Genomic DNA, 115,343 nt, shown 5'->3' with positions numbered 1-115,343 from the left:
GGGCTCTGTAACCCCCGAATGCTATGTATTCTTCAATATTTGTAGGATCTATGATGTCACAGTTTTTAAGTGCTATCCTTAACTGTTTTTCATAAAATTTGCCCTTTAGGACTACATCCTCACCCTTCATGACTACCTTATCCTCTAAAAGTAGTTTGTCAATGATAGGGGTCTTCATATTGTCCCTAATAATATCCATTTTTTCTAATGTCATCATCGTGATCACCCCTTACATGAATTTACCTAATATCGTCTTGATATCGTCCTTTTTGACCTTTGCATATACTTCTTCATTTACAAGTATTACAGGAGCGATGCTGCAGTCGCCGACGCATCTGGCAGAAGAGATGGAAAACCTCTGGTCCGGAGTAGTCTGGCCGGATTTGATGCCAAGCTGATTTTCAATTTCCTCCAGAATGCTCTCTGCTCCCTTTACATAACAGGCTGTACCCAGGCACACGCTGATCTTGTTTTCCCCCTTTGGGATAAATGTAAACTGTGAATAAAATGTTGCCACTCCATATATCTCCGCCAAGGGTATCTGAAGTCTTTTTGAGATCAATTGAAGTATCTCCTTAGGAAGGTACCCAAAAACGTCCTGTGCGTGCTGTAAAGCCGGCATCAATGGACCGGGAGCTATTTTCTTATGGTCCAGAAAGTCCTTGAATTCCTGGATCGTCTTGGCATTCTTATTCATATCGAAGCTAAACTCCATGTTTCTTCCCCCTATATTGTTAATTTTATGATGATAAAACTTAATTTTTGGAAAATTATATACCCTTTAAGGTTATAATAATTAAATACCCTTGTCAATTGACATATTGAGAGCCCTCTATACTGAAAATGGCCGGAAGTCTGGACTTATTTTTTTTGTATTGTATAATTTTCTTATGAGGTGATGATTTTGAATAAGGGCAGTCCATTTATAATCATAATTATTTGTTTAATTTTTGTCAATCTGTATTCCTTCTTCCTGTTCTGGCGAGATAAAAGACTTGCACGGAATCACGGCTGGAGGATCCCTGAGTCCAGGCTTTTCCTGACAGCATTACTCGGTGGCGCAGCAGGAGCTATCCTTGGCATGAAGCTTTTCTCACACAAAACAAAAAAGGCCAGTTTCCGTATTGGACTGCCCTTTTTATTGGTGTTGAACATTATATCGCTGTATTTCCTGCTTCAGGCTGTTATTGGATAAGGTACTCCTTACTGTTATTTACTGCACTGCTCGATAAATCTCTTGAAAAGGCTCACGTATTCATCGTGTTTTTGAGCCATTGCCTCCGGATGGAACTGTACTGCCATCAAAAACTTATCGTTGACCGATTCTATCGCTTCTATTATTCCGTCTACAGCCCTGGCTGTTACTCTCAATCCCCTTCCAAGGTCCTTTATCGCCTGATGATGCTCTGAGTTTACGAATATTCGCTTCTCTCCGAAAACATCGTGGAGTATGCTCTTTTCTTCAAGCTCGATAGAGTGGTAGCCTTCCTCAGTATTATAGCCGCATACGTGTCCTCCGACATTTGGGACCTGCTTGAATATATCCTGATAAAGCGTACCACCCAATGCTACGTTTGCAAGCTGTAGCCCTCTGCAAATACCGAGAATTGGCAATCCAGACTCGTAGGCTTTCATGAATAGCCCCCATTCTGTCTTATCCCTGTCGTGGCTTATCACGTTTACTTCCTTCATAGGCTCCTCACCGAAGTAATGAGGAAATATATCCTCCCCGCCAGTAAAAATTATTCCATCCAGAGCTTGGATGTAGTCTTCGCTCAAGGAGTCATCCCCCTGGACCGGGATCAGAAGCGGTACTCCGCCTGCCTTTATTACTGCTTCGATGTAGGGCTGATTGATCCTGGTGATCTTCTTGCCTACCATCACATCCTGTTGTGTCGTAAGACCTATTACAGGTTTTTTCATCTAATTACCTCCCTATAGATATTTTTCAAGCCAGCTTCCCATCTCCTCCATCATGTTGGTCGTTACATAGTGGTTAAGCTGCTTATATGTTGACATCATTATAAGATCCTGTCTGTCAAAGCGACTTTTAAGAGCCTCATAAAACTCCCTCTGCGGACCTACCTCAACTACTGTATCATCCTCTCCGTGAAGGATCAATATAGGTCTATCCTTGAGTTCATCAAGGTTCTCAAACGGATCCAGTTCGATGACTTTTTTCTCAAGCTCAACGAAGCGCTCAGTTCTTTCTATACCCAATCTTTCAATGAAGATATCATTGCTTTTTTGCCAGCTTCCTGACCCATTAAGGACGACCAGCGTCTTTGGCAGCTTGTTTTTGGCAAATATGCCGATAGAGGTAAATCCTCCCATGGAGTGTCCAGACAGGGCGATCCTACTCTCATCAGCATCGTAGTACCTGACCAGATCATCGATTAGATAGTCGGATTCCTCGAGATTCTTAAGGACTACCTCCCAGAATACACCTGCGTTCTCTTTAGCCCCATAATCTATCCTTCCTCTTTCTCCGTGATAAATTGCATCAGGAAGAAGCACCTGATACCCCAGACTTGCCAGTATAAACCCCCTGAAGCTCTGAGAATCCTTGCTGGAGGACCATCCATGGTAAAAAATTACAGTTGGATATCTTTCCTTTATCTCCTTCGGTCTCATCAGGATCGAGGGTATTCCATCGATTTGAATTTTTTGGACTGCTATATTTGGATAATTCATTGGATCCCCCCTCCATTTTCGTCAAGTCTCCAGTCTATTGGCTCGATCCCCTGGCTTTCCAGGAAATGATTTGTTCTAGAAAACGGCTTTGAGCCAAAAAACCCTCTATATGCAGAGAGCGGACTAGGATGAGGAGATTTGATGACATAGTGCCTCTTCTGGTCTATCATGGATTCCTTTCGGATCGCAGGCGCTCCCCATAAGATGAAAACCATCGGCTTATCTCTTTCATTCAGGAGTCTGATTATATAGTCGGTGAATTGCTCCCATCCCATGTCACGGTGAGAGTTTGCCTCACCTCTGCGAACCGTTAAGACGGTATTGAGGAGCAATACACCCTCCTTTGCCCACTTTTCAAGACAGCCATGGCTTGGGATAGCGACTCCCAAATCATCCTTCATCTCCTTGTATATATTTACAAGCGAAGGCGGTGCAGGCACGCCTTTTCTTACACTGAAGCTCAGCCCATGTGCCTGGTTTGGGCCATGGTAGGGATCCTGACCAAGGATTACAGCCTTCACGTCATTATAATCAGTATAATGCAGCGCATTAAAAATGCTGTACATGTCAGGATAAACTGTATTATTTTTGTATTCATCTATTAGGAACTGGCGTAGCTTTTTATAATACGGCTTCTCCATCTCGGGAAGGAGAAGCTCCTGCCAGCTATTTTTAAATATTTCTGCCATCGCTTCCTCCGGCTAATCTATAAGATAATCGACAACTTCTGGTGCTCTGTTTTCCTTAGTGTATACCCTCGGAAGTCTTCTTGACAACATACACATAACGACTGCAGGTATCTGTCCAATAAGTCCGGCTATCTCCTCGATAGTGATTTCCTCATTTCCCTGGCATCCCATAAGCACTGCTTCCTCGCCTCTTCCGGCGTTGATTCCTGTTACGTCAACCATCATCTGATCCATACAGACTCTGCCGATTATCGGAGCGCGCTTGCCATCTATCAGAACAGAACCTTTGTTGCTTAGTGCCCTGCTCCAGCCATCTGCGTAACCGATTGGAAGAGTTGCGACTTTTATTTTGGAAGGGGCTGTGTAGGTAAGTCCGTATCCTATCTTTTCTCCTGCCTCCAATTCCTTGACGTGAGATATCTGTGTTCTAAGACTTAGGCAGCTTCTCAGTGGTAAAAGTTCCCTGTCTGCTTCGGGGAATGGGTAAACGCCATATAAAATTATACCTGCCCTAACCATATCAAGGCTGTACTCAGGTAGATTCACGATCGCAGCGCTGTTGTTTACGTGCTTAAGAGGTATTCTAAATCCTCTGTCTTCAAGCTGCTTTGTAAAGTCCATAAATTTATTCATAGAATTTTTTGTGTATTCCAAATCGTCATCCGCTGCTGGGAAATGGGTAAATATACCCTCAACTATTATATTATCCATTTCTCTGATCTTCAAGATGCTTGATAGTGAATCTTCATTTGGAAGGAATCCCAGGCGATTCATTCCTGTCTCGATCTTCAAGTGAATTATTGCATCCCTTTGAAGCTTACCCGCAGCCTTTGATAACCTTTCTGCCTGCTCCTGAAGGTAAACTGCAGTTCTTATTCCGTGCTCAATGGCAGTCTCATATAGATATTCCGGTGTGTATCCCATAACAAGGATCTGCGCATGAGGAAGGCGCTTTCGAAGCTCAAGAGCTTCGGACAAGGTAGCAACGCCAAATCTGGTCACACCAATGCTGAATAGCTCTCTTGCGATTTTTGCTGCCCCATGACCGTATGCATCTGCCTTTAGAACAGCCATAATATCAGAGCCTTTGGGTACGATCCTTCTAATCTCTCCAAAATTGTAGTGCAGCCTGTCCAAATCTATCTGTAGCCAGGCAGGTCTTGTTAGCTCCATTGGTCAATCCTCCTCTTCAATTAAGTTCTTCCAATACCTAACCGGCATCATTCTCTTTTTCAGTCTCAAATTTTTTCTGCTTTCTATGGACAGATGTCTGTAATAGGCTTTCCACAATTCCTGGTAAGCCGCTTCCTCCTCCTTAAATATGATGTCCTCAGGAGTCTCGAGATTTCTGATCAACCATTCATTCTTGTCATAAAAAACTGCTATCCCTCTGCCTGCATCGTGTAATATCCAGTACTCAGACGGTATCCTTGCAGCAAAGTGGGCCGCCAGGAGAGCAATGACATTGTGGTCAGGCTCAACCTTGGAGTAGAACACTCCGCTTTCCAGCTGCCTGAACCTTATAAGTCCTGCCAACCTGTGTTTTTCCATAGCAACCTTGTTATACAGTTTTTCTGACTTAAGTACTGAAGGCTCAGCGTGATATTCATCCACAGAAGCTCCCAGCTTAAAGCCTATTCTGAGGTAGTTTAAGACTATTATACCACTTTCAGGTTCCTCAGATAAATAGATGTAAAAAATCCTTCTGAGAGCATCATGGGAAATTTTCTCCTCTACTGCTCTGTATACTCTGTCGGCTTTATCAGGATCAGTGTATATCAATTTAGTCGAGGATAAAAGATTTGGCTGACTTGCGCCTTCCCAGATTATCTCTGAAGGATCTTCCTTTGAGTAATAAGCTTCCCAAACTGCTGTGAGCAACCCTTCAAAGGAGCCATCATAGAGGTATCGCAATGTTGGATCCATTACCCATGCCTCCTTCAAGTTCAAATAGCGACATCTGTCTTGGATCGATCTTGTTGATATCTCCAAGGATATTGGTTCTGATGTTCTCAGGCTCCATAGATCTAATACCCATATGCTTGCCCTTGCAGGTAATGAAATACTTCGCCCTTTTTAACACGACCCCCAGTTTTTTCAGATCATCAAAGTCAAGCTGACAGAATCTCCTGCTGGATAATATCCTTTGAGCTGATTTTACGCCGATCCCAGGTACTCTAAGCAGCATGTGATACTCTGCCCTGTTTATCTCTATGGGAAATTTTTCTATGTTTCTAAGAGCCCAGTCACACTTGGGATCAAGCAACACATCGAAGTCAGGCTTATCTTCATTCAGAAGCTCATCCGAATGAAATCCGTAGAATCTTAGAAGCCAGTCAGCCTGGTATAACCTGTTCTCCCTAACCAGGGGAGGACTTGATAACTGTGGCAGTAAAGGGTTAGTAGAAACTGGAACAAAGGCAGAGTAATAAACTCTTTTTAGCTGGTAGTCATTGTATAGACCTTCTGAAAGCTTGAGTATCCTGTAATCAGAATCCCTGGTAGCACCAACGATCAGTTGGGTAGTTTGACCTGCCGGGACAAATTTGGGCGAGTTCCTGAAAAGCTTTCGCTCCTCGATCGATTGGAGCATTCCCTGTTTGATGTCATTCATTGGACCCAATATCTCATTTTGCTTCTTTTGGGGTGCCAGCATTTTTAATCCGTCCTCGGTTGGAAGCTCAATATTGACACTCATCCTGTCAGCATATCGGCCCGCTTGATCGAGGAGTTTTTTATCTGCTCCAGGAATAGCCTTTAAATGGATGTAACCATTAAAATTCTCTACATCCCGGAGCTTCTTAAGTATATCTATGAATTGTTCCATAGTATGGTCGGGGTTTACTACCACTGCGGAGCTAAGAAATAATCCCTCGATATAGTTCCGCTTATAAAAGTTTATCGTGATGTCAACTACCTCCTCAGGAGTGAAGGTAGCTCTTGGGAGGTCGTTCGAGGATCTGTTTACGCAATATGCACAGTCATAGATACAGCTGTTGGACATGAGTATCTTGAGAAGAGAAATACACCTTCCATCATCTGTCCAGCTGTGACATATTCCTGCTGCACTTGCATTTCCAAGTCCCCCCTTTTTGTTTTGCCTGTTGCTTCCACTAGAGGAGCAGGATACGTCATATTTTGCCGCATCGGCAAGTATTTCGAGCTTTCTTAATGCATCCATAAAAACACCTCAAGACAGTTTATCTTGAGGTGATTATATCATAGTTTAAAATATCAATCAAACATTTGTTCGATTAGGCATCTATCCTCCAATTTTTTGGAGCTACAAGTGCAATAATCGTAAACAGTTCAAGTCTGCCTAAAAGCATTAGTGCTGAGAGCCAAAGCTTAGTTGGTGCTGAGTAAAAACCAAAATTTAAGGTTGGTCCAACCATTTCAAGTCCCGGACCAATATTACCTAATGTCGCTGCTACTGAAGATGCAGCTGTTATCATATCCACCTGCTCAAGAGATACTATCAGAGTTGAGAATAAGAATAAAAGCAGATAAAGTGCGAGAAAGCTGTTTATCCTTGCAATAGTCTCATTCGACATGATCTTGCCGTTAATTTTTATTGGCATGACTGCTCTCGGGTGGTAAAGCTTTCCTACCTCTCGCTTTATCAGTTTAAGCATAACCAATATCCTTATTACCTTCATGCCACCGCCTGTAGATCCCGCACTTGCTCCTACAAACATCAGCATCAATAGAATTGCTTTGCTGAACGTAGGCCACAGATCAAAGTCACTGGTAGCAAATCCTGTAGTTGTAATTATTGATGAAACTTGGAAGAATGAATCCCTTAAAGAGTACCCCATATTATGATAGCTAACGAGCCACAGGTCGATGGCAATTGCAATAGTGGATATCCCAATTATTTTAAGATATAGTCTAAGCTCCTCATCCTTAAATAGATCAGTGATCTTTCCTCTGAATAGGGAGTAGTAAAGTGAGAAGTTGACTCCAGATGCAATCATAAATACACTAATGACTATATGTATATAGCTGTTGTTATAAGCGCCTACGCTGGCATTTCTTGATGAGAAACCTCCTGTGCCTACTGTACCAAATGTGTGCACGAAAGAGTCAAACAAAGACATACCGCCAAACATAAGGAGAATTACCTCTGAAAGAGTGATCGTTAAATAGGTAATGTACAATATTTTTGCGGTGTCTTTAATTCTAGGAGCTATTTTACCTGCAACGGGTCCTGGAGATTCAGCCTTGTATATCTGAAAGCCTCCTATTCCAAGAGCAGGGAGCAACGCTAATGTAAATACCAGGATTCCCATTCCGCCTATCCAGTGAGTAAAAGACCTCCAGAATAGTATGCCCTGTGGGAGGGATTCGACTTCGCTGAAGATAGTTGCTCCGGTGGTCGTAAATCCTGATACGATCTCGAAGAAGGAATCCACATAACCTGCAACTCCGGTCAAGTACAAAGGCAGAGCTCCCATAGCCGAGGCAGCGAGCCAACCAAAGGTGACGATTGCAAGTCCGTCCTTTGCCGTAATTGACTTTTCCTTTCTAAACCTCACTGACAAAGCAAGTCCTATTGCTACAGTCAGAAGGATGGTCAGTAAGAATGGATTTTTATCGGGTCCATCAGTGAAAATAGCTATGAAATATGAGGGTAGCATCAAGCCTGCTTCAATGATCAGCAGGCTGCCCAGAATTCTTAGCACGATTCCATAATTCACTCAAAAATCCTCCCTTTTGCTCCTTGAAAAACATCTTTAAGCCATCAAGGTTTTCTGAAAGACAGAATACCACTATCCTGTCATTTTCCTTTATAACAGTGTTCCCCTTAGGTATGAGAACGTCGTTTCCTCTTACAATAGCCCCTATGATCAACCCCGGGGGTATGGCAAGATCCCTGATCATTTTCCCAACTGCAGGGAGATCCTTCTCGATTATTATTTCAGTAGCTTCTGCATTTCCACCAAGGAGAAGTGAAACTGAAACAACCTTGCCTCCTCTGATAAACTTCAGTATACTGCTCGCAGTTATATATACAGGGTTTATTGCAGCATCTATGCTGATCCTGTCAATTATCTTGATGTAGTTTGATCTGCTTATCTTAGCAATTGCCTTTCCAACACCAGCTTGCTTAGCCATAAGTGCCATCAGAAGATTTTCTTCGTCAAAGCCTGTAGCTCCGACGAAGGCATCCATGGACGACAGATTCTCTTCCTCAAGCAGGTGGATATCAGTTCCATCTCCATGTATTATCAGGACATTGTCCAGTATCTCAGAAAGCTCCTGACATCTCTCCTTATCCTGCTCGATCAGGGTAACCTGGATCTTGTTCTTAGCAAGTCTCTGGGCCAAGTAATAGCCGACATTTCCTCCACCGAGTATCATGACATTACTGACAAGCTTGCGTTTATAGTCCTCTCCAAGCCTGTGGCTGAACCTTTCGATCTCCTTCGTATTGCCGATTATGTGGATCACGTCGTCTGTTTGCAATACAGTGGAGCCATTGGGGATCAATATCTCTCCGTTTCTTGTTACGGCAGCTATCAGAAGGGCGTCCAAGCCCTCAATATCCATTATCTTTTTATCTGTGAATTCCTGATTATCTCCTATATTGAAGTCGATAAGCTGCACCTTACCGCTGGCAAACTCGTCAGTGTAAAAGCTGTAGCTCTTCATAAGGTATTTTTCCATAGCCAGAGCGGTCGCAAGGTCAGGGTTGATTATATGATCGATCCCCAGCTCTGCTTTAATAAAATCGATCTGCTGCATATACTCAGGGTTTCTTATTCTTGCAATTGTCTGCTTACATCCCAGTTTTTTTGCGAGAGTACAAATAAGCGTATTGGTCTCGTCATTTTCAGTCGTACCTACTAACAGGTCATACTCCTCAATGTTAAGTTCCCTCATCATTTTTATATCGATCCCGTTAGCAGTTACTGTCAGCACGTCCAAGTGTTCGTTTAGCCTCTCCAGGACCTTTGAATTGCTATCCATAACCGTGACGTCGATATTCTCAGCGACAAAGAATTCTGCAAGCTTAGCTCCCAGCTTCCCTGCACCTACTATCATGGCCTTCATAGTCACACCTCTTCTTTTCTCACCGCTAGTGGTTTCATAATGTGCGGATACTGCTTATTCTATTATAATCCTGCATCAATTTCAACTTAAGTATACAATATTGTTAGTGTTATTGCCATATTCATCAAAATTCTCAAATATGAAGGAATAATGGCGTCACTTTCTAAGCAGCAGCGCATGTGCCCGGACATTAAGCTCTGGAGGCTCCTTCCGCGAGGAGAATAATCATTGAAACCCTCCATAGCCTGGCAAAGGATCGTCTTAACGGTCCTTTGCTATTTTCTATATGCAATTATGCTGGGTACAGTATAGTAATTGGTCACACCAGAGATTATATTATCCTTGCTTAGCCTTGTGTATATCCCCGCATAGCTTTCATTGTATGAGAACAATCCTACTATGGCCTTAAACTCTTCTATTGAAAATCCTGTTTCTGTAGCCACAAGAAAGCTCCTTTTTGGAGGATCGACAAACTCCTGGTAAAGATAGTCTCTGTCAAATGCTCCATTTACAACCCTTTCCCAAGACTCCTGGCTTTGATCCTTCCCTACGTAGACGCCCTGGGATGCATTCATATCCATTGGTTTTATGATGTAATTAACCTTGTTTTCTATTACCTCATTGAGGACCCGTCCTTCTCCACCCAGAACTCCGGTAAATGGGATATGCTCCTTGATAAATATTCTTTCCTCTTCAGTCAAAAACTCTTGGGTGTCTCTGTCGTGTAGTCTTTTGAAAAACAGCTTATTATGGATGATTTGACTTCTTATAGTTCCGATAGTGCACATTGCGTCCGCCATATAGGCTTCTATGAAATGAGGTATCTCTTCCGCTTTTTGGATCAGCTCAAAGGTTACTATTCTTCTATATACCAGATCGATTTTATAGTCATCCTTATAAAGCGCTCCTTCTTTGTAAATAAGCTCTCGTGGATCTGCGATGATACACCTTAGACCAAGTCTTTCATAAGCCTTTTGGAATTCAATAAATTCTGCCGGTGTACCGCTTTCAGTAAAGTCAACAATAGCTACGTTCGGGTTATGCTCCCCGCCCTTCCATCTTCGATACAGCTTAAGACTTTCATTGACCCAGGAATCGATAAGCTCCCTGTTCTTCAAGGAATATTCTTCCCCAAATTCCTTAAGAGACTCTGATTCAAGCAGTATACCTGCCAAAGTATTGTCCTCGTTCATAGCTGAGGATCCATCGGTATTGAGCTCACAGAATTTATAATCCCCAATATCATTGAAGAAAATATCGAATCTGCCAATGGGCGCATGTACCCCATATTTATTATCCCTTAATATCATCTCATCAATAAGCTTAGGATATCCGAAGCTTTTCCTATACTCTGGATCCTCAATATACCTTTCAGTGACCTTGTTGCCAATGGCGGTTATCCTATTTACGATATCCTTGAAATGCTCCTCTTCCTCAGGAGAGAAAAACATCGGGTTGAAAAGAAAAGGTACTGGCTTACCCTTATACTTTGCGTTGGAATCAGCTACTCGCTTAACAGTCTTTTTGTAATCATTCAGGTAGAATGTCTGGTTTCTTAAGACCTTCTCAAGGTAGCTTCTATTGATATCTATCCCCTTCAAAAAATCACCTCCTGAGAATTGCCCAATCGATAGCCTTTCTTTTATCTCCCTCTTTATACAGCTCTTTGGTTAGAAGATATGGATTTTTCCCATCCTCCAGAAGCTTTTCCAGAGGCTCGATATATCCAGCCTCATCACCCAGAGCATTTTTTGACAGCTGTATCATCCACTTCCCGATATCAAGAATTGTTTTACCGTTTAGCGTTGCTTCCATCCCCTTCTCAAGGAGTTCCAGCTTAGATGCCACAATATCCTCGACCTTGATGGATTTTGAGAAATCGTATAGCTCATCAAGATTGGATTCATTGTAGAATAAGCCTTTTATTAGAGCTACAGCAGCTAAATTTAATGGATAGGGTATAGAATCCATCATTCTAATCTCAATATACCTCTTTGTTCTCGCATCCGGAAAAAACATGGTCATAAGATGTTCAAGCTCTTCAGTGCTTGTCGAATCGGGATCAAGGATATCTGATATCTTTGCTTCTCCCGTAGGGATTATCTCGCCACTTCTGATCGTGAAAATTGGAGGTCTTTCCAGCAGATAGTCAGCATACCCTGCGTAAGAGAAATCATCCTCCAAGGCCTCTTCTACTGTTCCGGCTCTGTCATTGTCGCAATTCATCCATACATAAGCCCTAAGATTCCGAGTTTTGCAGGGTTCGCCCTCAAAGAAAAGAGCATTCTCAAAAATACCATAGAAAGCAGGAGCAAGGGCATTCAGTACCCTGAACTTCCTTGAGTAGTCAGATTCACTTGAGTAATCAATCGAAACCTGGAATGCTCCCGTTCCCTTCATCATATTATGAGCGTGAGAGCCTCTCTTCTTAAAGTAATTAAACATCAGGTCATAACGCTTCTTAGGAAGCAGCTTTATTTCCTCGATCCTCGTAACCGGATGATACCCCAGTGAAACCAATAGCTGTCCCTTTTTCTCCAAAACAGGCAGCAGCTCCCCTAAAAACCTGAGATAGCTCCTTTCTATGTCCTCAATCCTTTTCTTTGCTCCGATGCTTATCTCGAGCTGACTCCCGGGCTCAAGAGTAATGTTAAGGTCGTCCTTCTCAAGTGCAAGCAGGTGCTCTCCCTCGTATTTACCCGTCCAGCCACCACTCATAATATCCTTTAATGTGGATTCCACACCAGCATCGCCATAATAAGATACTGTTTTCAAAGTATCCTTCCAGACGACGAAATGCTCGACTTCAACTCCCAGCTTGAAATCCTCAACTTTTTTCTCGCCGCTTTTGATTAGGTCTGTTATCATTTTAATCTTTCTGTTTTTGTCCATAACGCATCTCCTATGCTAAAAGTCTATATCAAGTATAATTTTACACTTCGTCTCTTCAATTGAATTTTCTATGAGGCTTTCAAGTTCTTTTCGAACGTCCTCATGGCTCTTGCCCTTTTCAAGCTTGTCAGCTCTAACTACTGCGTGAAATTCAATAAGCCGTGTCTGTTCATGGTCTGAAATATGGAAATCATGGATTGACTTGACCCTCTCATCCTCCTTGATTATCCTTTTTACTCTATTTCTAAGCTCATACCTCTCCTTGGTTTCTGTTCCAAGTGGGTCCATATGAATGACGAGAGTCAGGTCATATCTCTCACCGATCTCTCTTTCAGCCTGGTCAATTACCTCGTGTATCGTAACTGCATCGATATTTCCTGGGAATTCAACATCTATCGTAGCCATTGATCTCCCTGCGCCGTAGGAATGAATTATCAAGTCATGAGCACCCGTGATAAAATCATAGGCCATGATATCATCATAAATGGCGTCCGTTATCTCCTCAGGAGGAGCCTCCCCTAATAGAGGACTCACTGTTTCCCTTACTAAGGAGTATCCTGCGTATATTATGAAAAGTGAAACAACAAGCCCGACGATCCCATCGATCGGAAGGTCAGTGAATTGACCTGCAACTATTGAAAGTACTACTACAGAGGTTATCAACACATCTCCAAGTGCATCCGTAGCTGTAGCCTTCAGGCCCGATGAGTTGATCTTGTTGCCAAGGTCCCTGTTGAACAAGCTCAGCCAAACCTTAAATAAAATGGAAGTACCCAGTATCATAAAAGGGATTACCTGAAATTCCACGGGTTCTGGACTTATGATCCTTTCAAAGGATGACTTGATAAACTGAAGTCCTACCAAAATAACCATAAAAGCAACTATTAATGCTGAAACGTACTCCATCCTTCCGTGTCCGTAAGGGTGTTCCTTATCAGCAGGTATGCTTGATAGCTTGAATCCGAGCAATGTAATGACAGAGGAGGCTGAGTCCGTAAGATTGTTGACTCCATCAGCAATAACGCCTATAGAAGATATGAGTATTCCTATTGAAAGCTTAGTCAAAGCAAGTATAAGGTTTACAACGATCCCTACAGTGCCCGCAAGATATCCTACCTTCAGCCGGACATGCCTGTTCCCATAGTCCCTGTTTTCCTTTAACGCCAGTGATAACAGCCACTTAGTCATAGTCTCACCTCCATTTTGGATTCACTTTATTGTATCTACCCATTCAAGCACCTGCTAAAACTTAAAGCCTCGCATAATCGGCGAGGCTTTAAACAACAATTAGTTATTCATAAACATTTCGATGTCGCTTTCAACATCCTTGATCGTTCCAATACCAAAGGTATCGACAAGCACCTTTGCAACATTAGGAGACAGGAATGCAGGCAACGTCGGTCCTAAGTGGATATTTTTGACCCCAAGGTAAAGAAGGGCAAGGAGTACTATAACTGCCTTCTGCTCATACCATGCAATATTATATGCTATAGGAAGCTCATTTATGTCGTTTAGCTGGAATACTTCCTTCAGCTTCATTGCAATGACTGCAAGAGAGTATGAGTCATTGCACTGACCGGCATCAAGAACTCTCGGAATACCTCCGATATCTCCAAGGTTAAGCTTGTTGTATCTATACTTAGCGCAGCCTGCAGTTAAAATCACCGTATCCTTGGGAAGAGCTTCTGCAAAATCTGTGTAGTAGCTCCTTCCATTTTGTCTTCCATCACATCCTGCCATTACAAAGAACTTCTTTATAGCACCTGATTTTACTGCATCGACTATTTTATCAGCCAGAGCAAATACCTGGGCATGAGCGAATCCACCGACTATCTTCCCTGTTTCTATCTCCATTGGTGCTGGTAGTCTCTTTGCATGATCTATTAAAGAAGAGAAGTCCTTTGCCTTTCCCTCTACTCTGTCTGGTATGTGCTTGAAGCCTGGATATCCTGAGGAACCTGTAGTGTATACCCTGTCAGCATACTCAGCCTTTGGTGGAACTATACAGTTTGTGGTAAATAGTATGACTCCATTGAATTTCTCAAACTCCTGTCTCTGCTTCCACCATGCATTGCCATAGTTTCCAACGAAGTGATCATGTTTCTTGAATGCAGGATAGTAGTTTGCAGGCAGCATTTCTCCGTGGGTATAAACATCCACTCCTGTACCTTCTGTCTGCTCAAGAAGCTCTTCAAAGTCCTTAAGATCATGTCCGGATACAAGTATTGCAGGATTATTTCTTACTCCTATATTCACCTCAGTAATCTCAGGGTTACCATAAGTGCTTGTGTTGGCTTTGTCCAAGAGAGCCATTGTAGCAACTCCGTATTTTCCTGTCTCCATGACAAGAGCAATGAGTTCGTCTACCGTCAAAGAGTCATCTGTAGTTGCATTAAGAGCCCTTCGTATAAATTTCGATATGTCAGCATCCTCAAAGCCGAGGTTGTCAGCATGCTCTGCATAGGCAGCCATACCTTTTAAACCGTATATAATCAGTTCTCTTAAGGATCTTACGTCCTCATTTTCTACGGCAAGAATACCGACTTCAGGTGCTGTGGATTTGAAAACTACGTCGTCATTTGAGTCAACAGCAAAGGATGCAGAATCCTTTAGGTCTGATAAGTCGATGCCCTTTTCAGACAGCTCCTCTTTCAATGAGTCCCTTCGAGCCAATGTCTCTTTGATCTTAGCAAAAAATCTATCCCGGTCAAAATTCGCATTTGTAATGGTCATGAACAGACCATCGATTATTAATTTGTCCAGTCCTGCAACCTCTATCCCAATCTCATCGGCCTTAACTCCAACCTGTGATAAACCCTTCAATGCATAGATCATCAGGTCCTGTAGGTTAGCTACCTCACTGGTCTTGCCACAAACACCAACCTGTGTACATCCCTTGCCATTCAATGCTTCCTGACACTGGAAGCAAAACATCTTTCTGTCAGTCATAATTAAGCCATCCTCCTATATATCGTTAATATTTATACAAAACTCACATGCTCTATTATATTTGGATAGCAACATTTTAGCCGTAACAAATGTTACCGAATGATTATTAGTTTTAGTATTAATAATTCTTGCCTGCTGCCTTGATCCTGTCAGGATAAGCAACTGAACAAGGAGTTACACCATATACCATATCACAGATCGGGCATTTGCTCTCCAGGTGAGTCATCTCAAAGTCATTACCGCATTCTATGCATGTTATTACAACTCCAGGCGGCATAGGTCTTGTGTTGAAACCCATAGCTCTTATTTTATCCACTAATGCCTTCCCGCTTCCAAAGCTCCCTGTACATCCGTCGTGCATTATATTTTCCTCGCTTTCTTTCTATTATCTGATTCCTTAACTACGGTCGGGATGACAATTTTTAATTGTCCATTGTCAATCGTCTATTGTCAATTATTTTTAGCGCTTCTCCCTGCCTCAGGCTAGTCCTCATGGATTGGATAAAGCTGTCCATTTTTTCCAGCTCACTTAGAATTTCCTTTTCTTCCTCACTTGTTTCAATTATCGAAGCTATTCCACCGTTTTTTATGATGATCCTCTTGTCTGCTATAAGGGCGAGCGTTGGATCGTGGGTCGCCATAAGGACAATCTTATCCTCGCTTACTAGAAGGTCCAGAGCTCTCCTCCTATCAATACCTGCGTTCTCAATTTCATCTATAAGAACGATCGGTGATGTGCTAAGAATTGCAGTATCTGCAATCATAAGAGCTCTCGACTGACCCCCGCTCAATGCAGTTACTGGAGTTTCCGGGTCAAACTTTTCACCTGCTAGATTATTCGCAGCCTGTATGATCTTATGAATTGTCCCATCAATATCAACGACCATCCTGCTTTCAGCGTGTAGCTGCAGAAACTCCAATACAGTAAGGTCCATTACGAAGTTCATGTTTTGGGACAGCTGGGCAACGAGCTTGTTGTTTGAGGAGAATCTCCACTTCCTGTCTGGCTGCTCACCGTTGATAAGAATACTCCTGCCTGTAGGCGTATCTTTTTGTGCCGTCCACTCTATATCAGCTAGAAGTCTTGATTTGCCCGAGCCGGTAGGTCCGACTATCGATATGACTTCTGAGGTCTTTATTGTAAGCTCTTCGAATCCCTCAGGGTTTCCTGATTTATCTTTACCCGGTAATATGGTAAGGGTCCTGACTCTGGCTTCCTCCTTGATCCCAAGGAAGCTTTTCATTTGCTCTACAAACGTTTCCATACTTTCCATCAATCCTGATTTATCCATAGCCAGGTTTTCAATGTCCTCAGGTGAAAACTCATCGAGGAGCTCTTCAAGGGTCAGGTGCTCTTTCCCTTCAGGATCCAGCTTATTCTCTATGATCCATCCCATCACAAAGGGGTAATTTTCGATCAACTTCCCAAGTTTTGTATTTCTATGCATAGTCATCACCCAGCTCAATCTTTCTCACATTCCCCATCTGATAGGCTTCACCGATCCTTGTCTCCCCAAGGCAATAGGAGCAAAGTGCAGACGGCATCGGATACCTGAGCTCCATCCCCTGAACGGTTTCAAGCTGATTATTCTCATCATAAAGAAGAGTGCTGAGCTCATACGATCCTTGTCCTGTAAGTCCGTTTATGTGCATTATGACAGCCTTTGGGTTCACTGAGTTTACCTTTGATGAGAAAACCTCTCTTTCTGCCTGAGAAACGATGTCTCCCTTTGTAATTACTACAATATCGGCAGCCTTAAGCATTGGCCCGATCTTCTTTGGTGTATTGATCCCTGAAAGGTTATCTATTACGCATACTCCCTTTATCTCTCTTATATATGGAGAGCACCTGTTGCAAAGTCCCGCGGATTCGGTCACTAAAAGGTCAAGTCCTGACTTAACTCCCCACTGGACTACCTCCTCAATATTTGAGGCAAAGTAGTGGTCTGGACACAGCGCTCCTGAAAGGCCCTTCTTAACTGGGATACCTGCCTTTTCATAAAGTATGTCATCATCTGTTGAAAGACAGTCAAACTTTACGACGCCAACCTTAAGATCTCTCTTTCTCATTGAATCTATGGTCTTAAGGATAATACTTGTCTTCCCTGAGGAAGGTGGCCCTGAAAATATCACAAGATTCATCTCTTCACTCCTGACTCTTCGTAGAATATGTCCATGCAGTGTCTTATTAAAGCACCTAAATCATCATGCGAATTTATAAAATCCCACCCTAGCCATAAAAAGCTTTGACCTTCCCTTAGACCGTTATCTACATCTGGATGTGTAGATGGGAATTTGCCGTTTGTCGCCAAGAGCTGACCCACCTCCGGGGACAGGAGGTACTCCACTATGGGCTTGACCCTCTCCTCAGACGACTTCTTGGTCAACAGGAATATTGGGCTTGCAATTGCTCCTTCCTTTGGCCACACAGGCTTAAGTGGACTTTCATCCCTGACCATGCCTGCAAACAAATATGGCATGACAGTCACTGTGGGTATCCCCGAAGCAGTGTTCCTTACATTTGACTTTACCATTTCAGCTGGAGTCATGCTCCTCATGTGGGCACGGCCAAGCTTTCTTACTCCATCCTCTCCAAACTCCTTGTATATCGTCAGAAGCAAAGCGTTGAAAAGGTCAAAGTCATTTAGGGGGAGCGATACTGATCTTTCAAAATCCTCATTAAGAAGCTCCTCCCAGGATTCAGGCTTCTTTCTGCCATTAAGCTCCTCGGTATTAACTAGAAATACAGCAGGAACTATTGAAAACACTGTGTATTGTCCCAGAGGATCCTTAAGTGATACCCTGTCGTTGTCAAGGTCCTTATTCAAGCCTTCAAAGCCTGAAATATCCTTGAAAACCCCCTGTTTTTTGAACCTTCCCATAAGCTTTTGGTCAAAGAAAAGGTCGAAGCCTGCTGACATGAATAAGTCTGCCAGCTGATCAGCATCAGAGTCTTCAATTTCATTTCTTATCCAGTCTACTCCAATATTTGCAGCCTTAAATTCGAAGTCGATCTTCGTTCCAAGGCTTTCCTCATGCTCCTTGAGCCACTGGGAAAAGCTCTCCATCAAGGGTATCCTTACCGGACACGGGAGGACTCCAAGCAGCCTGGTTTCTCCACCAGACTCTCTAACAGTATCGTTAAGAGCAAGGTCCACACTCTCCCTGGTTTGTCGTATAGCCTCTACCAGCTTGTTTTCGAATATCTCAAGATTCAACTTCTTTGTCTTGCATGCCATTTCGAGGGATATGGTCTTTCCCATGATTTTCCTCATAGCCTCATTCTTAAGGTGTTCAAAACCGTTGACTGCGAAGACATCCAGCGTCTCAGGATATCTTTCTGTTATATCAAATACCTTCTCGGTCACGTCAAAATATTTATTCAAAATAATCCTCCTCCCATCAATCCACCCTGTATCATACTATATTATACTATTAATTTCCGTAACAAATGTTACCAAAGGTCATACATAAAAAATAGACCTTTCGGTCTATTTTCTGGTTATCTCGACTCTCCAAGTCTCAGGACCTTCTTCTAGATACTTCCACTCAAACTGTCCTTCGTTTTCAGCCAGTAATTGGTAGTGTAGTGGTCTTGGGTCGTGGTCGTTTATTATTTCCATCTTCTCGCCGCTTTCCAGGCTGTAGAACATATCAAATATTCTTACATGCTTTTCTCTTGGCTCTATTGATCGTACGTCTATTACATTTTTCATCGTATCCCTCCATTCTGACGGATAGATACCCTTAAATATTCGTCTTAATCTGTAAATTAGATTAAATTAATTAGGAAGGTTATGAGCCCCCCGCCTGCAATTAACCATACTGTATTTATCTTGAACCTCATGATACCTATCATTGAGCCTGCGAATATCAGGGCTGTTACTGGTCCGATAATAGATGCCGCACCCAGCTTGACGCTCACCACTGCCATCAGAACCAGGGATGCGATATTTATCCCATCAAACGCTGCTGAAAGCCATTTTGAGGCTCTCATCTTGGGGATTATCGGTTTAATGAATGATGATATTAGAAATGCTGGGAGAAATATCCCTATTGTCGCTGCGATGGCCCCAGGTATCCCTCCAAGAACATACCCAATGAAAGTAGCCGTAGTGAACACAGGACCAGGAGTAAATTGACCGACTGCTACAGCATCCAGGATCTGCTGGCTTGTCAGTACACCCAGCTTCTCAACAAACTCAGTCTCCAAGAAAGCAAGAAGAACATAACCGCTTCCATATAAAACACTTCCAATTTTTAAAAATGTCAGGAATATTATTGGTATAGCCAACGAATTTGCCCTATTGAGAAAGCTCCCTCTATTCTTAATAAGGAGCATCATAAGACCTGCTGTGAACAGCAAGGGTATCTCTCCCACTCCCAACAGGACATAGATTGCGGCAATGACAATGCCGAACATTAGGGAAAACTTATCCTTTACAGCAGATCGGAACAGCCTATAAAGTGCATGAATTATGACAGCCATTATTGCTGCCTTAACACCCTCAAGTACTGTTGCCAGCTGGGGAAGTGTTCCATAGTCTACATAAAGGTAGGCAAATGCCATAACAATAAGCATGGCAGGAAGTATGAAGGCTGCGCCTGCATTATACAGACCCAATAAGCCCCCCCTTTCATAGCCCACTAGCATTATCATCTCCGTTGAATTTGGCCCTGGGATCAAATTGGTCGCACCCATGAAATCCAGGAACTTCTCTCTGCTAAGCCAGCCCTTCTTTTTTATAGTCTCCTCCTCAAGCATTGCAATATGTGCTGCTGGTCCACCAAATGCCAGAAAACCAAGCTTTGAGAAGGTCTTTGTTATCTCCTTTTGTCTTTCAAGCCTTTCTTTTTTATCAAGATCCTTGTATTCTCTATTATCCATAAATGCACCTCCTTCGATTGATACCCCCTGATATCAACAGCCAAACCTTGGGGTTTGGCTGTAAATATCTTACATGCAGAGTATGATTTATCAGGCTGCGAATTGGCTGTTGTACAACTCAGCATAGAACCCCTTCTTTTCAAGAAGCTCCCGATGGGTACCTTTCTCAATGATTCTGCCCTCATTCATTACAAGGATCATATCAGCGTTTTTTATAGTCGAAAGTCTATGTGCAATTACAAAGCTTGTCCTGCCTCTCATTAACTGATCCATTCCCTTTTGGATTAGTACTTCAGTCCGGGTATCGACGCTTGAGGTAGCCTCGTCCAGGATGAGAATGGAAGGATCTGCAAGTATTGCTCTTGCGATTGTCAGGAGCTGTTTTTGTCCCTGTGAAATATTCGAGGCTTCTTCATTTAGTATAGTATCGTATCCTTGAGGCAGTGTTCTGATAAAGTGATCTGCCTGCGCTAGTCTAGCTGCAATTATTATTTCCTCGGATGTGGCTCCCTCTCTTCCATAAGCGATATTGTCCCATATAGTTCCATTGAAGAGCCATGTATCCTGGAGAACCATTCCGAATCTTCCCCTCAGCTGCTGTCTTGTCATATCCCTTGTTGAAACTCCATCTATTGTTATTCTCCCTTCATCGATTTCATAGAATCTCATAAGCAAATTTACAAGAGTAGTCTTCCCGGCTCCTGTTGGTCCAACTATTGCGACGGTATCACCACAGCATGCTTCAAGACTAAGATCCTCCATAAGTGGTTTGTCCTTGGTATAGCCAAATGTTACCTTCTCAAATCTTACATCTGATTTTTCTGTCTGGGGATATATTGGTTCAGCAGGATCCAGGTCCTCTTCCTTTTCGTCCAAGAGCTCGAAGACCCTCTCTGCAGATGCAATTGTAGACTGGAAGGTGTTTATTATCTCTGCCAACTGCATGATTGGCTGATTGAACTGCCTTGAATACTGGATGAATGCCTGGACATCACCAATAGGCAATATACCTCTGATTACGAACACTCCCCCGAGAACTGCTACAACAATATATCCAAGACTGTTTACCAGCTGCATAAGCGGCATGATTATACCAGTGATAAACTGTGATTTCCAGCCATGCTCATACAACTCCTTGTTGATCTTTTCAAAATCATGGATCGCCTTAGACTCCTTTCCATAAGCCTTAACGGTTGAATGACCGGAGAAGGTCTCCTCAATATGCCCATTTATTTCACCTAAACTCTTGGCCTGTGCAGCAAAGTACTTTTGCGAGATATTGGCTATGTTTTTCGTCAGTAAAATACTGAGTGGTATGGTTATCAAGGTGGCAAGGGTTATCACAGGACTGATGATAAGCATCATAACCAATATCCCTATAAGTGTTATGATTGCAGTAAGGGCCTGAGTAACGCTCTGCTGAAGAGTTGAGCTTATGGTGTCTACGTCGTTTGATACTCTGCTTAGTATTTCCCCTGTAGTCTTTGAATCAAAAAAGCTTAAGGGAAGTTTATGGAGCTTTTCATTTATCTCCTTCCTCAGGTCATAAACCAATTTTTGTGAAATATCAGCCATAATATATTGTTGAGTATAACCAAATATTCCTGACACCAGATACAGTCCGCTAAGGATCAAGAGGATCCTAAAAATATATGACTTATCTATGCTGACGGCTGCACTTGAAACACCCTCGTAGAGATGTGTGGTTATGAAGCCCATTACTCTTGGACTTATAATTGAAAAAATCGTTGATAGTATCGAAAATAGTGCTACTGCAGCCATATGAAGACTGTAGGGCTTTAGGTATCTAAGAAGTCTCCTTGACGTGCCCTTGAAATCCTTGGCCTTTTCGGGAGGTCTTGCCATTCCACTTCCTGGAGGTCCTCCCCTTCCCACCATTTGTCTTGGACTGCGTTCTCTTTTATCTTCGCTCATTGTATCGCCTCCTCACCAAGCTGTGACAGGACGATTTCTCTGTAAACCTTGCAACTTTCTATAAGTTCCCGGTGCGTACCCTGTCCTGCTATCCTTCCTTCATCAAGAACTACTATATTTTCAGCATCCTTGATCGTACTGACTCTTTGTGCGACAACTATAATGGCTGAATCCACCGTGCAGGGCTTCAGAGCATCTCTCAATCTTTTGTCTGTACTAAAGTCGAGCGCTGAAAAGCTGTCGTCGAACAAGTAAAACTCTGGCCTTCTCACTAGAGCCCTCGCTATAGCAAGTCTTTGCTTTTGTCCTCCTGATAGGTTCCTGCCTCCTTGAGCAAGTACATGGTTCAACCCTTCCTCTCTTTCTGATACGAAATCCCAGGCTTGTGCGATTTTAAGTGCCTCTATTATTTCTTCATCTGTCGCATCCTCTTTACCAAAGGCAATGTTTTCTCTGATCGTGCCTGTAAAAAGAACAGCTTTCTGTGATACAAGGCCAAACCGGCTTCTAAGCTCCTCTTGGCGAAGTGTTTTAATATCTGCTCCGTTAATTAGTATCTTCCCATCTGTCGGATCGTAAAAACGCATCAACAGGTTTAGTATCGTAGTCTTACCAGACCCTGTTCCTCCGATTATAGCAGTGGTTTCACCTTTTCTGGTCGCGAAGGAGATGCCTTCAACTGCAGGTGTCGAGGCATCCTGGTACTTGAAGGTAACGTCGTCAAGGCGGAGTTCACCTCCGCTGTTACCCTTTAGGCTTTCTGGACCATCAACGATATCACTCTCCATATCAAGAACCTCATTAATCCTTTCAGCTGAAGCACTAGCCCTTGGCAGCATGACAAATATCATGGATACCATTATGAGTGAAAACATTATCTGAGATACATACTGAATAAAAGCCATTAGCTGTCCAACCTCAAGTCCTCTTATCTCTATCAAGCTGCTGCCATACCATATTACCCCTACTATCGTGAAGTTGAGCACTACATTTAGGATCGGCATCATTAGAGCCATTATCCTTCCAACCTTCAGTGCTGCTTCCGTCAGATCCCTGTTAGACTCGTTAAATCTCTTTCTTTCGTAATCAGTTTTATTAAAGGCCTTGATTACCCTTATACCTGTAAGTGACTCTCTAAGTACCCTGTTCAAACTGTCTATCTTCTTTTGGATCTCTTTAAACAAAGGAAATCCCTTAACGCCTATGACCCAGATCACAACCACTAGAACAGGCGCTGAAATCAATAGGACCTTAGACAGCTCAAGATTTGTTGAGGTTGCCATAATAATTCCGCCTATCATCATAAAGGGCGCTCTTATCATCATCCTCATGGACATTATTGTTACATTCTGCATTTGGCTGACATCGTTGGTGGTACGTGTTATCAGCGATGAAGTTCCCATTTTATCTATTTCATTAAGCGAAAAGCCCTCAACAGTTTTGAATACATCGCTCCTAAGATCCCTCCCGAAGGCAACTGCTGCCTTTGAAGACATATACCTTGAGATAACAGTGGCTGCGGTTCCAAGAATCGCTATAATGAGCATGATCCAACCTGTACTGTAAATGTATCTCAAATCGCCGGTGGCAACTCCTCTGTCTACGATATTCCCCATTAGTCTTGGGAGCAATAGCTCAGAGAAGACTCCTGCAAGAGTAAGTAAAAGGACCCAGGCTACCTGAAGGGCATAGGGTTTTAAGTATCTCATCAGTCTAATCATTTGTTCATCTCCTTTTGGATATAAATCCTAATTAATATTACCATAACAGGGTATAATAATAAATAGATTGCATAAACGACTGATGGTTATTGAAGTGAGGAGGTTTACATGAAGCTGTCAATAGGAGGCACTATAGAAAAATTAAGACGTAACAAGGGGCTGTCCCACCAGCAGCTAGCCAATGCTTTGGGTGTGACTACCGACACAGTTGAAAAGTGGGAGACAAATGCTGCTTACCCTGACATAACCCTTCTTTCACCTATTGCGAGATTACTTGGCACTACTTTGGATGCCCTTCTGATGTTCGAGACAGACATTAATCCCGATGATGTTACCAATATCTACAAGGTTTGCGCAGAGAAATTTGAAACAAGCTCCTACGAGGAAGCCCTGGAGGTATGTGATAACTATCTCAAGGAGTATCCAAACAGCCTTTTCTTAAAGTTCAGGATGGGAAGCCTTTTACAGGAATACATCCAGATGGCTGAGACAGAAGAACAGGCCAATGAAGTACTGGATAAGTCCATCTCCCTCCTAGAGGAATCATCTCTGATTGACGACCTTGAGGTCAAACAGGCATCCTTATATGTACTTAGCAGTCTTTATACTATGAGAGAGGAATATGACAAGGCTATTGAAATACTAAACACCCTCCCTAAGGTTAGCGTAAATACTGATTTTATGCTTTCCACTATCTACTCTATCACCGGAGACAGGGAGAGAGCAAAGGCCATAGAGCAGGAGAGCCTGTTCAACAACATAAACAATTCAATAATCTCACTGGCAAGCCTTTGGGGGACAGCCCTCAAGGAGAGAGATTTCGAAATGGCTATGGAACTAGCGACCCATCAAAGGAAGCTGATTTCAGACTATATGCTGGAGGGCTACCTGTTAGGCAACAACCTTTTGATGTTTGCTGATATCTATGCAGTACGAGGAGATGTGAACAGGACACTGGATTATATTGAAAAATATGCTGACTGGGCTCTAAATATCGATGAAGAGTCCCTTGATCTTACAAACAACAGGTACTTCTTCCTTGTGGAAAACCTGACACCTACTATGAGCTTTGATTACCAAAAACAGAGCTTCATAAATGCAGTAGTTAAGAACTCGGATTATGATTTCGTCAAGTATACCGATAGATACAAGAGGATAATCAGCAGACTGATCTAAAGCAAGTTTTAATCCCATAAATCTAGGGGGAGCCTATGGACCCAATAATACTTAAATCTGCCCAGCTAAGCGAGAGAGCAAAATACAGGATAATATCCATGTATTCCCTCTCTATTGCCCTTGCCGGGCTTTTTTTCAATGGTCCCCTGGAGATCGTTTCGGGGCTTTGGAATATCGTAACATCTCCAAGCATACTACTCACTGATTACTTCATTATAGGAAATGTTGGTGCTGCACTTTTCAACAGCGGCTTGCTTATGACGATTTCGATTATTATAGCGTCCAGAAGCAAATCTCTTATGAATGGCCCTATAATAGCTGCCGTCTTTACGATCGGGGGCTTCGCACTTTTCGGGAAAAACATTTATAATACCATCAGCATAGTCCTTGGGGTATACCTCCACTGCAGAATGAATAAGGATCGCTTTGGAAAATATATAATAATCGCCTTTTTTGGAACTGCACTGGCACCACTTGTAAGTCAAGTCAGCTTTGGCTTCGGTCTTCCTCCGCTTATCGGAATAATTGCCGGGAACCTGTTTGGCATAGGAATAGGTCTTCTTCTGCCGCCTCTTGCCAGCAGCTTTGTAAGGTTTCATCAGGGCTTCAACCTATATAATGTAGGTTTTACAGCAGGAGTAACTGGAATGCTCTTCATGTCAATATTCAGGACCTTAGGATACGAGAACAAAGGCCCCTCAGGCACCTACCAGGAATTCAATCCAGCCCTTTTGGGATTTTACTCACTGATGTTTATATCAATGATATTGATAAAGTACAGAGCTTCAGACAAACCTATTGGATATTATAAAAACATCATGTCCCATCCGGGTCGTCTGGTAACTGATTTCGTTTCAATAAACGGCTTTGGATACACCATGTTTAATATGGGGGTCCTTGGCTTGATGGGGATCATGTATGTATATGGAGTGGGCGGAACTTTGAACGGCCCGGTTATTGGAGGTATATTTACGCTTGTTGGATTTGGGGCATTCGGGAAGCACCCAAAGAATTCTATCCCTGTTATGGCAGGAGTCTTTCTTACTGCTTTGATTTTTGGAGATGGTCCCGGTTCGACAGGCGCGATTCTTACGGCCCTTTTCTCTACAGCACTGGCTCCTATAGCAGGCCAGTATGGACCAGTCGCGGGTTTCGTAGCAGGCTTTATCCATATGTCGATAGTAAGCAATACAGCTTATTTACACGGAGGAATGAATCTATACAACAATGGCTTTACTGCAGGTTTTGTTGCTGCAATTCTGGTACCTTTGATTGAATCCTACAGAAAGGAGAATGAGAATGAAGGATGAAAAATCAAAAATGCTCAAAATAATGAACGAGTTGGTAAGATTTTACCTTAAATCAGGAACTAATAATGTAAGGATAGCTTTAGATTTGACAGAACACGAGGGAATAATTTCGCTGGAGGGTCGCTGTACTAGAATAGATATAAAAAAGTTGGAAGAGTTAAATGACATTTTTAACTCACCCCGTAAGGATGAGGCCGAGGAATATTATTGGAACCTTGTGGGGAGCAATGATTTTTCCGAGATCCATCTACTAGGTTCTCTTGTCAATGAGGGTGAGGTCTATTATGATGGAAATAACCTTAAAATGCGAGTAAAAAGGTGCTTTTAAAAATCCGGTGATATCCCTAAATAAGGGAAGTCACCGGATCATTATTGTCTTTCGATCTCTTCAATTATCCCATCGAGATTATCAAAGAAATACTCGGCATTGGGCCCGTCGAGACTCATTGAATCCTTGCTGAGACCACTAAGATAGCTCTCCAAGACCTTCGCTGTCCATGAACCTGGATGACCCTCAATCACTTTCTCGTATACCCTTTGCACCTCCTGAGACAGCTTACTCTCCCCTTCCTCAGCATATATATACTGGTTGCCAAGTCCCTCAATACCCATTCTAACGTAGGTCCTGTACAGCTCCTCGATCCTGTCCCTGGTTTTACCTTCAGGGAAGCGTCTTATATGATCCTCAGCATCCAACGCTCTTTCAAGTATCTTATCTGCCGGCTTGATAGTTGATTCTCCATCGGTAGACTGATCATTCACTTCTTTGTCCCATAGCCCGAAATAGCTCCTTAGCTCTTCAGAAGCATATTGCAGATAGGGTGAAACCTTCCCAAGTATCCCCTTGGTATCGTATCCCTTTACTGAAAGGAAGTTTTCCAGTTGGATCAACATCTCATCAACCCTATTCTCATCCAATCCCTGGACATTTTCCTTTAAAAAGCTCAGTATTTTATCCTCACTTGCTCGCTGCTGCACAAATTCATAGTACTCCTTAAGTACCCTGATCTGTTCCTGTTCTTCAAGTTTGTTAACTACCATATCCACAACTGCTTCCTTTAATTTTTCCGTATCCACAGCCTCTCTTAGTTTATCTGTGTCCACTGAATCCTTTATCTCCTGAGGTACCTTATTGCAGCCTGATAGTACAACCGTTAGTACTATGAGAAAAATCAATATTCTATTCATACAACCACTCCCTTAGTAAAATTATACCTTCTTTGGAAGCTTTTAGTGTTACATTATAGTTACAGTGAAAATGGTTACGTTTTCCCAAAAATATTTTACCCGGATAAGGTTTTCCTAAGATTGACAGCTTTTGACCCCACATATATAATAATTTTCAATATATTCTATCAGCTTCACCCATCTCCACCATGGAGGCGGTTTTTTTAACTCTAAGGACTTTGCTAATGTAAAGTCCCAAATTACTACAGGAGGTATTATAATGGATAGTTTATTGGCATTAGTGATCGTTCTGGTTGCTTTCGCTGTAGGTGATTTCATATCCTACAAGACGAAATCGATCGTGTCCATGATGTTTGTGGCGTCAGTTATTTTCCTTGTCGGCTTCTGGATGGGGATACCTGCGACGTTGTTTGCAGATGCACAGCTGACGGGCTTTGGAGCAATGATGATCGGGCTCCTGATAACCCATATGGGCACACTACTTAGTATCGACGATTTAAAGAAGCAGTGGAAAACAGTACTTATTGCACTTGCAGCAGTAGTTGGAATAGGAATTTTCCTATTCGTGGTTGGTACGCCAATAATTGGTAAGGAATATGCAATTGCATCAGCTCCTCCAATAGCAGGCGGAGTCGTAGCAGCGATCATTATGGGAGATGGTGCTACAGCTAAGGGATTGGATGCTATTGCGGTTTTTGTAACACTATTGGTAGTTGTTCAGGGATTCCTTGGATATCCAATCGCATCCTTCATGCTAAACAGAGAAGCTAAAAAGCTGGTTAAAAATTATCATGAGAATGGTGGGGAAAAAGTTGCTGCCGAAAGTACAAAGACAGTGGAAGTAAAAAAAGAAAGAAAGAAACTTATTCCTCCACTTTCAAAAGATCTTCAAACAACCTACATATTGTTGGCGAAGCTGGCGATAGTGGCTTTCATAAGCTTCAAGCTGGCTGCACTCACTAATGATGTCGTGCATAAATATGTTATGTGCTTGTTCGTTGGTGTAGTTGCCAGAGAACTTGGCTTCCTTGAAGAAGCTGTTATGACCAAGGCAAATGCCTTCGGGCTAGCTATGGTTGCCCTTATGGCTGTTATATTTGGTAATCTTGCTAAGGCAACTCCTGAAATGCTCGCTACAATATTGTTCCCATTGGTTACAAGTTTAATCTTAGGAGCAATAGGGATCGCGATATTTTCAGCAATAGCCGGGAAGCTTCTTGGATATTCAATGGAGATGGCAATAGCTATTGGTGCAACTGCTTTGTTTGGCTTCCCTGGAACCTTTATCATAAGCAACGAGGTAGCTAATGCAAATGGAAAAACTGAGGGTGAAAGACAAGCGATACTTCACGAGATCCTTCCGAAAATGCTTGTTGCGGGCTTCGTTACTGTAACAATAGCATCCGTAGTTCTTGCTGGTGTGATGGTCAAGATGATGTAATTTAGTACATGGAGGTTGAATAATGACTAAAAAAACAATGTACAAAGGCTTTAAGCTTATAGACGGAAATGGCAGTATACCTGTTGAAAATGCATATATGATAGTTGAGGATAAAAAAATATCCAAGTTGGGACGCTTCGTTGATCTGGATACCGTGGAAGATTGTGAGGTAGTCGATCTTACAGGAAAAACTGTGATGCCAGGGCTTATAAACTCACACGTCCATATCGTGATGGAGCCGGCAGCTGATCCAAACTCTATACTTATGAATGAGTCAAAGTACAAGGCTACAATTAGGGGAATTGCGAACCTAAAAAAGCAGCTTTATGCTGGTACAACCTTCTTTAGAGATATGGGCGGTCTGGACTTTATTGACCTTGAAATCAGAGATGCCGTAAAACAAGGCTTAATTGAGGGACCTGAATTTCTGGCATCAGGAAAGGTTATTACCATGACCGGCGGACATGGCTGGATGATGGGGAGAGAAGCTGATGGACCTGATGAAACAAGAAAAGCCGCAAGGGAGCAACTTAAAGCAGGCGCAGATGTTATCAAAATAATGGCCACCGGCGGAGTCATGACAAAGGGTGTTGAGCCTGGCAGCCCTCAGCTTTCCATGGAGGAAATGAAGGCAGCAGTTGAGGAAGCAAAAAAAGCTGGAAAGAAGACTGCTACTCATGCTCAGGGTACAACAGGGATAAAAAATGCTATAAGAGCCGGATTAGATTCAATAGAACACGGGATATTCCTGGATGATGAAGCGATACAGATGATGGTAGAAAATGGTACTTTCCTTGTTCCAACGCTTGTAGCTCCATATTTCATAGTCAAATATGGAGAGGAGGCAGGCATACCAAAGTTTGCGGTGGACAAGTCTAAATACGTCATGGAGTACCATCTTGACAGCTTCAGAAGAGCACACAGGGCTGGAGTAAAAATCGCCATGGGCACTGACTCTGGTACACCCTTCAATAAACATGAGGGAGCTCCGTATGAGCTAAAGATGATGGCAGAGAACGGTATGACTTCCATGGAAGCTATCGTAGCCTCTACAAAAGGTAGTGCTGAGTGCCTTGGTATCGAGAAAGAGTATGGGACTCTGGAGGCAGGTAAATTTGCGGACTTCCTGGTTCTTGACAATAATCCGGCAGAGGATCTGGATGCACTGTTTGATATAGCTCAGGTTTATAAGCTGGGAAAGAGAGTTAAATAGCTAATATCCCCCTAATAGGGAAGACCGCTTCTGTTTTTGGAAGCGGTCTTTTGATTTTATTGATCTTTTTTCATTTATTTTGCAGTAGCTACCTGCACTCTTGATTTATATACGAAGAAACCCATGACAGCCACAGCTGCTATTGCCCCAACCGGGTAAGCTATAGATGAAGCCAGCTTAAATCCTTCAGGTGCTTGCATAATGTAAGTTATGCTCACTGCAGTCATGAAGGTCGCTGGTATGCTTGCCATCCAATGGCTCTTAGCTTGCTTCACCAGATAAGCAGCTGACGCCCAAAGAACAATCATTGCAAGAGTTTGGTTTGACCATGCAAAGTATCTCCAGATAATATTAAAGTCTATCTTAGTAAGAGCAAATCCAACTACAAACAATGGCAAAGAAAGAAGAAGTCTCTTTGCTAAAGGGCCTTGCTCGTAGTTCATAGCATCAGCTATTGTAAGCCTCGCACTTCTGAAGGCTGTATCTCCTGAGGTTATAGGACATGCAATTACTCCTAGCATAGCCAATACTCCTCCAACAGGTCCAAGAAGTTGAGTTGAAATGGTATAAACTACACCGGCAGCCCCTCCATTAGTAGCAAATGCCTCCTGAAGCCCGCCAACCCCATTGAAGAAAGCCATTCCAGCTGCTGCCCATATCATTGCTATTACCCCTTCAGCTATCATTGATCCATAGAAAACTCTTCTTCCATAGCTTTCTTTAGTCATACATCTAGCCATCATTGGCGATTGTGTTGCGTGGAAACCAGATATAGCACCACAAGCTATAGTAGTAAACAGCATAGCCCAAACTGGAAGTCCTTTTGGATGAAGATTTGAAAGTGTAAATGCTGGCAGCTCATAGCCTTTAATAACTAACATAGAACCGATCCCAACTGCCATTATCAAAAGTGAAGCGCCAAAGATTGGATAAAGCTTACCGATCAGCTTGTCAATTGGCAGGACTGTCGCCAAGAAGTAATAGCCTAGAACGATGAAAACCCACAATTGAACGCTGTTTAATCCAAACAAGTTAAGATTTGCAAGAAGTCCCGCTGGGCCTGTCATAAATACGGTACCTACCAAAATTAAAAGCACTACTGAGAATACCCTCATTACCTGTCTCGCACCATTTCCAAGGTAAATACCTACTATCTCGGAAATACTTTTCCCATCATGTCTTACTGAAAGCATTCCTGAGAAATAATCATGCACTCCACCAGCAAAAATACTTCCAAGAGCTATCCATACAAAAGCCACCGGCCCGAATAGCGCTCCCTGTATAGCTCCAAAGATTGGCCCTAGGCCGGCTATATTAAGGAACTGGATAAGAAATATCCTCTTCCAGGTCATAGGCATGAAGTCGATTCCGTCCTGAAGTCTTGTAGCTGGGGTCTCTATGGAATCATCAGCGCCAAAGTGACTGTCCACGAATTTTCCATAGGTTATGTATCCCAATACCAGGATTATGATACCAATAATAAAATAAGTCATCAAAAAAACCTCCTTTATTTTTTTAGTCCACAATTATAATAATGGAAAAAAAAGAAAAAGAAGGTCTGTTTGAGACAAGATGCATTTATTAGTACCTAAGTTGCATTATATTGAGATTAACTACATAAAGATATTCATTGCTTTTTTAAACGCCTTGGCAAAAGTCCTGCTCACAGGTATTATTTCAGAAACTCCCTTTATGTGAATATTGTAGGTAGAATTAAACCAAGGTTCAATAGAATCTATCCTATCCAGATTGACAATATAGGATTTATGACATCGGAAAAATCTCCCGTCGGAAAGCCTTTCCTGAAGCTCTGAAAGCGTTCCATTTAATTGAAATTTTCCTCTTTCACATACTACAATTGTATTCTTGACTTCAAGGGTCAAGAATAGGATCTCGTCAAGCTCTATGGGAAATAGTATTCCATTCTGGTAACCGACTATCCTGGTGCTCTTTGATAAAGAAAGTTCTCCAGACAGCTTTCCAAGCTTGTCATGTCCCTGTGTTTCTCTGGATGATATTAAGCCGCGAATTCTGTCCAGGCTATTTTTTAGCCTATCCTCACTTACAGGCTTTAGCAGATAATCAAATGCACTTACCTCAAAGGCAGATACAGCATAATTATCATATGCGGTAACAAAGACGATAAGTGGACTTGGTTCTATTGCAGCAAGCTCTTTAGCTACATCTATGCCGTTAATACCAGGCATGTTTACGTCTAGAAAGACAAGCTGAGGCTTTTTTTCAATGGCTTTTCTAATTGCCTGAATCCCGTTCTCTGCTTCACCTACTACCTCTATATCGTCAATTGATGACAGCAAATATGCCAATTCATCCCTTGCAGGTTTTTCATCATCTACTACCATGCAGCTTATCATGCGATCACCGTCCTTTTGTCAGATGGTATCAGCATGCTGATCCTAGTACCCTTGTTAACCTTACTTTGTATATTCAAACCATGGTCCTGCCCATAGATGCTTATAAGTCTTTCATTAACATTTCTCAACCCAATGCAGTCTCTTTGGCTGCAATCGGATAGAAGGCTTGCAAGAGTATCTTCTGGAATGCCTACTCCGTCATCCTCGATTATGATCTCAGTTCCTGTGGAAGTCCGATGAGCGCTAATGTCAACCCTGCCGCCTTCAAGCTTATTCAGTACCCCGTGTTTTATTGCATTCTCCACAAGGGGCTGCAACAAAAGCGGAGGTATATTACAGTCGACATCTTTGTCTATATCGTAGTTTATTCTCAATTTGTCACCAAATCTTGCTTTTTCAATCTCAACATAGGAAATTATATGTTCTATTTCCTTCTCCAAAGGTACCTGGTTAGCTGGCTCCTGAAGGTTTGATCTAAAAAAATCCCCTAAATGCTGCAGCAGTCTCCTTGCGTTCTCCGGTTGAGTCCTAGTGTATGATACTATCGTATTTATTGCATTGAAAAGAAAATGAGGATTTATCTGAGCTTGCAATGCCTTTAGCTCCGACCTTGCAAGGAGCTCTTTCTGCTGATCTATCCTGCTAAGCTCCAGCTGAGTAGAAAACAGCTGAGCTAGACCTATCGCAAGCTCTGTTTCAACCATAGTTATAGCCTTCTCCTGCGTCTTATAGAGCTTAAGTGTTCCAATTACCTTACCTTCCTGCTTTATCGGTACGATTATTGCAGATTTAAGTTTACAGCTCTTGTGACTGCAGGAGATGCTTTCTCTTGTGTTGGCTATAGTATAGTTGTCACTATTCAGGGCATGCTTAGTAAACTCAGTCATTACACCAAAGCCTGGCTTGTGATGATCCTCCCCTTCACCCACATGAGCGATTATTTTCTCCCTGTCTGTAAATGCTACAGCTGCAACATTTGTCATTTCCTTTATGACTTTAGCTGTCGCAGTAGCTGTTTCGGTATCAAAACCCTCCCTGAAGAAGGTTGAGTCATTTGCAATCCTCAATGCAAGCTGTGCCTGATATGAAGCTTCCTTCTCCATTCCGTGAAGTACAGAGTCGACAATAGCAATAAACACAGCAATACCTATCCCGTTGGCAAGTATCATAGGTATACCGATTATATCAACAAGCTCCAGTGCAGACTCATAGGGTTTTGCTAATAGGAGGATTATGCCCATCTGCATTATTTCGGCAGTAAATCCTGCCAACAGAGCTATCGTGAACCTATGGCTGCTTCTTTCCATCCTTTTTTTGAGCATTCCAGCCAAAATGCCCTCGGAAATTGTCGAAATTGCACAGGCAACGGCAGTAAATCCTCCAATATCAATAAGATATCTGTGACCTCCGGCTATTATACCCGAGAGTATGCCGACAAAAGGTCCTCCCAATAGTCCCCCGACGAAAACTCCAATTACTCTGGAATTAGCTATTGCACCCTGGATATGGATACCGGTATATGTCCCTATTATCCCAAATATCCCAAATATCACTGAAAGGATGACCTTGTCTCCAATACTGATCTCCTTCTTTGAAACTAGTTTTCTGAATAAGCCTAGCCTGGAAAGCATAAAGGCTAAAAGCATGATTATGCTGACTCGATTTATTAAATTCTCTAGGGTAAATGTACTCACAAAAAAACCTCCCGACAAAACTTCAAATAACAGTATATCGAAACGGGAGGTTTGAAGCAAGATTAGAACAGAATTTATATTTCCTTAAGTAGACATAACTGTCATCCCGAGTGTAGTCGAGGGGTCTAGTCTTTTTTTGAGTTAAGCGATAAGCGATAGTCGTTTTAGTTAAATATTTTGTGTCATTTGAATTTCATCCGTCAATCTTTCAATTTCATCTATCAGGAAACCAATATGGTCAATAGTGTTTATCAACGGCTTTTCAGTGGATATATCCACTCCTGCGATTGCTGCAAGACCTTCAGGATCCTTTGTCCCGCCAAGCTTAAGCACCTTGATCCAGTCGTCTACTGCCGGCTGTCCATGCTTTTGGATCTTTCTGTTCACTTCAGTTGCTATTGTAAGACCTGCAGAATAAGTATAGGGGTATAATCCCATATAATAGTGGGGCTGCCTCATCCATGTAAGCTCTGCACCTTCAACCATTTCAACATCCTCTCCCCAGAAGATCTCTAGGGTCTTCTTTTTAAGCTCATTCAATAGAGGTGCGCTAACGCTGCCGCCATCATCAACTATTTTATAGACCTCTCTTTGATAATGAGCCTCGAGAAGATGGGTTACGAAATTATGGTAGTACGTCTTTGAAACCAGACTTGATAGTATCCATCTTTTTCTCCTGTTGTCCTCACTGCCTTCAATAAGATATTTAGCCAGAAGCAGCTCATTCATTGTTGATGGTGCTTCTATCGAGTATAGGGAAGGCTCTGAATTGAATATGCTTTGCTCCCTGTGAGCCAGATAAAAATGTCCTGCATGACCAAGTTCGTGGCTCAAGGTAAACATGTCTGCCATTTTTTCTGACCAGGTCAAGAGTACGAATGGATGTGAGCCATATGGAGTAGAGCAGAATGCTCCTGTTGATTTACCCTCATTCTCAGGAAAATCTATCCACCTTTCATCAAATGCTCTTTTGACCATAACCACATAATCCTCTCCAAGAATACTCAAGGCCTCCATGAGAATGTTCTTTGCTTCCTCGATAGTAACCTCCGGCTGATAATCAGGATCTACATCCATTTTAAGGTCAGCGTATGTCATTCTGTCAAGGCCATGGATCTTCTTTAAAAGTCTCGCGTATCTTCTCATATGTGGAGCTAGCTGCTCTACTATAATATCTATCTGCCTGTCATACATCGACCTGTCTACTCTTTGGTCATGTAGAAGGTAATCGAATACCGAGGGATAATCCCTCAACTCAGACAATGTCTTTTCCTTAGACACCTGAGTCTGGTAGGCAGCAGCCATGGTATGCTGGTATTCGCCGAGCTTCCTGGAAAAGGAGTCGAAGGCTGCCCTCCTAATCTCTATGTCCTTCTCATATTCCCATCTTCCTTCGAAGGACAGAAAGCTAAGCTCATGTTGGTTTCCCTTAGCCTCAAATGGACTGAAGGTCAAATCAGCAAGCTTTGCTGTGTTATATATCCTATAAGGTGATTCAAGAGCGCCAGACAAAGCCGCCAATGTTTTCTCGGTGTCTGGGCTTAACATATGAGGCTTTCGCCTTATTATATCCTCCAAATAGCCCCTGTTCTCTTCTCTTGATAAAGCCGCCTCCTTAAGTACTTGATCAGATGTTATTGCAAGCCGCGAATCGACAAAGCTAAGTCTGCTGGACACCTTAGCAATTAATGACTCTACCCTTAGATCCCTTTCATGTGCAGCCTGATCCCTTTGATCTACAGCGGCCGCAAGAGAAGAATAAGTTGCTGCCCAGCCAATTATCATTCTAAGCTCTCTCATTTGATCAAGGCAGGTGGTTATATCCTCAGCTGTTTTTAGTCCTGATCTATGATCTCTTTCAATTCTCTCCGCCATTGACTCAACCTTTGCTACTGCTTCATTGAACGACTTTTCATCCCTGAAAATTGATGTTAAGTCCCATGTTAGGTCCTTTTCGACCTCATGCCTCTCCGGTAGTGCTCCTGACATAATTGATCCCCCTTAATACCGATATAAGTCACTTATACCCGAAACAAGTATAACCTTTTCATATAATTTCACTACCTTATCAGTTAATATTATTTCCAAGGTAAGATCACCATCAGAGCATCCTTCACTTTACAATATTTATTTGAAAATATTACTTCTGTTACGCTTGGTCTATGATGGGTATATGATAATACATACTATTTTAGGAGGGATTGCAATGACTAATTTTAAAGTTTTTTCGGATTTTGCCTGTCCGTTTTGCTATATTGGCTTTTCGGTCGCTAAGAGGATCGTTGAGGAAAATCCCGAAATCATTTTTGATTTCTATCCTTATGAACTCGACAGAGATGTTCCAGAGGAAGGAACGTCCTTGGAAAATTCTATCCCCAGGGAACAGATTGAAATGAGCTATAGGAGGATAGAGCGCCTAGGATCTGAGTATGGACTTGTCTACAAAAATAAGATGCATAAATTCAACACCGGACTTTTGCATAGGGCAGCCTTATACGCCAATGAGGCAGGCAGATTCTATGAGTTTTCGTCCGAAGCCTTCAAAGCTATATTTAGCGAGGGAAAAAATGTTGCCCTAAAAGAGGTCGTAAATGATATAGGTCTTAAGGCTGGACTCAACATTCAGGAGATGATGACGGCAGTAGAGGATGGAAGCTTTGAGGAGACCATGGATGAGGCAAGAGAGCTTTCAGTAGCTTATGAAATAGAGAGCGTACCTACCTTCATTCGTGAGGATGGTAAAAGAGTAACTCTTCTTAAGGATTATGAAAAGTTTAAGAGAGACTTGATGGAGTGAATTAATTGTTATATATTTAACACTTATATAAAGTTGTCTAAATTTGATTTATTTTTTACATCAATTCCTGTATTGCCTAATATTCAGACATTTCTGGAATCGAATATCAAAAAAACCCTTGCTTAATAAAAAACAAAGGGTTTTTTTGATTTATTTTACAGCAATATATTGACACGTTATTAACAATATATTATCATGAATTACAGACATAACAACCGGAGGGGAAATAAAATGAGAAAGTTGATCGGACTAGGTGCTTTTGCTGCCACAAGCGCGGGAATGCTTGCATCTACCTTAATGAATACAACAGATTTAACTAACGCAGCAACAATGGTTATCGTGGGCTGCTTTGCAACTGTAAGCATTGCTGAGCACTACTTTGAGCTCAAGGACTAGGTGAGAGCCATGAGACTCGATAGAAAGAATATGTTGGTGGTAGTTTGTGCAACATCCGCAGCTACGATAACTTATTTTCTTAACCACGATCTCGGCTTTGGCGCAATAGTGGCAAATGGACTTGTAGGCGTTACATCTGCAATGTTTCTTCCGGCTTCCCTGGCGGGAGTGGCTTATACCGCATCCTTTGTAGGCATGAGCTCAACAGCCATTCTGCCCTCCGCTCTCTGGGCATTTATAGGAGGAGCGGTACTGTCACTGGTAGTCTTGTCCACCACTGAGGTATATGCTGGAATAGGAGGCAAGGGCGGTACTACTGCAGCTCTATCAACGTTAATAACAAAGGCTTTCATTGGCCTTTTATCCTAGGAGGAGGGCAATGGAAAATCTAATCTTAATACTTACAGCCTCTGCAGCAGGAACCTTAAGCTACGGTATTTCGAATAAATTCAGAAAGGGGCCTGTATTCGGATCTTCGGTAATAGCCCTTCTTGCAGGAATAATATTACCCATATTGTTCCCTGAGATAGGAGGTAAATTGGCAGCCTCTGCAGCCTGTGCATCCTATGCAGGAATGGCTGCAACAAAGCTTATACCATCAGCGCTTGAAATCTCAATCATATCAGCGTTGTCGGGTATCATGCTTTTGATTGCGAGTAATGCCTACATTGGAGTAGGTGGAAGGCTTGGTACTATAGCAGCCTTATCATGCTTCGCATGGATGGGAATCAGAAAGGGGTTCAAATTTACTGATAAGATACGCAAAGATAATCTTGAAATTAGGAAAATCGGAGTTTGGGAATAGTATACATTAAAGCCGCGCCTATCAGGGGCGGCTTTGTTTTTTTCTGTAATATTATATGGTTAAAAATAGGGCTATATGGTATAATTGCTTGATGAATTCACAGGAAAGGAATTGAATAGGAATTGATTAGTGTAAATAACGTGAGTCTTAGATATGGCTCTCAGAAATTGTTTGAAGATGTAAACCTGGCTTTTACCCCTGGTAACTGCTATGGAGTAATAGGTGCAAACGGAGCAGGGAAGAGTACCTTTTTAAAAATCCTCTCCGGAGATATTGAGCCAGATACAGGAGATATAAGCATTGCACCAAATCTCAGGATGAGTGTTTTAAAGCAGGACCACTACGAGTATGATAATTATGGAATCATTGAGACAGTAATTATGGGTAATAAGAGGCTTTATGATATCATGATCGAAAAGGACGCCCTATATGCTAAGGAAGACTTTACTGATGAGGATGGAATAAAAGCTTCTGAACTGGAGGGCGAATTCTCGGAGATGGACGGATGGAGTGCTGAAAGCAACGCATCATCACTGCTTCAGGGACTAGGCATTCCAACGTCTCTTCACGACAAGAAAGTTGAAGAGCTGACGGGAAATGAAAAGGTTAAGGTTCTCCTGGCCCAGGCCTTGTTTGGAAATCCTGGTATACTTATCCTGGACGAGCCTACAAACCATCTGGATGTAAAAAGCATACGATGGCTTCAGGACTTCCTCGGAGATTTTGAAGGCACAGTCATAGTTGTTTCACACGACAGACACTTCCTCAACGAGGTCTGTACCCATATGGTAGACATCGACTTCGGTAAGATAAAGATGTTTGCGGGAAACTATGACTTCTGGTATGAATCCAGTCAGCTGGCACTTCAGATGATGAGAGACCAGAACAAGAAAAAGGAAGATAAGATAAAGGATCTTCAAAACTTTATCGCACGATTCTCAGCCAATGCATCCAAATCCAAGCAGGCAACCTCAAGAAAGAAGCTGCTGGAAAAAATAACCTTGGACGACTTAGTTCCCTCAACAAGGAGGTATCCTTTTGTTAGCTTCAATATGGAGCGTGAGGTCGGGAATGAGATACTAACAATTGAAGGCTTGAATAAAAGGATAGATGATGATTCTGCTATAGTTGATCTTTCCTTCAGAGTAAACAAGGGTGACAAGATTGCCTTTATTGGAGATGAAATGGCTATCACTTTGTTGTTTAAAATCCTTATGGGCGAGGAGGAAGCAGACAGCGGAAGCTTCAAGTGGGGTCAGACGATCACTACTTCTTACTTCCCAAAGGATAACTCTCATTTCTTCAAAGATGTAACATTAAATCTTGTGGACTGGATGAGACAGTTCTCTGTAGAGCAAAGCGAGATATATGTCCGAGGATTCCTTGGGAGGATGCTTTTCTCTGGAGAGGAGGCACTTAAGGAAGCAAATGTTCTTTCCGGAGGAGAAAAGGTTAGGTGCATGCTTTCCAGGATGATGCTTAAGGATGCGAATGTCCTTGTGCTTGATCAGCCGACAAACCACTTGGATCTTGAATCCATAACTGCTGTCAACAACGGTCTTAGGGATTTTAAGAGCAATATACTATTCACCTCCCATGACCATCAATTCATCCAGACAGTAGCCAACAGGATAATCGAGATAACTCCTGAGGGCTTCAGAGACAGATCAATGACCTATGAGGAATACCTAGAGGAATTCTATATGAAATAGGAACAGCGGCCAAAATTGGCCGCTGATTTTTATTGTATCTGTTTTAAAAATTCGATTTCAATGATCTTTTCCTCTCCGCTCCTTGAAATCTTAAGTTCCGCCTTGTCTCCCTCATCGTAGGTGTAGAGTTGTCTTTTGAGCTGACTCATATTTCCAACCGGTTTATCTCCTAATGAAGTAATTATATCACCATTCTGAAGCCCTGCCCTTGCTGCATTACTATCTGGGACTACCTCAATGATGACAACTCCCTCTGCGATGGTCAGGTCAATCCCAAGTCTCGCTTCATACTCCTCAACAGATACGCCTTTTATCCCCATAACTACACCCTGAAAGCTTCCCGTATCAATGATTTCTTCCACTATCGACTTTACTTGATTTATTGGTATAGAGAATCCAAGACCCTCGGCAGAGGTTATCTTTGCAGTATTTATACCTATTACTTCTCCCTGGCCGTTGAGAAGCGGGCCACCGCTGTTGCCTGGATTTATTGATGCATCGGTCTGGATCAAGCCTTCTATGATATTATTTGAATCCACCTTGACTGACCTGTTTAAGCCTGAAATTATTCCGCTTGTGACAGTTCTTTCAAATTCCAATCCAAGCGGATTACCAATTGCAACAGCCAACTCTCCAACCTGAAGCTGATCCGAGTCTCCCAGTTCTGCTGCTGTGAGTCCTGTTTTCTCAACCTTGACTACAGCAAGGTCGAGAAGCGGATCGTTCCATAGAACTGAACCGTCAAGCTCCTCTCCGTCATCGAATAACACCTTTAGTTCTTTAGCATTTCCATCCGCAACCACATGCGAATTAGTCAGTATATAGCCGTCGCTGTTAACGATTACTCCTGAGCCTACTCCACTGACGTCCTGTTCCGAAAAGAAAAATCCGCCAGGCCTGGTCTCAACGGTCGTTATTCCGACAACAGAGCTCATTGTCTTCTTGGCCACAGCAGATACAGCCGTCATACTATCATTGGGTTCGATCGTAATCTCCTGTACGGCCCCTGCACTTTGACGATCAATAAGCAAGTATCCGACAAAGTATCCTCCAAAGCCTCCGATGAATGCCACTATCAGTATTGCTGCGAGAAACTTGATCCAGCCTTTTCTCCCATTTGGCTTTTCCGGCTCGCTTTGAACCATTTTTTCTACTTTTTCATCTATTCTTGTTTCATCCATTGTTATTACTCCTTTCCAACCTTCTTCCTACAAAAATATTTTACCCCTGCTTTGTGAAAGAGATGTGAAAAAAAGATGGATAATAGCTAAAAAAAGGGTAAGTATCCTTTACACAATCCAAGGAGGCCAATGTAATGGAAAATAAACCAATAAAAGTTGAATACCTATACCACAGTGGTTACACAGTCGAGACCGAGAACTACTTTCTTGTTTTTGACTATTTTAGAGGAGATATATCTATACCGTCAGATAAGTCGGTTATAGTTTTTTCTTCGCACGGTCATCCTGATCACTTCAACGAAGAAATATTCAGATGGAGTCGACAGAATGGATCAATAAACTACATTCTGAGCGACGACATCGATGTCCATAGCACAGAAACCATCAAGAGGATGGGGCCTTATGAGAAGCTTACAATCCATGAGGTAGCGGTTGAGACACTGGGGTCTACAGATATGGGAGTGTCATTCCTCGTAAAGCTGGAGGGCTCAGTAATTTTCTTTGCAGGCGACCTTCATTGGTGGTATTGGGATGACGATTCCAAGGGTGAAAAGCGGAGGATGGAGACTGCCTTCAAGGATGAGATCGAAAGATTGAAGGGTCAAATGATCGATCTGGCATTCTTCCCCATTGATCCAAGGCTTGGTGATTTCTTTCACCTAGGAGGCGAATACTTTATTAATGAGATCCATCCAAAGAAACTTTTCCCATTACATTTTGGGGATAACTATAAGGTAATTGGGGATTTTATCAACAAAATTGGAGAGATCGATACACAAATCATTGATATTACCCACAGAAATCAGATTTTTGAAATATAAAGAAGGGATGGCTTTTAACCATCCCAATTTTTATGCCCTTCCCCTAAGGAGCTTTAAATCATCCTGAATAAATCTGTGCTGGACCTGATTGACCCTAAAGTTAACGGTCTTGAAAGCAAACTGGAATATCATCCCTCCAAATAAGGCCATTATTAGGGTCCCAACCCCGAATTTGCCTCCAAGGAAAATCCCCACAGTAACTACTATTACCTCGATTGCGCTTTTTATAAGCCGTACTGATTTTCCGGTTCTTCTGGTAAGTACAACCATTAAGCCATCCCTCGGTCCTGCACCCATACCTCCGGAAATGTAAATATAGCAGCCATATCCTTCGATAAGTACACCCATAAGAAGCATTATAAGACTGGGAACGAAAGATTCAAATACAGGTACCAGGTTGTTGAGCATTAGAATATCGATAAATGTACCAATAAGAAGCATATTCATTATTGTAGCCCATCCAATAGTTTGCCCCAGAGCTACATCAAGGCCAATAATAAAGAGCCCTGTAATTATGTTCGCTCTTCCAAGAGTAATACCAAATGTTTTCGACAAGCCTTGGTGAAATACATCCCAAGGCGATACTCCTAAATTTGCATTGACCGTCATTACTATTCCAAGTGCAAATAGGAACAGCCCAAAGACTACTCTTGTGATCTGTTTTGGCTTGTATATCATATTTAACCCTTCTTTTCTTTTATTTAAGCTCCAGCTCCACCGGACAGTGATCTGAGCCCATTATTTGGTCGTGGATAGCAGCATTTATAAGCCTATCCCTAAGTTCTTCAGATGCAAGGAAATAATCTATCCTCCATCCAGCATTTCTCTCCCTTGCTTTGGTTATATATGACCACCAGGTATATGCTCCCTCATGCTCCGGATAGAAGTATCTGAAGGTATCAATAAAACCGCTTTCCAATAGCTCAGTCATCTTGGCTCTCTCCTCATCGGTAAAGCCTGCGCTCTTCCTGTTGGTTTCAGGGTTCTTAAGGTCGATCTCCTTGTGAGCCACATTGAGGTCCCCACACACAATAACTGGCTTTGTGCCCTCAAGAGATTTGAGGTACACTCTGAACTCGTCCTCCCACACCATCCTGTAATCCAGCCTTTCCAGCCCTGTTTTGGAATTTGGAGTGTAGACATTGACAAGAAAAAAATCCTCGTACTCCAGAGTTATGACTCTTCCTTCCTTGTCATGCTCTTCGATCCCTATTCCATATGAATCCTTTAGAGGCTTCATCTTAGAAAATATGGCAGTACCAGAGTACCCCTTCTTTTCAGCTGCATTCCAATATTGATGATAGCCCTCAAGCTCCAGCTCTATCTGGCCAACTTGCATCTTAGTCTCCTGAAGGCAGAAAATATCGGCATCAAGCCCCTTGAAATGATCCATAAAGCCTTTGCTAAGGTTAGCCCTTATCCCGTTCACATTCCAAGAAATCATCCTCATTTTATCACCTGTCCTTTATTAGTATTCATCTAGAAATGAGTGTTTCTGGGCATCCTTCTCCCATCCAAGCACTCCATCCATGTTTACATTTTGGGCTGCTCTGAAGATCGATATGTCGACATTATCGAAATCCTTCTTCATATTCTCGATCAAGGCTTTGATTTCATATCTTTTGTTGCCTATCCTCTTAGCTGCAACCATGCAGGCACAATTTAGTGGCCATATACCACTGTTCTGGATGAATCTTTCGATGTACTTCTCCTCGATGAGATACAGCGGCCTGATTAGCTCCATATCATCAAAATTCTGGGCTTTTAGCTTCGGCATCATCGTCTTGAAGCTGCCTGCACAAAGTACATTCAGCATTGTAGTCTCGATTACGTCATTAAAATGGTGACCTAGAGCCAGTTTATTGCAATTAAGTTCCTTTGCCTTACCGTAAAGAGCACCTCTTCTCATCCTTGCACACATATAGCAGGGGTAGTCATTGGCGATCTTGTCGGCGACCTGAAAAATATTAGCCTCATATATGTGAACAGGGATCCCTAAATAGCTGCAATTTTCCTCAAGGAGCTTTCTTATGTCTGGATGATAGCCTGGGTCCATGGCAATGTACTCCACATCAAAGTTTTGCTTGCCGTTCTTCTTAAGCTCCTGAAACAGCTTTGCCATAAGCAGGCTATCTTTTCCCCCTGAGATTGCAACGGCGATCCTGTCACCATCTTCTATAAGCTCATACTCTTTTATCGCTTTGATAAATTTTGTCCATACATTCTTTCTGTATGTCTTTATAATGCTTCTCTCGATATCCTCAAGAGACTTTCTATCGTTGAAGGGAACAAGTACCTCGCAGCCTTCTCCCGCTATTCCCTTAGTCAAATCCTCCATATGATCAAACCTTCCTAATTACTATAGTGAAAAGGAGAGGGTGGCCTCTCCGCTAAACGTTAAACCTGAAGTTTATTATGTCTCCATCCTGGACGACGTACTCTTTGCCTTCCAAAGTGACAAGGCCTTTTTCCTTAGCTTTATGCATGGACCCATGCTCCTTTAGGTCTTTAAACCTGCATACCTCAGCACGTATAAAGCCTTTTTCGATGTCTGAGTGGATCTTGCCTGCTGCATTCTTGGCTATTGTCCCTCTTCTTATGGGCCAGGCTCTAACCTCATCCTCACCTGCAGTCAAGAAGGATACAAGACCAAGGTAGTCATAAGATGTCTTTGACAGTAGGTCGATCCCTGATTCCTTTATCCCAAGCTCCTCGATAAACAGCTGCTTGTCGTCCTCCTCCAGCTTGTTGATTTCCAGCTCTGTTTTTACACATATCTCGATCATAGGTGTTCCTCTTTCCTCAGCAAGTGCTTTCATTGAATCCTTACCAGGGTAAATTCCAGAGGTAAGCTGGTCCTCATCTATGTTTACAACCATTATCATAGGCTGCTCCGATAGAAATGAAAATGTCTTAAGCAGCTCCCTTTCATGCTCCTCCAGCTGGATATTGTGCAAAAGAAGACCCTCCTCAAGCCCATCTCTGCATTTCTTAAGAACCTCAAGCTCCTCTAAATTCTCCTTTGTCACCTTCTTTGAGGTCTCGATCCTTCCGATCCTATTTTCGATTACAGCAAGATCCGCAAATAAAAGCTCCATATTTATGGTCTCGACATCTCTCAAAGGGTCCACGGAGCCATCTGCATGTATAACATGCTCATTATCAAAAGCTCTTATAACATGTACTAAAACGTCTGTTTTCCTGATATTTTCAAGAAACTGGTTTCCCACACCCTTACCTGAGGAAGACCCGCGAACCAGACCAGGTACATCGATTACCTCAATAGTTGCATGAGTGGTCTTCTTCGGTTTGTACATAGCCTTAAGAAAATCAAGTCTTTCATCAGGTATCTTAGCTATTCCAATATTTGCCTCAATCTTGCCTGTAGAAAACTCAGAAATCTCGATTTCCGATCCTGTAAGCAGATTGAACAATGAAGTCTTGCCTGTTGATGGCAGTCCTATCAATCCAATTTTCATATCAGTGCTCCTTTTCGATTAAAAGTATCCCTTGAAAAATTGTATCAATAAAGCTGACAAAGTGCAATAAGTTTAATCCCCCCTAAGCTCCAGGGGGGACATTCTATAACGGGAATTCCATTTTTACCTTGAACTGGTCACCGTCAATAATAACTCTTAAACGTCCTCCAAGGTTTCTTGTAAAGCTCTCCGCAATCGACAAACCTAGCCCGCTCCCTTCACCACTTCTTGCTTCATCTCCTCTATAAAATCTCTGAAGAATTTCCTCCTCAGTGAAGCTCATTTCATATGCAGATGTGTTTACCACTGTAACTATTGCATCTTCTCCATTATTTTCAAGCTTTACGTATACCCTAGTACCCTTTAATGAATACTTCAATGCGTTATCTATAATATTCTGGAGAACTCTGTACAGCTTATTCCCATCTGAGGTTATAACCAAGCCTTCATCAGGAAGCTCTGTTCTCAGTTGAATACCGGATGTCTCTATACTATCAGACATCTCTCCCAGGGTTTGCTGCATTAGCTTCCTAAGATCTATCTCCTCCATATCCAGCTTTATATCCCCGCTTGTACTTTTAGCAAGCTCAAACAGATCAGATACTATACTTTTAAGTCTATTTGATTTATCAGAAAGGATATCAACGTATTCCTTTGCCTGGTCCGATAACCCGTCCTCTCTTTTTAAAAGATCGACGTAACTTATGATAGATGTTAGTGGTGTTTTCAGATCATGAGATACGTTGGTAATTAAATTTACCTTCATCCTCTCAGCTTTCATCTTCCCCTCCAGGCTATCGTCGAATCCTTTGTTTATCTCCGCGAATGTCTCTTTATTGAACTTGAAGTACCAAAACACTAGGGCAAACTCAAGTATGACAAGCATTATAAAAATAGGTGCCATCGACAAAAGTGGAAATGATAAGAGTACGATTAAAAAGCTTGCTCCAACAAAAATCATCTGCCTTTTATGGAGCTTCTTCGTCAAGGGAAAGCTTTCCATTCTGCTGCCATCAAAGAAGCTTCTCAGGAATCTGACTACCATGTCCCATACTTTATAGGTAAGGCTGGATTTTATAAACACTCCCTTCTTGATCCTTCTGGCTGAGGATAGGATAACTACTCCCAACACACCTGTAGTGAGGGCAATTGCAACTGAGATAGTATATAGGGACAATGACTGCATTGAGGTAAGATCAAATCCGTTTTTCCACACCTCAGGATAGTCGAAATACCTTAGCTGAGGGCCTGTTACAATCGCCAAGAGCCCTGCTGCTATAACTGCCGAAGCAAGGATTATCTCGGTAAATAAAATATCTATCGAAGCTAAATGGATCAGTTCATCCCCAGCTTTTTTCCCAGTTACCATAATGAGGTATGAAACAAGGAAAATTATTCCTGCCAAGCTTCCAATAAATATTGCAGCAATAGGCATCAGTGTTTCTCTTCCGAAGTCCCACTGCTCCTGCTTTGCCTCAAGATATTTATCACTGAAGGTGAAAATTACTTTATTGGATGGATTACCGGAATACCTCGAGACCATCATATCATTTCCCTGTTCATTGCTGACAAGATAACCATCCTTAAGTATGTAATACTCATTTCCTGTGCTTTTGATAATAGTCTCAGTTATATGAAATGGATTTGAGATAGTTCTATCATCGTTTGTTCCAAAGAATACTACCCCGTCGTCAATTTCAACTTCTTCACCTGACAGCAGTCCTTCAATACTCCACAGAGTATAGCTTAAGCTGTTGCTATAGGCTTCACTACTCCTATAATCCTTCGTCAATAACACCTCAGGATTAATCCCTGAAAAATAAGTATAGATAAGTGTTGCGCCTATAGCTGTAGTCATTGCTATGACAAGGAAAAAAGCCAGGAATTTAGTTAGCTTACTCCTGCTAAAGCTTTTCAATTTTGTATCCAATTCCCCACACCACCTTTAGATATTTTGGTTCCCGAGGAGTGATTTCGATTTTTTCACGTATCCTTCTGATATGGACCATAACAGTATTCTCTACAGAGTAAGGTTGCTCCACCCACACTCTTTCATAGATTTGATCCGCTGAGAATACTACTCCTGCATTTGTCATAAGGAGCTCTATTATCCTGTACTCAGTAGGAGTCAGTCTGGTTGCTTCTCCATCGACAAACAGCTCCTTGGATTCAGTGTTAAGAGTCAACCCGCCAACAACTATCTTTGTGCCGTTTCTGCTTTGGCCCTGTGTTCCTAGTGTTGTAAATCTCCTGATCTGACTTTTCACGCGCGCCATAAGCTCTTGAGGATTAAAGGGTTTAGTGACGTAATCATCGGCACCTATTGATAGACCCAGTATCTTGTCAGTATCCTCAGACTTTGCAGACAGCATGATTATCGGAATGTTCCACTTATCTCTGATTCTTAGGGTTGCTGACAATCCGTCCAGCTCGGGCATCATTATGTCCATAATTATTAGCTTGAATTCCACCTCACTTAGATGATCAAGCGCTTGTTTCCCTGTGTGCGCTTCGATTGCCTCATATCCCTCAAGCCTTAGAAGCTTGCAAATAGCAGACGCTATTTCTTTGTCGTCGTCAACCACCAAAACACGTGTGCTGTCCATCGAAATCCTCCTTTCTCAGGTATACCTATATTGTAGATATATTTTCTTACAATCGGTGTGATGTAAACCTTACGAAATTCTTAAGAATGTCTCTATATACAAATATACACTCTCCCAGCTCCACAATCAAACTCATAAAAAAAGACCAGTCATAAGACTAGTCTTCTAGCTCTCTCATCTGATTCAATACGTCCATCATCTGGTCGTAGGTGAGCATGCCAGGTATGGACCCTAGTATTACACCTTCCTTATCTATAAAATAGGTGGTTGGCATCCCCCTTACCAGATAAAGAGAACCCATCATGCCTTCCTCATCAAGTACCACAGGGAAGGTCAGTCCGTTCTCCTCAACGTAAGGCTTTACGTCATCAAGATTTTCCATAACATTTACACCAAGAACCACCATATCGTCATTCTCTTCGTATACTCTTTGGAGATCCGGCATTTCCATATCACAATAACTGCACCAGGTAGCCCAAAAATTCAAGTATACGTGTTTGCCCCTGAAATCACTTAAGCTTACTTCTTCACCATCAAGATCCATAAGTGTAAAATCGGGTGCAATATTGCCCACTCCTGTTCCAACAGGCCTTGCTACTTCTGGATCGTCCACTGATCCAGGTTCCCCGGCTCCTGCTGTTCCAGGGTCTGCAGGCGCTTCATCCTCAGCAGGTTCAGAGACTGGGGGTGCTTGAACATCAACCTCTACATTGTCATCCTTCCCAGAATAATTGAGGAAGAATAAGGCCGCACCAAGTATAGCAATAACGGCTATTGCCAATATGATCACATTTCTTTTACTCACGTTCTACCTCCTCACAGTAATAACTTACTTATATCTATCATCTTATTGAAGAAAATAAGAACTCCAAATATCACAAGGATAATTCCGCTGATGTAGGGCATATATTTCATAAAACCCTCAGCCCTCTCCATCAACCTGGTAAAAACATTTATGAACAAAGCAGTCAGCATGAACGGTATAGCCATACCTATTGAATAAACCAAAAGCAGTATCACACCCTTTGATAGAGTTCCGGCCGATCCGGAATAAACGAGGATAGAAGCAAGAACCGGACCAAAGCAAGGAGTCCAACCGGCAGCAAAGGCCATTCCCATAATTATCGAACTAAACCAGTTAGTTATTTTTTTTGGTGATTTGACCCTCTTCTCAGAGCTTAGAAATCCCAGCTTCAAAATACCCATCATGTTTAAGCCAAAGGTTATGATCAGAACTCCACTTATTCTAAAAAACAGCTGCTTGTTTTGGATGAAGAACCTTCCTAAAAATGTAGCGGAGGTTCCCATTATCATAAATATTATTGTAAATCCGATTATAAAGCCCAGCGTTCTGGTAACTGCCAGAAATTTTCTTCTAGATAGATCCTCCTCAAATTCAGCCCCGGTCACATACATTATGTATGCAGGAATCATCGGAAGAAGGCAAGGTGAGAAAAACGATAGTATGCCAGCCCCAAGAGCGATTGGATAAGATACGTGTGTATTTATCATATTCTCCTCCACGATTATGATTTATAGATTATTATACCCTATTAGGGTATTAGTGTACACAAATTTTTATTCACCTAACTCCGGTCGAATACAGAGCTGCTCATTAAACTCCTCCCTATCTAGTCCATTGTACCACTGGCAGAGCATAATAACTATATTTGTAAATTCATTAACAATATTCAGGCAGTAAAAAAGAAGCTCCTAGTTGAGAAGCTCCCCTTTATATAAAGCTTTGATTTTTCGAATTTCCTACAGCTCAAACCTCACAATTAATGCGGGGTCTAGCACTCTGAAGGTAAAAGACTCAGAAACATGGAATCTTACCTTTTCACTTGTATGAGACTGGTACCCGATAGTATAATCCTTTCCAATCGTGAGCTCCAGGTTCTCATTGTCATATGGAAGCAAATAAGCTCCTTCGACTACATGGCTAAGGATGATCTTTCCTTGTATAAGGCTCTCGATCCTCTTATTCAAAGGATATCCGCCATCATGGGAAAGGATCCTCTTATAAGCTTCCTTCCCTACCACAAGGGTGTACGATCCTCCCGCAAAACCTTCTCTAAGAGCTATTACCCCACTGGTTACAGCTTCAAGAATAGAAGTACCGTCAACGCCAAAAGCTATGGGCTTACCTGACGCTGAAGCCTTAAGACCGTCAATCCCAGCCTTCTTAAGGCCATTATAGATCGCATTTTCCTCAAATAGAGCCATCTTTCCCAAAGCATCCTCAAGCGGTCCAAAGTCGATGTCCTTAGCACCTCTTGAAATATTGTCTAGCTCCCATCTACCCATTTCAAACTCTACTCTTGCCTCTGTCAAAGGTAGTACCTTATAGGTGGCGAACTCTACTTCCTTGGACTTGGATACATCACCAAGCCTTCCCTCAGTTATTACATTATAATCCAGTCCTTTCGGACCATTTACCTTAACGACCTTTCTAGCAGAAAGATATGCTTTCAAGACCTCTGATGCTCTTGAATCTATCTCTACCCATGCCTCTTTTGTTATTGGAGCCAAATCCCTATATAGCATATAACCTACCTCCTATTTTAGATCTCCGATGCTTAGTCCCTTATCCTCAGGTGCACCGTCTCCTTCACCTTCTTCAAGGTTAATGATCGAACCCTCTGTGAATAAGTACGTCTTAAGCTCCTCATCCCACTTGTCCATATTCCTTCTCAGCCACTCCAGGGTCATAACTGCATGTTCTATTTCCTCATCCCTGTTATGTGCCAGTATACCCTTTAGCTCAGGATCATTTGTAGCTGCAACTCTTTGGTTGTACCAGTCTACAGCCTCCAGCTCTTCCTTAAGGCTCATGATTGCCCTTGTAATATCCATTGTTTTGTCGTCCAGCCTTTCTATAGGCTCGTGGTATTGAGTCATATTATAGTCCTCCTTTTATTGGTTTCCATATTTTAGTTTACCCCGAGGGGGTTTCTAATAAACATATCCAAAAACTAAAGCCTGCGGAATGATTCATCCTTAAAGCCTTCCTCATCCATAGCACTTTTAAGCTGACCTATAAGCTTGTTCCTGTCTGTACTTAGAGTTCCCTTTAGAGCCACATAATTCGAGGCATGATTGCTTCTGAAAACCAATCCCTCACAATCCAGCTCCTCTAAAAGCAACAAGGTCTCCCTAGCCGCCTCATATGGTGTCAGAATCCGAAAGCTGCCCTCCTGAACTGAGGACCAAAGCTCAGTACCCTCCTCCACCATTAGTGTCAAAATTCCCAAGTAGTCGGGCTTTATTTCATTTATAGCTGTCGCTGTCATCATGGCATGCTCTCTCCATCTTTCCTTTCCGCCAAGTCCCGATATGGCAGTTACAGAAAGCTTGATTCCTGAAGCCTTCACCCTTTTGCCGGCTGCGATTACTCCTTCTCTTGTATCGCCCTTTTTTACTCTGGTGAGGATCTCAGGATCACCTGACTCAAGCCCAAGGTATGCAATTCCAAGTCCAGCTTCACGAAGTGAAACCAGCTCCTCATCAGTCTTTGAATGTATGCTCTTTGGAGATGCGTAGATCCCTATCCTTTCCAATTTGGGAAATGACGCTCTTATCTCAAACAGCAACAGTTTCAGATCTGAGTTTTTTATCATAAGAGCATCTCCATCTGCAAGGAATACTCTCCTGATATCCGGATATCGCTCCTTAACCTTATGGATCTCTTCCTTTAACTCATGTACTGATCTTATTCTGAAGCTTTTATCTTTGTACATGCTGCAAAAGGTACACAAATTATGTGAACAGCCTATGGTAGCCTGTAGTATCCAGCTACCTGCCTCTGAAGGCGGTCTGTACACTGTCCCTTCATATATCAATCAAATCTCTCCTTTATATAGGCCAGTACCTCCTCAGCATGGCCCTCTGCTTTAACCTTTCTGTATTCTTTAACTAATTCTCCCTCCTCATCAAAGACAAAGGTGGATCTCTCTGTGCCCATGTATTCCTTGCCATACATCTTCTTTGGGACTGTAACCTTGAAAAGCTCATGGACATCTCCAGTTTCATCGCTCAACAGAAGAAAATTCAAGTCATTCTTATCCCTGAACTTAGCGTGAGATTTAAGATCGTCTTTACTGATGCCAATAATTGCGGTGTTAAGAGCCTCGAACTCATGCTTCAGATCCCTGAAGCCAATTGCCTCGACGATTCAGCCAGAGGTATTATCCTTTGGATAAAAGTAAACGATAACTTTTTTCCCCAGGTAATCCTTGAGAGAAACCTCAGCCCCGTCAGTTTCTTTTAATGTAAAACTATACTTTGTCATCAGATCTCCTCCCTAAAAAATATTATATGATCATCTTCCACTTTAATATACGTCTGTCTTTTAGTACTAGGGAGTTGACCTCGCCAGTATTGACGGCTCCCATCCTTTCATAAAATGCCTTTGCCTCCTTGCTGGAAACAAAAACAAGCTCGAGGATACCCCTGCTTCTGCAAAACTCAAGCAGGTGATCCCAAAGCTCCCTTCCCAGTCCCCTCCCGATATAAGCAGGGTCCAGGTAAAAGTATTCAAGAGTTACCTCATCATCGCTTTCTATGATACTGTAAAAGCCTGCAAGCTTTCCATCATCCTCCATAACGAAGGTTGGATGATTCCTGATGTAATCCTCTGTAAGGCTATAAATCTGACGATATGCGTCCAAAAACCTCTTATCATATCCCCAGTAAGCCTCAGACATTACTGCAAGCTCAGTAAGCTCTTTATTCTCTTTGACCTCAGCACGTCTTATAATCATTGATATCCCCCCTTCAAGGTAATGTATACCCATACGAGGGTCTATGACCCATTTTTTCAAACTTATGTGCTACAGGTACTTACTTCCCTCTCGTACACTTAGCCTTGATAGCTCATTGCTGTCGATAAACTTCTTGACCCACTCCTTATCCGTCTTTGAATATTCTCTAAGCGCCCAGCCTATCGCCTTATCTACAAAAAACTCTCTTGTTAGGGAATTGCTGATTATTGCCTTCTCCAAAAACTCAGTATCTGTATTCCTTTTAAACTTAAGTTGAAATAGAATTGAGACTCTCTTTAACCATATATTTTCGTCTATGATCCACTTAGCCAGGTGTTCGTTCTTTAATATCGGATTGTTCAAAGCAATATGACCAACTAATGGAGCAATTGAGTCAACTGTATCCCACCAAGATTTATCAGTTATAAGTTTTTCCAATCTTTGGAGATCATCAATTATTAAAAGCTTCCTTACAGCATCTAAATAAGACAGCGCCAGATATTGGAATTCCCTTTCCGGAAGGCTCCAGCAACACCAGACAAATTCCCAGTCGATAGTTTTTGATTTCTTCCACCCCTGGACATATTCCTTGTATATCTCAAGTCTCGCGGGCTTTTTAAGTCCAAGAAATGGAAATTGATTTTTCATGTATGCTGCCATTGGCGCAGAATCTATATCATTCCTTGCTTCATAAAAAGCTTTGATTATCTCCATTGATCATCACTCCCTAAAAGAATTGAAATAACTGGGACCATCTGACTTAAGTCTTTCTCTTTTCTTCTTGTAATCCGGAAGAATAGACTCTAGTAAATCCCAAAATTCTTTGGAATGATCCAGATGGACAAGATGACAAAGTTCATGCAAAACTATATAATCAAATAGCTCAACTGGAAGCATCGAGCATCTAAGGTTAAAGCTGAGGGTACCTCTTGAAGAGCAGCTAGCCCACCTTGTCTTTTGATTCCTTACTGTTATTCCAGTGGGCTTTTTACCTACAGTCTTCCAATATAGTTCAGTTCTTTTTTCAGAAAGGCTCCGAGTCTCCTCCCTATATAGATCCATAAGCTCCACTCTCAACCTTTCCTTGCTCCACTCCTTTGAACCAAGCAGTATATAGTCAGCAAGGATGGTTGGCTCGTTAACCATTAAGTTTTCATCATCATAAGGCAGAATGGTCCTATCCTTTCCAAGCAGGGGAATAGAATCCCAATATCCTATGGATTTTGGTTTTTTTAAGTTACTTAGCTCTTCTAACTTTTCTTGTATCCAGTTTTCCTTTGAAATAAGTGCATCCCGTATTACCCGGTCACTTGTCCCTTTAGGGGCTAGAACTCTTATTGTATCAGAGCCGTCAAGCTTGATTCCCAAGGTTTTTCTATTTCTATACTCTACCTCGAACCTTAATCCTTCCATCAACATCTCTCCTTGATTTGCTGCAAAATTTTTAGCAACTTTTTAAGAGGATAGCTGGAAATCCCCCTCAAAACTAAAGCTCAACATTTGGATTGACATACCTGCCTCTGCCCTCAGTATTTTTTCCATATTGTATTGCTTGCTGTGGACATCTATGAAGACATGCCAGGCAATGGATACACCGCTCTTCAGTCCACTCAGGATGCTTCAGATACATAGATATGGTCTCAGAAGGACAGATCTTTGCACATAGCTCACAGCCGTTGCAATCATCCGTTGCATAAAATTTACTTGTTTTTCTTCCTCTTCTATAAAATGGGTACGCAATCCAGGTCACCAAAGAATGGAAAGGTCCGGTAATGTCGTTATGGTTCCCCTTGTCCTCTGATAATATACTCCCTGCAATTTTTCTCAGCTTGTTATCAGCACTGTCCAGTTGATTCCTCTGCTGCAGGGGTTTTTGAAGATCATAAAGCAGAATGTAATTATCCGGCATATCCACTGCAAATACGTAATCCAGATTAATATCCTTTTCCTTCAGCAGGTCTTTGAAAATTCCATGGGCATTCCCGGTAGTTCCCCCGCAGGTGAGTACTAGGAATGACCCCTTCCTTGGAGTTCCATCAAGCTTTATTCTTCGTAAGAACTCCTCGACGATGCTGGGTATTCCGAAATAGTAGACAGGGAATACGAAACCCAGATAGTCTTCATTGCTAATATCGATCCTTCCCTGGCTTACCTTTAAGGCCTTATCTAAAGGATTTATCTGCTCTCCAATATATCCTGCAATCGTTTCAGCTGCATATTTGCTGTTCCCTGTTCCGGTAAAGTAAAATATCATCTCAGATCCACCTTTCAAAGTAATGAAGCCTTCTATTATCGTTGGGTATAATTAGATTATACACTAAATAAGCAGATTATAGGAACGGTGAGAGACCATGTTTTCATATGAGAGCAGAGTTCGAAAGGATCTTGAGAAATGGAAGAGAGAAGTGCGAAAACCTCCTTCATTGCTGGAGAGGGCTTCCAAAGGAACACAACGAACAGTAAACAGAATGCTGCCGGAAAAATATCATGAGGTTGTGACCGGTGCTATAAAGAGCATCACAACAACAGTGCTTTTAGGGACTGGCTTTGTATCCTCAAAGCCCTTATATGGGCTTCCACTTGAAGAGCGGGAGCATAGAGTCAGATATAAGGGCAAGATTTATGCAACAACCGCTGCTGTGGAAGGTGCCGCTACGGGAGCCGGTGGTTTTGTAGCATCACTTGCCGACTTTCCATTACTTCTTGGCATCAAAATGAAATTTCTTTATGAGGTTGCAGCTGCCTATGGCTTCGACACCTCAAGCTATGAGGAGAGGCTTTACCTACTCCACATATTCCAGCTCGCTTTTTCAAGTAAGTCACATGTCAATAAGATATTCCAGAGAATGGAGTCATGGGACAGCTATGTGTCCTCCTTGCCGAGGGAGCTTGATGATTTTGATTGGAGAAGCTTTCAGCAGGAATACAGGGATTACTTGGACCTTGCAAAGCTAATGCAGATGATGCCTTTGATTGGAGCAGTTGTGGGAAGCTATGTAAATAACAAGCTATTGAAAAAGTTAACGGAGACTGCTATGAATTCTTACAGAATGAGAATTTTAAAATAACTACAGAGCCTTACGGCTCTGTTTTAGTCTTTTGCCCAATTTTTTCGCTTTTCCTTGTGTGCCTTATACCTTGATTCGCCTTCATCGTAAAGCCTTTGCTCCTCCTCGGTTTCGATAATAAGTCTTGGCACTTCTGTTGGAAGACCATTCTCATCAAGGGCTACCATTGTAAAGTAAGCCGTAAGAGCCATTCGTGCAGGCTCACTTTTCTTCAGGTCCTCGACCATAACTGTTACCAAAATATCCATGGATTGTTTACCAACATATGTCAGCTGTCCATGGCATGTGACCAGATTGCCTACTCTAATAGGTAAAAGAAACTCCAGTTCGTCTACTCTTGCCGTAACCGTACTCATTCTGGAGTGCCTCCTAGCAACTATCCCCGCGCAGGTATCCATCATCTTCATGATCTCTCCTCCGTGAACTCCTCCATTGACGTTGGCTTGGTCCGGCTGCATCATATTTCCTATGCTAACTCTTGATTGTGCCACAGTTTTAGCTTTCATGAATTCACCTCAAAACATTATTGTAAAGGTTTGGTTAATAAATTAACATTACCTTTTCACTCAATACCCTATTATAGCACAGTTTGTCAAGAGATGAATGAAGTATGAAAACTTCGATATCCTCGTTCCTATTTCCTTTTCCTAAATACCAGCATATTGTAAAGTCTGTCCTTATTATATCCCTGGTCAATGACCTTGTTTATCTGCACAAACCCCAGGTTTTCCAAAAGCCTTGTGGAGCTTTCGTTTCCTTCCTCCGTATAGGCTTCGACCCAGTCCATCCCAATCGTGTTAAAGCAGTAATCCATAACTGCCTGCAGTGACTCTACCATGTACCCCTTGCCCTGCATATGGGGTACTATCCCATATCCAAGCTCGGCTCCATTCCGGGATTCAGTGAAGTTCCAGATACTGACGCTGCCGATTATCCTATTGGTCTCTTTTAGCTGAATACCCCAGAGAAGCCAATTTCCCTCATTTATCCCCTTGTCCATTCTTTCAAGGTATTCCTTCGTATCCTTTAGGGATGCATCGGGAATTGTATCTGTATACTCATGCATTTCAGGGTCTTTCCTCATATTGAAAAGGTCACCAAGATCCTCCTCTATGAGTCTTCTAAGTACCAATCTCCTTGTTTCCATCAATGGAAATTCAGTGAACTGGGTAGACATAGCATACCACTCCTTCAACCTCTCTAAAGCCTTCCCTGTCGTATATCTTTCTGGCACCCTCGTTGTCCGCATTTACGGATAAGACAGTCCTTGAAAATCCTGATCTCTTTGCAAATCTTATGGCCTCTCTAAGTAGTACTCTCCCAAGTCCCCTGCCCTGATATTCCGGGAGAACTGCAACTGAACCTATATTCATTATTGGCTTCCCCTCGTACTCGTCCCTAGTTCCCCTTACGATCCCTACAGCCTTTCCATTGTGAGTCAGTATTATCATACCTCCCTCGAGATAGTCATTCCTTACGGCGAAGGATCTTACCATCTCAGGACTTATCGGTGTCTCGTTACCTTTAACCGTTGCAAAGCAAATATTTCTGACGCTGCACCACTCTTCTATATCGCGCTCAGGATCAAAAGCCTTCAAAGCATAGCCTTCAGGCAGCTCTTCCTTCTTGACTGGATCATCCTCCCTGACCATAAGATATGTGTATCGTTCTCTGCAAAATCCAAGTTTCTCCATTCTAGCCATTAGTTTATCGTTGTAGGTGGGAACAAAGATATACACATTATCTAAATCCAATGCATGGATCAATATCCGATGGAATATGCCATCATAAATCCCTTTGCTGTCTTTCTCTGAATAAAGGATCCTGAACCTAGCCCTATTGCCCTTTCGGTTATACTCATCAACTATCAATGACGCTGCAGCAACTACCTTGCCTCCCTCGAGATAAAGGAAGGTGGGATTCTCTGGATTTGGTTCAAAGTTGTTCAGGTCCTCCTCATACAAATAGGAATCATCGACCTTTCCTCTGTTTCTTCTGCAAAAGTCCCTAAAGCTTTGTAGATTCTCGATATTGAGCTCAACGATTCTGCCTTCAGCTTCCACTATACATCCCTGCCTTTCTTTTCAAGTTTATAGTACTTCATTGAATGTGTTTCCACAAATCCTGCTGACTTATAAAGATTGAGCGCGTTATCATTCTCGGCATCAACCTGGAGGAATATCTTATCTGCACCAAGTTCCTTGAGTTTCTCAACAGAGCTTATAAGAATCTCCCTGCCAAGGCCTTTGCCTCTCTCCTCGGGTACGACTCCAAGTCCAAATATACCTCCCTCTCCATTGGCAATATGGAGATGCGCCTTTCCTATTGGTTTATTATCAAGCTCAGCAATGAATATATAAAACCCTCTCCTAAGCTCCTCTTCGATATCTAAAGGCTCCTGTTCTTCCATGCTTTCATTAAAGTATATTGAATTCTGTCTTGCGATTTCTTTAGAGTCTTCGCTGTTTGCAGCTCTTAAGCGAAGTATCTTTCCTACTCCAGCTGTTTTGTTATAAATCTCGTCTGACAAGGTCATGTCGTATTCAGTGTGATCGTATTTCGCTCCTGTAGACTCGATGAAGCTTATCCCGGACTGGGATTTCGAGTCTGACAACAAAAGCATAGATCCGGGCTTTCTTCCCTGCAATTGATCGACAGCAAGTGATAATAATGCTTTGAATACACCCTTTTTCCTGTATTCAGGGTGGACCATTCCATTTACCTCAGGTGAGCTTCCTCCAAAGTCATTTATCCCAAGATACCCTACAAGCATTTCGTCAATATAGTAAAAAAACTCATCTGCTTTATTGACTATCAAGTCCTCAGCAGTTGCTGAAGCTGCAAGCTTATAGTCAAGCTCAAGCTTGAGATGGATACCTTCATGATTCAGACACAGCTTCTCAAGGTTTTTGATTTCCTTGCAGGAATCCTCATCTAGCCATTTTCTTAAAACTATTTTTTGGTCCTTCATCTTAAATTGTCCCCATCCTCAATAATTACGTACTCCTTGTTATCTCTATCCAATATGAAATACTGGCAGCAACCGCCAAGATTTTCAAATACCAGCTGGGATAGCTCTTCAACAGCATGCTCCAGATCCTTCGATCTGGATGAATCAGGGATCTCGATGCATAAAAAAGCATTTTTTGTATCCTCAGTCAGCATCGTTCTTTCAGCCTCTCTCCAGTTCCAGCACCTGCACACTGCTCCTTCGTCGTCCAAATAAACTACCTCTCCTGGATATGGAGGAGAGCTTTCCTGGTCTCCCAGGGGAATGAAGTGCTCTCCCCCCTGGGCTAATCCAAGTCTTAGATCGCCATTGAACTTGTCGATATCTTCACCACCACAGGGTAGTCCATATTTGAGGGATATCGAGTTGTACAAATCAACCAGTGGATTGATACACCTAAGCTGAGTCCCTCCAACTACCCTCTTTAGCAAAGCTTCTACAGATGACCTTGCTCCCTTTTTCGTTTTAAATTTCGAAAAAGCCTCTCTCCATATCTTGATCTCTGGCTTTTCTGTAAGATTCCCCTCGCCAAGCCTGGAAATTGCCCCATGCTCTGCAGATCTGAGGATCCTTTCAAAATAAGACTGATCATCGTATGTATTCCTCACTTCCTTGCATACGACCACTCCTATTCTTGCATCCGGGAAAATACCCCAAAACCCATCCTCTATAACAAACTTCATCCAAACCTCTCCCTTCGGTCATCGATCATGTAAAAATCAAGCTATCTTAATTCTACCCATATAGAAAACACCAATTCATTGATTCACATCAGAATTGGTGTTTTTCTCATTCTTTTCTCAATATTTTATCCATGCTCTTTCCTTTGGCAAGCTCATCTACCAGCTTATCCAAATATCTTATCTCTTGCATGAGCTGTTCCTCGATATCCTCGATCCTGATACCGCAGATGACACCCTTGATAAGTGAACGTTGTGGATTAAGGTTCGGAGCTTCTGAGAAGAATGTCTCATAATCAGTGTTATTTTCAAGGACTCTACCAAGTCCATCCTCGCTATATCCAGTAAGCCAAGAGATTATTTCGTTTACCTCTGCTTGAGTCCTTCCTTTTCTCTCAGCTTTTGCGACTAATAGCGGATATACCTTGCCAAAACTCATTTTATAAACCTTCTCATTGTTTTTCATGCTCTACCCCCTTACTATTTATGATAAGGCTCGTTTTTAATTATCCTGAAGGCTCGATAGATCTGCTCCAATAGTATCATCCTCATCATCTGATGAGGGAAGGTCATCTTGGAAAAGGAAAGCTTAATCTGGCTTCTCGCCAGTACCTCCTCCGGCAATCCCAAGGAGCCTCCTATGATGAAAACTATATGTGAAGTACCTCCCACCATAATATCTGATATCTTTTCTGAAAGCTCCTCCGAAGAAAGCTGTTTCCCATCTATGGCAAGAGCTATTACAAGGGCTTGATCAGGTATCCTTGAAAGAAGCCTCTCACCCTCTTTTCTCTTAGCTTCCTCCATCTCTTTGTGAGACATGGTCTCTGGAGTCCTTTCGTCCTCTACCTCTATTATCCTCAAGGTACAGTATCTGTTTAGTCTCTTTGAGTATTCCTTGATCCCCTCAACCAGATACTTTTCCTTTATTTTACCTACTGCCGCAATATCTATATTCATTGCCTTCACCTTCCAAAAAAGCCTCCCATAGGAGGCTTTGCATTATACGCTTTTCACAGCGTCCAGAGCCTTGTCGTAGTCAGGGTGCTTGCCAACCTGGTCAACGTACTCTACGTATTTAACATTATTCTCTCCGTCTAGTACAACGATCCCTCTTGAAAGGAGTCTAACCTCCTCCATAAGGAAACCATACTTGAGACCAAAATCAAGGTCTCTATGATCAGAGACAGTTATTACCTTATCTATGGCATGGGCACTGCAAAATCTCTTCTGAGCAAAGGGAAGATCGACTGAAACAGTTATTATGACAACATCCTCCAGCTCAGCTGCTTCCTCGTTGAACCTCGTTGTTTGAAGCTCACAAATACCTGTGTCTAAAGAAGTGACCACAGAAATTACCTTCTTCTTATTGCCGGCATCCTTCAGACTGAAAGAGCTCATGTCACCCTTTAGCCCTGTGAAATCAGGTGCCTTATCTCCAACCTTGATTTCTTTCCCAACCAATGTCATTGGGTTTCCTCCCATTGTCACTACTCCTGTCCTCTTATCCATACTATCTATCTCCTTTAAATTGTAATCCTGGTCCCATTCTTATGGGTTTGTGGGATAGATACCCGAAGCAGGTATATTTATTCACATTTACTGTCCTCTTCAATACAGTTTCTTACCTTATCCATAAGCTTAAAATTTGTAAAATCATAGCTTAAAGGGGTCAAGGTGGCAAAACCGTTCGAAAGGAACAACCTATCGGTATCTTCTTCAAGGATCGTGTCCTTCCTCCCTATGACCTTAAGTGTCTTTTCTCCATTCCCATTGCTCTCACTCATATAGTAGTCATATATAGGGCCTCCTATCCTGCAAACCTTGATAGGCTTGTCCGGATCATGAAGTTCATATGGAGTATTAAGATTCAGGACCATAGGTGCTTCTATCTTTTCAAGCTCGAGCTTATCTAGTAGCTTAACTGCGTATTTAGCTGCTATCTCATAGTTTACGTCTCCCTTGCACCACTCAGCAGAAACTGCGATGCTTGGTATGCCATAGAGATTAGCTTCAATGGCAGCGGAAACAGTCCCAGAGTACAAAATATCCATCCCGGAATTTAGTCCCATGTTTATACCTGATAGTACGATGTCAATATCACCTTCAGTTAACAGCTCCATCCCCACCCTGACACAATCAGCCGGCGTTCCGGATATGCTATAGGCCGGTGCATCTATACCGTCAAGCTGAACTTCCTTTATTACTATTGGTTTGTGTAGGGTGATAGCATGGCTTTGAGCGCTTCTCTGAGTCTCGGGTGCTACGATGATTATTTCGTGCTTATCCATCAAATGCTTTGCAAGATTATGGATCCCAGGTGCCATGATCCCGTCATCATTTGCCAATAATATCTTCATCTGTCTCCTCCTAAAATTCCTTGAAAGTCACTGGGACCTTGCTTATATTTCCGTCTCTGTTAATAGTCAATGTTGCTTTCCCGCCAATCCTGTAGTTATACAGTATTTTTCGGAGATTGGACATGCTGGTTACCTCATTGTTGTCGACGGCTATGATAACGTCCATCGGCTTCAGACCAGCCAAGTATGCAGGTGAATTCTCAATGATTTCAATTACAACTACTCCTGTTGGCGCTTTTATGTCAATATTCATCTGTCTTTCATATACTGCAACCTCACTTCCAGTAAAGCCTATATATACATTCCTGAAGGTTCCGGACTCAATTATCTCTTCAATCACCGGTTTGACCAGATTGATTGGTATTGAAAATCCAAGACCTTCTCCTGATTGAGTCTTAGCTGTGTTGATTCCAATTACCTGACCGATAGCATTGAGAAGTGGTCCTCCGCTGTTTCCTGGATTAATTGAGGCATCGGTTTGGATAAGATCCTCCATAACAGAGTACCTGTTTATCTGTATAGACCTGTGGAGACCGCTAATTACGCCGGCTGTGACAGTCCTCTGAAAATCAAGTCCTAGGGGATTCCCTATAGCTATTGCCATCTGTCCTACCTCCACCAGATCAGAGTCCCCTAACTCAGCTACAGGAAGGTTATTGGCATTCACCTTTACGACTGCCAGATCGAGAGTAGCATCATACCAAAGCAATCTACCCTCAAGAGAATCTCCATTTTCAAATAGAACGTTGATCTCCTGGGCATTTCCATCTCCTATGACGTGAGAATTAGTCAATATATAACCATCACTGTGCACGATAACGCCTGAGCCTACACCCTCTACCGGAGTTGTCCAAAGAAAGTCTCTCTGCAGTTGGATCGTAGTTATACCGACAACTGTGCTGACAGACTTTTTAGCTACAGCTGCAACTACATTGCTTTCATCGATTGGCTTGATCGTTATTGTATTTACTGTGGAAGGTGCATTGGTTTGATAAACCTCTGGAACCGGGATCAATTTACCATAAAGGTATTTTGGAGCAATATATGCGCTCCCCAGCCCTCCCAGTAATCCTGCGATTATTGCTACGATTATATAGGATAGCAGGCTTCTTCTCTTCCGTGGGGGCTGATAGTAGGATCCGTAGTTGTAGTTGTCCATGTTACTCCTCCTCAATCAATTATATAGAACTCACTTATGCCGTCCCTTCTAGTAAGAGAAAGCCTTAAATCATTATCAACATCAAATCCCTGACTCATAAGTCCTGATCTCACTGTGTCAAAGGCAAGCTTTGGAATATTGTTGTCCTGACTCAGATGAGCAAGCAGCACGATCTCACTCTCCCCCCTGAGGACATCCCCCAATACGGCTGCTGCATCGTCATTGGACAAATGTCCAAAGGGGCTTAATATCCTCTGCTTCAGCGGCCAAGGGTATGATCCCTCCTTAAGCATCCTGATGTCATGGTTTGATTCCATGAAGAAAAGATGAGAGTTACGGATCCTTGCTTTCATGGAATCATTTACCCAGCCTGTATCTGTCAGAAAGCTAAGCTTTTTATCTCCGCTAAACAGAATATAGCCTACTGGCTCAAGAGCATCATGATTCACATTGAATGGATGTATCAAAACATCCTTTATTTCTATGTTCTTGTTAGTAATAAATACCTTGGTGTTCTCTGTTTTTACCTGCTTTACTATAGGCTCCATACCTACCCAGGTTTTTTCGTTGGCAAATACAGGAATTCCATATCGTCTGGAAAGAATCCCTACCCCCTTGGAGTGATCTATATGCTCATGAGTGACTAGTATCCCGTCTAGCGTCCTCGGATCCACGTCTATTTCCTTAAGCAGCTGCTCGATTCTTTTCCCACTGAAGCCTGCATCTATTATAAGTCTTGTCGACTCTGTCTCAACATATTGGCAATTCCCGCTGCTGCCGCTTGAAAGCGAGCAGAATTTAACAGCCATTGTAAGTCCTCCTCAAGTGAAGCTATGGTTTAATTATAACAATATTTAACACTCTTTACTCTATTTTTATATAAAAAACATCCTCTCAGCTCACAAGTCTTGAGAGAATGTTTAATTGCTGTAATTTTTTAGTATTTTATTCTGAATCTAGAACCAGCTTTGTCCCATCCTCAAACTGTATCCTCCATCCAGGCACTGCGTTCCCTTGAGCTGCCTGTTGGTAACCTTCGTAATTGCTTTGCTTCTCAGGGTCAAAGTAGTAGCATAGGGAGATATCAGTCACTGCTTTACCATGGGCTTGCTCTATGCTTAGCAGCTCAAGAATTGCTTTTTCAGCCGGAATCAATGTAAGATCGCTTTGTTGTAGTTCAACAGTATTAAGCCAGGTTCTCTCCATCCTTTTAACTGAGTCGCCTATAATTAAGAATGACGTATTCCCAATCTCGACATAGGAATTCTCCAGTGTCTTGGAGTACTCAAGCCTGAATCCGTCTATTTCCTCTGCATGATACGTAAGTTTCATATCCTCTGTGTTGTATCCTCTTTCATGGAGAAATTTTTTTGCAGTATTTTCGGCATCATCAAGTGTGACGGTCTTGGTTCCCAATATCAGCCTATCGCTGTTTTCGTAAATCAATAGCTTGCCATTCTCTATAGTAACAGACTCATAGCCCCTGTAAATCTCTTCTATCTCTTCTCCACTAAGCTCCCTTATCCCCTTCCCGTCAAAATACCTTGAATTGATATCGTATGGCTCGTTTCGTTCAAATTCTACTGTAATACTCAGAAGACTTTCCGGAGTCCTCGGAAGCTCAGACTGGAGAGTGATTTCTTTTCTCTGCAGCAGTTCTTCTACCGGGATGTTTGCAGACATGCTCTCTAAGGAATTTGATGCCATCGAATCAGTAAAAACAAAATACCCCAAGATCGCATTGGCAAAGAGCAATGCTATTATCAAGATCGTTTTGGCCTTAGACCAATCCATCGCTCATCACCTACCTTTCAAATACTAGTGTTCCCGTATATGCGTTGAAGGCATATAGTCTCCCATAAGCCCTAATCTGCCAAATCTCAATAAGTCTCTCATCCTGGTCTTTAAGATTTGGATCGTAATAGGAAATCGTTACGTCCTCGATCGAACCAAGAACCTCTCTCAGAAGCTGATCCCCCAGTGATTCCTTAGTGTTTCCTGAGTATTGAAGATATTTTCTCTCAAGGAATGAATAGTTCTTATCAATTACATCAAAGGAAGATAATATCTTCCTGCTCATAAAGGTCTGCGCAAGCTCATTGCCAACTTCTCTTCTGAACAGCTGCTTATAGCTTCTGACCTGATTGTTGAAAACTTCAATTTCAGCATACTCGGGTATTTCCCTGTTCCCCAATAGTACCGGAAGTCCCCTTATCCTATACCTGAAGGTGAGTTTGTAGCCTACGCTATCCTCATCCTCGATCTCGGTTGTACTTGCAAGGTACATCCCGCTTGCAGCAAAGGCCTTTCTATCGATGAAATCGGCTGCTGTAACCAGGCTTAAATAAAGATTCCTATCTTCAACTCTATCCTGAAGCGAACTGAAGTATTCAACTGTACCATTGGAGTTGAATTTCAGTACCATATTGTTGTAGATGTATATGTTAGACCCGTTGCTCTCGGTGATTTGTCTTATATAATCTATCCTTTGCTCAAGAAATCTCTCAGCAAATTGATCCTTCTGCTCTAGAGTCATAAGAGGAATGGAATTGCTGACGTAAACTACAGGAAGGCTTTGGTTTATCTCATAGGGTATAAATATCCCCTGCTTAGCTGTATCAAATATATCAGACATTGAATAGTAATAGTCGTATCCCTTCTGGTCCTCAATGGAATTCATCTCCTGAACGATCTGAGAATAGTCTATGCTTGTATCCATGACCTTCAGTGCTTTGCCTTCCCCTGAAAATACAAAAAAAGGATCCCCAGTACCCAAGCTGACAGTAATACTCTCAATGTAGGGTATGGCATCCGTTATATTATTTGGCTCATTTACATTCCATGCTTTAGCTGCAATATAGGTGCTTAGCTTTTCAGGCATATGGAACACGATCGCTCTTTCTGCCGATGCAGTGTCGTAGCCTTGCTCCAGCTCCTCCATCCTAATGGTAGATGAGCTCAAAACCTTAGCCGCTGCGTCTCTGGTGGAATTCCAAAGGCCATATTTATTGGCGTCATACATCATTGTCATAGAATCCGGTCCGAAGATTATTAGATATTTGTTAGGTATTATCATGTCGGACAACAGATAAGATGAGGAGTAGGATGCCTCAGGCTGAAAAAATCCAGTAACGCTCGTCGGAAACTGGATCCATAGTTTTTGAGTCATATACAAGCTTGACCCTACCAAAAGAAAAAGGAGAATGGTTTTTAGCCTCTCCTTCATTTGAACCTCTCCTTGTATTCTCTAGTTGATCAAAGGGATAGTTCTGAATACTGAGTCCCTTGTATAGGTCGGTCTTACTTCCGTCCTTCTTAAATCATAGGTATATACAATAAATTCACTTTTATCCAAACCTTCTACGCCAAAATCTATAACTATCTTATTAATGCCTCTTACAAGATCCAGCTGCTTTTGGAAGAATCCCATATTGCCCGATGTAGCTGTCTCAGTCACCAATAGGATATAATCCTGTTCCGATGGCAGTCTTTCGAGATTGAAGGATCTTCTCGTCAAATCAGTAGTCCCGTAGATATTTATGGTAATCTCTGTTCCAGAGGGTGCCTTGCCGTTGATAAGCACAACTCTTTCTGAGGAGGAATAGATCGTTTTGTCAGGCTTTATAATTTGGTACTGTGCAGCTATCTCAGGTGCGATAACGGTTTGTTCAGTTCCTTGAACCGGTGTTATAGCTCCAGTCGCATGACCAACCTTGACGAATCCAAATATTGCGATCGCCAAAATCAAACTGACAAGTATCTTTTTCATCATACTCTCAACCTCCTTTACCATAAATTCTTTCATAGGAATTATACCTTTAAATTATTACAGGAATATTACAGAGTAATTAAGATTAAATTACGCTGAAGGTAATATTATCTCGACTGTTGTCCCGGACCCGTATTTACTCTTAAGAATAATTTCGCCATTGTGAGCTTCAATGATTTCCTTTGCTATGGACAATCCTAATCCTGTACCCCCCAGATCTCTGCTTCTGCCCTTTTCAACCCTGTAAAATCTTTCAAATATCCTGGTGAGGTCCTCCTCAGGTATTCCTATACCATTGTCGGATACCTCGATCCGCACCTTCTCATCCTCATTGGTGGTAGCTATTGTTATCGCTCCTCCTGATTCAGTATATTTGATAGCATTGGAAATAATATTGATCAAAACCTGTTCGATGCCATCCTTGTCACCCATTACTACCGGAAGCGGTTCTGCAAAGCTCATGCTGACCCTCTGACCCTTATCTCTGGCAAGTACCTCCAGCTTTGAAATGATATCCTGAAGAAGTCGATTGATAAACAGCTCTGTTCGGACCCATTTCGTTTTCTTATAATCGATATTTGAAAGCTGGAGCAGATCTCTGACCAACCTTGCCATTCTGTCACATTCGCTGTCTATAACAGAGAGGAATCTCTTCTGTATCTCCATCTCTACTCCTTCATCCATCAATGTCTCAGTATAGCTCTTTATAGTTGTTATAGGAGTCTTCAGCTCATGAGAAACATTAGCTACGAATTCCTTTCTCATGCTCTCAAGCTTGTGCTCCTGAGTGATGTCCTGGAATACCATAATGATCCCGGCTATGTCATCCCTCTCATCGCGATATGGTGCATACTTCACTTTATATACTCCATCGATGGTTTCATATATCTTTTCTCCATCAAGAGTCTCCGGCTTGCTGTAATCAATACTTACCAGATCAATATACGAAAGATCCAACTCAATCCCTGAGTGGATGCTTTCCTCATCAAGCTCCATCAGCTTTTGTCCAATGGGATTGGCGTGAATAAGTCTGCCTTCTCTGTCGACTGCTATGACCCCTTCAGCCATATAGCTGAAAATTGTATCCAGCTTGCTTCGCTCAAGGTCCATCTCTCCGATGGTAAGCTTAAGCTTGGTCGTCAACTGGTTGAACATTCCTGCCAGCTGTCCGATCTCATCGTCGCTTTTGACCTCGACGAACTGATCGAAATCACCGAGCGACATCTCCTCTGCTTTCTTGGTAACGTCTCTGATCGGCTCAGTAATGCTGCTGGCTATAAGAAATCCTAGTATTATTGTTATTAAGAGTGCTATAAGGGTAGCATTCGTAAGGATAACCTTTGAATCATCAACAGTTCGCGCAATATTCGACAGATCTGCTGTCATATAGAGTACACCTGTGATCCTGCCAAGGCTCGACAATACAGGGTATGCCCTGTGCATGAAGTCCTTCCCGGCAGACTCATCCCTAATGATAAGTTCTCCCTTATCTCCGTTGAAAGCATCTAGAATAAGTCCCGGATCCATATTCTTATATGAAAGAGCATTTTGCCCCATTAATCCTCCTGCTTGCTTAAGCGATGATGCAAGTATCGTAGGGACCTCCTCATTGTAAATAACATAAAGGGTCTCGCCTGCCCCCAGTCTCCATTCCTCTATGGTGTTCTGGATTCCCTGGCGGTTTTCCAACCAATTTTCACCGGCGATGTCACTAGAGGTGGATACAATAGTCTCAAGCTGCTGCTCCATAGATATGGATATATTTTCCAATTGCTGGTTTTCAAGGCTGTTGACTATGAATACTCCTATGATCACCATGGCAATAAATACCAACAGGAAATAGACCACGATGAATTTCCACCTAATGCTTGAAAACATCCTAGCCCCTCCTGAAGTAATAGCCTACTCCACGTTTGGTGAGTATATACTTAAAATCACCGGAGTCATCCTCAATTTTCTCCCTAAGTCGCCTTACTGTAACATCTACAGTTCTAATATCCCCGTAATACTCATAGCCCCATACCTTTTCAAGCAGCTGCTCTCTTGTGAATACCTGCTCTGCGCTTAAGGCCAGAAACTTTAATAGCTCGAACTCCCTCAAGGTCAAGTCAACAACATCTCCATTTTTCTTGACCTCATATCTGCTTATATCTATCTCAAGATCCTGAGATTTGATCTCTGCGGCTCCGTTTCCTGCAGTCAAGTCATAGTCCATCCTTCTGAGGTTTGCTTTGACCCTGGCTATGAGCTCTCTCATGCTGAAGGGCTTTACCATGTAGTCATCGGCTCCGAGCTCAAGTCCCAGAACCTTGTCAACTTCTTCCTCCTTCGCCGTCAGGACAATAACGGGAAATTTAAACGTCGGTCTGATCTCCTTCAGCACCTGAAATCCATCTTTCTTAGGCATCATGATGTCAAGTACAAGTAGATGTGGTTCCTTTACCTTGATTTTCTCCAGACCTTCTTCGCCGTCAAAGGCAAGCTCAACCTCAAAGCCTTCCTTTTCAAGGTTATACTTAATGATATCTCCTATGGCTTTTTCATCGTCTACGATCAGAATACGGTTGTTCATGGCAATCACTCCAGAATTGTCTATTTAGTAACTAAATTATCTCTTAATATACCAAATAAGTCAATCACTATAGCCCTGGGATCCGTCAACAGCCTTGAAATCAACATATCCTCCTTGCAATTGGGCTCTGCATGTATTATAATCATCATATCAAAAGGGAGTAGCTTGATAAATGACAGTCGTCAATACGGTCAAACCCGGCTGTCAAACTACCTGAGGTAGTAAGCAAGACTTTTGTTTGTGTATATCACGGGCAGGAGTCTTTTTTGTTTGCTTTAAGGGTATACATTAATAAGACTTATAAGAAAGAAGGGGTAGTATGGAATGGTATCAAAAGAGCCCTGAGGAGGTAGCACAGAGCTTAGAGACGAGCTTAACTGCAGGTCTTTCCTCAGAGGGTGCTCGATCTAAACTGGAGACCTTTGGGCCAAATGAGCTGAAGGAGCAGGAGGGTAAGAGCTTTCTACAAAAGCTGATTGCTCAGTTTTCGGATTTTCTGATCCTTATACTTATTGCAGCGGCACTTATATCTGTTTTCGTCGGAGAGGCAAAGGATGCAATCGTAATAATGTCCATCGTAGTAGTAAATGCGCTGCTTGGACTCTATCAAGAGGGTAAAGCTGAAAAAGCACTGGAGGCTTTAAAGAAAATGGCGTCCCCCACAGCCAAGGTCTTAAGGGATGGTAATCCTAAAGAGATTTCTTCAAGCCAGCTTGTCCCTGGTGATCTTGTCATCCTGGAGACCGGAGATATAATCCCTGCAGACCTCCGGCTTGTAGAAAGCTCAAACCTTAAGGTCGAGGAAGCTTCGCTTACTGGAGAGTCAGTTCCTGTTGAAAAGAGAGCTCAGGAAACTTATACAGATGTGGTCTCTCTTGGAGACAGGCATAATATGGCTTACATGAGCACCATCATAACCTACGGCCGTGGTAAGGGTGTTGTAGTTGAAACGGCTGAAGGGACTGAGATAGGTAAGATCGCGGCGATGATCCAGACCTTCGAGGAGGAGGCAACTCCGCTCCAGAAGAAGCTAAATCAGCTGGGAAAGGTCCTTGGCATGACTACAATTGCTGTGTGCGTGGCTGTATTTGGGATAGGTCTTCTTCAGGGCAGAGAGGTTCTTGAGATGTTCATGATATCCATTAGTCTTGCAGTTGCAGCAATACCAGAAGGCTTACCTGCTATTGTAACCATAGTTCTTGCAATCGGAATGAACAAGATGGTTGAAAGAAATGCGATAGTAAAAAAACTTCTTGCAGTGGAAACATTAGGTGCGACCTCTGTAATATGTACAGACAAAACTGGTACTCTGACTCAGAACGAAATGACTGTTGTAAAGGTCCTGGCAGATAACAAGCTTATAGAGGTAGAGGGGACTGGTTACGAGCCTGCAGGTGATTTCAAACTTGAAGGTAACATTATAACTACTAATGAATCGAGCGGCTTAAAGCTTTTATTGACGATAGCTGCGCTGGCAAATGATGCTAAATTGGATAACTCATCCGGTATGTATAGAATAATAGGTGATCCCACGGAGGGTGCATTGGTGACTCTGGCTGGAAAGGCAGGCATAGATTCGGCTGAGCTCAACCACATGTACAAGAGGATAGAAGAGATACCGTTCGATTCAGAGAGAAAAATGATGACCACATTCCATGATATGCCCAACGATGAGGGCGTATCCTCTTTTACCAAGGGAGCACCTGACATAATAATAGGCAGATGCAGCAGGATAATTCTGGACGGAAGGGTGCGTGAATTCACCCCAGAGCTAAAATCAGAGGTTTTAAAGGTCAACTCTGACCTTTCGAGAGCTGCGTTGAGGGTTTTGGCTTTTGCCTTTAAGGAATATGCTTCTCTTCCTACAGAACCTTCACCTGATTATAACGAATCTGATATGATATTTGTCGGCCTCACAGGAATGATCGATCCACCAAGACCTGAGGCCAGAGATGCAATTGCACTATGCAAGAAGGCCGGCGTCAATGCAATCATGATCACTGGAGACTACAAGGAAACCGCCTTTGCAATAGCTAAGGACCTTGGGATGGCAGATAACGAAGACCAGGCAATGATGGGAGAAAAGCTTGACGGAATAAGTGACGAGGAGCTTCAGGAGGTCGTAAAGAATACAAAGGTATTTGCAAGGGTATCGCCTGAGCATAAGGTGAGGATAGTATCAGCACTTAGAGCTAATGGCGATATAGCAGCCATGACCGGTGACGGTGTTAATGACGCACTTGCGATAAAGAAGGCTGATATTGGCGTATCGATGGGGATCACAGGTACTGACGTCGCTAAAAATACGGCTGAAATGATTCTTACAGATGATAATTTCGCAAGCATAGTAGCAGCTGTCGAAGAGGGAAGAATAATCTTCAGCAACATCAAGAAATTTGTATACTTTCTGTTGTCGTGTAATATAGGAGAAATCCTGTTGGTTTTTACAAGTATACTCATGAATCTCCCGGTCCCATTGCTTCCGATACAGCTTCTATGGCTAAATCTTGTTACTGACAGCTTCCCAGCTTTGGCACTTGGTGTAGAAAAAGGCGAGCCTGATATAATGAACCAGCCTCCAAGAAATCCCGATGAAGCAATACTTGATAAGAGAATGCTTGTTGGGGTAACCTTCCAGGCGATAGCAGTAGCTGCAGCATCACTTTCTGCATACCTGTTATCCCTAAGAATGTATGGTCTGGAAAATATTGAGGAAGCCAGGACAATTACCTTTGCAACGTTGATTGTAGCAGAGCTTTTAAGAGCTTATTCCAGCAGGTCACAAAAGTTTACTCTTGCAAAAATAGGAGTATTCTCAAATAAGTCCATGGTATATGCAACACTTGGCGCATTTATGCTACTTCTTGCAGTAATTTATATCCCGTTCATGAACGGTATATTCTACACCTTCCCACTGACCTTAGTAGACTGGGAAATAGTACTGTCATTTGCCTTCATACCTCTGGTAGTAGGTGAGCTGACCAAGGTAGTTATGGCGAAGCTTTCAAAGTAATAAAAAATCCGCATTAAAAAAGGAAGTCCGATTATTTTGGACTTCCTTTGTCTTTACCTGAAAATGTAGCTGTATGGATTTTTATGTGTCCCGTTGATCAAGACCTCAAAGTGAAGATGAGAGCCGGTCGATCTCCCCGAACTGCCCATGGTAGCTATTTGTTGACCTCTATATACTCTATCACCTGACTTTACAAGAAGCTTGCTATTATGAGCATATCTCGTCACATATCCATTCTCGTGATTGATCTCGATCAAGTAGCCATAGCTTCCCTTATATCCTGCAAAGGTTACCTTTCCTCCATCTGCTGCATAAACTGCTGTGCCCTTGCTGTTAGCTAAGTCTATTCCTTTGTGCATCCTTCCGTTTCTCATGCCATACGGTGATGATACTCTGCCTCTGGTAGGCATTACGAAGGATCCTACAGCTGCTGTCTTTGGAAGCTCCTTGGTACCCTGGGCAACTACCTCAGTCTTTGGCTCTTCAAGTATATTCTTCTCGATAATAACTTCTTCCACTAATATTCCATTATGTCTAATTTCCTCTGCCAGTACATCAGCCTTACCATTAACTCCCTTAATTATGATCTTCTTTTGGTTCTTATACAAAGAGTCGTCATTTTCAACCTTGGTCTCAAAATCTATGTCTGCAATATATTTGACTTCCTCATGAGTTACAACTGTCAATAGAGGTACTGGAACGAACAGCTTGACCTCGTCCCCTGGCTTTAGCTTAGCCGACGACAGCTCCGGATTTGCACTTTCAAGAGCCTCAACAGTAGTATCGTACATCCTTGCAATTATCCAGTAGCTCTCCCCTACCTCAACCACATGAGTTTTCATAGCTTCCTTACCCGCTATAATGGCCTCAATAGCCTTCTCAGGATCGGAAAGACTTCCAAAGCTTGTCTCTACCGGTTTTATATCAACGGTTTCAAGGAACTTGACCTCTTTGATAACGACATCTCTATCTTGCTCGTTTGATGACGTTGGAGCCTTAGTTGCGGAAGTAATTTGTAGTTCTCCCTCTGAAAGCTTAACTACATCCCCTGGTTTTAATCTGTCTGGATTAAGATTAGAATTTGCTTTCATAAGATCCATTGCAGATAAATTGTACTTCTTTGCAATAGTCCAGAAATTTTCCCCGGATTGTATCGTATGCGTCGCAGGCTCTTTTTGTGGTTCAGGCGCTGCAACCTCTGCTTCTTCGGCTGTCTCCTCGCCTTGAACTGCCGGGAGGTAAGGCTTTTTGATGGTGTCAAGAATATAATTGACTTCATCCTTTGACTTGAATATCCCCAGCCTCTCGCCGTCTATGTCCAGGCTGTAGCCTGTTACCTGCACGCTGATCCTGGTTTGTATATTTGACTTAAGCTCCCCATACTCAGTTAGCTCTTCGTCCTTGGCGTGTGTTGGCTGGAATGCCAGCTCCTTGTCCAATACGACTCCCATGTCATATGTACTGGATAATCTTTCCTCGATGTCGTCATAGGCTTTGACAGCCTCTTCCTCTGTTCTGACGACCCCTATTGGTTCATCTCCAAGATAAACCTCAAATGCCCTTGTTTTAGCCTCGTTTGCAGAATAGCTGGCAAAGCCGATACCCACTATCGAGGCTGCCACCATCAAAGCTATCAGTGCTCTGGTCATTCTATTTTTAAAAGAAAAAAGTCCTTTTAATCTCTCAAAGTTAAGTGTTGAAGAGCCGTGCTTCATCCAATAATCTCCTCCAAACCTTACCTTATTGATGCTTAGGTAATTTATTTTGTAACCAAATTGTAACATTCACGAAACCATTATACCAAGGCTGAGCGAATAATACAACTTTTTAAAGTCATCTCCAACAACTTGTACTCATACTTGGAATTGGACATTGATGGACCCCCTGCAGTAGTATTTGCAAGGGGTCCATAGTTGTCATATATTTACATTCTAAATTTTGATCAATTGTTACAAAAAATTTATAATTTAGCAAATGACAGAAAGCCTCTCCTCAGCCAGTTTGAACTCAACTTCCTCATCCTTTATTTCAAACAGCTCACCGTCAATATTCAATAAATAGCTGCCTTCTGCTTTTACTACGACTTTCTTAGCTGTATAGAACTCAACGTACTTTTCGTACTTAACGTGCTCTCCCTTGAATATGGTCGGAAAAAGCGTCAGTATCCTCAGGTTACTGATGTCCTTAACCACACATACATCCAACAGGCCATCGTCTACTTTAGCCATAGGTAAAATCATCATACCGCCTCCGTAGTACCTCCCATTTCCAACTGCTACGAGCGTGGCCTTTCTCACAATATGCCTTCCATCCACTTCAAATACCATCCTTTTGCTCCTGTAAACGATCAGAGCAGTTATAACTCCAAGTATATAGGCGGTCTTGCCCTTAACAAATCTCTTGATTTTATCAGTATGTCTAACCACCTCTGAGTCGAATCCAAGGCTGGATATGTTGAAAAAGTACTTATCCTTGACTTTCCCAAGATCGATTTCCATCGCTTTGCTCTGTATAAGCTTATTCAAAGCTCCATCAAGGTCTTCTTCAATTCCCAGTGACTTGCCAAGGTCATTCCCAGTTCCTCCCGGGATAATTGCCAATATGCCTCCACCTCTGTTTAATATTCCCCTCGCTACCTCATTTACAGTTCCATCCCCTCCAACCGCCACACAAATTTCCCACTCAGAGTTGGACTCGACTATCGTTGTTGCCTCACCAGGCTTGGTAGAGGTTACCATCTTGTATATCAAGCCATGTTCGTCCATTCTTGCTCTGATATGATCGACATATCCCAGAGCCTTGCCGCCTCCGGCAACAGGATTAACTAAAAAGAGATATTTGGACATTTTCCCCTCCTCTGTCAAAGGAATCCAATGGCTTTTCTCCCCTTACAGCTCTCTCTATTGCCATTCTCTCCTCAGGAGATATTGGGATGTTGGATTTCCCGTTCTTTACCTGCTTTGCAAAGCTTACGGATCTTTCTCTTCCATATATACTGGTAATAACGAAGCCATTGTTGTATGCATCTAAGAGTGCTATGGAAAAACTAAGATCACTTCCTATGTCTTCAAATGCATTGTATCGAATGAAACCGATTTTTTGCAGGGCGAAGGTAAGCTTTGTCTCAATTGAAAGTATATTGCTTTCTATAAGGTTTACATCCCTATTTAGACTTGATATATCTCTATTAAGCTGAATGATAAGATCCTCGAAGTTTACCCCTTCAAGATCCCTTGTCAACTCATAATACCTGTTTCTCTGCTTTCTTAGGCTTTTAAATGTTGCGGCAAGAAGGCCTGCCAAAACAACAAAACAGGCAGTCAGTATCAGTAGTATTGTATTTACATTATTTCCCATAAATTCAAGCAATGCAGTCATCGTTCCACCCTCTATATTTGTCTGGATATCTCCCTAAGCGCCTTAATGGCATGCTCGATCTCAATGTGGTCGTTAAAAATGCCGAAGCTGAACCTTACAGCTCCTTGTTCGGTAGTCCCTATAGTCTCATGTGCCAATGGAGCACAATGAAGACCCGGCCTTGCCAGGATCTCGTATTCCTCACTCAATATAAATGCAAGATGTGATGAGTCCAAGTCCCTAAGATTGAAGGCAGCTACCCCAATCTGTCCACCGGTATTTCCCGGCCCATAAAGCTTTAGTCCCTCAATATTTTTAGCTTCCTCCAAAAAGTGCTGTAATAGATCCTCTTCATGCTTTCTGATCTTCATAACACCTGTTTCATTGATGAACCTTATTCCTTCACCCAGAGCAGCTATCCCTGGTGCGTTGGGGGTCCCGCTCTCCAGCATATCTGGCATGATCTCGGGTTGGACCATCGAATAGGATGCGCTTCCCGTACCTCCGTAGGTCAGAGGTTTTACAGGAATTCCTTTCCTAATATAGATCCCACCTGTCCCCTGGGGTCCAAACAATCCTTTATGCCCTGGGAATGCGAGAATATCTATGTTGTCTTTGTTTACATCTATTGGTATTACGCCTGCTGATTGGGCAGCGTCAACCAGGAATGGTATACCCTTCGACTTTGCAAGCATCCCTACTTCGGTAATGGGCATGATCGTGCCCAGTAGATTTGACATATGAGTCATGACTATTAAGGAGGTATTTTCTTTAATTGCAGCTTCAATACCTTCCTTTGTTATTCTTCCTTTGTCGTCAGCCCAGACTATCGTATGCTCCACACCGAGTCTCTCAAGTGCCTTTATTGGCCTCAACACCGAGTTGTGCTCCATCGAAGTAGTTACGACATGGTCACCGGACTTTAGCATTCCTTGAATACCTATATTTAGACTCTCGGTGCAGTTGAAGGTGAAGGCTATATCCAAAGGATCCTCAATTCCAAATAGCTCAGAAAGCAGCTGTCGTGTATTAAAAATCTCTCTTCCCGCTCTAAGAGCAAGCTTATGGCCTGATCGCCCAGGATTTGCTCCATATTCCTTCATCGCTTCAAGCATTTTGTCATATACCCTCTGAGGCTTTGGATAGCTTGTTGCAGCATTATCAAAATAGTACATAATATCTCCTTCTTTTGCTTATGACAATCTTTTGTAGACTATCTCAAGCATTTCTTCCTTTAATTTCTTTCCCTCTTCCATCAAGGCATCCACACGACTCTCGATTTGAGACTTGTATTCCTGGTCCTTTATGCTCTTGAGATTGATGATGACGTTAAACAGAGCGCCCTCAAGGCCTGTGTATGCCAGTAGTGTACCTACTCCAACATCGGTGATCGCATTTACATTGCCATAGTTTGCAAAAACATCCTGAAGTCTCAATATTTCAAGGCACTTTTCAGCACATTTCAAAGGTACCTCCATTGCCTTATTATAGCCCTCCTGTATTGCATTGGCCCGGAGCTTTTTCTCCTCATCAGTTTCTTTTGGAAGCTTAAACGCCTGCATAACGTCATCAAAAGCAGTTGAATCCTCATCAACTATAAGGATCAGCTCTTCCATGAGCCTGTCGATGTTTTGAAAGGCCTCCTCCATTTTGACTTTTTCTTCATGCGGTACCTCGTCATATACCTTCTTTCCTATTGTAAGATTTCCAACCATATTGGTAAGAGCTCCCCCTAGGCTGCCTGCAAGCGCAGCAACGCTACCGCCTCCCGGAGTAGGGTTTTCACTTGAAACGCTTCTTACATATTCCTTGGCCGTTAATTCTATCAACATTATATGCACCTCCGTATTATCTTAAAATTTCATTATTCCCTCAAGCACGATCGAAGCTGATCCTCCTACCTTGACCTTGAATCCGGATTCTCCCTGGCTAATAAAGCAAGCTATTTGACTAGGTCTATTCATATATTGACCTTGTCTTACAAGAAGTCTCTCGCCCTTAAGGATATTGTTTGATTTCAAATAGTAAATCAATGCACCGTTCGACGTTCCAGTCGCAGCTTCTTCAGGTATTCCTACTGCAGGGGCAAAGTTTCTTGCAACAGCTTCGTCTTCCTGGTCCTTGTCCAATGCAAATGCATGAACTCCTGTAACCTTCAATCTATTACTAAGTACAGTCAATGCCTGATTATCGACATTTATGCTCTTAAGTATTTCTTCGTTTCTAACAGGCATTATTATATCTGGAAGACCAGTCGATACTATCTCAGACGCTGCATTCGTACCATCAATACCGATATCACCGACATTGATACCCATTGCAGCTGCAAGTTCATTTATCTCCTCAACCCTTCCAATGGCTCTTGGGGTGTCCTGCTCCATTACTATATACTGAGGCTCATAACCTGAAAATGCAATATCTACAGTAAGCGGCCCAAGCCTGGTCTCGATCCTTGCCTTCTTAGTTCCCTTTTCTATTGCCTTGATATACCTTTTTTTTGCAAGGGTATATATTCCTGCTATTGTTGCATGCCCGCAAAGATCAACCTCACATAATGGAGTGAAGTATCTTACCTTGAAGTAGCAATCCTCAAGCTGCCTTATAAACACAGTCTCTGAAAGATTCATCTCATTCGCGATCCGTTGCATGTCATCATCCTTAAGGCCTTTGGAGTTGGTCACTACTCCAGCAGGATTTCCTCCGAATGGAGTATTGGTAAAAGCATCAACCTGAAATATATTTACTTCCATAGTGCTCTCCTTTCGAAATGTTCCACGTGGAACATTAGCCTACAATCAAGTCAATAAGCCGTTCCAGGTCGTCATCATTGTAGTATTCTATTTCGATCTTGCCTGACTTCCTTCCGTGGTTGAGGGTAACTTTTGTCCCCAGTGCTCCCATCAGCTTTTCCTCCAGCTCAACCATAAAAAGTTCCTTTGACTTTTTATTCCTCTTAGACTTCTTCTTGGAAATCTTAGCCTTCTCTTCAGCTTCTCTTACATTCATGCCCGTTTGAATTATCCTATCAGCAGCCTTAAGTTGTTCTTCTCGATTCTTTATAGCCAACAGTGCCTTGCCATGACCACCGGTAAGCTTTCCTTCATATATATATCCTATTATCCGCTCGTCAAGGTTTAAAAGCCTTATGCTGTTGCTTATATAAGATCTGCTCTTCCCTACAGCCTTGGCAAGCTCTTCCTGCTTCAGGCTGTACTCGCTCATAAGTCTCTTATAGGCCTCGGCCTCCTCGATAGGATTTAAGTTTTCTCTCTGGACATTTTCTATAAGGGATATTTTTGCAGCTGTTTCCTCATCGATTTCTCTGATAATTGATGGTATCCTTACCAGGCCCGCAGCCTTGGCTGCCCTCCAACGTCTCTCACCAGCAATTATTTCATATCTATCATCTTTTTTCCTTAGTATTATTGGCTGTATGACGCCGTTTTCTTTAATGGAGGCTTTTAGATCGTTTAAAGCATCTTCATCAAAGATTTTTCTCGGCTGATCTGACTTAGGAAATATCCTGACTACCTCAACCTCCTCTACCGTCTCTGATGGATTAAGCTTTGCGTCGCTAATCAGTTCCTCCGCTTTTTCCTTATCCTGAATCAATGCAGACAGACCCTTACCCAGTCCCCTTCTCTTAGCGTTCATTTGATCCTCTCCCTTTAAGTTGCAATCCCTCTATCAATCCTGAAGGAATAAAAATTCCTCTGCGAGCTCCATATAGCTGTCAGCACCCTTCGATTTATTGTCATAGTCCATAATTGACAATCCGTAAGATGGAGCCTCAGCCAGTCTGACATTTCTAGGAATTATACTGGTATAAACCTTCCCTTTGAAAAAAGCCTTGACCTCCTCTACAACCTGAATCGATAAATTGGTCCTTCCATCGAACATGCTCAGCACGACGCCTTCCACTTCCAAGCCAGGATTGTAGCTCTTCTTGACGAGCTCGATAGTCTGGAAAAGCTGACTCACTCCCTCCAAGGCGTAGTACTCGCATTGTATTGGTATTATTACGCTATCTGAAGCAATCAAGCCTATGACGCTTAGTATTCCAAGGGATGGCGGGCAGTCGATAAATATAAAGTCAAACTCGCCTTTGATTTCTCCGATAATGTCCTTAAGAACTGTCTCCCATCCTTCCTTTCTGGCAAGTTCGATCTCCAGACCAGCCAACTGATTATTTGACGGTATGATCCTGACATTCTCCGCTGAGGTATCATAAATTCCCTCAACTATGGAGGCCTCACTGCTCAGGATGTCGTATATGATTACTTCAGCATCGTTTTTGTCTATCCCTAGCCCGCTGGAAGAGTTTCCTTGAGGGTCGATATCTATTAGAAGAACCTTCTTCCCAAGTTTTCCTAGACCCGCAGCAAGATTGATGCTGGTTGTAGTTTTTCCCACTCCGCCTTTTTGATTAAAGATCGCAATTACTTTTCCCATGCCAACACTCCTCCCGGCAAAATGATCCTCTTCATTCGGCATTCTGTTGATAACATAACGCCGGTCGCTTAAATGTAAGTGTTAATTAACTCGTTAGATATATAATAGCACATCCTGAACTCTTTTGAATAAAAATGTTCCACGGAATACATCTAAATGATGTTTCACGTGGAACATTTCCTCCTAACTCAGTGTTTTCAACTGTTTCAGGGCTACTTGATTGGAGATTTTCTTGGCTTTCCTCCACCTCTTGGGTACTTTGAGGATGTCTTCGTCAGTTTTTTTATCATAATCAAAGTGTGTTCTATGTCTGTTCCGGGGAATCTAATCTCTCTAATATCTTCAACAGATCCTCCCAGGGTTGAGATTGCCTTGCCTGCAAGCTTGATCTCATCCATCGCAGATGGACCTTTCATAGCTATAAACCAACCTCCCGGCCTTACGAATGGAATACAATATTCGCTCAAGGTATCAAGTGAAGCCACAGCCCTTGAAATGCAAACATCGAAGACCTCCCTGTAATCAGGCTTGCTGGCCAACTCCTCAGCTCGTCCATGGATTGCATTAATTTCCTTAAGGCCAAGCTCTTTTATTACCAGTTCAAGAAAGGTGATCCGTTTATTCAGGCTGTCCATTAAAGTAACCTTTAGCTCCGGATTCCAAATCTTAAGTGGAATTCCGGGAAATCCTGCTCCTGTTCCTATGTCGATAACTTTTTTGCTGCCATCGAATACTCCTGTCAAGGCGGGAGAGAGACTGTCGGCAAAATGCTTGATATCCATCTCATCATTATCTGTTATAGTCGTAAGATTTATCCTTTGATTCCAATCAAGTATCATTTCTTTGTACTTTAGAAATGCCTTAAAACCGTCTTCATTTAAGTCTATGCCCATTTCTCCAGCTGTACGTCTCAATACTTCGATGCTTATCAACTTATGACTCACTCCTTCTGCGCTGTTCCAAGTGGATCAGCAGAACATTTATATCAGCAGGTGTAACCCCTGATATCCTCGAGGCCTGACCTACTGAATCCGGCATGATTTTTTCCAGCTTTTGTCTGGCTTCGTTGCTCAATCCTTTGACAAATTCGTAGTTGATATCCTCTGGAATGCTCTTGTTTTCAAGCTTCTTGAACTGCTCAATCTGTATCATCTGTTTTTTTATATACCCCTCATACTTGATCTCAGTTTCAACCAGAAGTCTTATGTCCTTAGGTAGAAACTGCCTGTCGGGATCGAATGGAAGTAACGAATCATAGGTTAGCTCAGGCCTTTTTATAAGGTCGTATAGTGTCCAGGCTGTCTTCAAAGGAGTAGATCCCATTCCCTCAATAATTCTGTTGGCTTCCTCGGTAGGTGTAACTATTATCCTCGAGAGTCTGGCAAGCTCATCTCTCATAAGCTTCTCCTTTTCAAGCATTTTCTGATATCTGTCTTCTCTTACCAGGCCCAGCTCGTAGCCTCTTCCTGTAAGTCTTAGGTCAGCGTTGTCCTGTCTTAATGTCAATCTGTATTCAGCTCTTGAGGTCATCATTCTATACGGTTCGTCGGTACCCTTTGTGACCAGGTCATCTATCAAAACTCCTATATAAGCCTCTGATCTATCCAGTACGAAGGGCTCTAGTCCCTTGATGTTGCAAGCTGAATTTATACCTGCTATCAACCCTTGAGCCGCAGCCTCTTCATACCCTGAGGAGCCATTGATTTGGCCTGCAAAGAAAAGGTTCTGGATCTCCTTGTGCTCCAGAGTTCTCTTCAGTATCGTCGGATCGATCGAATCGTACTCAATGGCATAAGCAGTCCTCATGAATTTTACATTTTCAAGACCTTTTATTTTTTTGTACATTTCAACCTGGACTTCCTCCGGAAGTGAAGAGCTGACTCCTTGAACATACATCTCTTTGGTTGATGATCCCTCTGGCTCAATAAATACCTGATGTTTATTCCTGTCCGCAAACCTGACGACTTTGTCTTCAATGGAAGGGCAGTACCTCGGTCCGACACCCTCTATATAGCCTGCGAACATAGGAGATCTGTCTAGATTAGCCCTGATGATATCATGAGTGGCTTCAGTCGTATAAGTCAGATAGCAAGGTACTTGTTTGATATCAAAGTTCTTGCCAGCATTAAGAAAGGAGAATGGTACTATTTCATCATCACCCGGCTGTATCTCCATAACAGAGTAATCTATGCTGTCTCTGTGTACTCTGGCAGGAGTTCCTGTCTTTAATCTTCTCAGCAGGAAACCTTTGCCCTTAAGTGAGTCGGACAACAGAAGGGAGGGAAACATTCCATCCGGACCTGACTGGTAATTAACCTCACCGATATAGACCATACCGCCCAGATATGTTCCTGTAGCTATAACTATGGCCTTTGCAAGATATACTCCGCCTGTCCTTGTCACAACGCCTCTTGCCTTATTGTCCTCAAACAGAATATCCGTCGCTTCTGCTTGTCTTAGGGTAAGGTTTGGTTCATCCTCAAGTATCCTCTTCATTTCCATGTGGTATTTCTTCTTATCAGCCTGTACCCTGAGAGAGTGGACCGCTGGGCCCTTTGAAAGGTTCAGCATCCTGCTTTGGATAAATGATCGGTCGATGTTTAATGCCATCTCTCCACCAAGAGCATCGATCTCTCTTACAAGGTGACCTTTCCCGGTTCCTCCGATATTGGGATTACAGGATAGGGCGACTATCCCGTCGAGGCTTATGGTCAGTATTGCTGTCCGTAGGCCCATCCTTGCGGGAGCTAAAGCTGCTTCTACTCCTGCATGACCTGCACCAATGACTACTACATCGTATTCACCGGCAATATATTTCTTTACTTCTCTCATAAAAATCATCCTTAATGGTAATATTGTTGTTAGTTGTTAGTTGTTGGTTGTTAGCTCTTAGCTCTTAGCTCTATGTCCATTCTCAATTGTCAATCATCAATTGCCATCTATTTTCCAATACAAAATTCCCTGAATATCCTGTCGAGTACGTCCTCTCCGATACTCTCTCCGGTAATTTCTCCTAAATTTTCCCAGCAATTTTTTAGGTCTACCTCCAGGCAATCAAGAGGAACCTGTTTTCTCAAATCCTCAATAACTGAAGTAATATTATCACTTGCCTGTTCAAGAAGATTTTTGTGTCTAATATTGTTGATGATCATATCAGATTCAATAGTTATGTCTCCCTGGTAGAACATATTTCTAATACTATCCTCGAGTTCATCAATTCCTATCCCTTTGGTCATGGAGGTGGTGATGATCTCCTTCCCAGAGAAAATTCCAGCAAAATGATCCTCGTCGTATAGCTTTGGAAGGTCTGTTTTATTTAATAGAACAATCGTCTTTTTATCCTTAATAAGGTCTATGATGTGGTAATCATCCTCTGAAAGCTCACTTGATATATCAAAAATTGCTATGATCAAATCAGCCTTTTCCAGCATTTCCTTTGCTCTGTCTACTCCTATTTTCTCGACGATATCCTCAGTCTGCCGGATTCCGGCTGTATCCATTATCTTAAGCGGGATACCATCTATATTTATATATTCCTCAATTATGTCTCTAGTAGTTCCCGGGATGTCTGTTACTATGGCGCGATTCTCCCTTAGAACAGCATTCAAGAGTGAAGATTTGCCTACGTTCGGTTTACCAAGTATCACTGTATTCAATCCATCTCTAAGGATCCTGCCTCTGCCTGAGGTAGAGAGGAGCCTTGATATTCTGCAGAATACCTTTTCTCCACTTTCAGTCAGCTCTTCATAGGTCACTTCCTGTATATCTTCTTCTGGGAAATCTATCGAAACCTCGATATGTGCGATCATCGAGAGGAGTATCTCGCGTATTCCCTCGATCTCTTTGCTCAATCCGCCCTCAAGCTGCTTAAGTGAGACCTCGTAGCTTTTCTCAGTTTTTGCCTTTATTATATCTATTACTGCCTCTGCCTGGGAAAGGTCCAGTCTTCCGTTCAGGAACGCCCTTTTGGTAAACTCACCTGGTTCAGCGAGCCTTGCACCCTTCCTTAAGAGAAGCTCGAGTGTTTTCTTTACGGGGATTATACCGCCATGGCAATATATTTCAACCATATTCTCCCTTGTATAGGTAAAGGGCTCCTTCATAAAGGCAACTAACACCTCATCTATTACCTCGTCGCTATCAACTACGTACCCGTAAAGAAGTTTCTTATTTTCAAAAACACCTTCAGAGCAGTTTGAAATCCTCTTAAAAACGGACTTCCCTATGTCGATAGAGTTTTTACCTGACATTCTTACAATACCAATACCTGCCTCCCCAACTGCAGTTGAAATTGCAGCTATCGTTTCACTCATATTCTCACCTCATTCTACACCATGGTTTCAAACCTGTAGCTTTATTTTATAACATCACCGCTGTATGTCAAACCAAAAAACAAAAGCCCTATATAGGGCTTTTGCTAAACTATTCCCGGTATCGGGTATTTATCACTTGTTTATGATTACAACTCTTCTGTAGGGCTCGCTTCCCTCGCTATAGGTAGATACGCCATTTACATTTTGAAGAGCAGAGTGGATGATCCTTCTCTCATATGGATTCATTGGCTCAAGCTTTACAGGTCTCTTGCTGTATAATGCTTTATCTGCCATTTTCCTAGCCAGCTTTTTAAGTGTTTCCTCTCTCTTTTGCCTATATCCCTCAGTATCGAGTACGACCTTTAAATACTCGTCTCTGTCCTTATTGACAGCAAGGCTCAGGAGATATTGAAGTGAATCAAGAGTATTACCTCTTTTCCCGATCAGTATTCCCATATCAGAGGATGAGATATGATTTATATCAGCATGAAGCGTATCTCCTTTTAAAACTACATCCTGAAGGGCTACTATCCCCATTCCCTTTAGAACGCTATCAAGAAATTTGTCCGCAATTTCCTCAGGATCATTTTTCAATGTTACCTTTATCTTTGCTTCCTTTGTGCCGATTATCCCGAATAAACCCTTGGAAGGTTCCTCAATAATCTCAACCTCGACGTCCTTTTCAGTTGCATTAAGCTCAACCAGAGCTTCTTTTAAAGCTTCTTCAACAGTTTTAGAGGTCTTTACAACAAATTTCATATTATTTGGCCCCCTTGATCGACATCGTTGATCTGTTTGAAATCATTTGCTGAACTATAGTGAAAATATTACTTATGACCCAATACAATGCTAGACCAGCCGGGAAGGTACGCGCAGCCATAAAAATCATAACTGGCAGCATATAGTTCATTATCCTTTGGGTTGCCATTGCCTGTGGGTCCTTATTGCCTTGTCCCATTGTCAAGCTCTGGATATATGTCGTAACGGCAGAGAGGAGTGGAAGACCCCACAAATAAATATCAGGATTCTCAAGATTGGTTATCCAAAAGAAATTCTTCGCCATACTCTCATATAATCCTGGCTCTGTAAAAGCATATGTTGCAGGCTCTCTGAATACTGCAAAAAATGCAAATATGATAGGTAACTGAACCAAAAGGATCAAACATCCTGATGCCGGATTATACTTGTGCTTTTTATAAAGCTCCTGCATCTTGATCTGCATAGTCTGCGGATCGTTTTTGTACTTAGTCTGTATCTCCTTCATCAAGGGTTGAATTTCACCCATTTTCTTAGTAGATCTTGTTTGCTGTAGGTTTATAGGCAACAGCATCAGCTTAAAAATTATCGTAGTTAATATTATGGCTATCGCATAGAACGAAATCTGAGCCGGTTCACTCCCAAAAGAGGATGCAACAAAGCTGTAAACGTACTTTAGGATCGACCCCAGAATATTACCCAAAAAACCAATCATCGATTAACCCCCTCATTTAAGCGGATCATATCCTCCCTCATGGAATGGATGGCATTTAAGGATCCTCTTTGCAGATAAATAGCTGCCCTTAAAAAATCCATACTTCGTGTAAGCCTGCAGGGAATACTCCGAGCAGGTAGGATAAAATCTGCAATTTTTCCCAGTAAGAATATATCTTGAGATATATCTTTGGTAGAATTTGATCAATAAAATAGCAATCCTTGACATCAATTCACCTTCTCGGCCATGCCGGAAATCCGGTAAATGTGCTTAATAGCGCTTTCCAATTCAGCGAAACTAAGGTCTACAGCATTTTTTTTAGGAATAAATATCAGGTCGTAGCCCTTTTTTAGATTAGGAAGAAATAATCTGTTCACTTCCTTTATCCTTCTTTTAAGCCTGTTCCTGACCACTGCATTCCCAACCTTTTTGGTAATTGAAATACCGATTCTTACCTTATCAGTACCATTCCTTCTAACATACAAGATAAGATTACGATTCCAATAATTCTTGCCGGATTTGTAGACCTTCTTAAACTCCATATTCTTTCTAAGTCTGTTTTCTTTTTTCACAGGTACTCCACCTTAAAATGGCCTTTAATAAAAGGCCACTATCAAGCGGCCTTATGCAGAAAGTATCTTTCTTCCTCTTCTTCTTCTAGCTTTTAATATCTCTCTACCTGATCTGGTCTTCATTCTTTTCCTGAAGCCATGTTCCTTGCTTCTTTGTCTTTTCTTTGGTTGATAAGTTCTTTTCACCCGACACACCCCCTTCAATAATCTTACATCTATATAACCAATATAGAGCTTGCAATGTGGAACGCATAAAACACTACTATAAATTATATGTATCAGCCATGTAGCTGTCAAGTTTTTAAATTTACTGAGAATCCACAAAACACTTGTTCTTAAACTGTTGGTATTGTGGATAAATTTATTGAATTAAGAGTCCCCTTTTGGTAAGATAATAGAGGATGTTGATAAATTAGAAAATTGGTGGATAACTTAAGGTTATGCACAATATGTGGATAGTTTGTGTATAACCTTTAACTGATCTATCGTTTCTATATTAAGATTTCGTAATTTGTTTAAGTTTTTATCCACAATTCGATCTATATCTGATTGTGGAAAAAGAAAATACTTAAACATTTTTTTACTAAATCAACAGTAGGTTGATAATTTTATCCACAAAGTTATTATAGTTATCATTTTATTTCCACATATGTGGACAATTCAATTTCTGTTGAAAACATTGTTGATAATTTCCTGAGGAGGTAGCAGTATGGACACTAATTTGGACCAGATTTGGGAAAGCGTCCTGGGACTGATCAAGGTAGAGCTCACTGAAGTAAGCTTTAATACCTGGCTTAAATCAATTGAGCCAATAAGTCTGGAGGATGACGAGATAATACTCGGAGCACCCAACGACTTTACAAAAGGAATACTTGAAGGCAGATACTTTAATCTGATAAAGAATGCCATCAAGCAAGTCACAGGCAAAAATTACCAGATCAGATTCATAATACCCGGTGAGCAGGTTAAACAAACACAGGTGCAGCCGGAAAAAGAAACGACTAAGGCTATGAACAAATCCCAATTAAACCCGAAGTACACCTTCAGTACCTTCGTAACCGGAAAAAGCAATGATTTTGCTCATGCTGCATCCGTTGCAGTAGCAGAGGCACCGGCTCAGGCATACAATCCTCTGTTCATCTATGGAGGGGTAGGTCTTGGCAAAACGCATCTGATGCATGCCATAGGACATTATATACTAAGCCAAAATCCGGATTCAAAGGTTGTATATGTATCCAGCGAAAAGTTTACAAATGAGCTTATCAACTCGATCAGAGAATATAGGAACGAAGAGTTCAGGAATAAATACAGAAATGTAGATGTGCTCCTTGTTGACGACATACAGTTTATTGCAGGCAAGGAGGGTACGCAGGAGGAATTCTTCCATACCTTTAATGCACTCCATGAGGCCAATAAACAGATAATAATATCAAGTGACAGACCTCCCAGAGATATACCTACACTTGAGGACAGGCTAAGATCGAGATTTGAGTGGGGTCTTACTACTGATATCCAAGCACCTGACCTTGAGACCAGAATGGCAATTCTAAGGAAGAAGGCAACTCTCGAAAATCTGGAGATTCCTGATGAAGTTGTACTGCTTATAGCAAATACGATACATTCCAATATAAGAGAGCTTGAAGGAGCCCTGATAAAGGTAGTAGCATACTCATCGCTTACCAACAGAACTATAACCGAGGAGCTTGCCGAGGAGGCACTAAAGGATATTATATCAAATCACAAACCTGTGGAGATAACCGTTGACCTTATAAAGGACAAGGTTTCTAAGAGATTCAATATAAGGATAGACGAGTTCAGCTCAAAGAAGAGAACCAGAGCGATCGCTTATCCAAGACAGGTTGCTATGTACCTTACAAGAGAGCTTACTGATTTATCTCTTCCAAAGATAGGTGACGAATTTGGGGGAAGGGATCATACCACTGTTATACACGCCTGTGAAAAAATCAATAACGATATGAACAGAGATTATTTATTTAAAAAGAAGATAGAAGATATAATAGAGGATCTTAAAAAATGATTTATCTGTGGAAAATAATAAAAATCTCCATAACTTATCCACATGTTATTAAAACCTATAACTCTATTATTTTGAAAGAAGAATAGTGTTATCCACATAATCACAACGCCTACTACTATTACTACTATAGTTTTTGATTCTAATATTCTATACGAGGGAGGAAAAAACATGAAATTCAGAGTTGAGCAAAGGGACCTGTCAAAGCACATATCAATAGCTCAGAGAGGTATTTCTTCAAGATCAACCCTTCAAATCCTTGACGGCATACTCTTTGAAGCAAAGGATCACAGCCTGAAGTTGACAGCTACAGATCTTGAAATAAGTATCGAAACCTTCGTCGATGCAGTCGTTGAAGAGAAGGGGAAGATAGTCCTTAATTCAAGGATAATCGGGGATATCGTAAGAAAGCTTCCTGATGACACCATCTCATTTTCGGTAAAGGATAATCACGTAAATATTAAGTGCCAAAATGCTGAGTTTAATATCATTGGAAATTCTGGAGAGGATTACCCTGATCTACCTATAATAATTGAAGAAAATCAGTTCAATATTTCCAGGGATCTTTTTAAGGCAGCCATAAGGCAAACTGTATTCGCAACCACTCAGGATGAAACAAGACCTTCGCTCACAGGAGTTTTAATGGAGCTGGACGGTGGTAATGTATCCTGTGTGTCACTGGACGGTTATAGACTTGCTCTTAGAAAAATAACAACCTCATCGCCTATAAAGGAAAAGATCATAATACCGGGCAGAGCTTTAAATGAACTGAATAAGATCATTGAGGATAAGGAAGAAGAAATGGTAGTCAGCATCTCTCATGGACAAGCTATATTTAACCTTGGAGATACAATAATGTATACTAAGCTTTTGGAAGGGCAATTTTTCAATTACAAGGACATCATGAGAGCTGAGCATAAAACTGAGGTTAAAGTAAACAGAAGAAGCTTTCAAAGTGGTCTTGAAAGAGCTTCACTTCTGGCCAAGGAAGAAAAGGCAAATCTTATCAAGATATCAGTTTCAGATGGGCAAATTGCTATAAAATCAAATTCTGAGATGGGAGATGTTTTTGAATCAGTAAATGCCCACCAGAAGGGTGAAGATTTAAATATTGCATTCAATTCAAGATATATACTTGAAGGAATAAAGATAATGGATTGTGAGGAGATAGTCCTAAAGTTCGTCGGAAGTCTTAATCCCTGCATTATTAATGGTGTGTATGATGACAGCTATACTTACCTTGTGCTGCCGGTAAGGCTTGCACAGGATGATTTCTAGGAGAGCATATTATGGAAGAAATACTAATAACCACTGATTACATCAAGTTGGATCAATTTCTTAAGCTTTGTGGAGCAGCTCAAACTGGAGGACAGGCAAAGGAAATGATTGCAGAAGGTTTTGTAAAGGTCAATGACGTAGTTGCCTTCGAAAGAGGAAAAAAGCTTAGAAAAAACGATAGGGTAGTAATTGATGATGAATACCACTTCGTATTGGTTTAGTCCTGCAGATTGATTGGGAGTGTATTGATTGATTATAAAGGGCATCAGGCTAATTAACTTCAGAAACTACATCAGCATGTCCGCAAGCTTTGGCAGCGGTGTAAACATACTTGTGGGAAAAAATGCCCAAGGTAAGACAAATCTTCTTGAAGCCATTTATATGTGTTCGACAGGAAGATCCTTTAGGACTCTTAGAGATAAGGAAATAATAAGCTTTGGCAAGAAAGAAGCTTATGTAGGTGCTGAGCTGAGTATAGGTGAACTTGAAAAATTCACGGAAATAAAGCTTGAATCTGATAAACCAAAGCGGATAAGGATGAACAAGGTCGAACTTAAAAGCTACAAGGAGTTAAATACTGGATTAAAGGTAGTAGTATTTTTTCCCGATGATCTTAAGCTCGTAAAGGAAGGTCCCGGGAACAGAAGAAATTATCTGGATACGAGCATATCTCAGCTGAAGCCTGTTTATCATCATAACCTTAGCAGATATTACAAAGCTTTGATCCAAAGAAACAATCTACTTAAATCAAGAAGATCCTTGAGTGAACTCTCTGAGCTTCTTGAGGTTTTCGATGTACAACTGGCTAAGCTTGGTACACTTATCTCTATGGAAAGAGAGCAGTATATTAAAAGGATAAAAAAGGAAGCAAGAGATATTCATTCTAAGATTACCTCAGGTAAAGAGGAGTTGGATATTGAATATAATACGAATATTCCAGCTGGAGCTTCACTTCTTGATATTGAGGAAAAATACCTGGATCAACTTAGAAAGGGAAGATCGAGGGATATCGAGATAGGGAGTACTTCCATTGGTCCTCATAGAGATGATTTTACTCCATCGATCAACGGTAAGGACCTAAGGACCTTTGGTTCCCAGGGGCAGCAGAGGACTCTTGTGCTGACGCTTAAGCTGTCGGAGGTAAAAATACTTAAGAAGGAAACAGGCTATTATCCAGTATTACTTTTAGATGATGTATATTCTGAGCTTGATGAGGATAGGAGAGGTTTTTTGACAGGATTATTCAGTGAAACACAGACATTTATAACAGTAACCGATGCAGTAGAAACGGACAGCCTGAAGGATTTTGATAAAACAATTTTCTACGTAATGGAAGGTTGTCTATACAATGGAAATAAAACGTGGAGGGAAGTAAATGGCGAGTGAAATAAACGGCAACGGAAATGGAAATGAAAGACATTATACAGCCAATGAGATCCAGGTTTTGACAGGCCTTGAGCCGGTCAGAAAAAGGCCTGGTATGTACATTGGCAGCACTGGGCCTAAAGGTCTTCACCACCTTGTTTATGAGGTAGTCGATAATAGTGTAGATGAGGCTCTTGCAGGAATATGCGACACAATAAACGTTATAATCCACGAAGACAACTCAGTTTCCGTTGAAGATAACGGAAGCGGGATCCCAGTGGAGACTCATCCTCAGACGGGAAAATCAACCGTAGAAACGGTTTTGACAATACTGCATGCCGGAGGTAAATTCAATAACTCAGCTTATAAGGTATCCGGAGGTCTTCACGGAGTAGGGGTATCTGTAGTTAATGCTCTTTCAGAGTGGCTGGTAGCGAAGGTAAAAAGAGAAGGCAAGGAATACAGACAATCATTTGCCAGAGGTGCAGCAACTTCTGAGCTGGAATGTATTGGAGACGCAGAGGGAACTGGAACGACCATACACTTCAAGGCTGACGACGAAATATTTGAAACAACAGTATTTGACTCTGCAACTCTTGAATACAGATTCAGAGAAATGGCATTCCTGAATAAAGGTATAAAAATTTCCTTAGAAGACAAGAGGTCTGGCGTTAAGAAAGAATTCCATTATCTGGGAGGAATAAAATCCTTCGTCGAATATATAAATAAAAACAAAAATCCTCTTCATAAGGATGTTATATATTTCGAGCAGGAAAGAGATCTTACGACTGTGGAGCTTGCAATACAGTATACAGACGGTTACACGGAGAACGTATTTACATTTGCAAACAATATCAATACTGCGGAGGGTGGTTCACACCTCTCAGGTCTAAGGACTGCACTAACAAGATCGATAAATGACTATGCAAGGAAGTACGGCTTCCTTAAAGAAAAAGATGACAACCTGTCCGGGGAAGACGTAAGGGAGGGTATGACTGCAATACTGTCTGTAAAGCTTCCTGAACCTCAGTTTGAGGGGCAGACCAAGGGCAAGCTTGGAAATAGTGAAACTAGAGGAATTGTCGAGTCACTGACCACAGAATATCTAAATAATTACTTTGAAGAAAATCCCAAGGTATCAAAAATAGTCCTGGATAAGGCTATAAGCTCCCAAAGAGCCAGAGAGGCTGCAAGGAAGGCAAGGGATCTTACAAGGAAAAGAAGCATATTGGATAATACGACCCTCCCAGGAAAGCTAGCTGACTGCCAGTCCAGCGACATTAAAGAAACTGAAATATTCATTGTTGAGGGTGATTCCGCGGGAGGTAGTGCAAAGCAGGGAAGACATAAGAGGTTCCAGGCAATACTTCCTCTTAGAGGAAAGATAATGAACGTAGAGAAGGCAAGGCTGGACAAGATTCTAGGCTTTAACGAGATAAAGGCAATGATAACAGCCTTTGGAACAGGAATAAGCGAGGATTTTAATCTGGAGAAGTTAAGATACGGCAAAATCATAATCATGACCGACGCCGATGTCGACGGTGCACATATTAGGACACTTATGCTTACCTTCTTCTATAGATATATGAGAGAGCTTATTGACAATGGACATATATATATCGCTCAACCACCACTGTATAAGGTAACCAAGAACAGAAAGGAATACTATTGCTACAGTGACAGAGATTTGGAAAAGCTGTTTGACGAGATTGGGAGAACAGGGAACCCGGTTATCCAGAGATACAAAGGTCTTGGAGAGATGAATGCAGAACAGCTCTACGATACTACAATGGATCCTGAAAAGAGGACTCTACTGAGGGTAAGCGTAGATGATGCTGTTGCTGCTGACGATATATTTACAACCCTGATGGGAGACAAGGTTGACCCCAGAAGAGAATTTATTGAAGAGAATGCTAAGTATGTTAAGAATCTTGACATCTAGGAGGCCGAAATGGATAACGAAAGAGATAAGTTAGTAGAAATTAAAATTGAAGATGAAATGAGAAACTCTTATCTGGATTATGCCATGAGCGTAATCGTAAGCCGTGCTCTCCCTGATGTAAGAGATGGCCTAAAGCCTGTGCACAGAAGGATACTGTACGCTATGGATGAGCTGGGTATGACTCCAGATAAGCAATACAGGAAGTCAGCCAGGGTAGTCGGAGACGTACTTGGTAAGTACCATCCCCATGGAGATAGTTCAGTATATGGTGCCATGGTAAGACTGGCTCAGGATTTTAACACAAGATATCTACTTGTAGACGGACATGGAAACTTCGGCAGCGTCGATGGAGACGGTGCAGCAGCAATGCGTTATACCGAATCCAGAATGACTAAGATCGCTACTGAGATGCTTAGAGATATCAATAAGGATACTGTAAGCTTCAGGCCAAACTTTGATGAGACCCTTCAGGAACCTACTGTTCTTCCAAGCAGATTTCCAAATCTTCTTGTGAACGGATCCTCAGGTATAGCTGTTGGAATGGCAACCAATATTCCTCCACACAATTTAAGGGAGATAATTGATGGACTTTCAATGATGATCGATGATCCTGAAATTATTGTGGATGACCTGATGAAGGTTATAAAGGGACCGGACTTTCCCACAGGCGGCATAATAATGGGGAAGGAAGGCATCAGGAAGGCCTTCAGAAGCGGTAGAGGGAAGGTTACCCTTAGAGCAGTAGCTGAAATTGAAGAATCCTCAAGAGGTAAGCACAGCATAATTGTATCAGAGATACCATATCAGGTGAATAAATCAAACCTTATTGAGAAAATAGCAGAGTACGTAAGAGATAAAAAGCTGGAAGGCATTTCTGACCTTAGAGATGAATCCGATAGAGAAGGAATGCGAATAGTAATTGAGTTGAAAAGAGATGCAAATCCAAATATTGTCTTAAATAACTTGTACAAGCACACACAGCTACAAACTACATTTGGGATTATAAACCTTGCCTTGGTAAATGGAGAGCCTAAGGTATTGAACCTTAAGGAAATGCTATATTATTACCTTGAGCATCAGAAGGACATAATCATCAAGAGGACCAAGTACGATCTTAACAAGGCGGAGGAAAGAGCTCATATCGTAGAGGGTTTAAAGATAGCCTTGGATAATATCGATGAGATAATAAAGATCATCAGAGGGTCAGGGGATGATCAGGAAGCCAGAGATTCGCTAATGAGCAGATTCGCTCTATCTGAAAAGCAAGCTCAGGCAATTCTCGATATGAGACTCAAGAGACTTACAGGCCTTGAAAGAGATAAGCTTGAGGAGGAGTACGAGGCACTTATCAAGGAAATAAACAGGCTGAGAGAGATCCTGGCCAACGAAAGGCTTGTAATGAACATAATCAAGGAAGAGCTTCTTGAAATCAAAGAAAAATATGGCGACATGAGAAGGACCAGGATCATGGCAGCTAGCCATGAAATCAATCTTGAAGATATGATAGAAGATGAGGATGTTGTAATAACACTGACTCATTTTGGCTATATAAAGAGGATGCCTGAGGGAACCTATAAGCCCCAAAGAAGAGGAGGCAGAGGAATAATAGCACTTACGAAGAGAGAAGAAGACTTCGTCGAGGACCTATATATCACATCAACTCACAGCACTATACTCTTCTTTACAAACAAAGGGAAAGTATACTCGCTTAAGGCATACGAGATCCCTGAGGCAGGGAGACAGGCTAAGGGTACTGCGATAGTAAATCTTTTGAATCTTACAGGAGATGAAAAGGTTTCAGCAATAATTCCGCTGTATAAGCATAACCCCGAGGACAACCTTGTTCTGATAACAAGGGAAGGTATCATCAAAAAAACAGGGCTTGACCAATTTGAGAATATAAGGAAATCAGGACTGATAGCCGTTTCACTCCATGAGTCAGACGAGCTGATCAGCGTCAAACTTACTGACGGCTCAAAGGATCTCATAGTAGTTACCAAGAAGGGTATGGCAATAAGATTCAGTGAAAAAGACGTAAGAAATATGGGAAGAAGTGCAATGGGCGTAAAAGGGATCACTCTTAACGAAGACGACGTTGTAGTAGCAATGGAGATTGTCGATGATGAGAGAAATCTTCTTGTAATTTCTGAAAATGGCTATGGAAAAAGAACTCCGCTAACTGAATACAGGATCCAGAACAGGGGCGGCAAGGGGCTTATAACCTACAGCATAAAGGACAAGACCGGAGATATAGTTTCAGCTAAGGTCGTTAGCGACCATGACGAAGTCATGATGATATCCTTGAACGGAATAGTGATAAGGATCGGAGTGTCAGAGATCTCAATAATGGGAAGAAGCACTCAAGGAGTCACTTTGATGAAGATGAAGGATGACAAGGTTGTTGCAGTCGCCATGTACATGGAAGACTAGAAGCCCTAAATTTGTTTACATTAACACATATTTGTTATAGAATGAATAACAAACCAATTAACAGTAGATGGAGGGAAGAATGAATGTCACTTAATACCAAGGTAGATTTTAACCATGATGACAATCAGTGGGTTTTCAAGCCTGTCGGGGAAATTGATATCTATACCTCATCTGTATTTAAGGAAGAAATAGTCAAGTCCTTTGAGGAGAGAAAGGCAGATCTGGTGATCGATGGAAGACAGCTGGACTACATCGACAGTACAGGTCTTGGTGCTCTAATAAGCCTTTTAAAAATGCTCCAGGATACAGAGTACAAGATATATATCGACAACATTAGGCCAAATATCAGGAAACTATTTGACATAACCGAACTAGATAAGCTGTTCATCATAAGGGGTGACGAAAATGCTTAACGACAGGATAACCGTCAAAATCCCCAATAAGACAGACTATATAAGTCTTGTAAGGTTGATTTCTTCGGCGATTGGAAGCAGAATAGGCTACAATGTCGACGAGATTGATGACCTCAAGGTTGCCATGGGAGAAGCATGCATACTGTCATTCTTACCTGATGTAGCAGACGAGGTTGAGATATCCTTTGAGGTATTGAAGGATAAGCTTGAAATATCAATAGGTGGACACAATGGTTTTAATTCCGTCGAAGAGACAAAGGAAGCCAAGCTGAGCAAAATGATCATAGAATCACTGATGGACGAGGCCTACTATTTGGATGAACAGATCAGAATGGTCAAATATATAGATTAAGGATGGTAGTCCTATGGCTAACAAGCATAACTACAATAGAGATAAAAACAACAGCTTGGATAAAGCAGACATAAAGGAGCTCTTCAGACAATATAAGGATATGCCTACCAAGGCTACCAGAGACATTCTGATTGAAGCGCACCTTTATATAGCCGAGATCCTTGCAAAAAAATATGCCAACAGAGGAATAGACTACGACGATATCTATCAGGTGGCCAGCATAGGACTTATTTATGCCATTGACAGGTACGACATAGACAAGGGCTTTGAATTCTCCAGCTTTGCTACTCCCACAATAATTGGTGAGATAAAGAAGTACTTCAGGGACAAGGGCTGGACCATTCGTGTACCTAGGAGGATCCAGGAACTATCGAAGAAGATCAACAACGCTAAAGTGCACCTGAGCCAGGAGCTTCAAAGGATACCAACTGTCGAGGATATCGCTACCTACCTTAATACCTCTGAGGAAGAGATACTGGAGGCTATGGAGGCGAGCAAGGTCTACACCCCCCAATCGCTGGACGTTACCTTCGATTCTCACAACGATGACAAGGAAGTCAATCTTGCTGAATTGATAGGCGAGGAAGATTTCTACTTCAGCAGGATCGAAAACAATGACTTCCTAATGAAAACGATGGAGAAGCTTAACGAGATCGAAAAAGAGATCCTTATAGAGAGGTATTTCAACAAGAGGACCCAGGTAACAATAGCCAACAATCTGGACATTTCACAGATGACCGTTTCAAGAATAGAAAAGAGGATCCTAGAGAAGCTTCGTAAGGAAGTTGAGCGGACAATGATCGATTAACAATAATCAACCTTAAGCTGCCCCGAATGATCGGAGCAGCTTTTTTATTTCTATCTAAAATGTGTTGACAATAACACTTATTAGCTGTATAGTATAAAAAGTTGACGGTTTTAGACAAATTTATAAAAAATCTTCTAGAAAACCTGTTGACATATTGCTTAGAAAAGTGCTATACTAAGCAAGTCGCCTCGAGCAGGGGTGAGTGAACCTAGATAACTAAACAGTGTGAGAACTTTGAATGAAACCAAAGATTTCAATTTTTTAAGAACAAATAATATGAGCTAGTCAAACTATTAAATGAGAGTTTGATCCTGGCTCAGGACGAACGCTGGCGGCGTGCCTAACACATGCAAGTCGAGCGAAGTGATCCGGAGTGAAGTTTTCGAACTGATCGAAGGATCATCTTAGCGGCGGACGGGTGAGTAACGCGTGAGAAACCTGCCTTTCACAAAGGGATAGCCTCGGGAAACTGGGATTAATACCTTATGATACTTATCACTCGCATGAGAGATAAGTCAAAGCGATTAAGCGGTGAAAGATGGTCTCGCGTCCTATTAGCTAGTTGGTGAGGTAACGGCTCACCAAGGCCTCGATAGGTAGCCGGCCTGAGAGGGTGAACGGCCACACTGGAACTGAGACACGGTCCAGACTCCTACGGGAGGCAGCAGTGGGGAATATTGCACAATGGAGGAAACTCTGATGCAGCGACGCCGCGTGAATGATGAAGGCCTTCGGGTTGTAAAGTTCTGTCCTTGGGGAAGATAATGACGGTACCCAAGGAGGAAGCCCCGGCTAACTACGTGCCAGCAGCCGCGGTAATACGTAGGGGGCGAGCGTTGTCCGGAATTATTGGGCGTAAAGGGTTCGCAGGCGGTCTGATAAGTCAGATGTGAAAGGCGTAGGCTCAACCTACGTAAGCATTTGAAACTGTCAGACTTGAGTTAAGGAGAGGAAAGTGGAATTCCTAGTGTAGCGGTGAAATGCGTAGATATTAGGAGGAATACCAGTGGCGAAGGCGACTTTCTGGACTTATACTGACGCTGAGGAACGAAAGCGTGGGGAGCAAACAGGATTAGATACCCTGGTAGTCCACGCCGTAAACGATGAGTGCTAGGTGTTGGGGGTCAAACCTCGGTGCCGCAGCTAACGCATTAAGCACTCCGCCTGGGGAGTACGTACGCAAGTATGAAACTCAAAGGAATTGACGGGGACCCGCACAAGCAGCGGAGCATGTGGTTTAATTCGAAGCAACGCGAAGAACCTTACCAGGGCTTGACATGCCACTGACCGGTCTAGAGATAGACCTTTATCCTTCGGGGTACAGCGGACACAGGTGGTGCATGGTTGTCGTCAGCTCGTGTCGTGAGATGTTGGGTTAAGTCCCGCAACGAGCGCAACCCTTGTCTTTAGTTGCCATCATTAAGTTGGGCACTCTAAAGAGACTGCCGATGACAAATCGGAGGAAGGTGGGGATGACGTCAAATCATCATGCCCTTTATGTCCTGGGCTACACACGTGCTACAATGGTCGGTACAACGAGAAGCAAGCCAGCGATGGCAAGCAAATCTCTAAAAGCCGATCCCAGTTCGGATTGCAGGCTGCAACTCGCCTGCATGAAGTCGGAGTTGCTAGTAATCGCGGATCAGAATGCCGCGGTGAATGCGTTCCCGGGTCTTGTACACACCGCCCGTCACACCATGGGAGTTGTCAATACCCGAAGCCAGTGAGCTAACCAGCAATGGAGGCAGCTGTCGAAGGTAGGGGCAATGACTGGGGTGAAGTCGTAACAAGGTAGCCGTATCGGAAGGTGCGGCTGGATCACCTCCTTTCTAAGGAAGATACATTCATAAGTATCTCACACTGTTTTAGTTTATAAATTCAGAAGATAGCTAAGAACTAAGAGCCAAGAACTAAGAGTTAAAGCAAATAACTCTTCACTCTTACCTATTAGCTATTAACTAAATCACCCGTGGGGGTGTAGCTCAGCTGGGAGAGCACCTGCCTTGCAAGCAGGGGGTCAGGAGTTCGATCCTCCTCATCTCCACCACGACCCAACTTAAGGTTGGATCAATTGAACATTGAAAACTAAATCTAAAAAAAGAACAAACATGAAATAGGTCAAGTTATTAAGAGCATAGGGCGAATGCCTTGGCACCAAGAGCCGAAGAAGGACGGGATAAGCACCGAAATGCTACGGGGAGTCGCAAATAGACGTCGATCCGTAGATATCCGAATGGGGGAACCCACTTGAGCAACCCTCAAGTACTCATGACCCAATAAAATAAGTCATGAGAGGTAGACCAGGGGAACTGAAACATCTAAGTACCCTGAGGAAGAGAAAGAAACATCGATTTTCAAAGTAGCGGCGAGCGAAATGGAAAGAGCCCAAACCTGATTTATCAGGGGTTGAGGACACAGCAAAAGATTGAGTGATCCATAGTCGAAGAAAGCTGGGAAGCTTTGCGAAACAAGGTGATAGCCCTGTAGACGAAATGGAATACTCACAGGCTGTGCTCCAGAGTACCACGGGACACGAGAAATCCCGTGGGAAGCAGGGAGGCCCACCTCCCAAGGCTAAATACTACTTGGTGACCGATAGTGAACAGTACCGTGAGGGAAAGGCGAAAAGAACCCCGGGAGGGGAGTGAAATAGAACCTGAAACCCTATGCTTACAAGCAGTGGAAGCACGTTAAAAGTGTGACCGCGTACTTTTTGTAGAACGGGCCAGCGAGTTATGATATGCAGCGAGGTTAAGTAATTAAGTTACGGAGCCGTAGGGAAACCGAGTCTTAACAGGGCGAATATAGTTGCATGTCATAGACCCGAAACCGGGTGACCTATCCATGGGCAGAGTGAAGTTTTAGTAAAATAAAATGGAGGCTCGAACCCGGTAGCGTTTAAAAGCTATGGGATGACCTGTGGATAGGGGTGAAAAGCCAATCGAACTCGGAGATAGCTGGTTCTCCTCGAAATAGCTTTAGGGCTAGCCTCAAGAGAGAATGAGATGGAGGTAGAGCACTGAATGGTCTAGGGGCACATAGTGTTACCAAAACCTATCAAACTCCGAATGCCATACTCATAAGCTTGGGAGTCAGACTGTGGGGGATAAGCTTCATAGTCAAAAGGGAAAGAGCCCAGATCACCAGCTAAGGTCCCAAAATTCTGATTAAGTGGTAAAGGATGTGAGGTTTCACAGACAACCAGGATGTTGGCTTAGAAGCAGCCATACATTTAAAGAGTGCGTAATAGCTCACTGGTCGAGAGACCTTGCGCCGAAGATTTCCGGGGCTAAAATCAGATACCGAAGCTGTGGGATGTATTAATACATCGGTAGAGGAGCATTGTGTAAGGGACGAAGGTGTACCGAAAGGAGCGCTGGACATTACACAAGAGAGAATGCTGGCATAAGTAGCGAAAGGTGAGTGAGAATCTCACCCGTCGAAAACCTAAGGTTTCCTGAGGAAGGCTCGTCCACTCAGGGTAAGTCGGGACCTAAGCCAAGGCTGAAAAGCGTAGGTGATGGACAACAGGTTATGATTCCTGTACTGGAGGTATTCGTTAATAGAGAAGTGGGGACGCAGGAGGATATGCAGAGCGTGCGATTGGAAGAGCACGTCTAAGCACGTAGGGAGAGAAGACAGGCAAATCCGTTTTCTTAGAAATCCTGAGGTGTGATGGGGATCGAAAAACAAGTAGAGAAGCTGCAGACTCCACACTGCCAAGAAAAGCCACTATCGAGAATATTTTCACCCGTACCGCAAACCGACACAGGTAGGTGAGGAGAGAATCCTAAGACGAGCGGAAGAACCTTTGTTAAGGAACTCGGCAAAATAGCCCCGTAACTTCGGGAGAAGGGGTGCCACTTGGAGTGGATATCATACGATATACAAGCTTTGGGTGGCCGCAGTGAAAAGGCCCAAGCGACTGTTTACCAAAAACACAACTCTCTGCTAAGTCGAAAGACGAAGTATAGGGGGTGACACCTGCCCGGTGCTGGAAGGTTAAGGGGAATGCTTAGAGGGAAACTTCGAAGGTGTGAACTTAAGCCCCAGTAAACGGCGGCCGTAACTATAACGGTCCTAAGGTAGCGAAATTCCTTGTCGGGTAAGTTCCGACCCGCACGAAAGGTGTAACGATTTGGGCACTGTCTCAACAAAGGATCCGGTGAAATTGTAGTACTCGTGAAGATGCGAGTTACCCGCGACAGGACGGAAAGACCCCGTGGAGCTTTACTGCAGGCTGACATTGGATTTTGGCATTGCATGTACAGGATAGGTGGGAGGCATAGAAGCAAGTGCGCCAGTATTTGTGGAGCCAACCTTGGGATACCACTCTTGTGATGCTGAAATTCTAACCTGGCACCGTGAACCCGGTGTGGGGACACTGTCAGTTGGGCAGTTTGACTGGGGCGGTCGCCTCCTAAAAAGTAACGGAGGCGCTCAAAGGTTTCCTCAGCACGGTCGGAAATCGTGCGAAGAGTGTAAAGGCAGAAGGAAGCTTGACTGCGACACCAACAAGTGGAGCAGGAACGAAAGTTGGACTTAGTGATCCGGTGGTACCGCGTGGAAGGGCCATCGCTCAACGGATAAAAGCTACCCCGGGGATAACAGGCTTATACCCCCCAAGAGTCCACATCGACGGGGGTGTTTGGCACCTCGATGTCGGCTCGTCTCATCCTGGGGCTGAAGTAGGTCCCAAGGGTTGGGCTGTTCGCCCATTAAAGAGGCACGCGAGCTGGGTTCAGAACGTCGTGAGACAGTTCGGTCCCTATCCGTCGTGGGCGCAGGAAATTTGAGAGGAGCTGTCCTTAGTACGAGAGGACCGGGATGGACAAACCTATGGTGAATCAGTTGTCTTGCCAAAGGCATGGCTGAGTAGCTAAGTTTGGACGGGATAAGTGCTGAAGGCATCTAAGCACGAAGCCCCCCTCAAGATGAGATTTCCCATCATGAAAGTGAGTAAGACACCAGGAAGACGACCTGGTAGATAGGTCTCAGGTGAAAGAGCAGCAATGCTTGAAGCTAAGAGATACTAATATGTCGAGGACTTGACCTAAGTCAGTGAACAGTGAATAGTGAACAGTGAATAGTGATTGTCATTCTGAGCGTAAGCGAAGAATCTTAGCTGAGAACTGTGAATTGTAAATTGTGAATTGTAGTAAGTAGTGTTTGTTCTATAGTAGATTTAGTTTTCGTCTGGTGACGATAGCAAGAGGGAGACACCTGTACCCATACCGAACACAGAAGTTAAGCCTCTTAACGCCGATGGTACTTGGTTGGAAACGACCTGGGAGAGTAGGAAGTTGCCAGTCTCTGAATGAAGATCCGCTGCTTATTGCAGTGGGTCTTTTTTTTATGTTAGAATGGGATTAATTTGATAAACCTAATAATCGAAAAGAGGTATAGTATGAAGCTAGGATTCATAAATAAGATTGGCATTGCAGGTGCTGGTACGATGGGTTCAGGAATTGCTCAAATATTTGCAAGGAAAGGCTATGAGGTAGTCGTAACAGATGTAGCTGAAGAATATTTGGAGAAATCCAAAAGGCTTGTTCAGATATTCAATGAAAGCCTTATTGGTGAAGGTATAATGACTGAAAAGGAAGCAAGCGACGCAGTGAGCCTTATATCCTACAATACAAGCAAGGGAGTCTTTGTAGACTGTCAGCTGATTATTGAGGCTATAGTTGAAAAAATGGATATCAAGCAAGTATTCTGGCAAGAGGTCGAAGGCATAGCCTCAAAGGATGCATATTTTGCGACCAATACCTCGGGGCTCAGCATAAGTGGGATATCCAAGCTTGTGGAAGACAAATCGAGATTCATAGGGATGCATTTTTGGAATCCACCTCATATAATCCCACTGGTGGAACTTATAAGATCAGATGATACTGCAGACGATACAGTAGCCGTATTGCGAGAGCTGTTGACCATAATCGAAAAGGAGCCAGTTGTAGTCCAGAAGGATGCGCCCGGCTTCATAGGCAACAGACTGCAATTTGCAGCATTCAGGGAAGCTCTTCATATTGTAAATGAAGGGATCGCCGATATAGAGGATGTGGACAGAGCAATGAGATACGGCCCAGGCTTCAGATACCCCATAATCGGTCCTCTTCAGACTGCAGACCTAGGAGGCCTTGATACCTTCTATTATATCTCTTCATATCTATTCAATGAGCTGAGTGATATGAAGGAACCTCCGGAGATGCTTAAAAAGCTTATGGATTCTAAAGAGCTTGGAGTTAAATCCAAAAAGGGCTTCTACGACTATTCCGATGGAAGGGATGAGGAAGCCATAAAGAATAGAGATAAGATGCTGTTCAGTATGCTCAAGTATATCCATATGAAAAAATAGGGTCGGTCTGCCAAGAGGACATGGGGAGTTTTACACTACGCCTATAGTTGTATTCCCTGTGTCATTTGAGGCAAATCAAATCCTAAAAAATAGGAAGCTGTTATCGAATCCTGCGATATCAGCTTTTTGTTTTGATTTTAATTATATATTTGCTATAATTTTCCCAAGGAGGTAATCGTTATGGCATATATTTTAACCTCAGACAAAATAAAATTAGAATACAGCAGCCGTGGTGAGGGTACTTCAATAATACTAATACATGGATTCGGTGGAGAAGGCTCTTCATTCAGAGTTATAGATAAAATACTTTCTAAAAACTTCAATACCATAGAGGTTGACCTCAGAGGTCATGGAAGATCCGGTACCAGCTCCGATATAACAATTGATATTTTTGCAAGGGATATCAAGGAGCTAATAGATAAGCTTGAGATGAAGAAGCCTGTACTTGCAGGTTGGTCTATGGGCGGCGCAGTCGTAATGGAATACATAAAGCAGTTTGGAGAGGACAATGTAAGTGGCTTGGTATTCATCGAGACATCACCTATGGTAATGGATGAAAATGGCTGGAGAGGAACTCTCCTAAGGGGAAATTACTCGAGTGAACAATTCACCAAGGACTTAAGGGTTATGGAGATGGACTGGATGAGCTTTGCAGAGTCATTCGTAAGAGACATGTCTCCTAGGCTTGACGAAAGCTCTCTTAAACTAGCCATAGAAAGGCTATCTGGGAACAGACCGGAGGTAATGAGCTCAGTATGGAAATCACTGATGAGTAAGGATTATCGATCTATCCTTCCCTCAATAGATATCCCTGTCCTTGTAATAAACGGATCAAACAGTACCTTTTATGACCCTGAGTCTGGAAAGGATATAGCTTCGATGATGCCCAACGGCAGCTTCGAGCTTATCAAAAATGCAGGCCATCTTGTAGTAATGGAGAAGCCAATTGAGCTGAGCAAGCTGATAAAGCAATTTATTGAAGACAAGATATAACCAGAAAAGCAGCCGCGAGGCTGCTTTTCTCTATAGGAAGGGTATATATCTGTCTACCCTGTCCTTTTCCCTTCTTGATAGTATATCTTCCAACAAACTCAAGCCGTCTTTGATCCTTTGCGGGTCCTCAGCACTGAAACTAAGCCTTATAAACCTGTCTTTATCCATGGGCTCGGTAAAGAAAACCTTACCCGGAACTATAGCAAGCTTCCTTCTGCTGCATTCTTCATAAAGCTCCATCGCATCCCAGCTTTCGGGGATCTTGACCCAAAGGCTCAGTCCTCCTCCAGGTTTATGATACTCAAGACCTAAATCCTTCAGCCTGTCCAAGCCTTCAGCCATAATAAGATATTTTCCCTTGTATACTTCCTTTATTTTATCGATATAGTCTACCCAAAGACCCTTCCTTAGATACAGATCAAAGGCTCTTTGCAGATACCCCGACGAAGAAATATCCGTTGAGTGCTTGGCCTTTATGATCTGCCTGAACAATGAAGGCGGCAGAGTCATAAATCCAATTCTTACCCCAGGCATAAATATCTTGGAGAAGCTTTTTACGAAAATAACTCTATCCCTACTATCAAGGGATTTAAGTGGCTCCTTCTTATCATCCTCGAAGCAGAGGTCAGTTAGAAAATCATCCTCTATTATATAGAAGCCATATTCCTCAGCAAGCTTGAGAACAGAATCCTTTTTGGTCTTGCTATAGCTTATCGTAGTAGGGCTTTGGTAGTTTGGCATCAAGTATATGAATTTAGGTTTGTACCTTCTAATATTTTGCTTTAAGATCTCAATATCAATCCCATCCTGTTGGATAGGTATGCCAATTATTCTTGCACCTCTGGATTTGAAGGCTGCATATGCACCTGGGTAGGTTGGATTTTCAACCAAAATTACATCACCTGTTTCAACGAGAGATTTGGATATTATATCCAGACCCTGCTGTCCTCCCGAGGTTATCAATATTTGCTCCTTAGAGGCTGATATAGAGTAGTTTTCCTTCAGAAATCCTGATATAGATTCCCTTAAAGGCCCATATCCGCTTATCTCAGGATATAGAAAGGCCTCTCCCTTATCCCTGTCCAAGACCTCTACCAGGGATTGCTTGAATTCCTCAATAGGAAACAGATCTGGTATCGGCGATACACTTGCAAAGTCAATACTGTCTTTTAGTAGAGGGAAAATCCCAGAGAGCATAAGCTCTATGTCGCCCTCTTCAACAGAAGATATAGCTTGATCTGAGTGCTGCTTCTTAATAAATGTTCCGCTGCCCTTAAGTGTATAGATGTAGCCGTCTCTCTCGAGCTCCTTATAGGCGGTTACAACTGTCACGTTGTTGACTCCAAGGCTCTTAGCAAGGGCCCTTATGGAAGGAAGTCTATCATCCTCCAGGGCATCTTCCTCTATCATCTTGGAAATAGCTTCATACAGCTGCTGGTACATTGGCTTAGAGCTGCTTTTATCAAGCTTGACTGAGCTAAACATTATCTTCAACTCCTAAAAAAGCATTGTATGGATACACTTATTATACCACATCTCAGCTAATACCCACACAAAGTACATTGATTTGCTAAACAGGTTTTTTTGCCTGGATATAAAAGGAAGCAATATAGTCCTCTGGATTTATTTCGGGTGCCCAGTCCTTGACAATATCCTTGCTGTCCTTCTTAGCTCTCAATCTTACGGCTTCAAAGCCTGCTCTCTTTATAAGCTTTCCAAGCTCCTTATAATGTATCGCTCCTCCAATACAAGCTGAAATCAACGACAGATCATTCTTGATCTCCTCAGGCAGTTCACAGGTAGCTGCAACATCAGAAATAGCAAGTCTCCCTCCCGGTTTGAGCACTCTGTAGGCTTCCTTGAATACCTGGGCTTTATCCAGAGATAGATTCAATACACAATTTGAGATTATTACGTCAACGGAGGAGTCTGCGACTGGAAGATGCTCAATTTCACCCAGCCTGAATTCAACATTTTCATAGCCCTCCTCATCAGCACAACCTCTTGCAAGGGAAATCATGTCAGGAGTCATGTCAACCCCTATTACAAGGCCTTCAGATCCCACGAACCTGCTTGCTAGGAAGCAGTCAAAGCCCCCGCCGCTACCTAAATCGAGAACTGTCTCCCCCTTTTGTATCCCGGCAATCTCGAAAGGATTTCCACAGCCTAAGCCCATATTCGAACCTGAAGGAACCATCTCCAATTCTTCCTCAGAGTAGCCTAGCAGTTTTGATATATCCTTGGAATCCATCGAACCTGAGCAGCAATTACTGCTACCGCAGCATCCGCTGTTTGAACTCTTCGCTACTGAGGAATAGTTTTCTCTAATGGTTTCTCTTTTCTTCTCAACATTATCTTTCACAACTCTCATCCTCTTCAGTATATTTGCAATAATTGTACACCTCAAATCGAAAAAAATCAATTTGAATTACTGAATTATGAACTTGGAGAAAAGATATGCTCACTAGACAACAATGCTGTATAATTTAATCAGATGGTATTCTCAAGAATACATAAGGAGGAGATCAGAATGAAGTATCGGAGTATCTTTGACATAATCGGCCCAGTTATGATCGGGCCATCAAGCTCACATACAGCTGGCCCTGTCAGAATAGGGCAGTTGGCAAGAAATCTCTTCGAAAGAGAACCAGATGAAGTAACCGTAAGACTCTATGGCTCCTTTGCCGAAACCTACAAGGGACATGCCTCTGATGTGGCAGTTGTTGGAGGGCTTCTTGGTTATGAAACGGACGACCCAAGAATACCTGAGTCATTGAAATATGCCGAAAATAGAGGACTTAAGGTCAGTTTCATTAGGGAGGATGCCGTACCAGTCCACCCAAATACCATGAAGCTCACACTAAGATCTGGAGATGCGCAAATGGAAATAACAGGAATTTCCATAGGCGGAGGCTTAGTACAGATAACGGAGATCGATGGGTTTTCTCTAAGGCTATCAGGAGAGAATCCAGCCCTGATGGTATTCCACAGGGACGTTTATGGAGTAATAGCATGCGTTGCCGGCATTATGGCAAGCAATCAGATCAATATAAGCAGCATGGAGGTATCAAGAAAAGAGAAGGGTAACATAGCTCTTATGGCTATGGAGACCGACCAGAAGGTTCCAGATGAGGTAGTGAAGTCTATAGCGGAAAGAGATAATATAATCCGAGTTATTCGACTTAGCGAATAGAGAGGTGGATAAATATGTTTAGAAATGTAACTGAGCTTGTGGAACAAGCAACAGAGAGGAATATAAAGCTTTACGAGATAATGCTCGAACAGGAAGAAGAGCTTACCGGATTGAGCAAAGAAGATGTCATAAACCGTATGTCAAAACAGTTTCAGGTAATGAAGCAAGCCGCATCCAAAGGGATGGAGGGTGTGGTTTCACACTCCGGAATGACAGGCGGTGATGGTAAGAGGATAAAGGAATATATAGACAAGGGGAACTATCTTACTGATATAACCACTCTTAAGGCAGCCTGTTACGCTGTGTCCATAAATGAAGTAAATGCATCCATGGGATTGATATGCGCCACTCCTACAGCAGGGTCCTCTGGTGTACTTCCAGCAGTTCTATTAGCTGTCGGTGAGAAGCTGGATTTGGATGATGAAACTATCGCATTGCACCTTTTCACAGCAGGGGCCTTCGGCTTTGTAATAGCAAATAACGCCTTTATATCAGGTGCTGCAGGTGGATGTCAGGCTGAGATTGGATCAGCAAGCGCAATGGCTGCCGCTGCAGCGGTTGAAATGGCAGGAGGGACACCCGCACAGGCTGCCCATGCCATGGCAATGGCCATGAAAAATATGCTTGGGCTTGCCTGCGATCCACTTGCTGGTCTCGTAGAGGTCCCATGTATTAAAAGAAATGCCGCCGGAGCAGTAAATGCAATAACCTCCGCAGAGCTGGCACTTGCAGGTGTAGAGAGCAAGGTTCCCTGGGATGAGGTAATTAGCGCAATGTATAATATAGGTCTTGCAATTCCGGTGACATTAAGGGAAACCTCGGTGGCAGGTCTGGCAGCAACAGAGACAGGAAAGAGATGGAAGGAAATGTTAGCAGAGTAAGTGTATAAAAACTCTCTTGGATGAGTAATAAGTTCAAGAGAGTTTATTATTTTAATACATTAAATTCTTATTGACAAATACTATAGACAGGCATATAGTTAAAGTAAATCGTGTATGTATACATATACAGTATATTTTATGTTTGTTTGCTACATATGTTCAGGTAATCAGCTAAAAGAGTAATTGTAATGAAATGGAATTAAATGCAAGGAGGATAAAATATGATTAAGAAAGTAGATGGATTCACAGAGTTCGAGAACCGTTGTGGTGGAAAAGGAATTATTAGGATGTTCAATGTCATGGGTGATATAGTATTTGAGGATGTCAAATGGTTAGGAATAGTTGAACTAGACCCTGGCAGCAGTATTGGAACGCATACACACAATGGGGAAGGCGAGCTGTACCATATACTTGAAGGTCATGGTATTTTTAATGATAACGGAGTAGAAGTAGAAGTTGGACCCAGATGCTTTTGCATGATCGAACCAGATCAATCCCATGGACTAACAAATACTTCAAATACAGAAAAAATGATTATGCTGGCATGCGTATATAAATCATTCAGAACTGTTGAGAGTACATCGACAAGCAAATAATACGTTGCTACAAGCTTTAACTTATAAATTCATGTTTTTATTAGTTATATAAATTTTCTAGTCGTTTCATACTCACATTATCTTATCGTAGTGATTAAAGGTTACTAATTTCAGGAAATGATTAATTATTTTTTAAAAGTAGCACTCTATATTGACAATAACTTGATTGGGAGATATATTTTACTAGTCAAGTATTTGTATACATATACAAAATTAAAGGGGGATAAAAAATGAAGAAGAAAATTCTATTAGTACTTGTTTTTTCTATGGTATTGAGCGTATTGGCAGGATGCGCACCAAAAGCTTCTGAAACACCAACAGCTGAGGTTAAGCCTATCACAATCAAACTTGGTCATGCAATGAGCGAGGGTACTGAATCATCAAAATTGATACACGAATTTGCAGTTGCAGTCACAGAAAAAACTAGCGGTCGAGTGACAATTGAAGATTTCCCAAACAATATGCTGGGAAATGAGTCAGAAATGCTGGAGCAAATGAAAATGGGTTCCCTTGAAGCAGCGGCTATTATGGTTGGAACAATGCAAAACATGGATATGAAGCTTGCAATAGAAGACCTTCCTTATATGTGGAAAGACATTCAACATGCAAGAGATGCATATAATGGTGAATTCGGCGAAGCTATATCAGATATCGTTTCAGCACAAGGATTTCATGGCGTTTCATATATTGAATGGGGATTTAGACATATCACAAACAATGTTAGACCTATAGTTAACCCTGAAGATCTAAGTGGTATAAAAATTAGAGTTGCTCAGACTAAAATGAGAGTTGACACATTTGAGGCTCTTGGTGCGATGCCCCAAGTACTATCATTTAGTGAGCTATATGGAGCACTTCAATCCAACGTAGTTGACGCACAAGAAAACCCACTCGGAAATATTGCTGCAGCAAAATTCAGTGAGGTTCAAAAATACTTGTCTTTGACTGGGCACTTTTACAATACTGCTATGTTGATGTTTACAGATGAAATTTGGAACCAGATTTCAGATGAAGATAAAGCTATAATTGAAGAAGAAGCAGCATTAGTTTCAAAGAAAGTAGCTGAATTCAACGATAAGGAAGAATCATCATATATAGAGCAGCTTAAGCAGGAAGGCATGATAGTAAACGATGATGTAAATAAAGCTGCATTTATTGAGAAAACTCGCGGTGTATATGAAAAGTGGGAAAATGAAGTATTTGGAAAAGAGCTGATGGATATTTATAGAGCTGCTTCTGGATATTAAAGGTGGTGCAATTTTTGAACAAGTTTATAGATTATTCTTTTAAACTTCTTGAATGGATTTGTATTGCTAGTATGACTTCATTTGTCGTTTTGATATTCATCCAGGTTCTAACGAGAAGATTAGGAATTTCTGTCCCGTGGACTGATGAACTGGCAAGGTATGTACTAATCTATGCAACATTTATTGGTTCTGCTATAGCTACTAAAAGGGGACTTCATCTTGGTGTAGACTATTTTGTAAACAAGATGTCTCGAAAAATCAAAAAGATTGTAAATTACTCTATACTTGTATGTGGCATATTTTTTCAAGGCGTTCTTTTGATATTTGGAATAAGGTTAGCTATGCTATCCATAAACACAGTATCCCCGATACTTCAGTGGTCGACTGGGCTAATATTCTTAGTTATTCCAATAACGGCAGTTCTTACTATATTGGTTCTAATTCAACAGCAAATGTTGAGTAGGAAGGAGGTTCAGGGAGAATGATAGTTCCTATACTTGTAATTTTTCTTGGATTGATATTTCTCGGCCTTCCTATAGCATTTTCAATGGGAGCAACAACATCAATAATGATCATTGCTAATGGTTGGGATTTACAGATGGTAGTTCAAAAAGCCTTTATGGGAGTTAATTCATTTTCTTTGCTTGCTTTACCGCTATTCATCTTAGCAGGTAACATTATGGGCGAAGGCGGTTTGACAAGAAGGCTCTTAAGGTTAGCAGATGCTATAATGGGAAGACTCCCAGGAGGCATGGCAATAACATCCATAGCAACATGTGCATTATTTGGAACTGTATCCGGATCGACGGTTGCAACAACGTTTGCTATAGGTTCGGTGATGGCGCCAGAGCTTAAAAAGCAAAACTATGACAAGGGTTTTATTGCATCAATATTAGGTCCGTCTGGAACGTTGGGCATGCTAATTCCACCAAGCATAACGATGGTAATTCTTGGCGTAACTTGTAATATTTCTATTGGTAAGCTTTTCATGGCTGGATTCCTTCCAGGGATATTGCTGGCACTACTAATGTGTGTGTATGCTGCTTTTATGGCCAAAAGAAAAGGTTTCGGTACAATTAGAACCAAAAAAACGCCTATAAAGGAATTCTTACTGATTTGTGCAGATGCAATTTTGCCTTTGATGACTCCAGTTATTATATTGGGAGGAATATTTACAGGAACATTTACATCTACAGAGGCTGCAGCAGTTGCAGTTGTATACGGCTTGCTCCTAGCAATCTATTATAGAGAGCTTAACTGGAGCCGTATGGGTTCAATATTGCTTGATTCCACAATATCTTCTGCCACAATTTTAATAATAATTGCTGTAAGCAATGCATTTGGATGGTTATTAACAGTAGCAAAAGTTCCTTCAATGGTTGCTAGTTTCTTCTTACAATATGCAAGTACTCCACTCACATTCTTGTTGATTGTATCTGCATTACTCATACCTCTTGGAATGGTTATGGAGGTTACTTCAATAATTATATTACTAGGACCAATTTTTATGCCGATCGCCATTAGCTATGGAATAGACCCAGTTCACTTTGGGCTTGTATTTATGATGAATTTTGCATTGGCGAATGTAACACCTCCAGTAGGAGTATCAACCCTTGCAGGACTGACTGTAACAGATCCTAACATTGGACTCGAGGATACAGTCCCGTACCTATGGCATATAATAGGTGTAATTGTAATTTCAATTTTATTGATAATTGTATTCCCACAGATATCGCTATTCTTACCTAATCTATTTGGAGTAGGAAACGTAGGATAATTCGGACAGAAATATTTAAATAAAATTTGAACAATCAACTACTACCCATAATATTTATTCAATCTAGCTACCTGTCAAGGGTACCTCTAATTAAGAGAATAACTATTGACAGGCAGCTTTTTTAAGCAATAAAGTAAGAAATTATAGCTATTGGTTGACATCAAGTTTTTTTATCTGTATATTTAAATAGTAGCGTTATCAGAATAATCTGGAAAGGGGTATAAGATATGGCCTTACAAAAATTAAAAACCGAGGGTACTTTGTCTGACAAGGCATATCTTTCCCTAAAAGACAACATTCTATCACTGGATCTAAAACCTGGAGAAGTCCTGCTAGAGGATAGATTATCAGAAATGCTGGGCATTAGCAGAACTCCCATTAGAGAAGCATTAAAGAAGCTAACTTATGAAGGCTTGATTACTACTTCAAATGGTAAAGGAACCTATGTAACTGAGTTAACTACTGACCAGTTCAAGAATATTTACGTAATTAGAGACTCACTTGAAGCATTGTCTGTAAGGCTTGCATGCATCCATAGAAGTGCTGAGGATATTAAATCACTTCGTAAGATGGTTGCCGAGCAAATCGAAATCATAAGAAAGCCAAAGCTGGATGATAGATACTATCTAGAAGTAGATAGAAAAATCCACATGAGAATAGCAAAATGCAGCAGGAACGATATGCTTGAGAAGTATCTGGTCCAGATCAATGAGTCCTATAAAAGATACTTATATTTTACAAACTTTGAGAAAAGAGCTGAAGGTGTTACTGATGAGCATAGTAGAATAGTTGATGCTATTGCAAACAATGATCCTGAAGCTGCTGAGAGCATAATGCTGACCCATCTTAAGGGAGTTAATGAGTCCATTCACTTAGCTCTTGTTAATGCCGGGAAAATCTAGTTATAGATTTATTTTTATATGTATACAAATACAAATACAGAATATTAATATTGAGACCAATGAGTCAAATAATGCTATTAAGATTTTGTATTTTACGTGAATTAGATTGTATAAGGAGGAATTTGCTTGATAAAGATTAACGATAGATCGAATAGCTTTGGATTCGAAGGCGGACTCTATGATGTATTTCAAAAAGCTCTGAAATTAGAGGCTGACGGCAAAGAAATAATCCATATGGAAATTGGTAAGCCCGATTTTGACTCACCTAAGAATGCTAAAGAAGCTGCTAAGAGAGCATTAGATGAAGGAATTGTTCATTACACTGAGATGGCTGGTATTATCCCTTTAAGAAAAGCTATAGTTGGAAAATATAAGAGAGATCATGGCCTGGATTATGATTATGATAGTGAAATTGTAGTCACAGCCGGTGCATGTGAGGCAATTAGTATAATAATGCTGACTATGATGAACCCAGGAGATGAGATTTTAGTACCTAGTCCGTTTTTTTCAGCATATGCTGAATCAGCTATAATTGCTAATGTCAATATTGTTGAAGTACCACTTAAGATGGAGAACAACTTCAGCTTAAAGGCTGCTGACATCAGAGAAAGAATAACTGATAAAACTAAGATACTTCTCATAAACACCCCCCACAATCCTACAGGATCAATAATTCAGGAGGATGATCTTAGAGAGATATCCCAACTGGCTATAGAAAAGGATATTCTAGTCCTATCAGATGAAACCTACGATCAATTTATATTCAACGGAAAGCATTTTAGTATCGCTGGATTCCCAGGCATGAGAGAGAGGACATTAGTCGTAAATTCTGCTTCGAAGACATTCTCAATGACTGGTTGGAGAATTGGTTATGTAATGGGTCCTGCTTGGATGCTAAAATACTTAAATAAAGTCCATCAAAATATGTCAACATGTGCAACTTCGTTTGCACAAGTTGGTGCAGCAGAAGCATATAATAACTCCGATGATTTTACAGCTGACATGAGAGCTGAATTTGAGAGAAGAGGTAGACTAGTCTACAATTCTCTTAAAGATGTGAAAGGTCTAAAACTATTGGAGCCAAAGGGCGCATTTTATGTTTTCATAAACATTGAGGACCTGAATATGGATGAAACTGAATTCTGCAACTATATTCTTGAGGAAGCAGGAATCGCAATAGTGCCAGGGGAATCCTTTGGTAAGTACGGCAAAGGCTTTGTAAGGCTTGTATATGCAACATCATATGAAAAAATAGAGATCGCAATGAAAAGATTTAGGGAAGCCGTCGAAAAATTAAACAAATAGCTGATATCTATTAAGGAGGAATCTGTTATGGACATGGCAGCAAAAATCAAGGATCTGGCCGTCGAGCTAACCAGCATCTTAAGCGTGGTCGGAACAACTGATGAAAACAATGTGTCAGACTTTGTATTCAAGAAATTCATGGAAATGGATTATTTCAAGAATAATCCCGAAAACGTAAAGTTCGTAAACACAATCGACGATCCCGTAGGAAGAAAATCAGTCCTGGCTACTATCGAAGGCAAAAAGGGCAATGACAAAAAGACGCTTGTATTCATCGGCCACACCGATACAGTAGGAATTAGCGACTACGGCGACATGAAGGAATACGCTACAAAGCCACTTGAATTAAACGACATGCTTAGAAAGGTAACTCTCTCAGAAGAAGCCAAGGTCGACCTTGAATCCGGAAACTACCTATTCGGAAGAGGAATCTTCGACATGAAGTTCGGAGTAGCAGCGCTAATGGTAATGATGGAGGAATTCTCAAAGAATGTAGACGAGCTTGAAGGAAACCTCATCTTCGCAGCAGTATGCGACGAGGAAGGCAACTCAGCAGGAATGCTTTCAGTGGTTCCTGAGCTGGTGAAGCTTAGAGAAGAAAAAGGCTACGACTACCTGGCAGTAGTAGACACAGACTACTCAGCACCAAAATACGTAGGAGACGAAACAAGATACATCTACGTAGGAACAGTAGGCAAGCTAATGCCAAGCTTTTATATAACAGGTAAAGAGACCCACGTAGGCGAGCCATACAAAGGACTTGACCCAAACCAGATAGCATCAGAGATAACAAGAGAGTTCAATCTCAATATGGAATACTGCGACATAGCAGATGGAGAAGTAGCACTTCCTCCAATAACCCTAAGACAACAAGACCTTAAGACAGAATACTC

112 protein-coding genes, 1 tRNA gene and 3 rRNA genes (2 of these 116 only partly in view) are annotated in these 115,343 nt (G+C 42.1%); 38 read left to right on the top strand and 78 right to left on the bottom strand.

What is annotated here, in order from left to right; translation table 11 throughout:
- Both AC4PHB_RS10915 and nuoE read right to left on the bottom strand, forming a co-directional pair.
- Nucleotides 1-217, bottom strand: partial view of an NADH-ubiquinone oxidoreductase-F iron-sulfur binding region domain-containing protein gene (locus AC4PHB_RS10915; RefSeq protein WP_492136456.1) — the 5' portion only. Its footprint begins 1,373 nt before the window's first position; only the first 217 of its 1,590 coding nucleotides appear in the window; the start codon lies at nt 215-217; its stop codon lies off the left edge, out of view.
- A 12-nt stretch (nt 218-229) separates the two neighbouring features.
- The gene (nuoE, locus tag AC4PHB_RS10910) at nt 230-715 is read right to left on the bottom strand and encodes an NADH-quinone oxidoreductase subunit NuoE (RefSeq protein ID WP_492136455.1); all 486 of its coding nucleotides are present in this window, start codon (nt 713-715) and stop codon (nt 230-232) included.
- Between the two features lie 189 nt (nt 716-904).
- Here nuoE and AC4PHB_RS10905 point away from each other — a divergent pair, with 189 nt between their 5' ends.
- A complete protein-coding gene (locus AC4PHB_RS10905) occupies nt 905-1,195 on the top strand; it encodes a DUF1294 domain-containing protein (RefSeq protein ID WP_492136454.1) in 291 nt (96 codons plus the stop codon).
- A gap of 14 nt (nt 1,196-1,209) precedes the next feature.
- Here the strand turns inward: AC4PHB_RS10905 and AC4PHB_RS10900 are convergent, their stop codons facing one another.
- The 20 genes from AC4PHB_RS10900 to AC4PHB_RS10805 form a co-directional block, all read right to left on the bottom strand.
- Entirely contained in the window at nt 1,210-1,923 is a 714-nt protein-coding gene (locus AC4PHB_RS10900; protein ID WP_492136453.1) for a gamma-glutamyl-gamma-aminobutyrate hydrolase family protein, read from the bottom strand.
- 12 nt (nt 1,924-1,935) lie between these two features.
- Nucleotides 1,936-2,694 carry an alpha/beta hydrolase family protein gene (locus AC4PHB_RS10895; protein ID WP_492136452.1) on the bottom strand — a complete coding sequence of 253 codons (759 nt, stop codon included), beginning with the start codon at nt 2,692-2,694 and terminating at the stop codon, nt 1,936-1,938.
- Nucleotides 2,691-3,383, bottom strand: coding sequence for a uracil-DNA glycosylase (locus AC4PHB_RS10890; RefSeq protein ID WP_492136451.1), 693 nt, complete (start codon nt 3,381-3,383; stop codon nt 2,691-2,693). Before AC4PHB_RS10890 ends, AC4PHB_RS10895 begins: the two co-directional genes overlap by 4 nt.
- Nucleotides 3,384-3,395: 12 nt before the next feature.
- The gene (gene alr / locus AC4PHB_RS10885) at nt 3,396-4,556 is read right to left on the bottom strand and encodes an alanine racemase (RefSeq protein WP_492136450.1); all 1,161 of its coding nucleotides are present in this window, start codon (nt 4,554-4,556) and stop codon (nt 3,396-3,398) included.
- Nucleotides 4,557-4,559: 3 nt separating this feature from the next.
- The gene (locus AC4PHB_RS10880; protein WP_492136449.1) at nt 4,560-5,309 is read right to left on the bottom strand and encodes a TIGR03915 family putative DNA repair protein; all 750 of its coding nucleotides are present in this window, start codon (nt 5,307-5,309) and stop codon (nt 4,560-4,562) included.
- Nucleotides 5,281-6,564 carry a putative DNA modification/repair radical SAM protein gene (locus AC4PHB_RS10875; RefSeq protein ID WP_492136448.1) on the bottom strand — a complete coding sequence of 428 codons (1,284 nt, stop codon included), beginning with the start codon at nt 6,562-6,564 and terminating at the stop codon, nt 5,281-5,283. The genes AC4PHB_RS10880 and AC4PHB_RS10875 overlap by 29 nt, the downstream gene beginning before the upstream one ends.
- 73 nt (nt 6,565-6,637) lie before the next feature.
- Nucleotides 6,638-8,083: a TrkH family potassium uptake protein gene (locus tag AC4PHB_RS10870; RefSeq protein WP_492136447.1), complete on the bottom strand. Its 1,446-nt coding sequence runs from the start codon at nt 8,081-8,083 to the stop codon at nt 6,638-6,640.
- Nucleotides 8,034-9,440: a Trk system potassium transporter TrkA gene (gene trkA / locus AC4PHB_RS10865; RefSeq protein WP_492136446.1), complete on the bottom strand. Its 1,407-nt coding sequence runs from the start codon at nt 9,438-9,440 to the stop codon at nt 8,034-8,036. Before trkA ends, AC4PHB_RS10870 begins: the two co-directional genes overlap by 50 nt.
- A gap of 275 nt (nt 9,441-9,715) precedes the next feature.
- A complete protein-coding gene (locus AC4PHB_RS10860; RefSeq protein ID WP_492136445.1) occupies nt 9,716-11,041 on the bottom strand; it encodes a hypothetical protein in 1,326 nt (441 codons plus the stop codon).
- A gap of 4 nt (nt 11,042-11,045) precedes the next feature.
- Nucleotides 11,046-12,332, bottom strand: coding sequence for a glutamate--cysteine ligase (locus AC4PHB_RS10855; RefSeq protein ID WP_492136444.1), 1,287 nt, complete (start codon nt 12,330-12,332; stop codon nt 11,046-11,048).
- A gap of 15 nt (nt 12,333-12,347) precedes the next feature.
- Nucleotides 12,348-13,520 (bottom strand): cation diffusion facilitator family transporter, encoded by a 1,173-nt coding sequence (locus AC4PHB_RS10850; protein WP_492136443.1) that lies wholly within the window; start codon nt 13,518-13,520, stop codon nt 12,348-12,350.
- Between the two features lie 99 nt (nt 13,521-13,619).
- Complete coding sequence (gene hcp, locus AC4PHB_RS10845; protein ID WP_492136442.1) at nt 13,620-15,281, bottom strand: hydroxylamine reductase; 1,662 nt, start codon at nt 15,279-15,281, stop codon at nt 13,620-13,622.
- A gap of 118 nt (nt 15,282-15,399) precedes the next feature.
- Nucleotides 15,400-15,642: a hypothetical protein gene (locus tag AC4PHB_RS10840; RefSeq protein ID WP_492136441.1), complete on the bottom strand. Its 243-nt coding sequence runs from the start codon at nt 15,640-15,642 to the stop codon at nt 15,400-15,402.
- Nucleotides 15,643-15,703: 61 nt separating this feature from the next.
- The gene (locus tag AC4PHB_RS10835; RefSeq protein ID WP_492136440.1) at nt 15,704-16,729 is read right to left on the bottom strand and encodes an ATP-binding cassette domain-containing protein; all 1,026 of its coding nucleotides are present in this window, start codon (nt 16,727-16,729) and stop codon (nt 15,704-15,706) included.
- Entirely contained in the window at nt 16,722-17,423 is a 702-nt protein-coding gene (locus tag AC4PHB_RS10830; RefSeq protein WP_492136439.1) for a GTP-binding protein, read from the bottom strand. The genes AC4PHB_RS10835 and AC4PHB_RS10830 overlap by 8 nt, the downstream gene beginning before the upstream one ends.
- Nucleotides 17,420-18,667, bottom strand: a complete 1,248-nt coding sequence (locus AC4PHB_RS10825) for an ABC transporter substrate-binding protein (RefSeq protein WP_492136438.1) — start codon at nt 18,665-18,667, stop codon at nt 17,420-17,422. Before AC4PHB_RS10825 ends, AC4PHB_RS10830 begins: the two co-directional genes overlap by 4 nt.
- A 105-nt stretch (nt 18,668-18,772) precedes the next feature.
- Nucleotides 18,773-18,997: a DUF2249 domain-containing protein gene (locus tag AC4PHB_RS10820; RefSeq protein ID WP_492136437.1), complete on the bottom strand. Its 225-nt coding sequence runs from the start codon at nt 18,995-18,997 to the stop codon at nt 18,773-18,775.
- A gap of 56 nt (nt 18,998-19,053) precedes the next feature.
- Entirely contained in the window at nt 19,054-20,169 is a 1,116-nt protein-coding gene (locus AC4PHB_RS10815; RefSeq protein WP_492136436.1) for a chromate transporter, read from the bottom strand.
- Between the two features lie 90 nt (nt 20,170-20,259).
- Nucleotides 20,260-22,104 (bottom strand): ABC transporter ATP-binding protein, encoded by a 1,845-nt coding sequence (locus AC4PHB_RS10810; RefSeq protein WP_492136435.1) that lies wholly within the window; start codon nt 22,102-22,104, stop codon nt 20,260-20,262.
- Nucleotides 22,101-23,825, bottom strand: a complete 1,725-nt coding sequence (locus AC4PHB_RS10805) for an ABC transporter ATP-binding protein (RefSeq protein ID WP_492136434.1) — start codon at nt 23,823-23,825, stop codon at nt 22,101-22,103. The genes AC4PHB_RS10810 and AC4PHB_RS10805 overlap by 4 nt, the downstream gene beginning before the upstream one ends.
- Nucleotides 23,826-23,933: 108 nt before the next feature.
- Here AC4PHB_RS10805 and AC4PHB_RS10800 point away from each other — a divergent pair, with 108 nt between their 5' ends.
- The 3 genes from AC4PHB_RS10800 to AC4PHB_RS10790 are packed head-to-tail and all read left to right on the top strand — an operon-like array spanning nt 23,934 to nt 26,639.
- The gene (locus tag AC4PHB_RS10800; protein WP_492136433.1) at nt 23,934-25,001 is read left to right on the top strand and encodes a helix-turn-helix domain-containing protein; all 1,068 of its coding nucleotides are present in this window, start codon (nt 23,934-23,936) and stop codon (nt 24,999-25,001) included.
- A 35-nt stretch (nt 25,002-25,036) separates the two neighbouring features.
- Nucleotides 25,037-26,311 carry a DUF1576 domain-containing protein gene (locus AC4PHB_RS10795; RefSeq protein ID WP_492136432.1) on the top strand — a complete coding sequence of 425 codons (1,275 nt, stop codon included), beginning with the start codon at nt 25,037-25,039 and terminating at the stop codon, nt 26,309-26,311.
- A complete protein-coding gene (locus tag AC4PHB_RS10790) occupies nt 26,301-26,639 on the top strand; it encodes a hypothetical protein (RefSeq protein ID WP_492136431.1) in 339 nt (112 codons plus the stop codon). The genes AC4PHB_RS10795 and AC4PHB_RS10790 overlap by 11 nt, the downstream gene beginning before the upstream one ends.
- 41 nt (nt 26,640-26,680) lie before the next feature.
- Here AC4PHB_RS10790 and AC4PHB_RS10785 read toward each other — a convergent pair whose 3' ends face one another.
- On the bottom strand, nt 26,681-27,499 hold the full coding sequence (locus tag AC4PHB_RS10785) for a lipoprotein (RefSeq protein ID WP_492136430.1): 819 nt from the start codon (nt 27,497-27,499) through the stop codon (nt 26,681-26,683).
- 259 nt (nt 27,500-27,758) lie between these two features.
- On the opposite strand from AC4PHB_RS10785, the gene AC4PHB_RS10780 reads away from it, so the two are divergent.
- Together AC4PHB_RS10780 and AC4PHB_RS10775 are read left to right on the top strand one after the other, a co-directional pair.
- Nucleotides 27,759-28,940, top strand: a complete 1,182-nt coding sequence (locus tag AC4PHB_RS10780; RefSeq protein ID WP_492136429.1) for a hypothetical protein — start codon at nt 27,759-27,761, stop codon at nt 28,938-28,940.
- Between the two features lie 22 nt (nt 28,941-28,962).
- Entirely contained in the window at nt 28,963-30,153 is a 1,191-nt protein-coding gene (locus AC4PHB_RS10775) for a metal-dependent hydrolase family protein (protein ID WP_492136428.1), read from the top strand.
- 74 nt (nt 30,154-30,227) lie between these two features.
- Here the strand turns inward: AC4PHB_RS10775 and AC4PHB_RS10770 are convergent, their stop codons facing one another.
- From AC4PHB_RS10770 to pepF, 4 genes are all read right to left on the bottom strand, one after another.
- Entirely contained in the window at nt 30,228-31,646 is a 1,419-nt protein-coding gene (locus AC4PHB_RS10770) for a carbon starvation CstA family protein (RefSeq protein ID WP_492136427.1), read from the bottom strand.
- Nucleotides 31,647-31,766: 120 nt separating this feature from the next.
- On the bottom strand, nt 31,767-32,528 hold the full coding sequence (locus tag AC4PHB_RS10765) for a LytR/AlgR family response regulator transcription factor (RefSeq protein ID WP_492136426.1): 762 nt from the start codon (nt 32,526-32,528) through the stop codon (nt 31,767-31,769).
- Nucleotides 32,525-34,222, bottom strand: a complete 1,698-nt coding sequence (locus AC4PHB_RS10760) for a LytS/YhcK type 5TM receptor domain-containing protein (protein WP_492136425.1) — start codon at nt 34,220-34,222, stop codon at nt 32,525-32,527. Before AC4PHB_RS10760 ends, AC4PHB_RS10765 begins: the two co-directional genes overlap by 4 nt.
- Nucleotides 34,223-34,390: 168 nt before the next feature.
- Nucleotides 34,391-36,211: an oligoendopeptidase F gene (pepF, locus tag AC4PHB_RS10755; protein WP_492136424.1), complete on the bottom strand. Its 1,821-nt coding sequence runs from the start codon at nt 36,209-36,211 to the stop codon at nt 34,391-34,393.
- Between the two features lie 217 nt (nt 36,212-36,428).
- Here pepF and AC4PHB_RS10750 point away from each other — a divergent pair, with 217 nt between their 5' ends.
- The 5 genes from AC4PHB_RS10750 (at nt 36,429) to AC4PHB_RS10730 (ending at nt 39,932) form a co-directional block, all read left to right on the top strand.
- The gene (locus tag AC4PHB_RS10750; RefSeq protein ID WP_492136423.1) at nt 36,429-37,019 is read left to right on the top strand and encodes a DsbA family oxidoreductase; all 591 of its coding nucleotides are present in this window, start codon (nt 36,429-36,431) and stop codon (nt 37,017-37,019) included.
- A 231-nt stretch (nt 37,020-37,250) separates the two neighbouring features.
- Entirely contained in the window at nt 37,251-37,415 is a 165-nt protein-coding gene (locus tag AC4PHB_RS10745) for a hypothetical protein (protein WP_492136422.1), read from the top strand.
- Between the two features lie 9 nt (nt 37,416-37,424).
- On the top strand, nt 37,425-37,784 hold the full coding sequence (locus AC4PHB_RS10740; protein ID WP_492136421.1) for a hypothetical protein: 360 nt from the start codon (nt 37,425-37,427) through the stop codon (nt 37,782-37,784).
- A 10-nt stretch (nt 37,785-37,794) separates the two neighbouring features.
- Nucleotides 37,795-38,220, top strand: coding sequence for a hypothetical protein (locus AC4PHB_RS10735; RefSeq protein ID WP_492136420.1), 426 nt, complete (start codon nt 37,795-37,797; stop codon nt 38,218-38,220).
- Between the two features lie 122 nt (nt 38,221-38,342).
- Nucleotides 38,343-39,932 carry an ABC-F family ATP-binding cassette domain-containing protein gene (locus tag AC4PHB_RS10730; protein ID WP_492136419.1) on the top strand — a complete coding sequence of 530 codons (1,590 nt, stop codon included), beginning with the start codon at nt 38,343-38,345 and terminating at the stop codon, nt 39,930-39,932.
- A 29-nt stretch (nt 39,933-39,961) separates the two neighbouring features.
- Here the strand turns inward: AC4PHB_RS10730 and htrA (AC4PHB_RS10725) are convergent, their stop codons facing one another.
- Entirely contained in the window at nt 39,962-41,113 is a 1,152-nt protein-coding gene (gene htrA, locus AC4PHB_RS10725; RefSeq protein WP_492136418.1) for a serine protease HtrA, read from the bottom strand.
- Nucleotides 41,114-41,247: 134 nt separating this feature from the next.
- On the opposite strand from htrA (AC4PHB_RS10725), the gene AC4PHB_RS10720 reads away from it, so the two are divergent.
- Nucleotides 41,248-41,934 carry an MBL fold metallo-hydrolase gene (locus AC4PHB_RS10720; RefSeq protein WP_492136417.1) on the top strand — a complete coding sequence of 229 codons (687 nt, stop codon included), beginning with the start codon at nt 41,248-41,250 and terminating at the stop codon, nt 41,932-41,934.
- Between the two features lie 30 nt (nt 41,935-41,964).
- On the opposite strand, the gene AC4PHB_RS10715 is transcribed toward AC4PHB_RS10720, so the two are convergent.
- The 16 genes from AC4PHB_RS10715 to AC4PHB_RS10640 all read right to left on the bottom strand — a co-directional run bounded on the left by AC4PHB_RS10715 (nt 41,965) and on the right by AC4PHB_RS10640 (nt 55,036).
- Nucleotides 41,965-42,612: a YczE/YyaS/YitT family protein gene (locus AC4PHB_RS10715; RefSeq protein ID WP_492136416.1), complete on the bottom strand. Its 648-nt coding sequence runs from the start codon at nt 42,610-42,612 to the stop codon at nt 41,965-41,967.
- Nucleotides 42,613-42,631: 19 nt separating this feature from the next.
- Nucleotides 42,632-43,384 (bottom strand): exodeoxyribonuclease III, encoded by a 753-nt coding sequence (locus tag AC4PHB_RS10710; protein WP_492136415.1) that lies wholly within the window; start codon nt 43,382-43,384, stop codon nt 42,632-42,634.
- An 18-nt stretch (nt 43,385-43,402) separates the two neighbouring features.
- Nucleotides 43,403-44,272, bottom strand: a complete 870-nt coding sequence (locus AC4PHB_RS10705) for a tRNA 2-thiocytidine biosynthesis TtcA family protein (protein WP_492136414.1) — start codon at nt 44,270-44,272, stop codon at nt 43,403-43,405.
- 52 nt (nt 44,273-44,324) lie between these two features.
- Nucleotides 44,325-45,413: a redox-regulated ATPase YchF gene (ychF, locus tag AC4PHB_RS10700; protein WP_492136413.1), complete on the bottom strand. Its 1,089-nt coding sequence runs from the start codon at nt 45,411-45,413 to the stop codon at nt 44,325-44,327.
- Nucleotides 45,414-45,516: 103 nt separating this feature from the next.
- Nucleotides 45,517-47,343 (bottom strand): sensor histidine kinase, encoded by a 1,827-nt coding sequence (locus AC4PHB_RS10695; protein ID WP_492136412.1) that lies wholly within the window; start codon nt 47,341-47,343, stop codon nt 45,517-45,519.
- A complete protein-coding gene (locus tag AC4PHB_RS10690) occupies nt 47,318-48,019 on the bottom strand; it encodes a response regulator transcription factor (RefSeq protein ID WP_492136411.1) in 702 nt (233 codons plus the stop codon). Before AC4PHB_RS10690 ends, AC4PHB_RS10695 begins: the two co-directional genes overlap by 26 nt.
- Before the next feature lie 157 nt (nt 48,020-48,176).
- On the bottom strand, nt 48,177-48,824 hold the full coding sequence (locus tag AC4PHB_RS10685) for a TlpA family protein disulfide reductase (RefSeq protein WP_492136410.1): 648 nt from the start codon (nt 48,822-48,824) through the stop codon (nt 48,177-48,179).
- A gap of 11 nt (nt 48,825-48,835) precedes the next feature.
- Nucleotides 48,836-49,531, bottom strand: a complete 696-nt coding sequence (locus tag AC4PHB_RS10680; protein ID WP_492136409.1) for a cytochrome c biogenesis CcdA family protein — start codon at nt 49,529-49,531, stop codon at nt 48,836-48,838.
- Nucleotides 49,532-49,780: 249 nt separating this feature from the next.
- Complete coding sequence (locus AC4PHB_RS10675; protein ID WP_492136408.1) at nt 49,781-50,566, bottom strand: family 1 encapsulin nanocompartment shell protein; 786 nt, start codon at nt 50,564-50,566, stop codon at nt 49,781-49,783.
- Between the two features lie 12 nt (nt 50,567-50,578).
- Entirely contained in the window at nt 50,579-50,920 is a 342-nt protein-coding gene (locus AC4PHB_RS10670; RefSeq protein ID WP_492136407.1) for an encapsulin-associated ferritin-like protein, read from the bottom strand.
- A gap of 74 nt (nt 50,921-50,994) precedes the next feature.
- A complete protein-coding gene (locus AC4PHB_RS10665) occupies nt 50,995-51,861 on the bottom strand; it encodes a radical SAM protein (RefSeq protein ID WP_492136406.1) in 867 nt (288 codons plus the stop codon).
- Nucleotides 51,858-52,310, bottom strand: a complete 453-nt coding sequence (locus AC4PHB_RS10660; protein WP_492136405.1) for a peroxiredoxin — start codon at nt 52,308-52,310, stop codon at nt 51,858-51,860. The genes AC4PHB_RS10665 and AC4PHB_RS10660 overlap by 4 nt, the downstream gene beginning before the upstream one ends.
- 22 nt (nt 52,311-52,332) lie before the next feature.
- Nucleotides 52,333-52,782: a GNAT family N-acetyltransferase gene (locus tag AC4PHB_RS10655; protein WP_492136404.1), complete on the bottom strand. Its 450-nt coding sequence runs from the start codon at nt 52,780-52,782 to the stop codon at nt 52,333-52,335.
- A 69-nt stretch (nt 52,783-52,851) separates the two neighbouring features.
- Nucleotides 52,852-53,496 carry a DNA alkylation repair protein gene (locus AC4PHB_RS10650; protein ID WP_492136403.1) on the bottom strand — a complete coding sequence of 215 codons (645 nt, stop codon included), beginning with the start codon at nt 53,494-53,496 and terminating at the stop codon, nt 52,852-52,854.
- Between the two features lie 6 nt (nt 53,497-53,502).
- Nucleotides 53,503-54,195: a M48 family metallopeptidase gene (locus tag AC4PHB_RS10645; protein ID WP_492136402.1), complete on the bottom strand. Its 693-nt coding sequence runs from the start codon at nt 54,193-54,195 to the stop codon at nt 53,503-53,505.
- Nucleotides 54,196-54,268: 73 nt separating this feature from the next.
- Complete coding sequence (locus AC4PHB_RS10640; protein WP_492136401.1) at nt 54,269-55,036, bottom strand: EFR1 family ferrodoxin; 768 nt, start codon at nt 55,034-55,036, stop codon at nt 54,269-54,271.
- A 97-nt stretch (nt 55,037-55,133) separates the two neighbouring features.
- On the opposite strand from AC4PHB_RS10640, the gene AC4PHB_RS10635 reads away from it, so the two are divergent.
- The gene (locus tag AC4PHB_RS10635; protein ID WP_492136400.1) at nt 55,134-55,850 is read left to right on the top strand and encodes an EcsC family protein; all 717 of its coding nucleotides are present in this window, start codon (nt 55,134-55,136) and stop codon (nt 55,848-55,850) included.
- Nucleotides 55,851-55,873: 23 nt separating this feature from the next.
- On the opposite strand, the gene AC4PHB_RS10630 is transcribed toward AC4PHB_RS10635, so the two are convergent.
- From AC4PHB_RS10630 to AC4PHB_RS10555, 16 genes are all read right to left on the bottom strand, one after another.
- Nucleotides 55,874-56,356: an acyl-CoA thioesterase gene (locus AC4PHB_RS10630; RefSeq protein ID WP_492136399.1), complete on the bottom strand. Its 483-nt coding sequence runs from the start codon at nt 56,354-56,356 to the stop codon at nt 55,874-55,876.
- A gap of 128 nt (nt 56,357-56,484) precedes the next feature.
- Nucleotides 56,485-57,027 carry a GNAT family N-acetyltransferase gene (locus AC4PHB_RS10625; RefSeq protein ID WP_492136398.1) on the bottom strand — a complete coding sequence of 181 codons (543 nt, stop codon included), beginning with the start codon at nt 57,025-57,027 and terminating at the stop codon, nt 56,485-56,487.
- On the bottom strand, nt 57,008-57,913 hold the full coding sequence (locus AC4PHB_RS10620; protein ID WP_492136397.1) for a GNAT family N-acetyltransferase: 906 nt from the start codon (nt 57,911-57,913) through the stop codon (nt 57,008-57,010). The genes AC4PHB_RS10625 and AC4PHB_RS10620 overlap by 20 nt, the downstream gene beginning before the upstream one ends.
- Nucleotides 57,913-58,821: a GNAT family N-acetyltransferase gene (locus AC4PHB_RS10615; RefSeq protein WP_492136396.1), complete on the bottom strand. Its 909-nt coding sequence runs from the start codon at nt 58,819-58,821 to the stop codon at nt 57,913-57,915. The genes AC4PHB_RS10620 and AC4PHB_RS10615 overlap by 1 nt, the downstream gene beginning before the upstream one ends.
- Entirely contained in the window at nt 58,818-59,543 is a 726-nt protein-coding gene (locus AC4PHB_RS10610; protein ID WP_492136395.1) for a B3/B4 domain-containing protein, read from the bottom strand. The genes AC4PHB_RS10615 and AC4PHB_RS10610 overlap by 4 nt, the downstream gene beginning before the upstream one ends.
- Before the next feature lie 106 nt (nt 59,544-59,649).
- Nucleotides 59,650-60,006 carry a DUF2200 domain-containing protein gene (locus AC4PHB_RS10605; protein ID WP_492136394.1) on the bottom strand — a complete coding sequence of 119 codons (357 nt, stop codon included), beginning with the start codon at nt 60,004-60,006 and terminating at the stop codon, nt 59,650-59,652.
- A 14-nt stretch (nt 60,007-60,020) separates the two neighbouring features.
- Nucleotides 60,021-60,500, bottom strand: coding sequence for a 23S rRNA (pseudouridine(1915)-N(3))-methyltransferase RlmH (gene rlmH, locus AC4PHB_RS10600; RefSeq protein WP_492137771.1), 480 nt, complete (start codon nt 60,498-60,500; stop codon nt 60,021-60,023).
- A gap of 42 nt (nt 60,501-60,542) precedes the next feature.
- On the bottom strand, nt 60,543-61,052 hold the full coding sequence (tpx, locus tag AC4PHB_RS10595; RefSeq protein ID WP_492136393.1) for a thiol peroxidase: 510 nt from the start codon (nt 61,050-61,052) through the stop codon (nt 60,543-60,545).
- Nucleotides 61,053-61,129: 77 nt separating this feature from the next.
- On the bottom strand, nt 61,130-61,900 hold the full coding sequence (gene surE / locus AC4PHB_RS10590) for a 5'/3'-nucleotidase SurE (RefSeq protein WP_492136392.1): 771 nt from the start codon (nt 61,898-61,900) through the stop codon (nt 61,130-61,132).
- A 10-nt stretch (nt 61,901-61,910) separates the two neighbouring features.
- Nucleotides 61,911-63,059, bottom strand: coding sequence for a serine protease HtrA (htrA, locus tag AC4PHB_RS10585; protein WP_492136391.1), 1,149 nt, complete (start codon nt 63,057-63,059; stop codon nt 61,911-61,913).
- Between the two features lie 11 nt (nt 63,060-63,070).
- Nucleotides 63,071-63,868 (bottom strand): MBL fold metallo-hydrolase, encoded by a 798-nt coding sequence (locus AC4PHB_RS10580; RefSeq protein WP_492136390.1) that lies wholly within the window; start codon nt 63,866-63,868, stop codon nt 63,071-63,073.
- A gap of 136 nt (nt 63,869-64,004) precedes the next feature.
- Nucleotides 64,005-64,853 (bottom strand): two-component system regulatory protein YycI, encoded by an 849-nt coding sequence (yycI, locus tag AC4PHB_RS10575; RefSeq protein ID WP_492136389.1) that lies wholly within the window; start codon nt 64,851-64,853, stop codon nt 64,005-64,007.
- Between the two features lie 10 nt (nt 64,854-64,863).
- Complete coding sequence (locus tag AC4PHB_RS10570) at nt 64,864-66,285, bottom strand: hypothetical protein (RefSeq protein ID WP_492136388.1); 1,422 nt, start codon at nt 66,283-66,285, stop codon at nt 64,864-64,866.
- Nucleotides 66,286-66,306: 21 nt separating this feature from the next.
- Nucleotides 66,307-66,831, bottom strand: coding sequence for a hypothetical protein (locus tag AC4PHB_RS10565; RefSeq protein WP_492136387.1), 525 nt, complete (start codon nt 66,829-66,831; stop codon nt 66,307-66,309).
- A gap of 87 nt (nt 66,832-66,918) precedes the next feature.
- Complete coding sequence (locus AC4PHB_RS10560; RefSeq protein WP_492136386.1) at nt 66,919-68,706, bottom strand: HAMP domain-containing sensor histidine kinase; 1,788 nt, start codon at nt 68,704-68,706, stop codon at nt 66,919-66,921.
- 1 nt (nt 68,707) lies between these two features.
- Nucleotides 68,708-69,400 carry a response regulator gene (locus tag AC4PHB_RS10555; protein ID WP_492136385.1) on the bottom strand — a complete coding sequence of 231 codons (693 nt, stop codon included), beginning with the start codon at nt 69,398-69,400 and terminating at the stop codon, nt 68,708-68,710.
- 319 nt (nt 69,401-69,719) lie between these two features.
- Here AC4PHB_RS10555 and AC4PHB_RS10550 point away from each other — a divergent pair, with 319 nt between their 5' ends.
- Nucleotides 69,720-72,413, top strand: coding sequence for a cation-translocating P-type ATPase (locus AC4PHB_RS10550; RefSeq protein ID WP_492136384.1), 2,694 nt, complete (start codon nt 69,720-69,722; stop codon nt 72,411-72,413).
- 53 nt (nt 72,414-72,466) lie between these two features.
- On the opposite strand, the gene AC4PHB_RS10545 is transcribed toward AC4PHB_RS10550, so the two are convergent.
- From AC4PHB_RS10545 to rpmH, 16 genes are all read right to left on the bottom strand, one after another.
- Nucleotides 72,467-74,128, bottom strand: coding sequence for a peptidoglycan DD-metalloendopeptidase family protein (locus tag AC4PHB_RS10545; RefSeq protein ID WP_492136383.1), 1,662 nt, complete (start codon nt 74,126-74,128; stop codon nt 72,467-72,469).
- A 252-nt stretch (nt 74,129-74,380) separates the two neighbouring features.
- Nucleotides 74,381-75,259: a diacylglycerol/lipid kinase family protein gene (locus AC4PHB_RS10540; RefSeq protein WP_492136382.1), complete on the bottom strand. Its 879-nt coding sequence runs from the start codon at nt 75,257-75,259 to the stop codon at nt 74,381-74,383.
- Nucleotides 75,234-75,791 carry a DUF4446 family protein gene (locus tag AC4PHB_RS10535; protein WP_492136381.1) on the bottom strand — a complete coding sequence of 186 codons (558 nt, stop codon included), beginning with the start codon at nt 75,789-75,791 and terminating at the stop codon, nt 75,234-75,236. The genes AC4PHB_RS10540 and AC4PHB_RS10535 overlap by 26 nt, the downstream gene beginning before the upstream one ends.
- Before the next feature lie 11 nt (nt 75,792-75,802).
- On the bottom strand, nt 75,803-76,945 hold the full coding sequence (locus AC4PHB_RS10530; protein WP_492136380.1) for an aminotransferase class V-fold PLP-dependent enzyme: 1,143 nt from the start codon (nt 76,943-76,945) through the stop codon (nt 75,803-75,805).
- Between the two features lie 18 nt (nt 76,946-76,963).
- Nucleotides 76,964-77,602, bottom strand: a complete 639-nt coding sequence (locus AC4PHB_RS10525; protein ID WP_492136379.1) for a cyclodeaminase/cyclohydrolase family protein — start codon at nt 77,600-77,602, stop codon at nt 76,964-76,966.
- Between the two features lie 21 nt (nt 77,603-77,623).
- Entirely contained in the window at nt 77,624-78,520 is an 897-nt protein-coding gene (locus tag AC4PHB_RS10520; protein ID WP_492136378.1) for a PhzF family phenazine biosynthesis protein, read from the bottom strand.
- A 34-nt stretch (nt 78,521-78,554) separates the two neighbouring features.
- Complete coding sequence (locus AC4PHB_RS10515) at nt 78,555-79,424, bottom strand: ParB/RepB/Spo0J family partition protein (protein ID WP_492136377.1); 870 nt, start codon at nt 79,422-79,424, stop codon at nt 78,555-78,557.
- A gap of 33 nt (nt 79,425-79,457) precedes the next feature.
- A complete protein-coding gene (locus AC4PHB_RS10510; protein WP_492136376.1) occupies nt 79,458-80,222 on the bottom strand; it encodes a ParA family protein in 765 nt (254 codons plus the stop codon).
- Nucleotides 80,223-80,434: 212 nt separating this feature from the next.
- Nucleotides 80,435-81,154, bottom strand: a complete 720-nt coding sequence (gene rsmG / locus AC4PHB_RS10505; protein ID WP_492136375.1) for a 16S rRNA (guanine(527)-N(7))-methyltransferase RsmG — start codon at nt 81,152-81,154, stop codon at nt 80,435-80,437.
- 1 nt (nt 81,155) lies between these two features.
- Nucleotides 81,156-83,054 (bottom strand): tRNA uridine-5-carboxymethylaminomethyl(34) synthesis enzyme MnmG, encoded by a 1,899-nt coding sequence (gene mnmG / locus AC4PHB_RS10500; RefSeq protein ID WP_492136374.1) that lies wholly within the window; start codon nt 83,052-83,054, stop codon nt 81,156-81,158.
- Between the two features lie 107 nt (nt 83,055-83,161).
- Entirely contained in the window at nt 83,162-84,535 is a 1,374-nt protein-coding gene (gene mnmE / locus AC4PHB_RS10495) for a tRNA uridine-5-carboxymethylaminomethyl(34) synthesis GTPase MnmE (RefSeq protein ID WP_492136373.1), read from the bottom strand.
- A gap of 132 nt (nt 84,536-84,667) precedes the next feature.
- Nucleotides 84,668-85,294: an RNA-binding cell elongation regulator Jag/EloR gene (gene jag, locus AC4PHB_RS10490; RefSeq protein WP_492136372.1), complete on the bottom strand. Its 627-nt coding sequence runs from the start codon at nt 85,292-85,294 to the stop codon at nt 84,668-84,670.
- Between the two features lies 1 nt (nt 85,295).
- Entirely contained in the window at nt 85,296-86,006 is a 711-nt protein-coding gene (locus tag AC4PHB_RS10485; protein ID WP_492136371.1) for a YidC/Oxa1 family membrane protein insertase, read from the bottom strand.
- A gap of 12 nt (nt 86,007-86,018) precedes the next feature.
- On the bottom strand, nt 86,019-86,234 hold the full coding sequence (yidD, locus tag AC4PHB_RS10480; RefSeq protein ID WP_492136370.1) for a membrane protein insertion efficiency factor YidD: 216 nt from the start codon (nt 86,232-86,234) through the stop codon (nt 86,019-86,021).
- Entirely contained in the window at nt 86,234-86,548 is a 315-nt protein-coding gene (rnpA, locus tag AC4PHB_RS10475; protein ID WP_492137770.1) for a ribonuclease P protein component, read from the bottom strand. The genes yidD and rnpA overlap by 1 nt, the downstream gene beginning before the upstream one ends.
- Before the next feature lie 81 nt (nt 86,549-86,629).
- The gene (rpmH, locus tag AC4PHB_RS10470; RefSeq protein ID WP_492136369.1) at nt 86,630-86,764 is read right to left on the bottom strand and encodes a 50S ribosomal protein L34; all 135 of its coding nucleotides are present in this window, start codon (nt 86,762-86,764) and stop codon (nt 86,630-86,632) included.
- Between the two features lie 523 nt (nt 86,765-87,287).
- Between rpmH and dnaA the strand changes: the two genes are divergently transcribed.
- The 15 genes from dnaA to AC4PHB_RS10395 all read left to right on the top strand — a co-directional run bounded on the left by dnaA (nt 87,288) and on the right by AC4PHB_RS10395 (nt 104,549).
- Nucleotides 87,288-88,616, top strand: a complete 1,329-nt coding sequence (gene dnaA / locus AC4PHB_RS10465) for a chromosomal replication initiator protein DnaA (protein ID WP_492136368.1) — start codon at nt 87,288-87,290, stop codon at nt 88,614-88,616.
- 168 nt (nt 88,617-88,784) lie between these two features.
- Nucleotides 88,785-89,891 carry a DNA polymerase III subunit beta gene (gene dnaN / locus AC4PHB_RS10460; RefSeq protein WP_492136367.1) on the top strand — a complete coding sequence of 369 codons (1,107 nt, stop codon included), beginning with the start codon at nt 88,785-88,787 and terminating at the stop codon, nt 89,889-89,891.
- Between the two features lie 11 nt (nt 89,892-89,902).
- Entirely contained in the window at nt 89,903-90,112 is a 210-nt protein-coding gene (locus AC4PHB_RS10455; RefSeq protein ID WP_492136366.1) for an RNA-binding S4 domain-containing protein, read from the top strand.
- 28 nt (nt 90,113-90,140) lie between these two features.
- Nucleotides 90,141-91,277: a DNA replication/repair protein RecF gene (recF, locus tag AC4PHB_RS10450; RefSeq protein ID WP_492136365.1), complete on the top strand. Its 1,137-nt coding sequence runs from the start codon at nt 90,141-90,143 to the stop codon at nt 91,275-91,277.
- On the top strand, nt 91,267-93,198 hold the full coding sequence (gene gyrB, locus AC4PHB_RS10445; protein ID WP_492136364.1) for a DNA topoisomerase (ATP-hydrolyzing) subunit B: 1,932 nt from the start codon (nt 91,267-91,269) through the stop codon (nt 93,196-93,198). The genes recF and gyrB overlap by 11 nt, the downstream gene beginning before the upstream one ends.
- Nucleotides 93,199-93,207: 9 nt before the next feature.
- Nucleotides 93,208-95,628, top strand: a complete 2,421-nt coding sequence (gene gyrA / locus AC4PHB_RS10440; protein WP_492136363.1) for a DNA gyrase subunit A — start codon at nt 93,208-93,210, stop codon at nt 95,626-95,628.
- An 83-nt stretch (nt 95,629-95,711) separates the two neighbouring features.
- Nucleotides 95,712-96,041, top strand: a complete 330-nt coding sequence (locus AC4PHB_RS10435) for an STAS domain-containing protein (RefSeq protein WP_492136362.1) — start codon at nt 95,712-95,714, stop codon at nt 96,039-96,041.
- On the top strand, nt 96,034-96,393 hold the full coding sequence (locus AC4PHB_RS10430) for an ATP-binding protein (protein WP_492136361.1): 360 nt from the start codon (nt 96,034-96,036) through the stop codon (nt 96,391-96,393). Before AC4PHB_RS10435 ends, AC4PHB_RS10430 begins: the two co-directional genes overlap by 8 nt.
- A gap of 13 nt (nt 96,394-96,406) precedes the next feature.
- Nucleotides 96,407-97,201, top strand: a complete 795-nt coding sequence (locus AC4PHB_RS10425) for a SigB/SigF/SigG family RNA polymerase sigma factor (protein ID WP_492136360.1) — start codon at nt 96,407-96,409, stop codon at nt 97,199-97,201.
- A 293-nt stretch (nt 97,202-97,494) separates the two neighbouring features.
- Nucleotides 97,495-99,030 (top strand): 16S ribosomal RNA (locus AC4PHB_RS10420).
- Between the two features lie 142 nt (nt 99,031-99,172).
- Nucleotides 99,173-99,248 (top strand) — tRNA-Ala (locus AC4PHB_RS10415).
- Nucleotides 99,249-99,317: 69 nt separating this feature from the next.
- Nucleotides 99,318-102,257, top strand: a 23S ribosomal RNA gene (locus AC4PHB_RS10410).
- Between the two features lie 139 nt (nt 102,258-102,396).
- Nucleotides 102,397-102,513 (top strand): 5S ribosomal RNA (gene rrf, locus AC4PHB_RS10405).
- The 16S, 23S and 5S rRNA genes sit together here with 1 tRNA gene alongside, the layout of an rRNA operon.
- A gap of 95 nt (nt 102,514-102,608) precedes the next feature.
- On the top strand, nt 102,609-103,556 hold the full coding sequence (locus AC4PHB_RS10400) for a 3-hydroxyacyl-CoA dehydrogenase family protein (RefSeq protein ID WP_492136359.1): 948 nt from the start codon (nt 102,609-102,611) through the stop codon (nt 103,554-103,556).
- A 180-nt stretch (nt 103,557-103,736) separates the two neighbouring features.
- Nucleotides 103,737-104,549 carry an alpha/beta fold hydrolase gene (locus AC4PHB_RS10395; RefSeq protein ID WP_492136358.1) on the top strand — a complete coding sequence of 271 codons (813 nt, stop codon included), beginning with the start codon at nt 103,737-103,739 and terminating at the stop codon, nt 104,547-104,549.
- A gap of 30 nt (nt 104,550-104,579) precedes the next feature.
- On the opposite strand, the gene pdxR is transcribed toward AC4PHB_RS10395, so the two are convergent.
- On the bottom strand, nt 104,580-106,034 hold the full coding sequence (pdxR, locus tag AC4PHB_RS10390; protein WP_492136357.1) for a MocR-like pyridoxine biosynthesis transcription factor PdxR: 1,455 nt from the start codon (nt 106,032-106,034) through the stop codon (nt 104,580-104,582).
- An 85-nt stretch (nt 106,035-106,119) separates the two neighbouring features.
- A complete protein-coding gene (gene arsM, locus AC4PHB_RS10385) occupies nt 106,120-106,911 on the bottom strand; it encodes an arsenite methyltransferase (RefSeq protein WP_492136356.1) in 792 nt (263 codons plus the stop codon).
- A gap of 168 nt (nt 106,912-107,079) precedes the next feature.
- Here arsM and sdaAB point away from each other — a divergent pair, with 168 nt between their 5' ends.
- The 9 genes from sdaAB to AC4PHB_RS10340 form a co-directional block, all read left to right on the top strand.
- Nucleotides 107,080-107,742, top strand: coding sequence for an L-serine ammonia-lyase, iron-sulfur-dependent subunit beta (sdaAB, locus tag AC4PHB_RS10380; RefSeq protein WP_492136355.1), 663 nt, complete (start codon nt 107,080-107,082; stop codon nt 107,740-107,742).
- 14 nt (nt 107,743-107,756) lie between these two features.
- Nucleotides 107,757-108,623, top strand: a complete 867-nt coding sequence (gene sdaAA / locus AC4PHB_RS10375) for an L-serine ammonia-lyase, iron-sulfur-dependent, subunit alpha (protein WP_492136354.1) — start codon at nt 107,757-107,759, stop codon at nt 108,621-108,623.
- Between the two features lie 221 nt (nt 108,624-108,844).
- Nucleotides 108,845-109,219, top strand: coding sequence for a cupin domain-containing protein (locus AC4PHB_RS10370; protein ID WP_492136353.1), 375 nt, complete (start codon nt 108,845-108,847; stop codon nt 109,217-109,219).
- A gap of 230 nt (nt 109,220-109,449) precedes the next feature.
- The gene (locus AC4PHB_RS10365) at nt 109,450-110,466 is read left to right on the top strand and encodes a DctP family TRAP transporter solute-binding subunit (RefSeq protein ID WP_492136352.1); all 1,017 of its coding nucleotides are present in this window, start codon (nt 109,450-109,452) and stop codon (nt 110,464-110,466) included.
- A gap of 71 nt (nt 110,467-110,537) precedes the next feature.
- Nucleotides 110,538-110,951 carry a TRAP transporter small permease gene (locus AC4PHB_RS10360; protein WP_492136351.1) on the top strand — a complete coding sequence of 138 codons (414 nt, stop codon included), beginning with the start codon at nt 110,538-110,540 and terminating at the stop codon, nt 110,949-110,951.
- Nucleotides 110,948-112,243, top strand: coding sequence for a TRAP transporter large permease (locus AC4PHB_RS10355; RefSeq protein WP_492136350.1), 1,296 nt, complete (start codon nt 110,948-110,950; stop codon nt 112,241-112,243). Before AC4PHB_RS10360 ends, AC4PHB_RS10355 begins: the two co-directional genes overlap by 4 nt.
- A 227-nt stretch (nt 112,244-112,470) precedes the next feature.
- The gene (locus tag AC4PHB_RS10350; protein ID WP_492136349.1) at nt 112,471-113,145 is read left to right on the top strand and encodes a GntR family transcriptional regulator; all 675 of its coding nucleotides are present in this window, start codon (nt 112,471-112,473) and stop codon (nt 113,143-113,145) included.
- A gap of 126 nt (nt 113,146-113,271) precedes the next feature.
- A complete protein-coding gene (locus AC4PHB_RS10345; RefSeq protein WP_492136348.1) occupies nt 113,272-114,450 on the top strand; it encodes a pyridoxal phosphate-dependent aminotransferase in 1,179 nt (392 codons plus the stop codon).
- Nucleotides 114,451-114,477: 27 nt separating this feature from the next.
- Nucleotides 114,478-115,343, top strand: the 5' portion of a protein-coding gene (locus AC4PHB_RS10340) for a M20/M25/M40 family metallo-hydrolase (protein WP_492136347.1). 775 nt of this gene lie beyond the right edge of the window; 866 of the gene's 1,641 nt are visible here — the first part of the coding sequence; the start codon lies at nt 114,478-114,480; the stop codon falls past the right edge of the window.

The sequence above is a fragment of the Gudongella sp. QWL-04 genome, assembly GCF_058683975.1.
Note: the sequence above shows the minus strand (reverse complement) of the source record. Positions and strands in the feature narration are given on the sequence as shown.

What these genes read in the sequence shown, in the direction of transcription:
- AC4PHB_RS10630 (WP_492136399.1), bottom strand. Translation starts at nt 56,356, where the DNA reads ATGAAAGCTAAAACTGTGGCACAATCAAGAGTTAGCATAGGAAATATG.
- AC4PHB_RS10370 (WP_492136353.1), top strand. Translation starts at nt 108,845, where the DNA reads ATGATTAAGAAAGTAGATGGATTCACAGAGTTCGAGAACCGTTGTGGT.
- AC4PHB_RS10635 (WP_492136400.1), top strand. Translation starts at nt 55,134, where the DNA reads ATGTTTTCATATGAGAGCAGAGTTCGAAAGGATCTTGAGAAATGGAAG.
- mnmG (WP_492136374.1), bottom strand. Translation starts at nt 83,054, where the DNA reads ATGAGAGAAGTAAAGAAATATATTGCCGGTGAATACGATGTAGTAGTC.
- AC4PHB_RS10395 (WP_492136358.1), top strand. Translation starts at nt 103,737, where the DNA reads ATGGCATATATTTTAACCTCAGACAAAATAAAATTAGAATACAGCAGC.
- AC4PHB_RS10360 (WP_492136351.1), top strand. Translation starts at nt 110,538, where the DNA reads ATGACTTCATTTGTCGTTTTGATATTCATCCAGGTTCTAACGAGAAGA.
- AC4PHB_RS10435 (WP_492136362.1), top strand. Translation starts at nt 95,712, where the DNA reads ATGTCACTTAATACCAAGGTAGATTTTAACCATGATGACAATCAGTGG.
- AC4PHB_RS10740 (WP_492136421.1), top strand. Translation starts at nt 37,425, where the DNA reads ATGAGACTCGATAGAAAGAATATGTTGGTGGTAGTTTGTGCAACATCC.
- AC4PHB_RS10780 (WP_492136429.1), top strand. Translation starts at nt 27,759, where the DNA reads ATGGATAGTTTATTGGCATTAGTGATCGTTCTGGTTGCTTTCGCTGTA.
- AC4PHB_RS10670 (WP_492136407.1), bottom strand. Translation starts at nt 50,920, where the DNA reads ATGACTCAATACCACGAGCCTATAGAAAGGCTGGACGACAAAACAATG.
- AC4PHB_RS10455 (WP_492136366.1), top strand. Translation starts at nt 89,903, where the DNA reads ATGGAAGAAATACTAATAACCACTGATTACATCAAGTTGGATCAATTT.
- AC4PHB_RS10835 (WP_492136440.1), bottom strand. Translation starts at nt 16,729, where the DNA reads ATGCATAGAAATACAAAACTTGGGAAGTTGATCGAAAATTACCCCTTT.
- AC4PHB_RS10545 (WP_492136383.1), bottom strand. Translation starts at nt 74,128, where the DNA reads ATGAAGCACGGCTCTTCAACACTTAACTTTGAGAGATTAAAAGGACTT.
- surE (WP_492136392.1), bottom strand. Translation starts at nt 61,900, where the DNA reads ATGAAGATATTATTGGCAAATGATGACGGGATCATGGCACCTGGGATC.
- AC4PHB_RS10365 (WP_492136352.1), top strand. Translation starts at nt 109,450, where the DNA reads ATGAAGAAGAAAATTCTATTAGTACTTGTTTTTTCTATGGTATTGAGC.
- AC4PHB_RS10625 (WP_492136398.1), bottom strand. Translation starts at nt 57,027, where the DNA reads ATGTCTACCCAGTTCACTGAATTTCCATTGATGGAAACAAGGAGATTG.
- pepF (WP_492136424.1), bottom strand. Translation starts at nt 36,211, where the DNA reads ATGTCAGGAGCACTACCGGAGAGGCATGAGGTCGAAAAGGACCTAACA.
- mnmE (WP_492136373.1), bottom strand. Translation starts at nt 84,535, where the DNA reads ATGAGTGAAACGATAGCTGCAATTTCAACTGCAGTTGGGGAGGCAGGT.
- AC4PHB_RS10650 (WP_492136403.1), bottom strand. Translation starts at nt 53,496, where the DNA reads ATGGAGATAATCAAAGCTTTTTATGAAGCAAGGAATGATATAGATTCT.
- jag (WP_492136372.1), bottom strand. Translation starts at nt 85,294, where the DNA reads ATGAAATTTGTTGTAAAGACCTCTAAAACTGTTGAAGAAGCTTTAAAA.
- AC4PHB_RS10430 (WP_492136361.1), top strand. Translation starts at nt 96,034, where the DNA reads ATGCTTAACGACAGGATAACCGTCAAAATCCCCAATAAGACAGACTAT.
- AC4PHB_RS10640 (WP_492136401.1), bottom strand. Translation starts at nt 55,036, where the DNA reads ATGATATTTTACTTTACCGGAACAGGGAACAGCAAATATGCAGCTGAA.
- sdaAA (WP_492136354.1), top strand. Translation starts at nt 107,757, where the DNA reads ATGTTTAGAAATGTAACTGAGCTTGTGGAACAAGCAACAGAGAGGAAT.
- nuoE (WP_492136455.1), bottom strand. Translation starts at nt 715, where the DNA reads ATGGAGTTTAGCTTCGATATGAATAAGAATGCCAAGACGATCCAGGAA.
- alr (WP_492136450.1), bottom strand. Translation starts at nt 4,556, where the DNA reads ATGGAGCTAACAAGACCTGCCTGGCTACAGATAGATTTGGACAGGCTG.
- AC4PHB_RS10485 (WP_492136371.1), bottom strand. Translation starts at nt 86,006, where the DNA reads ATGATTGGTTTTTTGGGTAATATTCTGGGGTCGATCCTAAAGTACGTT.
- rlmH (WP_492137771.1), bottom strand. Translation starts at nt 60,500, where the DNA reads ATGAATATAGATATTGCGGCAGTAGGTAAAATAAAGGAAAAGTATCTG.
- AC4PHB_RS10550 (WP_492136384.1), top strand. Translation starts at nt 69,720, where the DNA reads ATGGAATGGTATCAAAAGAGCCCTGAGGAGGTAGCACAGAGCTTAGAG.
- htrA (WP_492136418.1), bottom strand. Translation starts at nt 41,113, where the DNA reads ATGGATGAAACAAGAATAGATGAAAAAGTAGAAAAAATGGTTCAAAGC.
- rnpA (WP_492137770.1), bottom strand. Translation starts at nt 86,548, where the DNA reads ATGGAGTTTAAGAAGGTCTACAAATCCGGCAAGAATTATTGGAATCGT.
- AC4PHB_RS10820 (WP_492136437.1), bottom strand. Translation starts at nt 18,997, where the DNA reads ATGAAAAATGTAATAGACGTACGATCAATAGAGCCAAGAGAAAAGCAT.
- AC4PHB_RS10745 (WP_492136422.1), top strand. Translation starts at nt 37,251, where the DNA reads ATGAGAAAGTTGATCGGACTAGGTGCTTTTGCTGCCACAAGCGCGGGA.
- AC4PHB_RS10690 (WP_492136411.1), bottom strand. Translation starts at nt 48,019, where the DNA reads ATGGACAGCACACGTGTTTTGGTGGTTGACGACGACAAAGAAATAGCG.
- AC4PHB_RS10535 (WP_492136381.1), bottom strand. Translation starts at nt 75,791, where the DNA reads ATGACTGCATTGCTTGAATTTATGGGAAATAATGTAAATACAATACTA.
- AC4PHB_RS10855 (WP_492136444.1), bottom strand. Translation starts at nt 12,332, where the DNA reads ATGGACAAAAACAGAAAGATTAAAATGATAACAGACCTAATCAAAAGC.
- AC4PHB_RS10605 (WP_492136394.1), bottom strand. Translation starts at nt 60,006, where the DNA reads ATGAAAAACAATGAGAAGGTTTATAAAATGAGTTTTGGCAAGGTATAT.
- AC4PHB_RS10800 (WP_492136433.1), top strand. Translation starts at nt 23,934, where the DNA reads ATGAAGCTGTCAATAGGAGGCACTATAGAAAAATTAAGACGTAACAAG.
- AC4PHB_RS10560 (WP_492136386.1), bottom strand. Translation starts at nt 68,706, where the DNA reads ATGTTTTCAAGCATTAGGTGGAAATTCATCGTGGTCTATTTCCTGTTG.
- AC4PHB_RS10895 (WP_492136452.1), bottom strand. Translation starts at nt 2,694, where the DNA reads ATGAATTATCCAAATATAGCAGTCCAAAAAATTCAAATCGATGGAATA.
- AC4PHB_RS10830 (WP_492136439.1), bottom strand. Translation starts at nt 17,423, where the DNA reads ATGAATCTTGTGATATTTTCAGGGCCACCTTCCTCAGGGAAGACAAGT.
- AC4PHB_RS10890 (WP_492136451.1), bottom strand. Translation starts at nt 3,383, where the DNA reads ATGGCAGAAATATTTAAAAATAGCTGGCAGGAGCTTCTCCTTCCCGAG.
- tpx (WP_492136393.1), bottom strand. Translation starts at nt 61,052, where the DNA reads ATGGATAAGAGGACAGGAGTAGTGACAATGGGAGGAAACCCAATGACA.
- AC4PHB_RS10765 (WP_492136426.1), bottom strand. Translation starts at nt 32,528, where the DNA reads ATGATAAGCTGCATGGTAGTAGATGATGAAAAACCTGCAAGGGATGAA.
- hcp (WP_492136442.1), bottom strand. Translation starts at nt 15,281, where the DNA reads ATGACTGACAGAAAGATGTTTTGCTTCCAGTGTCAGGAAGCATTGAAT.
- AC4PHB_RS10815 (WP_492136436.1), bottom strand. Translation starts at nt 20,169, where the DNA reads ATGGATAATAGAGAATACAAGGATCTTGATAAAAAAGAAAGGCTTGAA.
- AC4PHB_RS10580 (WP_492136390.1), bottom strand. Translation starts at nt 63,868, where the DNA reads ATGGCTGTTAAATTCTGCTCGCTTTCAAGCGGCAGCAGCGGGAATTGC.
- AC4PHB_RS10610 (WP_492136395.1), bottom strand. Translation starts at nt 59,543, where the DNA reads ATGAAGTTTGTTATAGAGGATGGGTTTTGGGGTATTTTCCCGGATGCA.
- AC4PHB_RS10615 (WP_492136396.1), bottom strand. Translation starts at nt 58,821, where the DNA reads ATGAAGGACCAAAAAATAGTTTTAAGAAAATGGCTAGATGAGGATTCC.
- AC4PHB_RS10425 (WP_492136360.1), top strand. Translation starts at nt 96,407, where the DNA reads ATGGCTAACAAGCATAACTACAATAGAGATAAAAACAACAGCTTGGAT.
- AC4PHB_RS10540 (WP_492136382.1), bottom strand. Translation starts at nt 75,259, where the DNA reads ATGTCCAAATATCTCTTTTTAGTTAATCCTGTTGCCGGAGGCGGCAAG.
- AC4PHB_RS10675 (WP_492136408.1), bottom strand. Translation starts at nt 50,566, where the DNA reads ATGCTATATAGGGATTTGGCTCCAATAACAAAAGAGGCATGGGTAGAG.
- AC4PHB_RS10805 (WP_492136434.1), bottom strand. Translation starts at nt 23,825, where the DNA reads ATGATTAGACTGATGAGATACTTAAAACCCTATGCCCTTCAGGTAGCC.
- AC4PHB_RS10525 (WP_492136379.1), bottom strand. Translation starts at nt 77,602, where the DNA reads ATGTTGATAGAATTAACGGCCAAGGAATATGTAAGAAGCGTTTCAAGT.
- AC4PHB_RS10875 (WP_492136448.1), bottom strand. Translation starts at nt 6,564, where the DNA reads ATGGATGCATTAAGAAAGCTCGAAATACTTGCCGATGCGGCAAAATAT.
- AC4PHB_RS10570 (WP_492136388.1), bottom strand. Translation starts at nt 66,285, where the DNA reads ATGAAGGAGAGGCTAAAAACCATTCTCCTTTTTCTTTTGGTAGGGTCA.
- AC4PHB_RS10515 (WP_492136377.1), bottom strand. Translation starts at nt 79,424, where the DNA reads ATGAACGCTAAGAGAAGGGGACTGGGTAAGGGTCTGTCTGCATTGATT.
- AC4PHB_RS10705 (WP_492136414.1), bottom strand. Translation starts at nt 44,272, where the DNA reads ATGGAGGATTTGACTAAGGGAATAGCGGGAGAAGGCTGCGAGGTACTT.
- AC4PHB_RS10565 (WP_492136387.1), bottom strand. Translation starts at nt 66,831, where the DNA reads ATGATGAAAAAGATACTTGTCAGTTTGATTTTGGCGATCGCAATATTT.
- AC4PHB_RS10350 (WP_492136349.1), top strand. Translation starts at nt 112,471, where the DNA reads ATGGCCTTACAAAAATTAAAAACCGAGGGTACTTTGTCTGACAAGGCA.
- gyrA (WP_492136363.1), top strand. Translation starts at nt 93,208, where the DNA reads ATGGATAACGAAAGAGATAAGTTAGTAGAAATTAAAATTGAAGATGAA.
- AC4PHB_RS10735 (WP_492136420.1), top strand. Translation starts at nt 37,795, where the DNA reads ATGGAAAATCTAATCTTAATACTTACAGCCTCTGCAGCAGGAACCTTA.
- htrA (WP_492136391.1), bottom strand. Translation starts at nt 63,059, where the DNA reads ATGGACAACTACAACTACGGATCCTACTATCAGCCCCCACGGAAGAGA.
- AC4PHB_RS10655 (WP_492136404.1), bottom strand. Translation starts at nt 52,782, where the DNA reads ATGATTATAAGACGTGCTGAGGTCAAAGAGAATAAAGAGCTTACTGAG.
- AC4PHB_RS10785 (WP_492136430.1), bottom strand. Translation starts at nt 27,499, where the DNA reads ATGAATAGAATATTGATTTTTCTCATAGTACTAACGGTTGTACTATCA.
- ychF (WP_492136413.1), bottom strand. Translation starts at nt 45,413, where the DNA reads ATGAAAATTGGATTGATAGGACTGCCATCAACAGGCAAGACTTCATTG.
- AC4PHB_RS10750 (WP_492136423.1), top strand. Translation starts at nt 36,429, where the DNA reads ATGACTAATTTTAAAGTTTTTTCGGATTTTGCCTGTCCGTTTTGCTAT.
- AC4PHB_RS10710 (WP_492136415.1), bottom strand. Translation starts at nt 43,384, where the DNA reads ATGAGGATGATTTCTTGGAATGTGAACGGGATAAGGGCTAACCTTAGC.
- AC4PHB_RS10400 (WP_492136359.1), top strand. Translation starts at nt 102,609, where the DNA reads ATGAAGCTAGGATTCATAAATAAGATTGGCATTGCAGGTGCTGGTACG.
- AC4PHB_RS10840 (WP_492136441.1), bottom strand. Translation starts at nt 15,642, where the DNA reads ATGCACGACGGATGTACAGGGAGCTTTGGAAGCGGGAAGGCATTAGTG.
- AC4PHB_RS10850 (WP_492136443.1), bottom strand. Translation starts at nt 13,520, where the DNA reads ATGACTAAGTGGCTGTTATCACTGGCGTTAAAGGAAAACAGGGACTAT.
- trkA (WP_492136446.1), bottom strand. Translation starts at nt 9,440, where the DNA reads ATGAAGGCCATGATAGTAGGTGCAGGGAAGCTGGGAGCTAAGCTTGCA.
- AC4PHB_RS10900 (WP_492136453.1), bottom strand. Translation starts at nt 1,923, where the DNA reads ATGAAAAAACCTGTAATAGGTCTTACGACACAACAGGATGTGATGGTA.
- AC4PHB_RS10795 (WP_492136432.1), top strand. Translation starts at nt 25,037, where the DNA reads ATGGACCCAATAATACTTAAATCTGCCCAGCTAAGCGAGAGAGCAAAA.
- AC4PHB_RS10715 (WP_492136416.1), bottom strand. Translation starts at nt 42,612, where the DNA reads ATGATATACAAGCCAAAACAGATCACAAGAGTAGTCTTTGGGCTGTTC.
- AC4PHB_RS10530 (WP_492136380.1), bottom strand. Translation starts at nt 76,945, where the DNA reads ATGTACTATTTTGATAATGCTGCAACAAGCTATCCAAAGCCTCAGAGG.
- pdxR (WP_492136357.1), bottom strand. Translation starts at nt 106,034, where the DNA reads ATGTTTAGCTCAGTCAAGCTTGATAAAAGCAGCTCTAAGCCAATGTAC.
- AC4PHB_RS10810 (WP_492136435.1), bottom strand. Translation starts at nt 22,104, where the DNA reads ATGAGCGAAGATAAAAGAGAACGCAGTCCAAGACAAATGGTGGGAAGG.
- AC4PHB_RS10510 (WP_492136376.1), bottom strand. Translation starts at nt 80,222, where the DNA reads ATGGGAAAAGTAATTGCGATCTTTAATCAAAAAGGCGGAGTGGGAAAA.
- dnaA (WP_492136368.1), top strand. Translation starts at nt 87,288, where the DNA reads ATGGACACTAATTTGGACCAGATTTGGGAAAGCGTCCTGGGACTGATC.
- dnaN (WP_492136367.1), top strand. Translation starts at nt 88,785, where the DNA reads ATGAAATTCAGAGTTGAGCAAAGGGACCTGTCAAAGCACATATCAATA.
- AC4PHB_RS10775 (WP_492136428.1), top strand. Translation starts at nt 28,963, where the DNA reads ATGACTAAAAAAACAATGTACAAAGGCTTTAAGCTTATAGACGGAAAT.
- AC4PHB_RS10555 (WP_492136385.1), bottom strand. Translation starts at nt 69,400, where the DNA reads ATGAACAACCGTATTCTGATCGTAGACGATGAAAAAGCCATAGGAGAT.
- AC4PHB_RS10680 (WP_492136409.1), bottom strand. Translation starts at nt 49,531, where the DNA reads ATGATAAATACACACGTATCTTATCCAATCGCTCTTGGGGCTGGCATA.
- AC4PHB_RS10770 (WP_492136427.1), bottom strand. Translation starts at nt 31,646, where the DNA reads ATGACTTATTTTATTATTGGTATCATAATCCTGGTATTGGGATACATA.
- AC4PHB_RS10790 (WP_492136431.1), top strand. Translation starts at nt 26,301, where the DNA reads ATGAAGGATGAAAAATCAAAAATGCTCAAAATAATGAACGAGTTGGTA.
- AC4PHB_RS10880 (WP_492136449.1), bottom strand. Translation starts at nt 5,309, where the DNA reads ATGGATCCAACATTGCGATACCTCTATGATGGCTCCTTTGAAGGGTTG.
- yidD (WP_492136370.1), bottom strand. Translation starts at nt 86,234, where the DNA reads ATGTCAAGGATTGCTATTTTATTGATCAAATTCTACCAAAGATATATC.
- sdaAB (WP_492136355.1), top strand. Translation starts at nt 107,080, where the DNA reads ATGAAGTATCGGAGTATCTTTGACATAATCGGCCCAGTTATGATCGGG.
- AC4PHB_RS10520 (WP_492136378.1), bottom strand. Translation starts at nt 78,520, where the DNA reads ATGGAAGTAAATATATTTCAGGTTGATGCTTTTACCAATACTCCATTC.
- AC4PHB_RS10355 (WP_492136350.1), top strand. Translation starts at nt 110,948, where the DNA reads ATGATAGTTCCTATACTTGTAATTTTTCTTGGATTGATATTTCTCGGC.
- gyrB (WP_492136364.1), top strand. Translation starts at nt 91,267, where the DNA reads ATGGCGAGTGAAATAAACGGCAACGGAAATGGAAATGAAAGACATTAT.
- AC4PHB_RS10645 (WP_492136402.1), bottom strand. Translation starts at nt 54,195, where the DNA reads ATGGAAGGATTAAGGTTCGAGGTAGAGTATAGAAATAGAAAAACCTTG.
- yycI (WP_492136389.1), bottom strand. Translation starts at nt 64,853, where the DNA reads ATGGATTGGTCTAAGGCCAAAACGATCTTGATAATAGCATTGCTCTTT.
- AC4PHB_RS10720 (WP_492136417.1), top strand. Translation starts at nt 41,248, where the DNA reads ATGGAAAATAAACCAATAAAAGTTGAATACCTATACCACAGTGGTTAC.